115 protein-coding genes, 1 tRNA gene and 1 other annotated feature are annotated in these 112311 nt (G+C 58.3%); of the genes, 53 read left to right on the top strand and 63 right to left on the bottom strand.

Annotated elements, in window-relative coordinates; genetic code table 11:
* Positions 1-190: 190 nt before the first annotated feature.
* The 7 genes from metK (at position 191) to ruvX (ending at position 5861) form a co-directional block, all read left to right on the top strand.
* A complete protein-coding gene (gene metK, locus AB5Z02_RS15715) occupies positions 191-1342 on the top strand; it encodes a methionine adenosyltransferase (protein WP_005338519.1) in 1152 nt (383 codons plus the stop codon).
* Positions 1343-1410: 68 nt separating this feature from the next.
* Positions 1411-1938, top strand: coding sequence for a SprT family zinc-dependent metalloprotease (locus tag AB5Z02_RS15710; protein ID WP_139443203.1), 528 nt, complete (start codon positions 1411-1413; stop codon positions 1936-1938).
* A 73-nt stretch (positions 1939-2011) separates the two neighbouring features.
* Entirely contained in the window at positions 2012-2716 is a 705-nt protein-coding gene (locus AB5Z02_RS15705; protein WP_021229195.1) for an endonuclease, read from the top strand.
* 127 nt (positions 2717-2843) lie between these two features.
* On the top strand, positions 2844-3575 hold the full coding sequence (gene rsmE, locus AB5Z02_RS15700) for a 16S rRNA (uracil(1498)-N(3))-methyltransferase (RefSeq protein WP_368216401.1): 732 nt from the start codon (positions 2844-2846) through the stop codon (positions 3573-3575).
* A gap of 114 nt (positions 3576-3689) precedes the next feature.
* Positions 3690-4640 carry a glutathione synthase gene (gene gshB, locus AB5Z02_RS15695; protein WP_100654325.1) on the top strand — a complete coding sequence of 317 codons (951 nt, stop codon included), beginning with the start codon at positions 3690-3692 and terminating at the stop codon, positions 4638-4640.
* Between the two features lie 200 nt (positions 4641-4840).
* Positions 4841-5395 (top strand): YqgE/AlgH family protein, encoded by a 555-nt coding sequence (locus tag AB5Z02_RS15690; RefSeq protein WP_005349793.1) that lies wholly within the window; start codon positions 4841-4843, stop codon positions 5393-5395.
* Positions 5396-5438: 43 nt separating this feature from the next.
* A complete protein-coding gene (gene ruvX, locus AB5Z02_RS15685; RefSeq protein ID WP_236319396.1) occupies positions 5439-5861 on the top strand; it encodes a Holliday junction resolvase RuvX in 423 nt (140 codons plus the stop codon).
* A gap of 60 nt (positions 5862-5921) precedes the next feature.
* On the opposite strand, the gene dtpB is transcribed toward ruvX, so the two are convergent.
* The 3 genes from dtpB to AB5Z02_RS15670 all read right to left on the bottom strand — a co-directional run bounded on the left by dtpB (position 5922) and on the right by AB5Z02_RS15670 (position 10299).
* A complete protein-coding gene (gene dtpB, locus AB5Z02_RS15680) occupies positions 5922-7427 on the bottom strand; it encodes a dipeptide/tripeptide permease DtpB (RefSeq protein WP_201955205.1) in 1506 nt (501 codons plus the stop codon).
* A gap of 718 nt (positions 7428-8145) precedes the next feature.
* Entirely contained in the window at positions 8146-9108 is a 963-nt protein-coding gene (gene yidZ / locus AB5Z02_RS15675) for an HTH-type transcriptional regulator YidZ (protein ID WP_368216399.1), read from the bottom strand.
* 18 nt (positions 9109-9126) lie between these two features.
* Positions 9127-10299 (bottom strand): MFS transporter, encoded by a 1173-nt coding sequence (locus AB5Z02_RS15670; protein ID WP_368216397.1) that lies wholly within the window; start codon positions 10297-10299, stop codon positions 9127-9129.
* A gap of 366 nt (positions 10300-10665) precedes the next feature.
* Between AB5Z02_RS15670 and AB5Z02_RS15665 the strand changes: the two genes are divergently transcribed.
* From AB5Z02_RS15665 to AB5Z02_RS15655, 3 genes are read left to right on the top strand one after another with little or no spacing between them, the layout of a single operon-like run.
* A complete protein-coding gene (locus AB5Z02_RS15665; protein ID WP_368216478.1) occupies positions 10666-11586 on the top strand; it encodes an AAA family ATPase in 921 nt (306 codons plus the stop codon).
* On the top strand, positions 11586-12581 hold the full coding sequence (locus AB5Z02_RS15660; RefSeq protein ID WP_368216396.1) for a DUF58 domain-containing protein: 996 nt from the start codon (positions 11586-11588) through the stop codon (positions 12579-12581). The genes AB5Z02_RS15665 and AB5Z02_RS15660 overlap by 1 nt, the downstream gene beginning before the upstream one ends.
* Positions 12568-14583 (top strand): DUF3488 and DUF4129 domain-containing transglutaminase family protein, encoded by a 2016-nt coding sequence (locus tag AB5Z02_RS15655; RefSeq protein WP_368216394.1) that lies wholly within the window; start codon positions 12568-12570, stop codon positions 14581-14583. Before AB5Z02_RS15660 ends, AB5Z02_RS15655 begins: the two co-directional genes overlap by 14 nt.
* 62 nt (positions 14584-14645) lie before the next feature.
* On the opposite strand, the gene AB5Z02_RS15650 is transcribed toward AB5Z02_RS15655, so the two are convergent.
* Positions 14646-16076, bottom strand: coding sequence for a sodium:alanine symporter family protein (locus AB5Z02_RS15650; protein ID WP_013724018.1), 1431 nt, complete (start codon positions 16074-16076; stop codon positions 14646-14648).
* Between the two features lie 701 nt (positions 16077-16777).
* Here AB5Z02_RS15650 and tal point away from each other — a divergent pair.
* Both tal and AB5Z02_RS15640 read left to right on the top strand, forming a co-directional pair.
* Positions 16778-17728: a transaldolase gene (gene tal / locus AB5Z02_RS15645; protein WP_005338545.1), complete on the top strand. Its 951-nt coding sequence runs from the start codon at positions 16778-16780 to the stop codon at positions 17726-17728.
* 160 nt (positions 17729-17888) lie between these two features.
* Complete coding sequence (locus tag AB5Z02_RS15640) at positions 17889-18071, top strand: DUF3545 family protein (RefSeq protein ID WP_005338547.1); 183 nt, start codon at positions 17889-17891, stop codon at positions 18069-18071.
* Between the two features lie 287 nt (positions 18072-18358).
* Here the strand turns inward: AB5Z02_RS15640 and accA are convergent, their stop codons facing one another.
* From accA to rpsB, 17 genes are all read right to left on the bottom strand, one after another.
* Positions 18359-19309: an acetyl-CoA carboxylase carboxyl transferase subunit alpha gene (accA, locus tag AB5Z02_RS15635; protein WP_005338549.1), complete on the bottom strand. Its 951-nt coding sequence runs from the start codon at positions 19307-19309 to the stop codon at positions 18359-18361.
* Between the two features lie 15 nt (positions 19310-19324).
* Positions 19325-22804: a DNA polymerase III subunit alpha gene (gene dnaE / locus AB5Z02_RS15630; RefSeq protein ID WP_236321351.1), complete on the bottom strand. Its 3480-nt coding sequence runs from the start codon at positions 22802-22804 to the stop codon at positions 19325-19327.
* A gap of 38 nt (positions 22805-22842) precedes the next feature.
* Positions 22843-23433, bottom strand: a complete 591-nt coding sequence (gene rnhB, locus AB5Z02_RS15625; protein ID WP_236321348.1) for a ribonuclease HII — start codon at positions 23431-23433, stop codon at positions 22843-22845.
* A 119-nt stretch (positions 23434-23552) separates the two neighbouring features.
* On the bottom strand, positions 23553-24692 hold the full coding sequence (gene lpxB / locus AB5Z02_RS15620) for a lipid-A-disaccharide synthase (RefSeq protein ID WP_368216392.1): 1140 nt from the start codon (positions 24690-24692) through the stop codon (positions 23553-23555).
* Complete coding sequence (gene lpxA / locus AB5Z02_RS15615) at positions 24685-25476, bottom strand: acyl-ACP--UDP-N-acetylglucosamine O-acyltransferase (protein ID WP_005349773.1); 792 nt, start codon at positions 25474-25476, stop codon at positions 24685-24687. Before lpxA ends, lpxB begins: the two co-directional genes overlap by 8 nt.
* Before the next feature lie 5 nt (positions 25477-25481).
* The gene (fabZ, locus tag AB5Z02_RS15610; protein WP_005338559.1) at positions 25482-25943 is read right to left on the bottom strand and encodes a 3-hydroxyacyl-ACP dehydratase FabZ; all 462 of its coding nucleotides are present in this window, start codon (positions 25941-25943) and stop codon (positions 25482-25484) included.
* 24 nt (positions 25944-25967) lie between these two features.
* Positions 25968-26987 carry a UDP-3-O-(3-hydroxymyristoyl)glucosamine N-acyltransferase gene (gene lpxD / locus AB5Z02_RS15605; protein WP_041201824.1) on the bottom strand — a complete coding sequence of 340 codons (1020 nt, stop codon included), beginning with the start codon at positions 26985-26987 and terminating at the stop codon, positions 25968-25970.
* Positions 26988-26990: 3 nt separating this feature from the next.
* Positions 26991-27503 (bottom strand): OmpH family outer membrane protein, encoded by a 513-nt coding sequence (locus AB5Z02_RS15600; RefSeq protein ID WP_005338563.1) that lies wholly within the window; start codon positions 27501-27503, stop codon positions 26991-26993.
* Positions 27504-27652: 149 nt separating this feature from the next.
* Positions 27653-30184: an outer membrane protein assembly factor BamA gene (bamA, locus tag AB5Z02_RS15595; RefSeq protein WP_120414972.1), complete on the bottom strand. Its 2532-nt coding sequence runs from the start codon at positions 30182-30184 to the stop codon at positions 27653-27655.
* A gap of 34 nt (positions 30185-30218) precedes the next feature.
* Positions 30219-31571, bottom strand: coding sequence for a sigma E protease regulator RseP (gene rseP / locus AB5Z02_RS15590; RefSeq protein WP_040066584.1), 1353 nt, complete (start codon positions 31569-31571; stop codon positions 30219-30221).
* On the bottom strand, positions 31571-32767 hold the full coding sequence (gene ispC / locus AB5Z02_RS15585; protein WP_368216390.1) for a 1-deoxy-D-xylulose-5-phosphate reductoisomerase: 1197 nt from the start codon (positions 32765-32767) through the stop codon (positions 31571-31573). The genes rseP and ispC overlap by 1 nt, the downstream gene beginning before the upstream one ends.
* Positions 32767-33624 (bottom strand): phosphatidate cytidylyltransferase, encoded by an 858-nt coding sequence (locus AB5Z02_RS15580; RefSeq protein WP_026034918.1) that lies wholly within the window; start codon positions 33622-33624, stop codon positions 32767-32769. Before AB5Z02_RS15580 ends, ispC begins: the two co-directional genes overlap by 1 nt.
* A 27-nt stretch (positions 33625-33651) precedes the next feature.
* On the bottom strand, positions 33652-34428 hold the full coding sequence (gene uppS, locus AB5Z02_RS15575) for a polyprenyl diphosphate synthase (protein WP_005338574.1): 777 nt from the start codon (positions 34426-34428) through the stop codon (positions 33652-33654).
* A 72-nt stretch (positions 34429-34500) separates the two neighbouring features.
* Positions 34501-35058, bottom strand: coding sequence for a ribosome recycling factor (gene frr, locus AB5Z02_RS15570; protein WP_033137948.1), 558 nt, complete (start codon positions 35056-35058; stop codon positions 34501-34503).
* A gap of 101 nt (positions 35059-35159) precedes the next feature.
* Positions 35160-35894: a UMP kinase gene (pyrH, locus tag AB5Z02_RS15565; RefSeq protein ID WP_005338577.1), complete on the bottom strand. Its 735-nt coding sequence runs from the start codon at positions 35892-35894 to the stop codon at positions 35160-35162.
* A gap of 71 nt (positions 35895-35965) precedes the next feature.
* Positions 35966-36847 (bottom strand): translation elongation factor Ts, encoded by an 882-nt coding sequence (gene tsf / locus AB5Z02_RS15560; RefSeq protein ID WP_005338578.1) that lies wholly within the window; start codon positions 36845-36847, stop codon positions 35966-35968.
* A 104-nt stretch (positions 36848-36951) separates the two neighbouring features.
* Positions 36952-37680, bottom strand: a complete 729-nt coding sequence (gene rpsB, locus AB5Z02_RS15555; protein ID WP_005303470.1) for a 30S ribosomal protein S2 — start codon at positions 37678-37680, stop codon at positions 36952-36954.
* Between the two features lie 371 nt (positions 37681-38051).
* On the opposite strand from rpsB, the gene map reads away from it, so the two are divergent.
* The 4 genes from map to AB5Z02_RS15535 all read left to right on the top strand — a co-directional run bounded on the left by map (position 38052) and on the right by AB5Z02_RS15535 (position 43087).
* Entirely contained in the window at positions 38052-38840 is a 789-nt protein-coding gene (gene map / locus AB5Z02_RS15550) for a type I methionyl aminopeptidase (RefSeq protein ID WP_139493644.1), read from the top strand.
* Between the two features lie 85 nt (positions 38841-38925).
* Positions 38926-41574 (top strand): bifunctional uridylyltransferase/uridylyl-removing protein GlnD, encoded by a 2649-nt coding sequence (glnD, locus tag AB5Z02_RS15545; RefSeq protein WP_019445217.1) that lies wholly within the window; start codon positions 38926-38928, stop codon positions 41572-41574.
* A gap of 174 nt (positions 41575-41748) precedes the next feature.
* Positions 41749-42576, top strand: coding sequence for a 2,3,4,5-tetrahydropyridine-2,6-dicarboxylate N-succinyltransferase (gene dapD / locus AB5Z02_RS15540; RefSeq protein WP_234677240.1), 828 nt, complete (start codon positions 41749-41751; stop codon positions 42574-42576).
* Positions 42577-42703: 127 nt separating this feature from the next.
* Positions 42704-43087, top strand: a complete 384-nt coding sequence (locus AB5Z02_RS15535) for a DUF3461 family protein (protein ID WP_005338583.1) — start codon at positions 42704-42706, stop codon at positions 43085-43087.
* A gap of 270 nt (positions 43088-43357) precedes the next feature.
* On the opposite strand, the gene ptsG is transcribed toward AB5Z02_RS15535, so the two are convergent.
* The 6 genes from ptsG to AB5Z02_RS15505 all read right to left on the bottom strand — a co-directional run bounded on the left by ptsG (position 43358) and on the right by AB5Z02_RS15505 (position 49711).
* Entirely contained in the window at positions 43358-44788 is a 1431-nt protein-coding gene (gene ptsG / locus AB5Z02_RS15530) for a PTS glucose transporter subunit IIBC (RefSeq protein ID WP_368216388.1), read from the bottom strand.
* 423 nt (positions 44789-45211) lie between these two features.
* Positions 45212-46198, bottom strand: a complete 987-nt coding sequence (locus tag AB5Z02_RS15525) for a MalM family protein (protein ID WP_265345587.1) — start codon at positions 46196-46198, stop codon at positions 45212-45214.
* 77 nt (positions 46199-46275) lie between these two features.
* Positions 46276-47532, bottom strand: coding sequence for a maltoporin (locus AB5Z02_RS15520; protein ID WP_159163059.1), 1257 nt, complete (start codon positions 47530-47532; stop codon positions 46276-46278).
* A 542-nt stretch (positions 47533-48074) separates the two neighbouring features.
* Positions 48075-48515, bottom strand: coding sequence for a flavodoxin (locus AB5Z02_RS15515; protein WP_325793919.1), 441 nt, complete (start codon positions 48513-48515; stop codon positions 48075-48077).
* Positions 48516-48605: 90 nt separating this feature from the next.
* Positions 48606-49379 (bottom strand): tRNA pseudouridine(65) synthase TruC, encoded by a 774-nt coding sequence (gene truC / locus AB5Z02_RS15510; protein ID WP_019445213.1) that lies wholly within the window; start codon positions 49377-49379, stop codon positions 48606-48608.
* Positions 49376-49711 (bottom strand): YqcC family protein, encoded by a 336-nt coding sequence (locus AB5Z02_RS15505; protein WP_100654339.1) that lies wholly within the window; start codon positions 49709-49711, stop codon positions 49376-49378. The genes truC and AB5Z02_RS15505 overlap by 4 nt, the downstream gene beginning before the upstream one ends.
* Positions 49712-49987: 276 nt before the next feature.
* Between AB5Z02_RS15505 and AB5Z02_RS15500 the strand changes: the two genes are divergently transcribed.
* The 5 genes from AB5Z02_RS15500 to AB5Z02_RS15480 all read left to right on the top strand — a co-directional run bounded on the left by AB5Z02_RS15500 (position 49988) and on the right by AB5Z02_RS15480 (position 52920).
* A complete protein-coding gene (locus tag AB5Z02_RS15500; RefSeq protein WP_244775415.1) occupies positions 49988-51028 on the top strand; it encodes a DUF3549 family protein in 1041 nt (346 codons plus the stop codon).
* Between the two features lie 111 nt (positions 51029-51139).
* A complete protein-coding gene (locus AB5Z02_RS15495) occupies positions 51140-51439 on the top strand; it encodes a DUF3301 domain-containing protein (protein ID WP_019445210.1) in 300 nt (99 codons plus the stop codon).
* A gap of 74 nt (positions 51440-51513) precedes the next feature.
* Entirely contained in the window at positions 51514-51750 is a 237-nt protein-coding gene (locus AB5Z02_RS15490) for a DUF2789 family protein (RefSeq protein WP_005338602.1), read from the top strand.
* An 84-nt stretch (positions 51751-51834) separates the two neighbouring features.
* Positions 51835-52131 (top strand): DNA-binding protein, encoded by a 297-nt coding sequence (locus tag AB5Z02_RS15485; RefSeq protein ID WP_005343755.1) that lies wholly within the window; start codon positions 51835-51837, stop codon positions 52129-52131.
* A gap of 3 nt (positions 52132-52134) precedes the next feature.
* Positions 52135-52920 carry a Zn-ribbon-containing protein gene (locus AB5Z02_RS15480; protein ID WP_236767483.1) on the top strand — a complete coding sequence of 262 codons (786 nt, stop codon included), beginning with the start codon at positions 52135-52137 and terminating at the stop codon, positions 52918-52920.
* 92 nt (positions 52921-53012) lie between these two features.
* On the opposite strand, the gene syd is transcribed toward AB5Z02_RS15480, so the two are convergent.
* Complete coding sequence (gene syd, locus AB5Z02_RS15475) at positions 53013-53561, bottom strand: SecY-interacting protein (RefSeq protein WP_368216385.1); 549 nt, start codon at positions 53559-53561, stop codon at positions 53013-53015.
* Positions 53562-53765: 204 nt separating this feature from the next.
* Between syd and queF the strand changes: the two genes are divergently transcribed.
* The 7 genes from queF to AB5Z02_RS15440 all read left to right on the top strand — a co-directional run bounded on the left by queF (position 53766) and on the right by AB5Z02_RS15440 (position 62990).
* Positions 53766-54614, top strand: coding sequence for an NADPH-dependent 7-cyano-7-deazaguanine reductase QueF (queF, locus tag AB5Z02_RS15470; RefSeq protein ID WP_368173696.1), 849 nt, complete (start codon positions 53766-53768; stop codon positions 54612-54614).
* 210 nt (positions 54615-54824) lie between these two features.
* Complete coding sequence (locus AB5Z02_RS15465) at positions 54825-57107, top strand: hypothetical protein (RefSeq protein WP_019445908.1); 2283 nt, start codon at positions 54825-54827, stop codon at positions 57105-57107.
* Between the two features lie 83 nt (positions 57108-57190).
* On the top strand, positions 57191-58807 hold the full coding sequence (locus AB5Z02_RS15460) for a diguanylate cyclase (protein ID WP_368174815.1): 1617 nt from the start codon (positions 57191-57193) through the stop codon (positions 58805-58807).
* A 148-nt stretch (positions 58808-58955) separates the two neighbouring features.
* Positions 58956-60311 carry a nucleotide 5'-monophosphate nucleosidase PpnN gene (gene ppnN, locus AB5Z02_RS15455; protein WP_005338611.1) on the top strand — a complete coding sequence of 452 codons (1356 nt, stop codon included), beginning with the start codon at positions 58956-58958 and terminating at the stop codon, positions 60309-60311.
* A gap of 135 nt (positions 60312-60446) precedes the next feature.
* Complete coding sequence (gene xni / locus AB5Z02_RS15450; protein ID WP_368216384.1) at positions 60447-61247, top strand: flap endonuclease Xni; 801 nt, start codon at positions 60447-60449, stop codon at positions 61245-61247.
* 159 nt (positions 61248-61406) lie between these two features.
* Positions 61407-62414, top strand: coding sequence for an isocitrate dehydrogenase (locus tag AB5Z02_RS15445; protein ID WP_005349723.1), 1008 nt, complete (start codon positions 61407-61409; stop codon positions 62412-62414).
* 117 nt (positions 62415-62531) lie between these two features.
* Complete coding sequence (locus AB5Z02_RS15440; protein ID WP_005358627.1) at positions 62532-62990, top strand: hypothetical protein; 459 nt, start codon at positions 62532-62534, stop codon at positions 62988-62990.
* 82 nt (positions 62991-63072) lie between these two features.
* Here the strand turns inward: AB5Z02_RS15440 and rlmM are convergent, their stop codons facing one another.
* The 6 genes from rlmM to dinB form a co-directional block, all read right to left on the bottom strand.
* Complete coding sequence (rlmM, locus tag AB5Z02_RS15435) at positions 63073-64167, bottom strand: 23S rRNA (cytidine(2498)-2'-O)-methyltransferase RlmM (protein WP_139405780.1); 1095 nt, start codon at positions 64165-64167, stop codon at positions 63073-63075.
* A complete protein-coding gene (locus tag AB5Z02_RS15430; protein WP_139741857.1) occupies positions 64160-64546 on the bottom strand; it encodes a DUF423 domain-containing protein in 387 nt (128 codons plus the stop codon). The genes rlmM and AB5Z02_RS15430 overlap by 8 nt, the downstream gene beginning before the upstream one ends.
* A gap of 51 nt (positions 64547-64597) precedes the next feature.
* Positions 64598-65227, bottom strand: a complete 630-nt coding sequence (locus AB5Z02_RS15425; protein ID WP_231720693.1) for an alpha/beta family hydrolase — start codon at positions 65225-65227, stop codon at positions 64598-64600.
* The gene (locus tag AB5Z02_RS15420; RefSeq protein ID WP_005338622.1) at positions 65220-66140 is read right to left on the bottom strand and encodes a transcriptional regulator GcvA; all 921 of its coding nucleotides are present in this window, start codon (positions 66138-66140) and stop codon (positions 65220-65222) included. The genes AB5Z02_RS15425 and AB5Z02_RS15420 overlap by 8 nt, the downstream gene beginning before the upstream one ends.
* Before the next feature lie 284 nt (positions 66141-66424).
* Complete coding sequence (locus AB5Z02_RS15415; RefSeq protein ID WP_111899939.1) at positions 66425-68566, bottom strand: methyl-accepting chemotaxis protein; 2142 nt, start codon at positions 68564-68566, stop codon at positions 66425-66427.
* Positions 68567-68632: 66 nt separating this feature from the next.
* On the bottom strand, positions 68633-69688 hold the full coding sequence (dinB, locus tag AB5Z02_RS15410; RefSeq protein ID WP_080559470.1) for a DNA polymerase IV: 1056 nt from the start codon (positions 69686-69688) through the stop codon (positions 68633-68635).
* A gap of 131 nt (positions 69689-69819) precedes the next feature.
* Between dinB and AB5Z02_RS15405 the strand changes: the two genes are divergently transcribed.
* Positions 69820-70026, top strand: coding sequence for a hypothetical protein (locus tag AB5Z02_RS15405; protein ID WP_005338629.1), 207 nt, complete (start codon positions 69820-69822; stop codon positions 70024-70026).
* Between the two features lie 111 nt (positions 70027-70137).
* Here AB5Z02_RS15405 and AB5Z02_RS15400 read toward each other — a convergent pair whose 3' ends face one another.
* Both AB5Z02_RS15400 and AB5Z02_RS15395 read right to left on the bottom strand, forming a co-directional pair.
* Positions 70138-70698, bottom strand: coding sequence for a DJ-1 family glyoxalase III (locus tag AB5Z02_RS15400; protein WP_323935523.1), 561 nt, complete (start codon positions 70696-70698; stop codon positions 70138-70140).
* A 37-nt stretch (positions 70699-70735) separates the two neighbouring features.
* The gene (locus AB5Z02_RS15395) at positions 70736-71689 is read right to left on the bottom strand and encodes a ketopantoate reductase family protein (protein WP_103251868.1); all 954 of its coding nucleotides are present in this window, start codon (positions 71687-71689) and stop codon (positions 70736-70738) included.
* A 200-nt stretch (positions 71690-71889) separates the two neighbouring features.
* On the opposite strand from AB5Z02_RS15395, the gene AB5Z02_RS15390 reads away from it, so the two are divergent.
* Positions 71890-72372 (top strand): YajQ family cyclic di-GMP-binding protein, encoded by a 483-nt coding sequence (locus tag AB5Z02_RS15390; protein ID WP_005338634.1) that lies wholly within the window; start codon positions 71890-71892, stop codon positions 72370-72372.
* Between the two features lie 107 nt (positions 72373-72479).
* On the opposite strand, the gene AB5Z02_RS15385 is transcribed toward AB5Z02_RS15390, so the two are convergent.
* The 5 genes from AB5Z02_RS15385 to AB5Z02_RS15365 all read right to left on the bottom strand — a co-directional run bounded on the left by AB5Z02_RS15385 (position 72480) and on the right by AB5Z02_RS15365 (position 77326).
* On the bottom strand, positions 72480-73292 hold the full coding sequence (locus tag AB5Z02_RS15385; RefSeq protein WP_064338585.1) for an outer membrane protein OmpK: 813 nt from the start codon (positions 73290-73292) through the stop codon (positions 72480-72482).
* 156 nt (positions 73293-73448) lie between these two features.
* Positions 73449-74828 carry an MFS transporter gene (locus AB5Z02_RS15380; protein ID WP_041202292.1) on the bottom strand — a complete coding sequence of 460 codons (1380 nt, stop codon included), beginning with the start codon at positions 74826-74828 and terminating at the stop codon, positions 73449-73451.
* Between the two features lie 172 nt (positions 74829-75000).
* A complete protein-coding gene (locus tag AB5Z02_RS15375; RefSeq protein WP_368216477.1) occupies positions 75001-75588 on the bottom strand; it encodes a peptidylprolyl isomerase in 588 nt (195 codons plus the stop codon).
* A 2-nt stretch (positions 75589-75590) separates the two neighbouring features.
* Positions 75591-76175 carry a YajG family lipoprotein gene (locus AB5Z02_RS15370; RefSeq protein ID WP_005349692.1) on the bottom strand — a complete coding sequence of 195 codons (585 nt, stop codon included), beginning with the start codon at positions 76173-76175 and terminating at the stop codon, positions 75591-75593.
* Positions 76176-76192: 17 nt separating this feature from the next.
* A complete protein-coding gene (locus tag AB5Z02_RS15365; RefSeq protein WP_368216383.1) occupies positions 76193-77326 on the bottom strand; it encodes a methyltransferase in 1134 nt (377 codons plus the stop codon).
* 204 nt (positions 77327-77530) lie between these two features.
* Between AB5Z02_RS15365 and AB5Z02_RS15360 the strand changes: the two genes are divergently transcribed.
* The 9 genes from AB5Z02_RS15360 to nqrM all read left to right on the top strand — a co-directional run bounded on the left by AB5Z02_RS15360 (position 77531) and on the right by nqrM (position 85390).
* On the top strand, positions 77531-77845 hold the full coding sequence (locus AB5Z02_RS15360; protein ID WP_180349352.1) for a BolA family transcriptional regulator: 315 nt from the start codon (positions 77531-77533) through the stop codon (positions 77843-77845).
* Positions 77846-78279: 434 nt separating this feature from the next.
* The gene (locus AB5Z02_RS15355; RefSeq protein WP_005349684.1) at positions 78280-79623 is read left to right on the top strand and encodes a Na(+)-translocating NADH-quinone reductase subunit A; all 1344 of its coding nucleotides are present in this window, start codon (positions 78280-78282) and stop codon (positions 79621-79623) included.
* Positions 79624-79626: 3 nt separating this feature from the next.
* Positions 79627-80856 (top strand): NADH:ubiquinone reductase (Na(+)-transporting) subunit B, encoded by a 1230-nt coding sequence (locus AB5Z02_RS15350; protein WP_227273159.1) that lies wholly within the window; start codon positions 79627-79629, stop codon positions 80854-80856.
* Entirely contained in the window at positions 80846-81634 is a 789-nt protein-coding gene (locus AB5Z02_RS15345) for a Na(+)-translocating NADH-quinone reductase subunit C (protein ID WP_127006377.1), read from the top strand. Before AB5Z02_RS15350 ends, AB5Z02_RS15345 begins: the two co-directional genes overlap by 11 nt.
* Positions 81627-82259 carry an NADH:ubiquinone reductase (Na(+)-transporting) subunit D gene (locus AB5Z02_RS15340; protein ID WP_005338644.1) on the top strand — a complete coding sequence of 211 codons (633 nt, stop codon included), beginning with the start codon at positions 81627-81629 and terminating at the stop codon, positions 82257-82259. The genes AB5Z02_RS15345 and AB5Z02_RS15340 overlap by 8 nt, the downstream gene beginning before the upstream one ends.
* Before the next feature lie 3 nt (positions 82260-82262).
* Positions 82263-82859: an NADH:ubiquinone reductase (Na(+)-transporting) subunit E gene (gene nqrE / locus AB5Z02_RS15335; protein WP_005338645.1), complete on the top strand. Its 597-nt coding sequence runs from the start codon at positions 82263-82265 to the stop codon at positions 82857-82859.
* A gap of 32 nt (positions 82860-82891) precedes the next feature.
* A complete protein-coding gene (nqrF, locus tag AB5Z02_RS15330) occupies positions 82892-84115 on the top strand; it encodes an NADH:ubiquinone reductase (Na(+)-transporting) subunit F (protein ID WP_005338656.1) in 1224 nt (407 codons plus the stop codon).
* Between the two features lie 3 nt (positions 84116-84118).
* Complete coding sequence (locus tag AB5Z02_RS15325) at positions 84119-85156, top strand: FAD:protein FMN transferase ApbE (RefSeq protein WP_005338666.1); 1038 nt, start codon at positions 84119-84121, stop codon at positions 85154-85156.
* Positions 85157-85165: 9 nt separating this feature from the next.
* On the top strand, positions 85166-85390 hold the full coding sequence (nqrM, locus tag AB5Z02_RS15320) for a (Na+)-NQR maturation NqrM (protein WP_005338668.1): 225 nt from the start codon (positions 85166-85168) through the stop codon (positions 85388-85390).
* Between the two features lie 73 nt (positions 85391-85463).
* Here the strand turns inward: nqrM and AB5Z02_RS15315 are convergent, their stop codons facing one another.
* From AB5Z02_RS15315 to AB5Z02_RS15235, 17 genes are all read right to left on the bottom strand, one after another.
* On the bottom strand, positions 85464-86003 hold the full coding sequence (locus AB5Z02_RS15315; RefSeq protein WP_368216381.1) for a DUF3833 domain-containing protein: 540 nt from the start codon (positions 86001-86003) through the stop codon (positions 85464-85466).
* A gap of 14 nt (positions 86004-86017) precedes the next feature.
* Positions 86018-86560: a chalcone isomerase family protein gene (locus AB5Z02_RS15310; protein ID WP_368216380.1), complete on the bottom strand. Its 543-nt coding sequence runs from the start codon at positions 86558-86560 to the stop codon at positions 86018-86020.
* Positions 86517-86738, bottom strand: coding sequence for a TIGR02450 family Trp-rich protein (locus tag AB5Z02_RS15305; RefSeq protein ID WP_139748125.1), 222 nt, complete (start codon positions 86736-86738; stop codon positions 86517-86519). Before AB5Z02_RS15305 ends, AB5Z02_RS15310 begins: the two co-directional genes overlap by 44 nt.
* The gene (locus AB5Z02_RS15300) at positions 86735-87211 is read right to left on the bottom strand and encodes a DUF2878 domain-containing protein (RefSeq protein ID WP_368216379.1); all 477 of its coding nucleotides are present in this window, start codon (positions 87209-87211) and stop codon (positions 86735-86737) included. The genes AB5Z02_RS15305 and AB5Z02_RS15300 overlap by 4 nt, the downstream gene beginning before the upstream one ends.
* Before the next feature lie 2 nt (positions 87212-87213).
* Positions 87214-88470 (bottom strand): class I SAM-dependent methyltransferase, encoded by a 1257-nt coding sequence (locus AB5Z02_RS15295; protein WP_368216377.1) that lies wholly within the window; start codon positions 88468-88470, stop codon positions 87214-87216.
* Positions 88470-89252: a DUF1365 domain-containing protein gene (locus AB5Z02_RS15290; RefSeq protein WP_368216375.1), complete on the bottom strand. Its 783-nt coding sequence runs from the start codon at positions 89250-89252 to the stop codon at positions 88470-88472. Before AB5Z02_RS15290 ends, AB5Z02_RS15295 begins: the two co-directional genes overlap by 1 nt.
* Positions 89249-90508: an NAD(P)/FAD-dependent oxidoreductase gene (locus AB5Z02_RS15285; RefSeq protein ID WP_368216374.1), complete on the bottom strand. Its 1260-nt coding sequence runs from the start codon at positions 90506-90508 to the stop codon at positions 89249-89251. The genes AB5Z02_RS15290 and AB5Z02_RS15285 overlap by 4 nt, the downstream gene beginning before the upstream one ends.
* On the bottom strand, positions 90505-91239 hold the full coding sequence (locus AB5Z02_RS15280) for an SDR family NAD(P)-dependent oxidoreductase (RefSeq protein WP_368216372.1): 735 nt from the start codon (positions 91237-91239) through the stop codon (positions 90505-90507). The genes AB5Z02_RS15285 and AB5Z02_RS15280 overlap by 4 nt, the downstream gene beginning before the upstream one ends.
* Entirely contained in the window at positions 91236-91664 is a 429-nt protein-coding gene (locus AB5Z02_RS15275; RefSeq protein ID WP_139408012.1) for a nuclear transport factor 2 family protein, read from the bottom strand. Before AB5Z02_RS15275 ends, AB5Z02_RS15280 begins: the two co-directional genes overlap by 4 nt.
* Position 91665: 1 nt before the next feature.
* Positions 91666-93087 carry a deoxyribodipyrimidine photo-lyase gene (gene phrB / locus AB5Z02_RS15270; protein ID WP_368216371.1) on the bottom strand — a complete coding sequence of 474 codons (1422 nt, stop codon included), beginning with the start codon at positions 93085-93087 and terminating at the stop codon, positions 91666-91668.
* Positions 93084-93971, bottom strand: a complete 888-nt coding sequence (locus AB5Z02_RS15265; protein ID WP_368216370.1) for a MerR family transcriptional regulator — start codon at positions 93969-93971, stop codon at positions 93084-93086. Before AB5Z02_RS15265 ends, phrB begins: the two co-directional genes overlap by 4 nt.
* 67 nt (positions 93972-94038) lie before the next feature.
* Positions 94039-94986, bottom strand: a complete 948-nt coding sequence (locus AB5Z02_RS15260) for a DUF523 and DUF1722 domain-containing protein (protein WP_005343644.1) — start codon at positions 94984-94986, stop codon at positions 94039-94041.
* Positions 94987-95166: 180 nt separating this feature from the next.
* Complete coding sequence (locus AB5Z02_RS15255; protein WP_042080712.1) at positions 95167-95808, bottom strand: autotransporter; 642 nt, start codon at positions 95806-95808, stop codon at positions 95167-95169.
* A 189-nt stretch (positions 95809-95997) separates the two neighbouring features.
* Positions 95998-96570 (bottom strand): DUF3157 family protein, encoded by a 573-nt coding sequence (locus AB5Z02_RS15250; RefSeq protein ID WP_323929759.1) that lies wholly within the window; start codon positions 96568-96570, stop codon positions 95998-96000.
* Positions 96571-96676: 106 nt separating this feature from the next.
* On the bottom strand, positions 96677-97513 hold the full coding sequence (locus AB5Z02_RS15245; RefSeq protein ID WP_019445107.1) for a hypothetical protein: 837 nt from the start codon (positions 97511-97513) through the stop codon (positions 96677-96679).
* Positions 97514-97592: 79 nt separating this feature from the next.
* Positions 97593-97871, bottom strand: coding sequence for a DUF6482 family protein (locus tag AB5Z02_RS15240; protein ID WP_005338699.1), 279 nt, complete (start codon positions 97869-97871; stop codon positions 97593-97595).
* 18 nt (positions 97872-97889) lie between these two features.
* Positions 97890-98501 (bottom strand): HAD family phosphatase, encoded by a 612-nt coding sequence (locus tag AB5Z02_RS15235; protein WP_279464445.1) that lies wholly within the window; start codon positions 98499-98501, stop codon positions 97890-97892.
* 169 nt (positions 98502-98670) lie between these two features.
* Positions 98671-98792 (top strand) — a sequence feature (Phe leader region).
* 38 nt (positions 98793-98830) lie between these two features.
* Between AB5Z02_RS15235 and pheA the strand changes: the two genes are divergently transcribed.
* Positions 98831-100003, top strand: a complete 1173-nt coding sequence (gene pheA / locus AB5Z02_RS15230) for a prephenate dehydratase (RefSeq protein WP_021230338.1) — start codon at positions 98831-98833, stop codon at positions 100001-100003.
* A gap of 77 nt (positions 100004-100080) precedes the next feature.
* Here pheA and AB5Z02_RS15225 read toward each other — a convergent pair whose 3' ends face one another.
* On the bottom strand, positions 100081-100506 hold the full coding sequence (locus AB5Z02_RS15225; RefSeq protein WP_231720676.1) for an LPP20 family lipoprotein: 426 nt from the start codon (positions 100504-100506) through the stop codon (positions 100081-100083).
* Between the two features lie 10 nt (positions 100507-100516).
* Complete coding sequence (locus AB5Z02_RS15220) at positions 100517-101137, bottom strand: FlgO family outer membrane protein (protein WP_005338718.1); 621 nt, start codon at positions 101135-101137, stop codon at positions 100517-100519.
* 206 nt (positions 101138-101343) lie between these two features.
* On the opposite strand from AB5Z02_RS15220, the gene AB5Z02_RS15215 reads away from it, so the two are divergent.
* From AB5Z02_RS15215 to AB5Z02_RS15195, 5 genes are all read left to right on the top strand, one after another.
* Positions 101344-102498 (top strand): flagellar assembly protein FlgT, encoded by a 1155-nt coding sequence (locus tag AB5Z02_RS15215; protein WP_231720675.1) that lies wholly within the window; start codon positions 101344-101346, stop codon positions 102496-102498.
* 50 nt (positions 102499-102548) lie between these two features.
* Positions 102549-102625: transfer RNA gene (locus tag AB5Z02_RS15210), tRNA-Arg, on the top strand.
* Between the two features lie 234 nt (positions 102626-102859).
* Complete coding sequence (locus tag AB5Z02_RS15205) at positions 102860-103810, top strand: DUF932 domain-containing protein (protein WP_144716201.1); 951 nt, start codon at positions 102860-102862, stop codon at positions 103808-103810.
* Positions 103811-103904: 94 nt separating this feature from the next.
* Positions 103905-104894 (top strand): YqaJ viral recombinase family protein, encoded by a 990-nt coding sequence (locus AB5Z02_RS15200; RefSeq protein ID WP_100654375.1) that lies wholly within the window; start codon positions 103905-103907, stop codon positions 104892-104894.
* Positions 104891-105871, top strand: coding sequence for a hypothetical protein (locus AB5Z02_RS15195; RefSeq protein ID WP_100654376.1), 981 nt, complete (start codon positions 104891-104893; stop codon positions 105869-105871). Before AB5Z02_RS15200 ends, AB5Z02_RS15195 begins: the two co-directional genes overlap by 4 nt.
* An 11-nt stretch (positions 105872-105882) precedes the next feature.
* Here the strand turns inward: AB5Z02_RS15195 and AB5Z02_RS15190 are convergent, their stop codons facing one another.
* Positions 105883-106233 carry a helix-turn-helix domain-containing protein gene (locus tag AB5Z02_RS15190; protein WP_101530889.1) on the bottom strand — a complete coding sequence of 117 codons (351 nt, stop codon included), beginning with the start codon at positions 106231-106233 and terminating at the stop codon, positions 105883-105885.
* A gap of 207 nt (positions 106234-106440) precedes the next feature.
* Between AB5Z02_RS15190 and AB5Z02_RS15185 the strand changes: the two genes are divergently transcribed.
* From AB5Z02_RS15185 to AB5Z02_RS15150, 8 genes are all read left to right on the top strand, one after another.
* Positions 106441-106776: a hypothetical protein gene (locus AB5Z02_RS15185; protein ID WP_042658366.1), complete on the top strand. Its 336-nt coding sequence runs from the start codon at positions 106441-106443 to the stop codon at positions 106774-106776.
* 48 nt (positions 106777-106824) lie between these two features.
* Positions 106825-107274, top strand: coding sequence for a hypothetical protein (locus AB5Z02_RS15180; protein ID WP_100654378.1), 450 nt, complete (start codon positions 106825-106827; stop codon positions 107272-107274).
* 83 nt (positions 107275-107357) lie between these two features.
* Entirely contained in the window at positions 107358-107705 is a 348-nt protein-coding gene (locus tag AB5Z02_RS15175; protein ID WP_100654379.1) for a YkvA family protein, read from the top strand.
* Positions 107706-107724: 19 nt separating this feature from the next.
* Complete coding sequence (locus tag AB5Z02_RS15170) at positions 107725-108150, top strand: DUF2787 domain-containing protein (protein WP_100654380.1); 426 nt, start codon at positions 107725-107727, stop codon at positions 108148-108150.
* 9 nt (positions 108151-108159) lie between these two features.
* On the top strand, positions 108160-108570 hold the full coding sequence (locus AB5Z02_RS15165; protein ID WP_100654381.1) for a hypothetical protein: 411 nt from the start codon (positions 108160-108162) through the stop codon (positions 108568-108570).
* Positions 108563-108820 carry a hypothetical protein gene (locus tag AB5Z02_RS15160; RefSeq protein WP_100654382.1) on the top strand — a complete coding sequence of 86 codons (258 nt, stop codon included), beginning with the start codon at positions 108563-108565 and terminating at the stop codon, positions 108818-108820. Before AB5Z02_RS15165 ends, AB5Z02_RS15160 begins: the two co-directional genes overlap by 8 nt.
* Before the next feature lie 111 nt (positions 108821-108931).
* Positions 108932-109429, top strand: a complete 498-nt coding sequence (gene radC / locus AB5Z02_RS15155; RefSeq protein WP_168176951.1) for a DNA repair protein RadC — start codon at positions 108932-108934, stop codon at positions 109427-109429.
* 91 nt (positions 109430-109520) lie between these two features.
* A complete protein-coding gene (locus AB5Z02_RS15150; RefSeq protein WP_082177875.1) occupies positions 109521-109865 on the top strand; it encodes a type IV toxin-antitoxin system YeeU family antitoxin in 345 nt (114 codons plus the stop codon).
* Between the two features lie 59 nt (positions 109866-109924).
* Here the strand turns inward: AB5Z02_RS15150 and AB5Z02_RS15145 are convergent, their stop codons facing one another.
* Entirely contained in the window at positions 109925-110335 is a 411-nt protein-coding gene (locus tag AB5Z02_RS15145; RefSeq protein ID WP_257726137.1) for a S16 family serine protease, read from the bottom strand.
* Between the two features lie 548 nt (positions 110336-110883).
* Positions 110884-112296: a pyruvate kinase PykF gene (gene pykF / locus AB5Z02_RS15140; protein ID WP_100654852.1), complete on the bottom strand. Its 1413-nt coding sequence runs from the start codon at positions 112294-112296 to the stop codon at positions 110884-110886.
* Between the last annotated feature and the right edge of the window lie 15 nt (positions 112297-112311).

Below are 112311 nucleotides of genomic sequence, written 5' to 3'. Positions count from 1 at the left end.
CGTTTGATTTCCATCCCTTTCGGGATAGGAGAGCACCGCTTGTGACCCATTGGACACTGCGCGACAAAATAGTGCTGGCAATCACGGGGGGCGCTAATTAAAATAGACGTCCAGATGTAGATACCTCTACACCATCCTATTCATCCGGTTATTGCCGTGGCGATAACCCAGACAAGCTGAGACTCTTATCATGGCAAAGCTGTTTACTTCCGAGTCGGTCTCCGAAGGCCATCCCGACAAGATTGCGGACCAGATCTCCGATGCGGTACTGGACGCCATCCTCAAGCAAGATACCAAGGCACGCGTTGCCTGCGAGACCCTGGTCAAGACCGGTATGGTCATGGTGGCCGGCGAAGTAACCACCTCTGCCTGGGTTGATATCGAAGAGATCGTGCGTGATACCGTACGTGAAATCGGCTACACCCACTCCGACATGGGCTTCGATGCTGACTCCTGCGCCGTGCTGAACGCCATCGGCAAGCAGTCCCCGGACATCAACCAGGGCGTTGACCGCAGCGATCCGCTGGAGCAGGGCGCGGGCGACCAGGGCCTGATGTTCGGCTACGCCACCAACGAAACCGACGTGCTGATGCCGGCCCCCATCACCTACTCTCACCTGCTGGTGAAGCGTCAGGCTGAAGTGCGCAAGAACGGCACCCTGCCGTGGCTGCGTCCGGATGCCAAGAGCCAGCTGACCTTCGCCTACGACGACGCAGGCAAGATCATCGGTGTGGATGCCGTAGTGCTCTCTACCCAGCACGCCGAATCCATCAGCCACAAAGATCTGGTTGAAGCGGTACGCGAAGAGATCATCAAGCCGGTGCTGCCGGCCGAGTGGGTCAACAAGGACACCAAATACTTCATCAACCCGACCGGCCGTTTCGTTATCGGCGGCCCGATGGGTGACTGCGGTCTGACCGGTCGCAAGATCATCGTCGACACCTACGGTGGCATGGCTCGTCACGGTGGTGGCGCCTTCTCCGGTAAGGATCCGTCCAAGGTTGACCGCTCCGCTGCCTACGCCGCCCGCTACGTTGCCAAGAACATCGTTGCCGCCGGTCTGGCCGATCGCTGTGAAATCCAGATCTCCTACGCCATCGGCGTGGCCGAGCCGACCTCCATCAGCGTCGAGACCTTCGGTACCGCCAAAGTCGCCGAAGAGCTGCTGGTCAAGCTGGTGCGCGAGCACTTCGAACTGCGCCCGTATGGCCTGATCGAAATGCTGGATCTGAAGCGCCCGATCTACCAGGCTACCGCAGCCTACGGTCACTTCGGTCGCGACGAGTTCCCGTGGGAGCAGACCGACAAGGCCGAACTGCTGCGTTCCGCCGCTGGCCTGTAAGGCTCGCTGTTGTGATAAAAGGGGAGCCTGGCTCCCCTTTTGCTTATCCGCCATTTGACGAGATGTTGATGTCTGCCACTCCTGCCCAGCTTGTCGCCCTGCTGCAACAACGTGTAGAAGCCTGCTTTGTGCAGGCCGAGGCGCGCCTTGGCCGCACCTTCCCCCGTCCGCGGATCTACTGCAATATGCGGGGCCGGGCGGCGGGATCGGCGCGACTGCAAACCTGGGAGCTACGCTTCAATCCCGCCCTCTATCAGGCCAACCAGCAGGCGTTTCTGGATGAGGTGGTGCCCCACGAGGTGGCCCATCTGCTGGTTTATGCCCTGTGGGGTGAAGGACGCGGCAAAAACCGGGTGCTACCCCACGGCCGCCAGTGGCAATCGGTGATGCGGGAGGTATTCGGCCTTGAGCCCAGAACCACCCACAGCTTCGATCTGGCGGTTTTGGCCCAGCGCACCGTGCCCTATCGCTGCCTCTGCCAGCAGCATCAGCTCTCTATTCGCCGTCACAACAAGGTGGTGCGTGGCGAGGCCCGCTATCACTGCCGCCGCTGCAAGCAACCGCTGGAGCGGGAACGGCCGGAGCCAGAGCAGTAAGCCAGCTTGTGTCGCGCCCCTGTGGTAGGGTGCCCGCCATCGTTCGTCAATCACCCCGTTTGCAAGGAATCCCATGCGTTTCATCTCCTCCCTCGCCCTGACCCTGCTGGCCGGTTTGCCGCTGCTCAGCGCCCCCCTGCACGCCCAGACCTTTCGCGAAGCCAAGCAGGATCTGGTGAAGCTCTATCGCAGTCAGCCTGCGGTCACCACCTTCTACTGCGGCTGCGACATCGACTATCAGGGCAAGAAAATGAGCCCGGATCTCGCCAGTTGCGGCTATGAGCCGCGCAAGCAGGCCAAGCGCGCCGCCCGCATCGAGTGGGAACACGTGGTACCGGCCTGGGAGTTCGGCCACCAGTTGCAGTGCTGGCAGGATGGCGGTCGCAAAAACTGCGAAAAAGCGAGCCCCGAGTTCAACAAGATGGAGGGGGACATGCACAACCTCTTCCCCGCCATTGGCGAAGTGAACGGCGATCGCGCCAACTACCGCTTCTCCGACTGGAACGGCAAGCCGGATCAGTACGGCCAGTGCCAGATGCTGGTGGATTTCAAGGATCGTCGGGTGCAGCCGCCCAAGGGGCCGGTACGGGGCCAGATTGCCCGCGCCTACCTCTACATGAGCCAGCAGTATGGGCTGCGCCTGGCAGCGCAACAGCGTAAACTGTTTGAAGCCTGGGATCGCCAGTACCCGGCAGAGGGCTGGGAGTGCGAGCGCAACCGCCGCATCGGCAAACTGCAGGGCAATACCAATCCCTTTATTGAAAAGCAGTGCCAATAACCCCATTTGACCAGGGAGGGGGATCGCCCCTCCTATCATGAAGCCCTTCCCCACTGCCGCGTGAGCCTTGCTTGCCGCCTCGCAGCAGGATATGAAGGGTTTCCAAGCAAGAGACTGACAAGCAGCCATGCGCATTCCACGTATCTATGAACCGGCCACCCTGCAAGTTGGCCAGACCATCGCCCTGTCGGAAGACGGCGCCAACCATATCGGCCGGGTACTGCGCATGCAGCCGGGCCAGCAGCTCGAGCTGTTCAACGGCGATGGCAATCAATATCCCGCCACCATCGCCAGCGTCGGCAAGAAGTCGGTGGAAGTGACCATCGACAGTTGTGACGCCCAATCGGTGGAGTCACCGCTGGCCATCCACCTCGGTCAGGTGATCAGCCGTGGCGACAAGATGGACTTCACCATCCAGAAATCGGTGGAGCTGGGCGTCACCTGCATCACCCCGCTCTTCTCCGAGCGCTGCGGCGTCAAGCTGCCGGCCGATCGGCTGGAGAAGAAGCGCGAGCAGTGGCAGAAGGTGGTGATCAGCGCCTGCGAACAGTGCGGCCGCAACGTGGTGCCCGAAGTGCGCATGCCGATGGAGCTGGATGACTGGCTGGCGGAAGAGACCAAGGAGCTCAAGCTCAACCTGCACCCGCGTGCCGAGTACAGCATCAACACCCTGCCCGTTCCCGAGCATGGCGTGCGCCTGCTGATTGGCCCGGAAGGGGGATTGTCGAGCGACGAGATCGCCCGTACCGTGCAGGAAGATTTCAAAGAGATGCTGCTGGGGCCGCGGGTGCTGCGTACCGAAACTGCCGCCCTGACTGCGATCACTGCGCTGCAATGCCGCTTTGGCGATCTCGCTTGATACTATCGGCCGCATCAATCAGCCTCATGGCTGCATCGACGCAGCCGCAAGCGGCCGATTACGCTGCGCTAATCGACCCTACAACCCTATCGAGCCATTAAAAAGGAACAGCGGATGACCATTAAACTCGGCATCGTGATGGACCCCATCTCGGCCATCAATATCAAGAAAGATTCCAGCTTTGCCATGCTCGAAGAGGCGCAAAAGCGCGGCTATGAGCTCTTCTATCTGGAGATGAAGGATCTCTACATGGAAGCCGGTCGCGCCTTTGGCACCATGCGCCCGCTGACCGTCAAATATGACTATGCCGACTGGTACAGCTTGGGCGAGGTGGTGGATCAGCCCCTCTCCAACCTCGATGTGATCCTGATGCGCAAGGATCCGCCGTTCGACACCGAATTTATCTACGCCACCTACATGCTGGAGCGGGCCGAGGATGAGGGTTGCCTCATCGTCAACAAGCCGCAGAGCCTGCGCGACGCCAACGAGAAGCTCTACACCGCCTGGTTTGCCGAGCACACCCCGACCACGCTGGTGACTCGCCGCGCTGACAAGCTGCGCGCCTTCCACGCGAAGCACAAAGACGTGATCTTGAAGCCCTTGGACGGCATGGGCGGTGCCTCCATCTTCCGCATGAAGGAAGATGACGCCAACGTCGGCGTGATTATCGAGACACTGACCGCCCACGGCAGCCAGTACTGCATGGCGCAGACCTATCTGCCCGCCATCAAGGATGGCGACAAGCGGGTACTGGTAGTGGACGGTGAACCGGTTCCCTACTGCCTCGCCCGTATTCCGGCGCAGGGGGAGACCCGCGGCAATCTGGCGGCCGGTGGCCGTGGTGAAGCACGCCCCCTGAGCGAAGCCGACTGGGCCATCGCCCGTGCGGTGGGCCCGACGTTGAAAGAGAAAGGCCTCATCTTCGTCGGCCTCGACATCATCGGCGATCGCCTGACCGAGATTAACGTCACCAGCCCGACCTGCATTCGCGAGATTGAAGCAGCGTTCGATGTACACATCACAGGCATGCTGATGGATGCCATCGAGCGTCGACTGGGCAAATAATCGCTAGGCAGGCTAACCGGCCTGTTCAGGGGTAACCGCCCCCGACAAGCCCGGAAACAGAGAGGGTGGCCCGGCGCCACCCTCTCTGTTTCAAGACAATCCGGAAAGGGGCGGGATCTCGCCCAGCCCAAAAAGCGGTTTTTCCCATGGGGATCAACTGCCATAATTGACCTCAAATACCTTTGCACTATTTGGCCTCTATGCAAACACTGCAAAATCACTTCCTGCTTGCCATGCCAAGCCTGACGGATCCCTACTTCGAGCGCTCGCTGGTCTATCTGTGCGAGCACAACGAAGAGGGCGCCATGGGACTGGTCGTCAACATTCCGGTCGAGATGTCGCTGGAAACCATGCTGACCCAGCTCCAGCTCAATCCGCCCAACAACCCGGAGCTCAAGCAGCCGGTGCTGCAAGGGGGACCGGTTCACGCCGATCGCGGCTTCGTGCTGCACAGCTTCCGCCCCGGTTTCAACTCCACCCTGCAGGTGGGGGATGAGATGATGGTGACCACCTCCAAGGATATTCTGGAAACCCTGGGTACGAGCGAAGCCCCTGCCCATTGGCTGGTGGCCCTTGGCTATGCCGGCTGGAGCGCCGGTCAGCTGGAGCAGGAGCTGGTGGACGGCGCCTGGCTGGTGATCCCCCCCAATCCGGCTCTGGTGTTCAAGACCCCCATTCACAAACGTTGGCAGCAAGCTGCCGCCAGCATAGGGGTGAACCCAGTTCACCTCTCCAGCGATATCGGCCACAGCTGATCGGCTGGCCCGCTCTGCTCTCTATTTCGAGGATTTATCAGTTATGTCATCACGCAGCATCATGGGCTTTGACTATGGCACCAAGAGCATTGGCGTCGCCATCGGTCAGGAGCTGACTGGCACAGCCCAGCCTCTGCGCGCCCTCAAGGCCAACGACGGCATCCCCAACTGGGACGAGATTGAGAAGCTGCTCAAGGAGTGGCAACCGGACCTGCTGGTGGTCGGCCTGCCGCTGAACATGGATGGTTCCGATCAGGAGATCACGGTACGGGCCCGCAAATTCGGCAACCGGCTGCATGGCCGTTTCGGCAAACCGGTGGAGTTCAAGGATGAGCGACTCACCACCACAGATGCCCGCGCCCGGCTGTTTGAGCGAGGCGGCTATCGCGCGCTGGAAAAAGGCAGTGTGGACGGGGTATCGGCGCAGCTGATCGTCGAAGCCTGGATGGAAGAGCAGTACATCTAAATCATCAACAGCAAGGCAAGGGTCGCCGCCCTTGCCTTGTCTCGCACTATCCTCCCCTCATTACGCCTGTGATTGACCCGCGACCAGCCCCTCGGCCTCTGTCGGCGTCGCATTCATCATCCGGTTGAGCCAGGGCACCATCAGCCCCATCACCACCGCAATCAGCAGGGTCGCCATCCCGATCTTGCCAAATACGCCGGTGTAAATGGGCAAAGTTTGCAGCGGATCCGTCATCCCTTGCGGCACGGCGGTAAAGGTCGCCACATAGCCTCCCAACAGGGACGCCATCGCTTGAGTCAGGAACCACATGCCGAGAATGAAGCCCATCAGGCGTTGCGGCACCAGCGCGGCGACCATCGCCAGTCCCAGGGCACTGATCATCAGCTCGCCCAGACTCTGGAACAGGTAGATAAGCACCATAAACCAGGGGGAGGTCAGCCCCTGCTCATCGGCAAACCACCAGCCGGATGCCGCCGCCGTCAGAAAGCCCAGCGAGCAGAAGAACATCCCGAGGGTGAACTTTAGCGGCATGGTGAGATCCCGCCCCTTGCTGCCCATCCGGGTATAGATCATCGCGAGTACCGGGCTACCCACCACCACCCAGAAGGGGTTGAGCGCCTGGAAGCTGATGGGGTTGACGCTCATGCCCAGCATTTCGTGGTGCATGTTGTTGATGGCAAAGAAGTTCAGAGACGTCGGCATCTGGGCGTAAAGCACGTAGAAGAGCACCGCCTCCAGCATCAGCACGAAGGCCACATACATCTTGTTGCGGCCCACTGTGTCGAGCCTGAACGCCTCGCGAAAGAAGAAGATCACCACGGCGATGGTTACCGTCATCAGCACCATGTTGGCGATCACCACGTGGTGCATCAGCCAGGCGCAGAAGAAGACCATGGCTACCGAACCCAATATAACCAGCAGTAGTTTGCTGTAATCGAGCGGCAGGTGATCCGGCTCGGAGCCAATATCCTTGACCATATTGCGGCAGGCAAAGAAGGTGAGCAGCGCAATAATCAGCCCCACCCCGCACAGGTTATAGGTCACGGTATAGCCGTAGTGATCGGCAATCACCGGCGCGAGCGAGAGGGAAATAAGGGAGCCAATATTGATCGACATATAGAACAGGGTAAAAGCCCCATCCAGCCGCGGATCTTTTGGCTGGTAGCATTTTGAAAGCAGGCTGGCCGGATTGGCCTTGAACAGACAGTTACCGACCGCGATGGTGCCTAGCGCATAGAAAATCAGGTCGGGATTGTAGATCGACAGGCCGGTCATAAAATAACCGATCACCAACACGATAGCCCCGAGCACCATGGTGCGCTTGGTGCCAAGCACATGGTCGCCGACATAGCCGCCGACCGAGATCAGGCCATATACCAGCGCCGAGAAGGCACCGAAAGTAATAAAGGATTGCTCTTGGGAAAATCCCAGTTGTTGCACAAAGAAAACAGCCAATATCCCCTGCACGCCGTAATAACCGAAGCGCTCCCAGAGTTCGACGAAAAATATCATAAAGAAGGGTTTGGGTTGTTGTAACAACCCTGTGGGTGCTGTTGCTGGACGCATATCAACCTGCCTTTGCTGAGATTTATTTTTATTAATCTGGTGGTGGCTGCCGCACTATTTTTTGCCCGCCATTGCTATAACGGATAACACGGTCAGCCTGCCAATCTGGCTATTTTCGGGTGCACGCGCCCCGTTCGATGAAAGGTGTTTTTCATCTAGCCGGTTTCAATTACGGGTTATCGGGGGATGGTGAGTGGCGTCTCCCAGTACAGTTAGCGGCTCCGGGTTCTACCTTTGCTGCATCCCTTCACTCAAGCCGGTTTATCAACCTTGATGCTTATTCCCCTCTGCTCCGTCACTCATGGCTGGTGGCTAGATAGCTGGGGCATGACACGGCCACAGACGACCTGTGGGGCTGGCTCAAGCCGCGCTCTAATGGCAGTCACCTACGCAGGCGCTATCTAACCCCACCATTCCAAGGGGAGTCATGCTATATCACTGCAAATACAGGAACTTAATGGTCGATCACACTTTAAAAGTGAAAGTCAGTGAAGTTTTCTAATGAAACCACATGAATTTTTTTCGTGAAAAGAGTTTCACTCGAGACGTGCAACCAAGGCCAATCTGTGCATAAAGAGAGTTGAATGAAACACCATATGAACCCGTGAACCCGCACTCGGCACTTCAGTCGTGCAAAAGTCCGTTCATCCGGTCGATGCAACAACAAAAAGCCGGAGCAGATGGCTCCGGCTGATCGATGGGCACCGTCACGGCCACATTAGCGTGGCGATTCGTCGTTGTAGAGCCGCCGGATCTCGTTGCGCAGCCACATCACCTTGGCATCCTGATTGTGCCGCTTGTGCCACAGCAGGATGAAGGCGATCTCCAGCTGGGCGTAGAGCTTCTCGGGTAGCGGCAGCGGCATGGCGATCAGATTGCCGTGATGCCGACTGGCATAACCACCGCAGTAGGAAGGCGCCACCGCGATCAGCTCGTGGCTCGACTGGGAGGCAATATGCAGCGCCTGCTCGAAGCTGGAGACCGTGATGGGCACCTCCCGCTTCAGCCCCTCGTCCTCCAGCAGACTGTCGAGAGCCCAGGTATCGTTCGCTTCCCACACCATGCTGATCTGGGGGCAGGCCAGAAAGTTCTCCAGCGACCACTTCTGCTTGAGCAATGGGTGATCCTTGCGCAAAAAAACCACCGGGCGATCGGTGAACAGCACCTCGTGATCGATGTAATAAGGCAAGCGGTTGACCTTGGCCTGAGAGCGGCCATGAGTCTCGCGGGCACAAAAGCCGAGATCCGCATCGCCATTGACGATATCGTTGAGGGAGTGGTGATCCCACCCCAGCATCCTGACCACCGAGTTGGGGTACTTCTGGTAGATGGTCATGGGCAGATCGCTCAGGAAGCTGATGTAGAAGGGGGACTCCATCACCAGCGTGAAGCGGGCACCATCGGGGATCGCCTCGCTATTGAGCGAGGTGATGCTGTCGGTGAGCTGGAACCAGACCTTCAGCTCCTCCTCCAGGGTCAGGGAGAGGTTGGTGGGCTGCAACCCCTGCCGTACCCGCACAAACAGGGGATCGTCAAACCACTCCCGCAACTTGGCCAGAGACTTGCTCACCGCCGACGGAGTGACACAGAGCTTTTTCGCCGCCCCTGCCACACTGCGCTCCTGCATCAGGTACTTGAACACCACCAGCAGGTTCAAATCGAGTTCACCCAGATTGCGCATATCCCCTCTCATCTTCCATCAGCCCTGCGACCGCGCTTCACGAAGCGCGAGCCATGGTAACAGCCCTTTGACAGCCAGGTAACTGAGCAATGCCAGCAGCAGGGCGCAGATCAGCATCTCGGACGGAGTAAAGCCAAGTTGACCCAGCAGCCAGATATAGAGGCCGGAGAGGCTGATCTGCATGATGCAGAGCACGGCGCTGGCAAAGGCCACGTTGTGCTGACAACCATCGAGCGCCTCCCCCATCGCCACCCCGAAGCCACAGGAGAAGCCGACACAGACCAGCGCAAACCCCGGTAGTAACTGATGGATATCGCCCCCCGTCTGCCAGCTGCCGAGCAGTGAGCACACCGCCAGCAGATAGGAGAGATGAGACACCGCCAGCACCTTCTGTTTGCCCAGCCAGCGCAACAGCAACGGCGTCAGGAAGGAGGTGGACATACTCACGCCAGCCATCACCATCATCACGATGGAGTACTGCTCGGTAGTGAAGCCAAACTCCTTCATCAGGATCAGCGGCGAGACGCTGACATAGACCAGAATGGCGGTCACGCTGGCACTGGTCAGCAGGGAGAGCAGCATAAAGCGCGGCGAGCGCAGCAGGGCAAAAGGCAGCGCCGCGCCACTGCCCGGTTGCCGCGCCGGGCGGGTCTCCTTGAGCAGAAGCAAGTTCACCAGACCGCTAACGGCCGCCACCAGCGCCATCGCCACGAAGATCCCGCGCCAATCAAAATGTGACAGGATGAGGTAACCGAGCACCGGCGCCAGCACCGGGATCACGCAGATGACCCCGTTGATCATCGAGAGCGCCATCGCCAGCCGCTCCTGACACAGCACGTCCCGCAGCACGGTAAAGGTCATGATATAGAGCGCACCGGCCCCGACCCCCTGCCAGAAACGACCGAAATAGAACTGACTTATCCCCTCTGCGCTGCCTGCCACCAGCGAGGCGAGGACAAAAATCAGGGCGCCCCCGAGCACCACCCAGCGTCGCCCGTAGCGATCGGCAATCATCCCGCCCAGCAGCACGGTCGCCGCCATGCCGAACAGATAGATGGAGAAGGCAGTGTGGATCTGCGCCTCGCTCGCCTGCAGGGCATCGGCAATCTTGGGCACGGCGACCAGATAGAGATCGATCCCGACCGGATAGAGAATGATCATCAGAAAAGTGCACAACAGGAAAACAGGCATGGATGCTCCATAACAGATTGGCGTGCCGATGCCTGCCAGATCACAGCGACAGGCGAACAGTGGCGGGACCAAGATGGCCACAAAGGCAGCAACACAGCGCGTCGCAATGGGGGCAACTATATGGGCGCCAACCGCTCTCACCTAGTGAAGATATGGCGATCGGTACATTCCAATCAGGAAATATTGTATTGAGCTGCGTGCCTGGGCGGCCATATTTAATCGACCAGAGGCCGTAAGAAACCGGGTCACCTCCCGCTCATAGCCATCCCTGCGCAGCACTTTTACCGCCCGTCTGTTATCTGCCTTCACCCTTGCGGGCGTATAAGCTGTAGGTGCGACGCAATACAGGGAATGTGTATGAAGGGAATGAAGAGAGAAGAGCAGATTGCCGGGCTGCTGGCAGCACTGGAGCAAGTCATTCTGGGCAAGCCGCTGCAACTGAAAATCGCGCTGGTGACCCTGCTGGCGCGCGGTCATCTGCTGATCGAGGATCTGCCCGGCATGGGCAAAACCACCCTGGCCCACGCGCTGGCGCAGGTGCTGGGGCTGGCATGCAGGCGGATGCAGTTCACCGCAGATCTGCTCCCCGCCGACCTGCTGGGGTTGCAGATCTTTGACCCCCAGCAGCAAACATTTCACTTTCACCCCGGCCCCATCTTCACCCAGGTGTTGCTGGCGGACGAGATCAATCGCGCCAGCCCCAAAGTACAAAGCGCCCTGCTGGAGGCGATGGCCGAGGGCAAGGTGAGCATTGAGGGGAATACGCATCCCCTCCCCGATCCGTTTTTCGTCATCGCCACCCAGAATCCGGCGGATCAGGCGGGCACCTATCCGCTGCCGGAGTCCCAACTCGACCGCTTCGCCGTGCGACTCTCGCTGGGTTTTCCGCCGCGAGGGGCGGAGCGCCAGCTACTGAGGGGCCACCAGCCGAGCGGCCCACTGCCCGCCATGCTGGATGCCGCCGAGCTGGCTGCCCTGCAAGCGGAAGGTGATGCTATCCATGTTTCCGATGCCACCCTCGACTACCTGCTGGCGCTGGTGCACCAGAGCCGCTTTGATGGGGATCTGCCACAGTCCCTCTCCCCCCGTGCAGCCCAGACCTTGCTGGCGGTGAGCCGGGCCTGGGCGCTGGTTGCGGGACGGCGCTTTGTCACGGTAGAGGATGTGCAGGCGGTCTTCCCCTATGTGGCCGAACACCGGCTACGGGGCAGCTTTGGCGTGCAGCACGGCGAAGCCTGTCCCCTGAGCCAGCGGTTGCTGGCCCGGGTCGATCCGGACAATCCCTGATGAGCAAATTGCTAAACCGTTGGCAACAGTGGCGAGCCCGCTGGCAGCAGCGTTGGCTCGATCGCCGCATTCCCCCGGCCCGCCAGATCACGCTGGGTACCCGCAGCCTCTTTATCCTCCCCACCCGCATGGGGCTGCTCTATCTGCTGGTGCTGCTCGCCATCTATCTGCTAGGCACCAACTACCAGAACAATCTGGTGCTGCTGGTGGCCTACTGCCTCGGCAGCCTGTTTATGGCCGCCATGTGGCTCACCCACCGCAACCTGCTGGGGTTGGAGCTGCTGAGTGGCCCGCTGGTGCTGGGGGAAGCGGGTAGCCAGCTTCCTATCCGCATCTTGGTGCAGAGCCCGCGCCCGGTACAGGCACTTCACTTTAGCCTCAACGAAGGCACCCTCTGGCTGGCACAGGCCGACGCTGTGCCCAGCTCAGTTATCCTGCCAGTATCGGCCTCTCGCCGCGGGCCACTGCCCCTTGGCCGATTGCGGGTCGAGAGCCGCTACCCTCTCGGTCTGTTTCGCTGCTGGTCCCTACTGGACTTGCAGCTGGAGGGCTGGCTTTCCCCCAAACCGGCATTCGGGGCGCTAAGAGGGGAACATGCGACCGAAAGCGAAAGACATCAGGGCCAGCCCGCTCCAGCGCCCCTCGGTGACTTTGATACCCTGCGGACACATCAGGCCGGTGAACCACTGAGCCGGGTCGCCTGGAAGCAACTTGCCCAGGGGCGCGGCCTGCTGACCAAGCAGTTCCATGAACCGCAGCAGGATGACACTCACCTCACCTTGCAGCGGGTCGCGGGCGGGGATCTGGAGCAGCGGTTGGCGGTACTGGCCTGGTGGTGCGCCGATTACGGCAAGCGGGGCATCCCCTTTACCCTGACACTGGCAAACCAGACGCTGGGGCCCGATAGCGGTGCCGCCTTTGTGCAGCGCTGCCTGCTGGCACTGGCCCAGTTCGATGCCACACCACCGAAGAGCACGCCCGATGCTGCTCGATAACCGCCGCCTGCTGCCACTCATCGCCCTGCAACAGCTGCTGCTGGTCGCGGCGCTCTGGCCCCAGTTGCAACTCTGGGTAGTAACAGTGGGCGCCATCACCCTAGGCGTCCGGGCCATGATGCTATGGCGTGGCTGGCCGCCCCTGCCTGCCCGCGGGTTGGCGCTGCTGGCCATCACTACTGTGCTGTTGCTGGGACTACAGTGGCGTGGCTTGGGCACCCTGCCCGCCCTGATCAATCTGCTCTGGCTCGGCTATAGCCTCAAGATGATCGAGGTACGGCGCGAGCGGGATATCGAGCTGGTGCTTCTGCTCGCCTTCTTTCTTATCGCGCTGGCGCTGGTGCAGCGACAGAGCATCGGCTGGACGGCCGGAATGACAGTAGCGCTCTGGCTGGCAGTGACCGCGCTGGTGGCCGCCATCGCTCCCGAGCAGAAACGGCCTTGGCGCAGCGCGGGCGGCGCCCTGCTGCTGGCGCTTCCCCTGCTCATCACTCTGTTTCTGCTGCTGCCAAGGCTGCCGCCCCTCTGGCAGATGCCCACCACCAGCCGCGCCCTGTCGGGGCTCTCGGAAGAGCTGGCCCTCGGCGATATCAGCGAACTGGTCAACTCCTCCGAACTGGCCTTTCGGGTCACCTTTGCCGATGGCCCGCCCCCTGTCCGCGAGCGCTATTTTCCGGTGATGCGCCAAGAAGTTTTCGATGGTCAGCGCTGGTTGCTGAGCCCCGAGGTCAAAGCATGGCAGCAGACAGTGCCGGTGCAGACCGGGCTCACCCTTCTGGCATCCTCTTCACAAGGCAGTACTCAACTGGCAGATAACCCGTTACCCGCCGGGAGCTACGAGGTGATCGCCGAGCCCCAGCGCCACCGCTGGGCCTTTGCCCTGAGTGAACCGCGTCTGCTGGCGGGCCAGGTGCTGCTTACCCCTCTCGACACCCTCTATCGGCAGGGGAGCGGCGAGGTGGCGATCCGCTATCGCATTGGCCGCGGTGAAGCGCAGCCCGAGGATGACCACCAAGCTGCCCAGCGCAACCTGCAACTGCCAGCCGGAGGCAACCCGAGAGCGCGCGCCTATGGCCAAGGGCTGGCTGTGCGCTATCCGGATCGCGCAAAGCTGGTCGCCGCCCTGCTCGCGCAGTTTCGCAGCCAATCCTATTACTACACTCTGACCCCGCCACGACTTGACCGTGACGGGGTGGATGAGTTCCTGTTCGATACCAAGCGCGGCTTTTGCGGCCACTACGCCATGGCAACCGCTTTCGTACTGCGCGCTGCCGGTATTCCGGCACGGCTGGTCACCGGTTATCTCGGCGGTGAGTGGAATCCAAGGGGCAACTATCTGGCGGTACACCAGTTCGATGCTCATGCCTGGGTGGAGTATCTCGATGAAGGAGGAACATGGCGGCGAATCGACCCCACGGCGGCAGTGGCACCGGAGCGTATTGAAGGCGGCGTGAGGGAAGCGCTGAGCGACGAGTTTACCGCTGCCGACCCCCTCGCTTTGCAGCGTTATCGCAACTGGGCCCTGCTCAATCAGCTGCGCTGGTGGGGCAACAATATCGACTACCAGTGGAGTCGCTGGGTGATTGGTTACGATGCGGGTCAGATCTGGCAACAAATCGGCCTGCGCTGGCCCGCACTGGCGGGACACACACCCTGGTTGATCCTCGCCAGCCTGATGCTGGTCGCCCTGCTGGTGAGCCTGCCCCTGCTGTTGCCCGCCCGCCTGCCGCCAGAGCGGCGTATCTGGCAGCCCCTGCTCAAACGGGGCAAACGCAGTGGCTATCCACCCCAGCCCGCCGAGAGCATGGGGGCATGGTGCGAGCGGCTGGCACGGCTGCGTCCCGACCTTGCCCACCCCCTGCTAAAGAGTGCGTGGCTCTATCGACTCTGGCGTTATGCCCCCCTCAGCGACCGGCAACAAGGGCGCTGCTGGCGCCAGTTGCAACGGCGTATCAGGCAACTCGTTTGGCGCTGGGATAAGCAACCGAAAAGCGCGCCATAAAAGAAGGGGGAGCCACCGGCTCCCCCTTCAGGTTTTAATCAAGAGGTCTGACTCACCGCTTGTTACTTTTTGGTCGGATTGTCCCAGATCCCCTCTTCCAGCTGGGAGCGGATCTCGGGGTATTTGTTGGCATCGAAGGTGGGTACCTTGCCCAGCCGGAGCTGGTCGTTGTAATCCTTCGCCAGCTTGATGGCAACGCTGGAGAGCAGCAGGATCGCCACCAGGTTGACGATGGCCATCAGACCCATGGAGACATCCGCCATCGCCCACACGATCGGCAACTCACCCACGGCACCGAACATCACCATCCCCAGTACGAACACCCGGAACAGCATCAGGCCACCCTTGTGGTTGTGCTCGAGGAACACCAGATTGGTCTCGGCATAGGAGTAGTTCGCCACGATAGAGGTGAAGGCGAAGAAGAAGATGGCCGCCGCGATAAAGATGTTGCCACCGCTGCCAATCTGGGAAGAGAGCGCCCGCTGGGTCAGCTCGACACCGGTCACGCCGGAGCCCGGCTCAAACTGACCTGACATCAGGATGATGGCGGCGGTACAGCTGCAGATGACGATGGTATCCATAAAGACCCCCAGCATCTGCACATAACCCTGGGAGGCCGGGTGCGGCGGATAGGGAGTGGCAGTCGCTGCAGCGTTGGGCGCAGAGCCCATGCCCGCTTCGTTGGAGAAGAGACCACGTTTGATACCGTTGATCATCGCCTGGGAGATGGCATAACCGAGCGCACCCGAGCCAGCCTGCTCAATCCCGAAGGCGGACTTGATGATCAGCATGAAGACATGGGGCAACTCGGTGATGTTCATCGCCACGATCACCAGCGCCAGCAGGATGTAGGCCAGCGCCATAAAGGGCACCACCAGCTCGGCAAAACGGGCAATGCCACGAATGCCGCCGAAGATAATCAGGCCGGAGAGCGCCACCAGCGCCAGACCGCTGACCCAGTCAGGAATGCCAAACGCCACCTTCATCGCCAGACTGATGGAGTTGGCCTGCACCGCGTTGAACACCAGACCAAATGCCAGGATCAGGCAGAGCGAAAACACCACCCCCATCCAGCGCATGCCAAGGCCTTTCTCCATGTAGTAGGCCGGGCCACCACGGTAGTTGCCATCCTCATCCTTGACCTTGTAGAGCTGGGCCAGGGTGCTTTCGACGAAGGCAGTCGCCATGCCGATAAAGGCAATCAGCCACATCCAGAAGATGGCGCCGGGGCCGCCCAGATAGATGGCGACAGCCACACCGGCCAGGTTGCCGGTGCCGACACGGGCGGCAAGGCTGGTACAGAGGGCCTGGAAGGAGGAGATGCCCGCGTTGTCCGATTTACGGCTGTTTTTCAGCACGGAAAACATGTGGCCAAAGTGACGGATCTGGATAAAACCCAGGCGGAAGGTGAAAAAGATACCGACCCCGATGAGCAGGTAGATGAGCACGGCTCCCCACATCAGGTCGTTTAGCATCGCAATCAAGGTGTCCATAATTCTCTCGTTGTTATTCACATCCATGGTCAGTCTGCGCTGACCGTTTTCTGTCTGTCGTTTAATTAGCGTTTCGCTAAAGGGGCGGAATCTAGCACAGCGGGAGAGCCCGGAATAGTGATCCCGGTCACGCGAGACACAAAAAACGAACGGTAAAAGCCCATAAAGCTCCATTTAAATCGCAAACTTTCAACAAACTCAATAATTCAATCAAACAGGCCACCATTAAGCCCCATAAGAGAACCATTTTGATATATCCCTGATGAGCTATCCGAAAACGCAAACGCTTGCATGAAATGGCTTTCAAACGGCGATATTTCGCCAAACGTTTTCGCTGTAATTAAATTTCAAGTACGTAGCGAGATAATTTATGTGATCGACGACACAAATATGGATATTGGCTAAAAAAGTTCAGCTGAAAGCAAACCGGAGCGAGGTCGAAGGGAAATATAAAAAACCTTACTAATCATATAGTTTCACGCCATAAAGTGGGATAACTCAACAGCCTGAATGTTTAACAACCAAGCGCCCCTATTGCAGGATGCACTACATCAGTATTAATTAGGCAGGCAATGACGATGGGCCGCCCCCATCGCGCTTTTCTGAGCCTGAGGCACCAAGATCCTGTAATTTTATTTCAGAACCACCGTCTCAAGCCCGCAACCCAGGGATTACTCCCTCATTAAGAGATGATATTCGCTATGGCCGATAAATTAACCCAGCTGAAAGCCCTGACCACTGTTGTTGCCGACACCGGTGATATCGAAGCCATCAAACGCTATCAGCCCATCGATGCCACCACCAACCCCTCTCTGGTTCTGAAGGCCTCCGAGATCCCCGAGTACGCTCCGCTGATCGAAGACGCCATCAACTGGGCCAAAGCCCAGAGCCAGGACAAGGCACAGCAAATCATCGACGCGGGCGACAAGCTGGCCGTCAACATCGGTCTGGAAGTGCTGAAGATCGTTCCGGGCCGCATCTCCACCGAAGTGGATGCCCGTCTCTCCTTCGATACCGAAGCCAGCATCGCCAAGGCCCGCAAGCTGATCCGTCTCTACAACGAAGCCGGCATCAGCAACGACCGCATTCTGATCAAGCTGGCCTCCACCTGGGAAGGGATCCGTGCCGCCGAGGTTCTGGAGAAAGAGGGTATCCAGTGCAACCTGACCCTGCTGTTCTCCTTCGCCCAGGCCCGTGCCTGTGCCGAAGCCGGTGCCTTCCTGATCTCCCCGTTCGTGGGTCGTATCCTCGACTGGTACAAGGCCAAAAATGGCCGTGATTACACCGCCAGCGAAGATCCGGGCGTGGTCTCCGTCACCTCCATCTACAACTACTACAAGCAGCACGACTACCCGACCGTGGTGATGGGCGCCAGCTTCCGCAATACCGGCGAGATCCTGGAACTGGCCGGTTGCGACCGCCTGACCATTGGCCCGGCCCTGCTGGAAGAGCTGAGCAAGACCGAAGGCGCCGTGGTACGCAAACTGGACTACACCGGTGAACGCAAGGCCAAACCGACCCCGATGACCGAAGCCGAATTCCGCTGGGAACTGAACCAGGATGCCATGGCTCACGAGAAGCTGGGCGAAGGTATCCGTATGTTCGCCATCGACCAGGGCAAGCTGGAAACCATGCTGGCAAGCCGCCTGTAATCAGTTCTTTTTTCTGATAAAAACCGGGCCCCCACCAAGGGGCCCGGTTTTTTTTCATGGGCTTTTTTAGCGCTGTCATAGAGTCGTCACGAAAACGTTTTAATTTCGGATTCGTTATGTTATACGGGTGGTGAAAACGATAAAAACCAAGGAGGGAGCCATGGAAATGTTCAACTTCGATTATGACGAGGTGGTTGAACTCGGTTCGCGTAGCCGCGGGACAACGGGAAAAAAACGTAAATGGCGTGAAATCGAGGCGTTGAAAGACAAACATCGCCTGCAGAAGGAGCTGCAATCCATCGATATCGCCTATGAAGGTCTTACAGACGAGATTGAACTGTAATACCGCCAGACACCTGTAAAAGCGCTCCGCACAGCCGGGGCGCTTTTTTATGCCGCTATCGGATGATCAAGCGGCTTGTCATGCCATCGCTAGCGATGCCAAAGGATGCTGCAGGCTACTGACAGCCATCACCAACGGCATGGCATACCGACCATGCACCTCACCCGCGAAGACTGAACTGCGCCGTTTCAGGGCGCGTTGGGGCAATCACCTGAATGGCAGATCAACCGCAATAAAAAGCCCCCGTCGCTGACGGGGGCCTGAATACTCGGGATTGACGGCTGCGCTTAGCAGTAGCCGTAGCCCAGCAGACGCTGGTAACGCTGCTCCAGCAGTTGCTCGGTATCGAGCGGACGCAAGGCGTCCAGATCCTGCTTGATGCGAGCCTTGAGGTTTTTGGCCATCTTCTCCACATCGCGGTGGGCACCACCGAGAGGCTCGTCGATCACGTGGTCTATCAGCTTGAGCTCTTTCAGACGCTGGGCAGTGATGCCCATCGCTTCGGCAGCCACAGAAGCCTTGTCGGCACTCTTCCACAGGATGGAGGCACACCCTTCCGGCGAGATGACGGAGTAGGTGGAGTACTGCAGCATGTTGACGCGGTCACCCACGCCAATGGCCAGCGCACCACCTGAACCGCCCTCACCAATCACGGTGCAGACCACCGGCACGGTCAGACCGGCCATCACTTTCAGGTTGCGGGCAATCGCTTCGGACTGGCCACGCTCTTCGGCACCGACGCCAGGGTAAGCACCCGGGGTGTCGATAAAGGTGATGATCGGCATCTTGAAGCGCTCGGCCATCTCCATCAGACGCAGGGCCTTGCGGTATCCTTCCGGACGCGGCATGCCGAAGTTGCGCTTGATCTTCTCTTTGGTCTCGCGACCCTTCTGGTGACCAATCACCATCACCGGCTCACCGTCGAGACGGGCGATGCCGCCGACGATAGCCTTGTCATCGGCATAGGCGCGATCGCCAGCCAACTCGTCGAAATCGGTGAAGATATGCTCGATATAGTCAAAGGTGTAGGGGCGCTGGGGATGACGCGCCATCTGGGATACCTGCCAGGCACCCAGATCACCGAAGATCTTTTTGGTCAGCTCTTCGTTTTTCTTCTCCAGCCGGCGGATCTCGTCTTTCAGATCCACGGCGTGATTGCCTTCACTCACATGTTTGAGTTCATCAATCTGCGCCTGCAACTCGGCAATCGGCTGTTCAAAATCCAGAAAAAGACTCATAGGGCCTTAGAACCTCTAATCAAAAACCAATTCAACCCGCTCTCGTCCAAGCAGGACTCGCAAGTCATCTATCAGTTGATCGGTGGGCGTCACCCGCCACTCGGTACCGAGCGTCAATCGCACCCGGGAGCCGGGGCGACGATAGTTTACCTGAACCGGACAGACTCCGGCACGGGCGGGCTCCAAAATCTCGCACAAACGCGGGAAAAAGCGATCATCAATCCGCTGTTCATCGAGGGAGATGCGGATTGCTCTGGCAAAACGCTCCCTCGCATCGTTGATATCCAGTAATTCTCGAGCCGACATTTTAAGGCCACCGGAGAAGTCATCAAAGCTGACCTGTCCAGAAACCACCAAAATGCGGTCTTTTTGCATCAATTCTTCATATTTTTCCAGCGCTTCACTGAACAGGGTCACATCGAGGCGACCGGAACGGTCGTCCAGGGTGAAGATCCCCATCTTGTTGCCACGCTTGGTCACCATGCTGCGAGCCGCAATCACCAGCCCCGCCGCCGTGGTCACGGTATCGCGGGAGGTGGGATGCAGATCGCACAGGCGACCCGAGGTATAACGACGCAATTCGCTGCTGTACTGGTTGATGGGGTGGCCGGTGAGATAGAGCCCGAGGGTCTCGCGCTCCCCTTCCAACCACACCTTGTCAGGCCAGTGCGGCACGTTGGCAAACGCCTTCTTGACGTCGTCAATCTCTTCGGTGAGCACGCCGAACATGTCGACCTGCCCCACCGCCTGCGCCTTGGCGTGCTGCTCGGCGGCACGCATCGCCTCCTCCAGGGTCGCCATCAGGGCGGCGCGGTGGGGGCCGAGCCGATCCATGGCGCCGGAGAGGATCAGCTTCTCCATCACCCGCTTGTTGAGCTTCTTGATGTCGACCCGGTTACAGAAGTCGAACAGATCGCGGAACGGGCCGTCCTGATCCCGGGCGCTCAAGATCGCATCGATAGGGCCTTCACCCACCCCTTTCACTGCCCCGATCCCGTAGACAATATGACCATCTTCGTTGACCGAGAAGCGATAGCGACCGGTGTTCACATCCGGTGGGATCACGGTGAGCCCCATCCGCTGACACTCATCCACCAGAGTCACGATCTTGTCGGTGTTGTCCATATCGGCGGTCATCACCGCCGCCATGAACTCGGCCGGGAAGTGGGTCTTGAGCCAGAGGGTCTGGTAGGAGACCAACGCATAGGCGGCGGAGTGGGATTTGTTGAAGCCGTAGCCCGCAAACTTCTCCACCAGATCGAAGATCTTCATCGCCAGTTCGCCGTCGACGCCATTTTTGACGGCGCCCTCCTCGAAACCGGCTCGCTGCTTGGCCATCTCCTCGGGCTTTTTCTTACCCATCGCCCGGCGCAGCATGTCTGCGCCACCGAGCGTGTAGCCAGCCAGGGTCTGGGCGATCTGCATCACCTGCTCCTGATAGAGGATGATGCCGTAGGTCGGTTCCAGAATCGGTTTCAGGCTCTCGTGCTGCCACTTCTCGTCCGGATAGGAGATCGCTTCATTACCGTGCTTGCGGTCGATGAAGTTATCCACCATGCCTGACTGGAGCGGGCCCGGTCGGAACAGGGCCACCAGTGCGATCATGTCTTCGAAGCAGTCGGGGCGCAGCCGCTTGATGAGATCCTTCATGCCGCGGGATTCCAGCTGGAATACCGCCGTGGTCTCGTAGCGCTGCAGCAGGTCGAACGACTTCTTGTCATCGATGGGGATGGCGGCGATGTCCACCGGCGGCTTGCCCTCTTTGGCAAGACGCGGGTTTATCATGCCGAGCGCCCAGTCGATGATGGTGAGGGTGCGCAGACCCAGGAAGTCAAACTTCACCAGACCCGCGTATTCCACGTCGTTCTTGTCGAACTGGGTGACCGGGTGATGGCCTTCGTCATCGCAGTAGAGCGGCGCAAAGTCGGTGATCTTGGTGGGTGCGATCACCACGCCACCGGCGTGTTTACCGGCGTTGCGCACTACCCCTTCCAAGCGACGGGCCATGTCGATGAGGTCTTTGACCTCCTCATCCTGCTCGTAGAGCTCGGGCAGCTTGGGCTCGGCCTCGAATGCCTTGGCAAGCGTCATGCCCGGATCCGGCGGGATCAGCTTGGAGATGCGATCCACAAAGCCGTAAGCGTGGCCCAGCACCCGGCCCACATCCCGCACCACCGCCTTGGCCGCCATGCTGCCGAAGGTGATGATCTGGGAGACCGCATCCCGGCCATACATGTCGGAGACGTGCTCGATCACCTCGTCGCGTCGGTCCATGCAGAAGTCGACGTCGAAGTCGGGCATGGATACCCGCTCGGGGTTCAGGAAACGTTCGAACAGCAGGTCAAATTCCAGCGGGTCGAGGTCGGTGATCTTGAGGGCGTAAGCCACCAGAGAGCCCGCACCCGAGCCCCGGCCCGGGCCAACGGGAATGCCGTTGTCCTTGGACCACTGGATAAACTCCATCACGATGAGGAAGTAACCCGGGAAGCCCATCTGGTTGATCACTTTCAACTCGATGTCGAGACGCTCGTCATACTCGGGACGGCGCTCGGCCCGCACTTGCGGATCCGGGAACAGGAACTCGAGACGCTCCTCCAGACCCTCTTTCGACTTGGCCACCAGAAAATCTTCTGTGGTCATGTCGCCGGTCGGGAAGTTGGGCAGGAAGTACTCGCCGAGACGCACCGTCACGTTGCAGCGCTTGGCGATCTCCACCGTGTTTACCAGCGCCTCGGGAATGTCGGCAAACAGCTCCGCCATCTCCTCCTGGCTGCGCAGGTACTGCTGGGGGCTGTAGCGACGGGGGCGGCGTTTGTCCATCAAGGTATAGCCATCGTGGATGGCAACCCGGATCTCGTGGGCGTCGAAGTCATCGGCGTTGAGGAACACCACCTCGTTGGTGGCGACCACTGGCAGCTCGAACTCGGTGGCGATGGCCACCGCCATGTGCAGATAGACCTCTTCGTCGGGTCGACCGGTGCGCAGCAGCTCGAGGTAGTAGGCATCGGGGAAGTGGGTCTGATAGAAGGCGACGCACTGCTCGGTCATCTGTCGGTTTCCCTTGAGCAGGAACTTGCCCACATCCCCCTCGCGCCCGCCGGAGAGGACGATCACCCCCTTGGCGTGTTCGGCGAGCCAGCTCTTGTCGATAACCGGCCGCCCCTGCACGTGGCCGCGCTGGTAACCGCGGGAAATAAGCAGGGTGATGTTCTGGTAGCCGTCGTTATCCATGGCGAGCAGGGTGAGACGGAACTGCTCGTCGCCGAGCTCATCGCTCTGCACCCAGAAGTCTGCCCCGACGATGGGTTTGATCCCCTTGCCGTGGGCTGCGCCATAGAAGCGCACCAGACCACACATGTTCATCTGATCGGTCAGCGCCAGCGCCGGCATGTTGTTGGCCGCAGCCGCCCCGACGATGGGATTGATCTTCTGCAGGCCATCGACCATGGAGAAGTCGGAGTGGACTCGCAGGTGGATAAAACGGGGTTCAGCCATCGTCATCTCCTCTCGCTGCTCAAACTAAATGGCATGGTCTACTCGATCCCCAATGCGCGGCGCACTGGTTTGAAGCTCTTGCGATACTCCGGCAACGGGCCGCGCTCGGCCAGAATGGCGAGGTGCTCAGGCGTAGGGTAACCCTTGTGACGGGCAAAACCATACTCGGGATGGCAACTGTCCAGCTCGGTCATCTCCGCATCTCGGGTCACCTTGGCGAGGATAGAGGCGGCGCTGATGGCGGCCACCAGGCTATCGCCCTTGACCACGGCACGCGCTTCCATCGGCAGCGCCGGACAGCGGTTGCCATCGATAAAGACCAGCTCGGGGGTGACCTTCAACCCCGCCACGGCTCGCTGCATCGCCAGCATGGTGGCATGCAGGATGTTGAGCTCGTCGATCTCCTCCGGAGTGGCGCGACCGATGGCCCAGGCGAGCGCCTTCTCTTTGATCTCGTCAAACAGGGCGAGGCGCTTCTTCTCGGAGAGCTTCTTGGAGTCGTTGAGCCCCGCGATCGGATTGGCGGGATCGAGAATGACCGCAGCGGTGACCACGTCACCCACCAGCGGGCCACGGCCCACTTCGTCCACACCGGCAACCAGCTTGTCGTCAGGAATATCGATCATCATCTTGTAGCCTTGAATCAAAACAGGCCCCGTGGGGCCTGACAGGGGTCGACTGACGCGGCATCACCGCTCGGAAAACGGATTAACGGGCTGCGCGGCGCAATCGACGGTCCGAAATAGCGTTATCTGCCGAGCAGATCCGCCACCGCATCGGCGGCCTGCGAGTCGGCATTACAGCGGATCAGCTGGTGCAGCTCGGTGAAGGTGTTGACCAGCGCACTGTTGTCGTGCTCGAAATATTTGCTCACCTCTTCCACCAGATTCTCCGGAGTGCACTCGTGCTGGATAAGCTCCGGCACCAGCATGCGACCGGCAAGCAGGTTTGGCAGAGAGACAAATTCGGTCTTCACCAGCCGCTGGGCCAGCCAATAGCTGAAGGGCTTGAGCTTGTAACCCACCACCATCGGCTTTTTCACCAGCATGGCTTCAAGCGCCGCGGTACCGGAGGCCAGCATCACCACGTCGGCGGCGATCATCGCCTCGCGGCCCTGCCCTTCCAGCAGCACCATGTCGAGACCCGGCGCTACCTCGGCCTTGATGGTCATAAACTGCTCGCGCCGTTTCTGGTTGACCAGCGGCACAATGAAGCCGAGATCCGGATAGCGCACCGTCAGGTGTTTGCACGCCTCGAGAAACAGGGGGGACATAAAGCCCACTTCTGCGGTGCGGCTGCCCGGCAGCACCGCCAGCCAGCGGCGATTGGCATCGATACCGAGATTGCGACGTACGGCGGCCTGATCCGGCACCAACGGAATATCGTCCGCCATGGTGTGACCGACAAAACGGCAAGGGGCATCGAAACGGTCGTAAAAGGCTTTCTCGAACGGCAGGAAGGCGAGCACCATGTCGGTGGCGGCCTTGATCTTGTGAATGCGGTTCTGGCGCCAAGCCCACACCGAGGGGCTGACGTAGTGAACCGTCTTGATACCGGCGCGGCGCAGTTTCAGCTCCACTCCGATATTGAAATCCGGTGCATCCACACCGATGAAGATATCGGGCGGATTGGCAATAAAGTGGCGCAACAGTTCGCGACGGACCTTGAGGATGCGCGGCAGACGGCCCAGCACCTCGGTGATCCCCATGACGGAGAGCTCTTCCATCTCGAACAGGGCCTTGACGCCGAGGGCCTGCATCCGCGGCCCTGCGATCCCTTCAAACTGCGCATCCGGGTAGCGGGCTTGCAGCTCGCACACCAGACCGGCAGCCAGAATGTCGCCGGAGACCTCTCCGGCGACGATACCGATACGAACCGGATCAGGCACGGATGATCCCGCGCTCGTTATCTTTGAGGAAGTCCACATAGAGCTGGACGGCCGGTTCGGCTTGCGCCATCTCGATCAGCACAGGCAGCACCTCTTCGATGGTCTTGCCGGAACGGAAGATCTCTTTGTAGGCACGCTTGACGGCAGAGATGGCCTCGGCGCTGAAACCGCGGCGACGCAGACCTTCAGAGTTGACCCCGAACGGCTTGGCGTAGTTGCCGGCGGCCATCACGTAAGGCGGCACGTCCTTGTTCAGGGCGGCGCAGCCACCGACGAAGGCGTGGGAACCGACGCGGCCGAACTGGTGAATGGCGGAGAGACCACCAAAGATCACGAAGTCACCGATCACCACGTGGCCCGCCAGGGTCGCGTTGTTGGCGAAGATGCAGTTGTCACCGATGATGCAGTCGTGGGCAACGTGAACGTTGACCATGAACAGGTTGCCGCTGCCCACCTTGGTCAGGGATTGATCCTGAATGGTGCCACGGTGGAAAGTGCAGTTCTCGCGAATGACGTTGTTGTCGCCAATCTCGAGGAAGGTGCGCTCACCGGCGTACTTCTTGTCCTGGCAATCCTCACCGATGGAGGTGTGCTGGAAGATCTTGTTGCCGCAACCAATCTTGGTCGGGCCCTTGATCACCACATGGGAACCTACCCAGGTGTTGTCACCGATTTCCACCTCGGCGCCGATGACAGAAAAGGGGCCGATTTCAACCCCTTTACCGATCACGGCAGACTCATGGACGATGGCAGTATCGTGAATGATGGCAGTCTGGTCGATCACGTGTGTTAAACCTCGCGTTTGGCGCACATCAGCTCGGCGGTACAGACCACTTCACCGTCGACGGTGGCGACACCGGTGAACTTGGCAATACCGCGACGCTCTTTCAGGAACTCCACGTCGAGCACCAGTTGGTCACCGGGGCCGACCGGACGCTTGAAGCGAGCGTTGTCGATTGAGGCAAAATAGTAGAGTTCGTTGGGAGACGGCTTGCCCACCATGGTAAAGGCCAGGATACCGGTGGCCTGTGCCATCGCTTCCAGGATCAGTACGCCCGGGAACACCGGCTTGGCCGGGAAGTGCCCCTGGAAGATCGGCTCGTTGAACGAGACGTTCTTGATGGCACGCAGAGTTTTGCGTTCATCGCTGATCTCGTAGTCGTCTACACGATCCACCATCAGAAACGGATAACGGTGGGGCAGCAGATCCATGATTTCCTGGATACCCAGGCTCTTCTTTTCAGTAGTCAAAACAGTACCCTATACCAATCGTGATTATTCTTGATCCAGCTTCTTCTCAAGCTTGCTTAACCGCTTGTGCATCTCTTCGATACGCATCACCCGGGCGGCGGTCTTGCGCCACTCTTTATTGGTTTGCAGAGGGATGCCGGAAGAGTAGACACCGGGCTCGGTAATGGGTCGCATCACCATGGCCATACCGGTGACGGTGGCCTGGTCGCAGATCTCCATATGCCCGTTAAAGACGGAAGCGCCGCCAATGATACAGTATTTGCCGACCTTGAGACTACCAGCCATCACGGTGGAGCCCGCCACGGCGGTGCCGTAGCCGATCTCCACGTTGTGGGCGATCTGGCACTGGTTGTCGATGATGACGTTGTCAGCGATGCGGGTATCTTCCAGCGCACCGCGATCAATGGTGGTACAGGCACCGATCTCGACCCGGTTGCCAATGGTCACACCGCCGAGCTGGGGGATCTTGATCCACTCGCCACGCTCGTTGGCATAACCGAAACCATCGGCCCCGATCACTGTGCCGGATTGAACCAGACAGTCGGAGCCCATGGTCACATTGTGATAGAGGGTGACGTTGGCCCACAGCCGGGAGCGGGCTCCCAGCCGGGTATTTTTGCCAACAAAACAGCCCGGGCCAATGCGTACATCGTCACCCAGCACGACACCGGATTCGATCACTGCATTGGCGCCGATGGCCACTCTCTCGCCCAGTTGCACGTCAGCCGCGATAACGGCACTCGGATGAATATCCGTGGCCGGCTGCGGGGTGGTGTCCAGCAGTTGGGCTACCCGGGCAAAGCCCACATAGGGGTCTTTGAGCACCAGGGCATTGGTGGGACAAAATGGCAGATCCGCTTCTGTAATGAGCACGGCGGTCGCCTTGCTCTGCTCCAGATAGTGCCGGTACTTCTTGTTGGACAGGAAGGTGATATCCCCCTCCCCGGCCTTTTCCAGTGTCGCTACCTTGCGGATTTCCAGGGTTCCGTCGCCATGGACCTGGGCCCCCAGTTGCTGGGCCAGCTGTGCGAGAGTGAATGCCATCAATTAGTTGCTCTTGCTTACCTGAGAAATAACCTGGCCGGAGATGTCCAGCTTGCTGGCGGCATACGGGGCGGCATTGCGCTCCAGCACCAGATCGTAACCATTGCTCTTGGCGATGGAATCGATGGCTGCCTGCACCTTGGTCAGGATCTTGTTGCGCTCTTCGGACTGACGGCGGCCGTTGTCCTGCTCAAAGGCTTGACGCTTCTGGTTGAACTCCATCTGCAGCTTGGCCAGCTTCTCCTGATTCTGCTTCTTCTGCTCGGCGCTCATAAAGGCTTCATCCTTGCGGAACTTTTCGACCAGCTTCTGGCCTTCCTGTTCCAGCTTCTGCAGCTCACGCATGCGCGGCTCGAATTCACCTTTCAGCTTGGCTGCAACGGCTTCACGCTGGGGCAGCTTTTGGAAGACTTCGCCCATATCAACCACGGCGATCTTGGTCTCAGCGAAGGCAGAACCCATGCCGGCAGCCATCAGTGCAAAGCTCAAACCAGCTACTTTCAACGCTTTATTCACACTTACTCCTTGTTCCCTCATGGCGAGGGCTACCTGATTTACCCGATTATGCAAGCGGCGTTAGGACCGTCTTGTTACCTGGTGAGGCACGCATACCGCGCGTCCCATCATTGAAGACCCCCACCGCATGGGTGGGGGCGAAACTCTGCTTAGAAAGTACGACCGATGTTGAAGGAGAAGAACTCGGTGCGATCCCCTTCGTATTTCTTGATCGGCTTGGCCAAGGCGAACACCAGCGGGCCCATCGGCGAGAGCCACTGCAGGGAGACACCGGCAGAGACCCGGATATTGCCCGGGCTGGAGTAGTCCTGGCTCAGATAGTTGCAATCAGAACCGGCGGCGCAAGGATATGCTCCGTTGGCAAAATCAGTGCTCCAGACGGTACCTGCATCCATAAAGACGGTGGAACGGATCTGCGGACGATAGGTCTCGGAGACGAACGGGGTCGGGAAGACCAGCTCCAGTGTTGCAACGGCCAGAGCGTTACCGCCCACCGAGGTGTCGGAACCTTCATAACTGCCGGTCTCACAAGGTTGACTGCCAGTACAAGTGCCAACCCCCGGTTTGTTGTAGGTCTTGTAAATCGCCTTGGGACCAATGGTGTTGCTCTTGAAGCCACGTACCGTATCGAAACCACCGGCATAGTAGTTCTCGAAGAACGGCAGCATGGGGTCATCGCCATAGCCGTTACCGTAGGAGACGCGCCCCTTGCCAATCATCACCCAGTTATGATCCGCATCGAGCGGGAAGTAATGGGCATCTTCAGCGGAGAGCTTGTAGTACTGCAGTTCCATGCCCGGTACAGTCACCTTGGCGTTGACACGCTGGCGGTCACCGGCGGTCGGGAACATCCCCTTGTTCAGGGTGGAGCGGGTCCAGCCAGCAGTGACATCGACGGTCACAAAGTCGAGGTTGGAACCATCCTGTGAATAGAGATTCCAGAACTGATCCATCTGCACCGACTGGCGGTTATCGTTCCACTGATCCCAGCAATAGGTATTGCCGTCAGTATCCGGATTGTCCTTTAGACATTCCTGATAGTTCTGGCTATTGAATGAGGGACGACTCAGCTTGGTGCTCTCGATACCGGTACTGAAGTCGAGACGGTTGAACTCGTTGACCGGGAAGCCGCTGGAGAGACGGAAACCGATGGTTTCGTTCTCGTAATCGACGATATCGGCATCATCGGCGCGGAACTGGTTGTAGTAGACCCGACCACCCAAGCTGACACCATCTACGGTGAAGTAGGGGTCGTTGTAGCTCAGGTCAACGTTCTTGGAGTAGTCGTTGGTGCTGGCGTTGATGGAGACCGTTTTACCGGTACCCATAAAGTTATTCTGAGAGATCCCCGCCTGCAGGCTCAGACCCGATTCGGTACCATAACCGATACCGGCGTTGATGGAGCCGGCTGGCTGCTCCTTGACCTTGAAGTCGAGGTCAACCAGATCATCGTTGCCCGGCACCCGCTTGGTGTCCACTTCGACGCTCTCGAAATAACCAAGACGGTTGAGACGGCTCTTGGACTGCTCGATGTTGTCGGAGGAGAGCCAGGTACCCTCCATCTGGCGCATCTCGCGACGCAGCACCTGATCTTCGGTGGTGGCGTTACCGCTGAAGTTGATGTTGCGCACATAGACACGGGGGCCAGGCTCAACGTTGACGATCAGCTCCACTTCTTTGGTCTTGTCATTGACCTGCGGGAAGGTGACCACTTTCGGATAGGCGTAGCCGTAACGGCCGAGGAACTTGGAGAGCACCTCTTCGGTATGAGTCACCTGACTGGCGGAGTAGGTGCTGCCGGCAGCGATCGGGATCAACCCCTTCATCTCGCCACCGCGGTCGATCAGGTCACCCTTGAGCTGGACACCGGAGACCTTGTACTGATCCCCTTCCTTGATGTTGAGGGTGACGTAGACGCCCTTCTTGTCGGGAGTCATGGAGACCTGGGTAGACTCCTGCTGGAAGCGGATATAGCCGCGGTCCATGTAGTAGGAGCGCAGGGTCTCGATATCACCGGCCAGTTTCTGCTTCTGATAGCGCTGGTCGGCGGTAAAGTTCCACCAGGGCACTTCGTCGCGCAGGGAGAGCTGGGCAATCAGCTTCTCTTCAGGGAAGACGCTGTTGCCGACGATGTTGATCTGCTGGATCTTGGCCGCTTCCCCTTCCACGAAGGTGAACTTGAGGTCGACCCGGTTGCGCGGCAACGGGGTGACGATGGCCTTGACCTTGGCGGAGTATTTACCCACGCCATAGTAGAAATCTTCCAGCCCCTTCTCGAGGGAGGTGAGCACGGTGCGATCCAGCGGATCACCCACACGAATACCTGAGGACTCCAGACTCTGGGTCAGTTGCTCCTCTTTGATATCCTTGTTGCCGGCAAACTCGATGCTGGAGATGGTCGGCCGCTCCTTGACCATCACCTGCAGCACCTGGCCGTCACGGTAAACCTTCACATCCTCGAAGTTACCCGAGGCATAGAGCTTTTTGATGGCGCTGGCCAGAGCCACGGAATCGACGGTATCACCGACCCGGATCGGCAGGTTCAACAGTGCGGCACCCAGGGTCACCCGTTGCAGACCTTCGACCTGGATATCTTGCACCACAAAAGAGGCAGGGGCCGCCTGGGCCAGGAAACTGGCACCCAGCAGGCAACTCAACACCAATGCTTTTTTAACAGCCATTTTGTTCTTATGTGTCCTTGTTGATGCTCTGGCCTCAGAGGCGAGCGAAATCGTTAAACAGCGCAATGCCCATCAATAACATCAGAATGGCGGCGCCGATCCTGAAACCCACTTCCTGTATTTTCTCTGATACCGGCTTGCCGGTGACCGCTTCGATCAGGAAATAGACCAGATGGCCACCATCGAGCACCGGCAGGGGGAACAGATTGATAATTCCCAGGTTGACGCTGATCAGCGCCAGAAAACTCAAGAAATAGACCAGACCATAGTCGGCACTGCTGCCGGCGCCCTTGGCAATGGAGATGGGGCCACTCAGGTTGTCCAGCGACACGATGCCACCGATCAACTTGCCAATCATGTCAAAGGTGAGCGTGATCAGGCTCCAGGTCTTGTCCGCGCCATGCCACAGCGCCTGCAAAGGCCCATACTGTAACAGAATTCGATATTCATCCGGTAATGGAACCAGTTGTGGCGAGAGACCGACGAATCCTACCAGCTTGCCCTGCACCTTGCGGCTATCCGGGGTCAGAGTCACGTTGAGAGCGCTGTTGTTGCGCTCAACCACCACTTGCAGGGGTTCGCCCGGTGCCTGTTGCACCAACTCGACAAACTGGGCCCACGCGGTAATAGGCTGATCGCCGACCTGTTTGATACGGTCACCGACCTGCAGCCCCGCCTTTTCACTGGCACTCTTGGCCACCACGGCAGCCACGACTGGCAGCACTTTGCCACTCAGGGGGACGATCCCCAAGCTACCGATAGGCGACTCTTTATCCGGATCGAAGGTCCAGCCGGTCAGCGACAAGGTTTTATCGGTGGCATAGCTGGTATTGGGTGCCTGCACTTTCAGGGTGACTGCATCATCACCCAGATGGCTGATAAGGGCGTAAGTGACGCTCTCCCAGTCACCGGTCTGCTCATCGCCGACCCCGACAATCTCCATCCCCGGCAGCACACCCGCCTCGGCCACGATGGATGCCGGACGCACTTCACCGATCACCGGCTTGACGCTCGGCACCCCGATGATAAACATCAGCCAGAGGGCGAACAGGGCAAAGACAAAGTTGGCCATGGGGCCTGCGGCGACAATCGCCATCCGCGCCCAGACACTCTTGTGGTTGAAGGCATACTGCTCGTCACCGGGCTTGAGTTCATCGACCCGGCCATCGAGCATCTTGACGTAACCACCGAGCGGGATCAGCGCCAGCACATATTCGGTGCCATCTTTACCCATCCGGCGCCAGATCGCCTTGCCAAAACCGATGGAGAAGCGCTCAACCTTGACGCCACAACGACGGGCCACCCAGAAGTGACCAAACTCGTGCACTGCGACCAGCAGGCCCAGCGCAACAACAAAGGCACCGATATTCCACAACACACCGCCCATCAGCCAAGCTCCTCAATCAAAATGTGAGCACGGGCTCTTGCCGCACCGTCCAGGGCAAACAGATCATCGAGTGAGCCGACTGCGCTGCTCTCCAGCGCCAGCATCACTGCCTCGTTGACCCGGGCAATATCCATAAAGCCGATGCGCCCGGCCAAGAAGGCGGCAACCGCCTCCTCGTTGGCCGCATTGAGCGCAGTGGTCGCCGCTTGTCCCTTCTGGCAGGCATAGATGGCCAACGCCAGACAGGGGTAGCGATCGTAATCAGGCCGGATAAAGCTGAACTCTCCGACACTGAAGAAATCCAAAGGTTCCACACCGGAAGGGATGCGATTGGGATAAGCCAGCGCATGGGCGATGGGGGTACACATATCCGGATTACCAAGCTGGGCCAGTACAGAGCCATCCTTGTACTGCACCATGGAGTGGATCACCGACTGCGGGTGGATCACCACCTGGATCTGCTCGGGCGCCGCATTGAACAGCCAGCGCGCCTCAATGTACTCCAGCCCTTTGTTGATCATGGTGGCGGAGTCGACCGAAATCTTGGCCCCCATCGACCAGTTGGGATGGGCGATGGCCTGCGCCGGCGTCACCTTGGCCAGCTCGCTGATCTCGGTGTAACGGAACGGGCCGCCAGAACCGGTCAGCAAAATCTTGCTGATCCCCGCCGCCGCCAGATCGCAAAAACCGGGCTGGCGCTGCACGGCGGTCGGCAGACACTGGAAGATGGCATTGTGTTCGCTGTCGATGGGCAGCAGCTCGGCACCATGCTCGCGAACGGCCTCCATGAAGAAAGCACCGGACATCACCAGCGCCTCCTTGTTGGCCAGCAAAATACGCTTGCCGGCACGTACCGCGGCCATGGTCGGGGCCAGTCCGGCCGCACCGACGATGGCGGCCATCACGCTATGGGCGTCGGGGTGAGCGGCAACCTCGCAGAGGGCTGCTGCACCAGACATGACCCGAGTTGTACTACCGTGCGCTTTCAGACGGGCAGCCAGTTCACGGGCGGCATCCTCATCGACCATCACGGCAAAACGGGGGGAGAATTCGAGGCAGTCCCGCAACATGGCATCCACGTTGCGGGCGGCGGTCAACGCCAACACTTGCCAACTGCCCGGGTTATGGCGCAGCACTTTCAAGGTACTCTGACCGATGGAGCCGGAGGCTCCCAGAATAACCAGTGACTTGTGCATCAAAACTCCTGACTGAGTAGCAGATAACTGAGCAGAAACACCGGCAGGGCGGCGGTCAGGCTGTCAATCCGGTCGAGAATGCCGCCATGACCAGGCAGCAGGGTGCCGGAGTCCTTGATGCCCGCTTCGCGCTTGAACATGCTCTCGGTCAGATCACCGAGTACGGAAGCAAGCACCGCCAGCAGAGAGCAAAACAGCACGGTGATCATCTTGGCAGGAACAAATCCCATCGACCAGGTAACGCCGATGGCCAGCAGGCTGGCGGTAAAGAGGCCGCCACACATTCCTTCGATGGTTTTGCCCGGACTGACGGCGGGGGCAAGCTTGTGCTTACCGAACGCCTTGCCGAAAAAATACGCGCCAGAATCTGCCGCCCAGACCAGTCCCATCACGAACAACAGGATCCAGGCCCCCATCATGGGGTCATGGTAAAAGTTGTAACCACGGATGGCGACCAGCGACCAGAAGAAGGGAACCAGGGTCACCAGACCAAACAGCGACTTGAGCCAGATAGACTCTTTCCACAGCTTGGCGCTCTGGGGATAACGCAGCACCAGCAGCAGACCCAGCAGCCACCAGCTTACCGCAGTCCAGAGCACGCCCATCACGAGAGGGTGCAGGTGGGGCGTCCAGAGTTGCTCCACTGGCAGCCAAAAGAGGCTGGCACCGAGCAACAGACAAAATACGATGGGCAACCATTGCTGCGGAGCAGCAGAGACAAACCCGCTCCATTCTCGACTGGCCAACAAAAACACCAGCGCTGCCAACAGGGCAAAAAATTTCAATGGCAGAAAGAAGAGCGCCCCCAACACCAGGGGGATCAACATCAAAGCAGTAATAATTCGTTGTTTTAGCAAAAGAAACCTCTCTCTTGGGAGCGGGGTTTAGCCGGTCTGCTGCTCGGCGATCAATTCCCGTATCTGTTCACCCGTGCAACCGAAGCGACGCTCGCGGGCAACGAAAGAGGCGACCGCCTCACTGAACTCGGCCTCGTTGAAATCGGGCCACAATACCGGGGTAAAATAGAGCTCGGCATAGGCGAGCTGCCATAACACAAAGTTGCTGATGCGATGATCGCCACCAGTGCGGATCAACAGGTCCACAGGTGGCAGATCGGCCATGCAAACCTCGCGGGTCAACATGGATTCATCAATGTCGTCAGCGGCCAGTTCACCGGCCGCCACTGCTTTGGCCAGCTTGCGGGCCGCCTGGGCGATATCCCACTGGCCGCCATAGTTGGCCGCAATGTTCAGGGTCAACCCCTTGTTATTGGCGGTCAAGGCCTCCGCCTTGGCGATTTTGGCCTGCAACCGCTCACTAAAGCGAGCAGTATCGCCAATCACCTTGAGCCGGATCCCGTTGTTGTGCAGTTTCTGCACCTCACGACCCAGCACTGTGATGAACAGTTCCATCAAGGCACTGACCTCCCCTTCCGGGCGGCGCCAGTTCTCGCTGGAGAATGCAAACAGGGTCAATGCCTCGATCTTGGCACGCGCAGCAAAGGTAACGGCCTCGCGCACTGACTTGACGCCCGCCTTGTGGCCATAAACCCGCATCTTGCCTCGGTTCTGGGCCCAGCGACCGTTACCATCCATGATGATGGCGACGTGACGGGGTAAAGACGAGTTGGCACAATCACCCAACGCAGCCAAAAGCGACATGTAATTCTCCCACAAAGACAAAAGCGCCGTGCAGGGGCACTACACGGCGCTCGTAATATACCTTTCAGACGGTTAGATTTCCATTAGCTCCTTCTCCTTTACGGCAAGGGCCTCATCGACCAGCTTGACGTAGGAGTCGGTCAGTTTCTGGATCTCTTCCTGAGCGCGACGGTCGTCGTCTTCGGAGATCTCTTTGTCCTTCAGCAGCGCTTTCAGATCAGCGTTGGCGTCACGACGGATGTTGCGCACGGCAACACGAGCGTTTTCCGCTTCGGCACGGACGATCTTGGTCAGGTCACGACGACGCTCTTCAGTCAGCGGCGGCAACGGCACGCGCAGGGTCTGGCCATTGCTGGACGGGTTCAGGCCCAGATCGGAGGTCAGGATCGCCTTCTCTACCGCCTGGATCATGGAGCGGTCAAAAATGGAGATGGAGAGGGTGCGAGCATCTTCTGCCACGACGTTGGCCAACTGTTTCAGCGGAGTGGCAGCACCGTAATACTCAACCTGGATGCCGTCGAGCAGGCTCGGGTGAGCGCGGCCGGTACGGATCTTGGACATTTGAGTCTTGAGCGCTTCTACGCTCTTGCCCATACGGTCCTTGGCGTCGTTTTTAATCTCGTTGATCACAGTGGTTTTCCTTTTGGCGAACGAGCCGCTACACGGCCCGTGTCTATCTTATTTACTGACGTGATGGATAGGATAAGAGCGCCAGGTGGCTCACTTTTATCTTATTTACCAACGTGGTGGATCAGAGTGCCTTCCGGTTCACCCATGACAACCCGGCGCAGAGCACCCGGTTTGTTCATGTTGAACACGCGGATCGGCAGATCATGGTCACGTGCCAGGGTAAAGGCAGCAAGATCCATCACCTTGAGCTCTTTTTCAAGAACTTCATCATAACTCAGTTCATGATACAGCACGGCATCCGGATTCTTGACCGGATCTTCGTTGTATACACCATCAACCTTGGTGGCTTTGAGCACCACGTCAGCTTCGATCTCGATCCCGCGCAGGCAAGCCGCAGAATCGGTAGTAAAGAAGGGGTTGCCGGTACCGGCAGAGAAGATAACGACTTTGCCAGCACGCAGCTGGCTGATTGCCTCGGCCCAGCTGTAGGAGTCACAGACCCCCTGCAGGGAGATGGCAGACATCAGACGGGCATTCACATAAGCACGATGCAGGGCATCACGCATGGCCAGACCGTTCATCACGGTTGCCAGCATACCCATGTGGTCGCCCACCACGCGGTTCATGCCCGCTTTGGCAAGACCGGCACCACGGAACAGGTTGCCGCCACCGATGACCAGACCGACCTGAACACCCAACTCAACCAGTTCTTTGATCTCTTGGGCCATCCGCTCCAGCACCGCGGGATCAATGCCGAAACCCTCGGATCCTTGCAGGGCTTCACCACTCAACTTCAGAAGAACACGTCTGTATGCAGGTTTGGGATTGGTACTCATGTCACTGATTCCTGGTCATATAAAGACCGCGACATAAGTCGCGGTCTGGGGAAACGGAAAAACCGGTTCGATTAGGCCTTTTGAGCGGCCGCGATTTGGGCTGCAACTTCAGCAGCGAAATCGGTCTCTTGCTTCTCGATGCCTTCGCCCACTTCGAAACGGGTGAAGGAAACAACGTCAGCGCCTTCTTTCTTCAGCAGTTCGGCAACGGTCATGGAAGGATCTTTCACGAACGGTTGACCAGTCAGGGAAACCTCACCGGTGAACTTCTTCATGCGGCCTTCAACCATCTTCTCGGCGATCTCTTTCGGCTTACCGGAGTTGATGGCGATGTCGATCTGGATTTCGCGCTCTTTGGCAACGACTTCAGCAGACACGTCTTCAGGCTTGACGAATTGCGGGCTGTTGGCAGCAACGTGCATGGCCAGATCTTTGGCCAGCTCGGCAGAACCACCGGTCAGCTTGGTGATAACACCAATGCGGGAACCGTGAACGTAGGTACCCAGGTTGTCACCTTCAACCAGCATCACGCGACGCAGGTTCATGTTCTCACCGATCTTGGCGATCAGGTTGGTGATGGTCAGCTCGACGGATTCGCCGTTACCGAAGTCAGCGGCTTTCAGCGCGTCAACGTCAGCAATTTTCTGGGTCGCAGCGATGTCAGCGATCTTCTGGCCCATTGCCATGAAGCTGGCATCTTTGGCGACGAAGTCGGTTTCGCTGTTCAGCTCGATCATGACGGCAACGTTGCCTTCGGTGCGAGCAAAGATAACGCCTTCAGCGGCAATACGGCCAGCTTTCTTGGCGGCTTTGGCCTGACCGGATTTGCGCATGTTCTCAATTGCCAGCTCGATATCACCAGCAGCTTCTTCCAGTGCTTTTTTGCAATCCATCATGCCAGCGGCAGTGCGCTCGCGCAGTTCTTTTACCAGGGCGGCAGTAACGTTAGCCATGTCCAGTATCCTCGGTCTTGAATTGACAAGAAACAGGGGCCACAAGGGCCCCTGCTAACCAATTACATCAGCTTGGTTAATAAGGGCTTTACAGTCCTTATCAATTACTCAGCTTCAACGAAGCCATCTTGTTCGGCTTGAACAACGATGTCCTGAGCGCGAGCTTCCAGTACGGTGTCAGCAGCAGCATTCAGGTACAGCTGTACGGCACGGATAGCGTCGTCGTTACCCGGGATGACGTAATCAACGCCGTCCGGGTTGGAGTTGGTATCAACGATGGAAACTACCGGGATACCCAGGTTGTTGGCTTCTTTGATAGCGATGTGCTCGTGGTCGGCATCGACAACGAACAGAACGTCAGGCAGGCCGCCCATGTTCTTGATACCACCCAGGCTCTTCTCCAGCTTTTCCATTTCGCGAGTACGCATCAGCGCCTCTTTCTTGGTCAGCTTGTCGAAGGTACCGTCCTGGCTCTGGGTTTCCAGATCTTTCAGGCGCTTGATAGACTGACGAACGGTTTTCCAGTTGGTCAGCATACCGCCCAGCCAGCGGTGGTTTACATAGAACTGGTCGCAACGCTCAGCGGCTTCTTTTACGGCTTCAGACGCGGCACGCTTGGTACCAACGAACAGTACCTTGCCTTTCTTGGCAGCTACGGAGCTGATGAAGTTCATGGCATCGTCAAACATCGGAACGGTTTTTTCCAGGTTGATGATGTGAACTTTGCTGCGAGCACCGAAGATGTAGGATTTCATTTTCGGGTTCCAGTAACGAGTCTGGTGACCGAAGTGAACGCCGGCTTGCAGCATGTCGCGCATAGAAACTTTAGCCATTTTATACCTCTGTATTGGGGTTAGGCCTCCACACATCCCATATAACCGACCCGTTAAGGCACCCCGGCATATGTGTCGATGTGTGTGTGTTGTTTAAGTAAGGGTGATGAAATCGGGACGCAAGTTCCCCATTCCGGCGCGCTTTATACCATAACTTTGTTCAGGACACCACCGGCCGACACCCTAAACCGGTGTAAATATGGATCCCGCCAGAGGATGCTGCGACGTTGATTTGACGTTGTGATGACAATCACACTGGAAGTACGAGGGGGTTGCGGATAAAATTTTGCCCTGATTGCAAACGCATCTATTTTTCATTACCTGTCCTGTCTGCCCTCACAGGCCCAGCGGCAGGCCGCAAGAGAGATCCCATGTCCATTAAAATCAAGACACCGGAAGAGATTGAAAAGATGCGCGTTGCCGGCCAATTGGCCGCCGATGTGCTGGTCATGATTGCGCCCCATGTCAAAGCTGGCGTCACCACTGACGAACTGAACACCCTCTGCCACGACTATATTGTCGACGTACAACAGGCGGTTCCAGCTCCGCTCAACTACCACGGCTTCCCCAAATCCATCTGCACCTCGGTGAACGATGTGATCTGCCACGGTATCCCGAATCACAAGAAGCTGCGCGATGGCGACATCATTAATCTGGATATCACCGTCATCAAGGATGGCTACCACGGCGATACCTCGGCCATGTTCATCGTGGGCGATACCACCCCGCTGCGCCGCCAGCTCTGCAAAGTTGCGCAAGAGAGCCTCTACGCTGCTATCAAGAAGGTGCGTCCGGGTGCCTGCATTACCGAGATTGGCGCCGTCATTCAGCCCATCGTCGAGAAGGCCGGTTTCTCCGTGGTGCGTGACTACTGCGGTCACGGCATCGGCGCCGAATTCCACGAAGAGCCGCAGATCCTCCACTACCGCAACAGTGGCAAGCTGGAGCTGAAAGCGGGCATGTGCTTCACCATCGAGCCGATGGTCAACAGCAAGAAGTATCACTGCAAGGTCAATCCGAAGGATGGCTGGACCGTGACCACCAAGGATGGCGGCGACTCCGCCCAGTGGGAGCACACCCTGCTGGTGACCGAGGATGGCTGCGAGGTGCTTACCCTGCGCCCCGATGACACTATCGACCGCTTCATCAAACACAGCTAACATCGAACCCCGGCCCTGAACTTCCAAAGCGCCGGGGTTTTTACTTCTGTTTCAGCCGTTTGCCTGCCACTGTGTGTGAGATGCCATGGACGCCAGCCTGCTTTCCCCCCATTTGTTACCCGATGACCAGCTCACTCGCGACAACTGCAAAGAGTACCTGAGCCGCTTTCTCGGCTGGCTGCACGCCCGTTTTGATGCCGGCGACAACATCATCGAGCTGGTCGCCACCCGCTCCGAGTACATGGATCAGTTGCTCTGCCGGTTGTGGCAGAAGTTCGGCTTTGACAAGAGCGATCTGACCCTGATCGCGGTGGGGGGCTATGGCCGCGGCGAGCTGCACCCCCACTCCGATATCGACCTGCTGATCCTCTATGATGGCGATGAACTGGACGAGGTGTTGGGACTGCGCATCGGCGAGTTCATCACCTTGCTGTGGGACCTCAAGCTGGAGGTGGGTCAGGCGGTGCGCAACGTGGCGGAGTGCCTCGAGCAGGGGCGCGCCGATATCACGGTCGCCACCAACCTCATTGAGGCCCGCTACATCACAGGTCGCCAGGAGGGCTTCCGGCAACTGAAAGAGGCCACCGGCCCCCAGCACTTCTGGCCGAGCGAAGCCTTCTTTCGCGCCAAGCGCCAGGAGCAGGCGGAGCGGCACCAGCAGTTTCTCGGCACCGCCTACAAGCTGGAGCCAGATCTTAAGAGCAATCCGGGCGGCCTGCGGGATATTCAAACCCTCGCCTGGGTCGCCCGCCGCCACTTTGGCGCCACCACCTTGTTCGAGATGACCAGCCACGGCTTTCTCAATCGCGCCGAGTATCGCGAACTACTCGACTGCCAGAATTTTCTCTGGAAGGTACGCTTTGCCCTGCACATGGCCATCAACAAGGGAGATAACCGCCTGCTGTTCGATCGCCAGCGCACCGTGGCCCAGATGCTGGGGTTCGAAGGGGAAGGCAACACCCCGGTCGAGCAGATGATGAAGCGCTTCTATCAGACGGTGCGTCGGGTCTCCGAACTCAACGAGATGCTGCTGCAGCTGTTTGACGAGGCGATCCTCGGCAACACCGCCATGGATGTGCGCCGCCTCTCCGACGAGTTCCAGCTTCGTGGCCGCCTCATCGATGCGGTGGATGCGGAGCTGTTTAGCCGTGAACCGGCAGCTATCCTGCGCCTCTTCTATCAGATGGCCCAGCATCCCGAGATTGCCGGCATCCACTCGGCAACCCTGCGCCAACTGCGCGAGGCACGCCGCAAACTCAACTGCTGGCTGCAGGACTTGCCTGACTGCCGTCGCCTCTTTATGGCGCTGCTGCGCCACCCCAACGGCATCGGCCTGCCGCTCACCCTGATGCACAAGTACGGCATTCTGGCGGCCTATCTGCCCCAGTGGAACCTGATCGTCGGCCAGATGCAGTTCGACATGTTCCACGCCTACACGGTGGATGAACACACCCACCGGCTGCTCAAGAACATTCACCAGTTCCCCAATCCGGCCAGTCGCCAGAGCCACCCGCTCTGCCACGAGGTGTTCACCCGGCTGCGCAAACCAGAGCTGCTCAGCATCGCCGCCCTGTTCCACGACATCGCCAAGGGACGGCGCGGCGATCACTCGGAACTCGGCGCCGTCGATGCGCTGGAGTTCTGCCAGCTGCACGGCCTCGATCGCTACGAGAGTCGGCTGGTTGCCTGGCTGGTGCGCCACCACCTGTTGATGTCGGTCACCGCCCAGCGCCGCGATATCTACGATCCCGACGTGGTCACCGACTTTGCCCAGAAGGTGCGCGACGAGCAGCATCTCGACTTGCTCTACTGCCTCACAGTGGCCGATATCTGCGCCACCAACGATACCCTGTGGAACGACTGGAAGGGCACCCTGCTGCGGGAGCTCTACTTCGCGACCCAGAAGGCGCTGCGCCAAGGGCTGGAGAACCCGCCCGACATGCGGCTGCGCATTCGCGAAAACCAGCGTCAGGCCAAGCAACTGCTGGCACAACGGGATGTATCGGAAGAGGCGATCAACCAGCTCTGGGCCGATTTCAAGGCCGACTACTTCCTGCGCCACAGCCCGGAGCAGATCGCCTGGCACTGCCGCCATATCATCGAGCATGGCGACAATCCGGCACCGCTGGTGATCATCGGCAAACATCCGACCCGCGGCGGCAGCGAGGTATTTATCTACTGCCGCGATACCCCGAATCTGTTTGCCACCGTCGCCTCGGCGCTGGATCAGAAGAACCTCAACATCCACGACGCCCAGATCATGAACTCGCGCAGCAACTATGTGCTCGATACCTTCGTGGTACTGGAGCCAAGCGGCGAACCCATCAGCCCCAACCGTACCGCCACCATCAAGAAGGCGCTGGAGAAGGCGCTGCAGGAGCCGGGCAAGCTGGTGCTGCGCAACAAGCCGCTGTCGCGGCGCCACCGTCAGTTCAGCGTGCCGACCCGGGTGGTCTTCCTGCCCCGCTCTTCGCCCACTAAAGGGGAGAGCCGTCACACCCTGATGGAGCTGACTGCCCTCGATACTCCCGGCCTGCTGGCGCGGATCGGTGCCGTTTTCCAGCAGTGCGGACTATCGCTGCACGCCGCCAAAATTGCCACTTTCGGTGAGAGGGTCGAGGACTTTTTCAGCCTGACCAGCCTTGATGGCGAGCCATTGACCGCCGAGCAGCAAAAACAGCTGGAAGAGCGACTGGTACACCAGCTCAATCCCCAGCAGTCGGTACTTGATTAAGCGAAGAGTGATTCGAAAGAGGCTGATTGTCGGGCGTTTTTTGCCATACCAAACAACTGGTTGGCGCACACCGGATGAAGAAATGGCCGCAGGCCGGAAGAATTCCGGTCAACCCCTTAAAAACAGTCGGAAAAGTGTGATACAACAAACAGAATTTTTTAAAGGAAACCTGTCATGACCGAGTTGCAACAGATCATTGAAGCGGCCTTCGAGCGCCGCGACACCATTACTCCGGGCTCCGTGGATAGCGCCACCAAGTCCGCCATCCTGCAAGCCATCGACCTGCTGGACTCTGGCAAGGCACGGGTTGCCGAGAAGATCGCCGGTGAGTGGGTTGTCCATCAGTGGTTGAAGAAAGCGGTACTGCTCTACTTCCGCATCAACGACAACGCCATCATCAAGGGCGACGATGCCCAGTACTACGACAAGGTTCCCCTCAAGTTTTCCAACTACACCGCCGAGCAGTTCAAGGAAGCGGGTGTGCGCGTGGTGCCGCCGGCGACCGCCCGCAAAGGCTCCTTTATCGCCCCCAATACCGTGCTGATGCCCTCCTATGTCAACATCGGCGCCTTCGTTGACGAAGGTACCATGGTCGATACCTGGGCCACTGTCGGCTCTTGCGCCCAGATCGGTAAAAACGTCCACCTCTCCGGCGGCGTCGGCATCGGTGGCGTACTGGAACCACTGCAGGCCAACCCGACCATCATCGAAGACAACTGCTTTATCGGTGCCCGCTCCGAAGTGGTTGAAGGGGTCATCGTCGAGGAAGGTTCCGTCATCTCCATGGGCGTCTTCATCGGCCAGTCCACCCGCATCTATGACCGCGAAACCGGCGAAATCCACTACGGCCGCGTACCGGCTGGCTCCGTGGTCGTCTCCGGCTCCCTGCCCTCCAAGTGCGGCAAGTACAGCCTCTACGCGGCGGTGATCGTCAAGAAGGTCGATGCCAAGACTCGCGCCAAAGTCGGCATCAACGCCCTGCTGCGCTCCATCGACGAGTAATCAGCATTGCGGTGATGCAAAGGGCGCCTGATGGCGCCCTTTTGATTTTGGCGCCCCTGTCACAGGCAAGCCATGAGGCATCGGTTAAGATGGATGGGACAGGATCGTTTCAAACCGAGGAAGCCTGATGTACGAGAATCTGAAGAGCCTGGGGATCCAGGATCCCGCCTCCGTCGACAGCTATACCCTGCGCCAGGAGGCCAACCACGACATCCTCAAGATCTACTTCAAGAAGCAGAAGGGCGAGTTCTTCGCCAAGAGTGTCAAATTCAAGTATCCCCGCCAGCGCAAGACCATGCTGGTCGACTCCGGTACCCATGAGTACAAGGATGTCACCGAGATCAACGCCAACCTCAAGTATGTGGTGGATGAGCTGGACAACCTGACCCAGGGCGTTCATCAGCAGGCCGACCCGGACATCAAGCAGAAGATCCTGCGCGACCTGCGCCATCTGGAAAAAGTGGTACAGAACAAGATCAGCGAAATCGAGCGGGATCTGGAGAAACTCTAATCCCCCCGACTCGACAAAAGAGCGCCCAGGTGGCGCTCTTTTTATTGGCTGGCTTTATGGGACTATGGGGTTATCTGGCAATGCCGTGCGATAAGGTGAGCGGAGCACACCACCTTGTGCTGTTGGGCCACCATTGGGCAACCCGTTACATATCGCCCCTTGGAAAACACAACCCCTGCCAAGCCCCGAGACACGCTACAAGCAACCACAAATAGCAAGAGGGAGGCTTTCGCCTCCCTCTTCAAACACGCTGATATTCAGGCAACAGAATTAGTTGCTCTTCATCCAGATGTCCATGTCGGTTTTCAGGTTGTCGGACTTGGTACCGAAGATGGCTTGAACGCCGGAACCAGCCACTACCACACCGGCAGCACCCAGTTTCTTCAGACCAGCCTGGTCAACCTTGGCAACATCTTTCACACCAACACGCAGACGGGTGATGCAGGCATCCAGAGAAGCGATGTTCTCTTTACCACCGAAGGCGGCAACCAGAGCAGCAGACATCTCGTCTTTGCCTTGGCCAATGGCCTCTTCAGCAGTCTCGTCTTCACGACCCGGGGTTTTCAGGTTCATGGCACGGATAACGAAGCTGAATACCACGTAGTAGATGGCCGCGTAAACCAGACCCAGACCTACCAGCAGCAGCATGTTGTCGGCACGCGGTGATTGCACCACGAAGTCGATGAAGCCGTTGGAGAAAGTGTGACCGTGTACGATACCCAGAGAGTTGGTCAGCACATAAGCCAGACCAGCCAGTACAGCGTGGATGGCGTACAGAACCGGAGCGATGAACAGGAAGGAGAATTCAATCGGCTCGGTGATACCGGTCAGGAAAGAGGTCAGGGCTGCAGAGGCCATGATACCAACGATCTTGGCACGGTTTTCCGGCTTGGCAGCGTGAGCAATGGCGAACGCAGCAGCAGGCAGACCGAACATTTTGAACAGGTAGCCACCAGCCAGCTGACCGAAGCCGTTACCGGCAGCGCGGGACGCGTCATCAGCAGTCAGGAAGCAGGTCATGATACCGTGAACAGTTTCACCGGCACCGTTGACGCAGGTACCAGCCTGATAGAAGAACGGTACGTTCCAGATGTGGTGCAGACCGAACGGGATCAGGGAGCGCTCAACCACGCCGTAGATACCGAAGGCCAGTACCGGGTTCTGGTTGGCAGCCCAGTCAGAGAAGGCACCGATGGCGCCACCCACTGGCGGCCAAATCACGGACAGGATCACACCCAGACCGATGGAGAGGAAACCGGTGATGATGGGTACGGCACGTTTGCCCGCGAAGAAGCCCAGGTACTCTGGCAGCTGGATCTTGTAGAAACGGTTGAACGCCCAGGCAGCGATACCACCGGCCAGGATACCACCCAGCACGCCGGTTTCGATGGTTTCAACACCCATCACAGGTGCCATGACCTTCAGGGTTGCGACCATGATGCCGTAGCCAACGATGGCTGACAGACCGGATACACCGTCGTTATTGGTAAAGCCCAGAGCAACACCCACTGCGAACAGCAGGGCCATCTGGCCAAATACGGAACCACCGGCTTGCTCCATCAATTGGGAGACAATTTCCGGCATCCAGCTGAAGTGGGCAGCCCCCACCCCCAGCAGAATACCTGCGACTGGCAAGACTGATACTGGCAGCATCAGCGCCTTACCAACCTTTTGCAGATTAGAGAAAGCATTTTTGAACATTGTGTGCGCTCCTGAATGGATTGTCGTCCCTGAACGATCTATCTGGATGAAATAAGCACTGATTCATTCAGATATCTTCGAGTCGGGCTTGTTTATTTTGACCATCAGAATATAACCCAGCGGGTCATAAATTGCTGCTTTCGAAGGCGGGGGAATATTGAATTTGGAGGGAAGATCACAACTTGTTTAGCGGCTAAAAAACGCATCTGATATAAGTTAATAATCTGCATTATCACTCTATTACAAAGACATATAAATAGCAGTTTCACTTTGTATTTTAATAATGCCATTTACATCAAACGGCAACTCATTGTAACTCAATGTAACGGCGTGATTTTTATTTATTACAGTCTACCGATTAAAAAGGCCTCCAACAAGGGAGGCCTCAATAAATATATCTGACCAGTAAATGGTCGTATTACTCTATTTTTGCGAGCGCTTGACCGCATCAATAAACACGCTTTTTGCCTTGGTTGAACCGGCCCGTTCGGCCTCGTTCACCAGCTTCATCGCCTTGTCGATATCCCCCGCCTTGACCGCTTTTTCGATCTGGCTCTGGTAGAAGGCTTCTGTTTCACTCAACATGGCAGGAGCAGGTTTGGCTGCGGTTGCCACTGCAGTTGCTGCGGTAGCAACTGGCACAACCAGCTTGTTAGGGGTCGCATCCACGATCGGTGTATTGGCATCGATCGCTTCCTGGTAAACCGGCTTGTAGAAGTTATCCCCCAGCGCACTGGCACTCATATCTTCCACATCAATCTTGACCACACCCCATGCAGAGTGCGGGATCAACGGATCCTTGGCACCATAATCCTGCACGCTCAAGGACTTGGCCATCATCTTGGAAGGACTCATGGCTTGGGTGGTCTGGCTCAAGGTAGCCTGAGTGGTGTAAATCACCATATAGGTTTCATTGTTCGGGTTGCCGACATAGGAGCGGTCGATGGTAAAAACGCCTTCAACTCGATCGCCATCCAACATACGCGCAGGTTTGTAGGTAATGATGTCGGCACCAATGGTGCGGGTCGGCTTGAACTGGGAATCCAGCAGCAACACAGTGGGGTTAAACAATGTCTTGTCAATCAGCCCAGCAACTGTGATCTTGAGATCACCGGAATTGGTCGGCAATTTGAAGGCGGCGTAATAGCTCTTGCCTTCCGGGAAGTTGAATGCCGGAGAGCTGCCATCAATAGCAACCACTCTTTTCTGCTCAGCAGCCAACGGCTGATACTGCAACTCGTTGATACTAGTGCAACATACGGTGGCTGAGCCGAGCTGCTGAAGTGCGCTGGCACGGCTATCGAGGATGCTCTTGTACTCCTGAGTCGGAGCCACCGTTGCCTCAAGCGACGCACATGCCGTCATCAGAGTGGAACACAAAATCGTCAACGCTACCTTGCTATATTTCATCTGCATACCCTACACGCCATCTTGAAAAAAAGAGCCCCCGACAAGCGGGGGCGACTTGAAATCAGGTGATGGAGAGATTACCACCAAGCTTCGGCTTGTACACCGAAGTTCCAAGCATTGTCTTCTTTCAAACCACCAGTGGTGCTCGGACGGAAAGTATCATCCTGCTGCACATAGGAGGCAAACACACGGATTTCCGGACGAGCCCAGAAGCTGGAACCAGCAGACCAAGCCTGAGCCAGAGTATATTTGGCACCATCAGTACTGGTTTTCACACCATTCAGCGTTTCGTTGTCTTTGTAGTAGCCAACTTCTGCGATGGTTTTCATCACATCGTTCCACTTGTACATCGGACGAACAACAATGGAGAAGGTGTCTGCATCTGAATCTTTATACTTCACACCATTCTTTTCAATGACAACATTATCTGACTGGCCGTAAACAATCTGATGACCAAATTCAACCTTGTCACCAACCGGCAGCACACCCCAGTTGATCAAGCGGAAACCATTACCACCATCACCATTTTGACTAGTCCAACCACCAGCGCCATAGTACACAGCATTGGTGCTGTAACTATCGGTGAAGTACTGAGCAACTGTCTTGTTGAACCCACCAAGCATTGATTGAGTCAACTCAGCCGTTAACATTGCGCCGTCAGAACTTCCACCTGCCTGAGCGCCAGTCGAAGTATTAATGGCAGTTTTTTGCTCACCAGTGTCATTAGCAAGGGCATAGTCCACACCCAGTTCCAGTGAAGCATCAGTCCAGAGAGGTATGCCGGCATAACGGGCATCGAGAATATTGGTGTTTACACCACCTTCATCACTACGAACCCAAGCAAAAGAAGCTTTACCAGGTCCCATCTCGATGTTTTCTACACCAGCACCTGGGCCAGATACGTTCCAGTAGTAAAAGTCTGAGATATGAATGTCATGACGCTGGTAGTAGCGTTTACCCGCCCACAGGGTTTCATTGCCACCAAACATGCCCTTGGCTTGGGCATTAAACTGGGCAACAACAAATTGTGCAGAATCACCGTTGGTAGACTCCCAGCCAGTTTTCTGGTTTGCAGTCATGGCAACCATTGAATCTACATAGAAAGTCTGGTTGTTCTTGTTGTAAACCTCTTGGCCCAGCTGAACTTCACCGTAGGTATCGTTCTCGTTACCCAAACGACCGACTTTCTGTTTGCTGACATCAGTCTGCATGTCACCGTTATCGGAAACACCGACACCGGAACGCATATAACCGTGGAAATCTACGGCAAAGGCGGCTTGGGAAGCCAGGGCGGCAGTAACAGCTGCTGCAATCGGGAGCCACTTCATTTTCATTGTCATATTCCTTATTTCCCGCAGTGAGGAGTGTGATCCTGAATATTCAACTTCTTATCACCATGTAATCCTGTTGGTGATAACCGAGGTTGATTATAGGGAGCGTATTTCACGACAAATATGAAGCGACTCACAAAATGGCGACAAATCGCTCGGCAAACGATCGTCACAACACCCATCAGCAAAAAAACGACCAACAAGGCAACAGTTAACCAATAAAAACGCTAAATAAGCAATCACACCAAACCTGAAAGCGTTACCAGCAATTAATTCGCGACTGAACTAAAGTCGTTATTTTACGATCGAATGACAAAAACATGACTGAGATCGCTTTCAAGATTGAACTTTTATTTGGATGACGGGTCTGCGGTGCACTTGAAACCATTACGCCGATGGAATGCCAAAAGGGGAAAATATCCCTCCGCCACTATCGACAATAAGCGTGGGAAATATGCTTGCTGAGTGAGATGACATTTGTGCAAATAACAATCCCCTGCCGGTTAAGGATCAGGGGATTGATATGGCTCTATTTCAAAGAATATTCAGGGCTGAATATCCCACTTTTTCAGCCAGCTGAGTGCCACCTGTTCGGGTTCATCGTGCACGGTGGCATCCAGCTCCAGCGGGGGCATCACTCGCGTGGCCCCCAGCTCTTGCAGCAACCCGTCCAGCCGACGGCCCGCGCCACAAAAATGGTCATAGCTGCTGTCGCCCATGGCAATCAGGGCATAACGCAATCCATTGAGCCAGGGCGCCTTGTCAGCCAGCTCGCTGGCAAAGGGCTGCAGATTGGGAGGAATGTCCCCCTGCCCGGTGGTGGCACTGACCAGCAATAAAAAACGGCCGGGGTCGATGTCCGCCAGCCGTGCTTCTTCGTGCAGAGAACAGTGATGCCCCTTGCGTTCCAGTTCATCTGCCAAGGTCTCGGCCACCAGCATGGCTGCGCCGTAGACAGTTCCTACCACGATATCGATCTGCGCCATTCTCCTCTCCCTGCTTGAGTCACTCTTTTGAGCAACTCTATCAGCAAGCTGGCGTCAGATGCCACCGGTTCAGGACTGAGGATCAGGCGCTTAGTAGTCGCTCTCGCTGGCGGGCCAACCCAGCTCGGCAAACAGGCGCAACACATCCTGACCGAGTGGCGCCTGGATCCGCATCGGTACCTTGAGTACTGGATGGGTAAAGCTCAGGGTGCGGGCCACCAGCAGCAGCCGTTCGCAGCCAAAGTGCTCGCGAAAGAAACGGTTGTGGCGGCCATCCCCGTGGGTGGTATCCCCGACAATGGGGTGGAACAGGTGATCCATATGGCGGCGCAGCTGATGCTTGCGGCCGGTCTTCGGGAACAATCTGACCAGACTGTAGCGACTGGTGGGGTGCTTCTTGGAGACCGCGTGGGGCAGCTCGACCTGGTGCAGGCGACGGAAGGTGGTGACGGCATCCTGCGCCGGACGATCCGGGTTGCTCATGGCATCGGCAATCTTGTCCAGCTGCTCCTTGAGGGGATAGTCGATCACCCCCTGTTCGGGTGCCCAGCCACGCACCAATGCCAGATACTCCTTGTGCACCTGACGCTGGGTGAAGGCTTCGGTGAGTGCGCGGGCAATCACCGGATCGAGCGCAAACAGCAGCACACCGGAGGTGGGTCGGTCGAGGCGATGCACCGGATAGACATGGCGACCGCCGATGAGATCCCGGGTCATCTGCATGGCAAAACGGGTCTCGCCCTTGTCGAGCCAACTGCGATGCACCAGCAGACCGGACGGCTTGTTGACCGCCACCAGCCACTCATCCTGATAGAGCAGGGTCAGCTTCAGGTCACTCTCTTCTCGAGTTTGCGCAGGCATCATTGTTCGATCACTTTGCCGGAGAGCAGCAAGTCGAAGCGCGCGATCAGCCGCAGCAGCGCTTCTACCTCGGCCAGATCTTCTTTGTAGACTTCGCTGGCCATGGGATAGAGGGAGACGCTGGTCGGCAGCGGAGCCTGCAACATCACCAACTGCTCCATGCGCGGGATCAGCACGAACTGCAGCCACTGATCAAAGCTCAGGGTATCGACACAAAAAGGCAGGGTGCTTGCCAGGGCTTCGTCACCGGGATGGTCAGCTTGCCAGCGCTCAAGGCGCTGCAACTCGGCGGTGAGTTCCCCCAACAGGCCAGCTACCAGCAAATATTGATTCATCTCGCTCTCTTCCTCATAACCACAGATTGATCCGCTGACCCGACAGGGCCAGCCAGGATGCCGATACATTCGGTCGCGCAGCACCGGCGATTCAGCCGGCTCGTCGACATACACGGCAGCCAGCGCGGCCTGCCGCCGTTAAAAAAGGGCGATACTATACACTTCCCCCCGCATGGCTGCCATGTTGATATCTGCCGCAACACGCGTCTGCTGCCACTGGCTATCCTCGGCAAGGGCCTTATAATCGGCCCGCATCACCATTAGCCGGATCTCACCATGTCTGCGACGCCTACTGCCATCAATACCTTGACCGAATTTCTGACTCAGGCTGGCACCCAGTTCCAGCTGTTTGACATGGGCCGCCAGGTGCGGCCACTGGCAAGCGATACCTTTGTGCGCATCGAACAGCAGCAGGAGCCCTATCCCTGGCCGCTGCAACAGCACGCTTGGCTGGGTGTGCACTTCTTCCAGCCGAGCGAGTCTCGCCACTACCTCTGGTTCCTCAAGTTCGCCCTCGATGAGCGCGGCCTGCTGATGTCAAATGGCCCCAAGCTGTTCATGGATCAGGTGGTGGAGACCCTGGGCTACAAGCTCACCGGCGATCTGGACGAGGAAAAAGCCCAGCGCTTGGCCGACAATCCCTACACCTTCCGCCCGGCGGAGGCAAAAATGGCCAGTCTGCACGCCAAGCTGGCGCGCCAGCTGGAGCAGGCCCCTTCCGCCTATTTCGATGCCCTCTGCCACTATCTGGCCGCCCCCAACGACACCGGTTGGCAGACGCTGGGACTACAGGGCTTTGCCGATCTGGCCGAGCGACTGCATGATGAACGCAATCTGGCGCTGATCTGCAAGGCGCTGCCCAAACTGCCGCAAGAGCCGCTCTACGCCCTCTGCCAGAGCCTTGAAAACGCCCCGCTGCCGCCGGCAGTACAAGGCGCCCTGCTCGAGCGGATCGGCAAGGAGCAGGAGTGCGCCGCCCCCAACCCGGAGACCCTGGCCTATCTCTGCCGTGCCATGGCCTCCTGCCCCGGCAGCACTTTGCGCACCAACAAGCTGCTGACCCTGCTGCAAACCCAGCCAAGCCCGGCGCTGCTGCTCGCCATTGCGGGCCGGCTCTGGCCCGATCTGAAAGATGCCAATCTGCTCAGCCACTATCTGGAACAGCTGGCACTGCAACCGACCCAGTTCTTCAATCAGGTTTTTGCCGAGTTGGTCACTTTACCGGCCCTGCGCAATGATATGCTGGCCAGACTGCGTGACCCCGACCGCAGCGATGCGCTGGGCAAGGCCATCGGCCGTCTGTTTGCCTCGGCCTGATCCCTCGCCTCCCCCTCACGCCACGAGGCAACACGGCGGGAAATAGAAAAGGAGATCGGGAGTGCCGAGCAGGACTCCCGGTTATCGACATCACGATAAGGAAGCCCGCCTATGGGAGAGATGCTCGGAATTTTGTTGCTGATTGCCGTAGCCGGCCTGTTCTGGCTGCAACGCCAACAGGCAGAAGTGGCCTGGCAATACATGCGCCGCTATTGCCAGCACCATGACCTGCAACTGCTGTCGCTGGCCCGCAACCGGCGGGAGCTGGCCCGCAATCCCCTGCGGCTGCTGACCCACTATCAGTTTGAATTCTCCAGCGATGGCGAGAGCCACTATCAGGGCACCCTCAAGATGCAGGGGCTGCACGTCGTGGGCGTTGATTTGCCACCCCATCGAATCCCCTCAGCCTGACCCCCAATCTCGTCTCTGCGCCCGATGGCTGTGCCTGTCTATAATCTCAGGGATTAAACAAAGGGAGAGACGAGATGGAACCCCTTGTCCACGATCTGCCAGCCCTGTTTGCCCAGCTAGGGATGGCCAACGACGAGCTGAGCCTGCACCGCTTTGTGCACGACCATCACCTCGACAATGAAACCCTGTTGCCGGAGGCCGGTTTCTGGAACGCCGCCCAGGCCAGCTTTCTGCGCGATGCCCTGTGGAACGACTCCGACTGGTGCGAGGCGATCGACCAGCTCGATGTGATGCTGCGCCAGCCCCGCTAAGCCGCCCGCCCCTTTCCTCCCCTGCTGGCTTTGGTTAAGATCCCGCCCCGATATCGATCCCCCCTTCTCACCCAGAGCATGCTTATGTCCGCCCACGAGATCATCCGAATTGCCAACGAGCTGGCCGCCAAGGGCCTGACGCCCACCACCGCCATGATCAAGGCCCGCCTCACCCAGCCTGTGCCGATGGCCGAGCTGCTGAAAGTGCTGAGCCAGTGGAAGCAGCAGCCAGTTGCGACCGCCGAGAGCGAGATCCTGCCAGAGGCTGTGCCTCAGCCAGCACCGGAGCTCACCCTGCAGCAACTCGCCGAACAGCTCGCGCGCATCGAACAGAAGGTGGATCGCCTGACCGACCTGCTCCTCCAGCAGGGGCAAGGCTGAGCCATGTATATCGTCGAACTCTGCTTTGAGTGTTACCGCGATACCTCCCTTGGCGAAGCCGAGCGGGCCATCGTCAACTACCTCGACATGTTGCGTTATCAGGGTCAGATCCTCGGGCGGGAGTTCCCCACCAGCATGCATGACGGCTATTTCGTCAGTCGGGTAGTCTGCCCGGAGCAGGATAGCCTGCACCCCGACAACCAGAGCGAGCAGGTCAAACTGGCCGAACAGCAGCTCAATCAGGCCGGGCTGCTGGCGCCAAAACTCCAGCTGCAGGGGGCTGATCTGCTCTCCGACAGCACAGATCCTTGCGGCCAGCAGGGCGAGCGCCCCAGCTGGATGCTGCTCTATACCAGCTTTTTGCATACCTGCTCGCCGCTGCGCTGTGGCGACCACTTCGCCCCCATTCCGCTCTACCAACTGCCCGCAGTCGCCAACGGCGATCAGAAGCAGATCATCAAGTGGCAGGAGGATTGGGAGGCGTGCGATCAGTTGCAGATGAACGGCTCCATCGCCGAACATGCGGCGCTGCACGAAATCGGCGAAGTGGGCAGCCGCCTCTACCGGCGCGGCACCGACCTGGCCAAGCGGCTGGAAGTGCTGAGCGGCATCCCCACCTACTACTACCTCTATCGGGTGGGCGGGCTGAGCGCGGCCGAGGAGAAGGCGCGCCCCTGCCCCAGCTGTGGCGGTGAGTGGGCGCTGGCAGAGCCGCTGCACGAGATCTTCGACTTCAAGTGCGACAGCTGCCGTCTGGTCTCCAACCTCTCCTGGGATTTCAAGGATTAAGCGCGTTCCCTGTACGCGATGCCATAAAAAAGAGCCTTGCCGCATGGCAAGGCTCTTTTCGTTCCGATGAGTAACCTTGGCTCAAACAGGTGCTATTGCGGCAACGTCTCCAGCCGCTCCAGAAACGCCGGTAGGGAGGGAGCCAGCGTCAGACGGCGGCCGGAATCGAGCCACTCAAGCCACACCTGACCACTCTCGTTATCCAGCGAGATGAGCGTCATCTCGTTGCGGGTGGTGGCAATAAAGATGGAGGGGGTTCGTTTTAGCTTGCGCAGCATCAGCAGGTGGCCGATGAGGTTCTCCCTGAGCAGGTCGAGATCCCCGTCGTTCCACGGCAAGATCAGTTCAAGGCGCAGCCCCTTGAAAAGGCAGGGGATAGGGCGGCTGAACCAGTGGCCAAACAGGGTGGTCGCTGCGGGATGAAGCTCCAGCTCCAGCGCCTCGTTCATGGCGGTGAAATCGCCGGGCTCGGAGCGCTGGTGAGGGCGCCAGGCCACCCGACCATCGGCGGGCTCACCAAGCTGGCAGGGGGAACGCCAGTCCGCCTCCCACTCGCACAGGGGCAGGCCTCGTCTGGCCTCGCCATCCCGTTGCCAGCGGGCAAAAAAGTGCTCCAGGGCAGACAAAACTTGATCCGACATCGAAAATCCCCACAATTGCTGGCAAAGTCCGCTATTGCACCACCAAACCCGGTAACAGACAAGGTTGCCAGCCGACCTTGCGACCCGGGAAACAGAACACGGGATACAGAGAGGCCGACGCCCAAGCCAAACGGCTGCAACCATCCGGCCCTGCAATGGCCCGTTTCATTCAACTCATCATGAGCACATTACGTGAGCAACCCTGTGAGCAAACAAGATAGATACGCCGGGGCCAGCGCCCTGACCGGCCTGAGCCTGGGCCAGCAATCCGATTACATCAGCCAGTACTCCCCCTCCCTGCTGCAGCCGGTTCCACGTAGCCTGAACCGGGATGATCTCAAGCTGGGCGATGACCTGCCCTTTAGCGGTTGCGATGTCTGGACCCTCTATGAGCTCTCCTGGCTCAATGCCAAGGGCAAGCCGATGGTGGCGGTGGGTGAAGTGGCCATTCCGGCCACCAGTGCGAACCTGATCGAATCCAAATCCTTCAAGCTCTACCTCAACTCCTTCAACCAGACCCGTTGCGACTCTATCGAGGCAGTCGCCGCCATGCTGACCAAGGATCTGAGCGCCTGTGCGGGTGAGATCGTCAAGGTGACCCTGTTCCCCCTCGACAAGGCGCCGCACCAGATTGCCCAGCTGCCCGGCGAGTGCATCGATGAGCAGGATATCGAGGTAGACAATTACGAGTTTGATGCGTCCCTGCTGCAAGGGGCAGCCGGTAGCGAGCTGGTCGAGGAAACCCTGCACAGCCACCTGCTCAAATCCAACTGTCTGGTGACCAGCCAGCCGGACTGGGGCTCTGTAGTGATCCGCTACAAAGGGCCGAAACTCGATCGGGAGAAGCTGCTGCGCTATCTCATCTCGTTCCGCCAGCACAACGAGTTCCACGAGCAGTGCATCGAGCGGATCTTTATCGACCTCAAGCACTATTGCCAGCCTGAGCAGTTGACCGTCTATGCCCGCTATACCCGCCGCGGCGGCCTCGACATCAACCCGTTCCGCTCCGATTTCGAAGCGGTGCCCGCCAACCTGCGTCTGATCCGCCAATAAAGTCGAGTTGCGACGGAGAGGGCAGTCGCACTGCCCTCCATGAATGGCAAAAAGGTTTCAATCGATGCTTTATGCAGCTGGGATAAGGGGGCTGGATAATAAAATCCAGACGAAACCCACTTGCCGGCCACCAGCAAACCACAGTAAACGCTGGACTCGCAGGGGGGGGCTTGGATAACATGCCAACACCTCTGCGCCGTCCTTAATCCAATGAATCAACTGTTTTTTCTGGCCATGATGATGTCCTCCCTGTCAGCTCCGAATCTGGATCTGGACAAGGAGCAACTCTCTATCGATCTGCAACAAGCGCAATCGATGGTACTGACCGATCCTGCCAGATGCGTCCAGATCACCACAGCCTTCCTGACGCGCGCAGCCAACAATCCCCAGCAAATCATCAGCAATCGCCAGGAGTTCGGTTATCGCGAGCCCATCCTGAGCTACAGCACGGCGGCCCAGACCATAGGCGCCCATCTGCTCAAAGGGGAGTGTCTGCTGCAACTGGGCCAATATCAGGCCACCCAGCAAGCGCTCGACAAGGCGATGGCGCTGGCAGACAAAGAGCGGCAACCGGAACTCAAGGCCCACGGCCTCTATCTCAAGATCCGCAGTCAGGCCCTCAAACCGGATAACCAGAGCACCAGCCGCGCCCTGATGGATCAACTGGACGAGCAGCTGGCCGTCCCCACGCTCAAGCAGAGCCAGTTGCAGATTTATGGCCGCCTGCAACGCACCAGCTACGACATCGAGAACCAGCACTTCGATGATGCCAAGGCCCACTTGGCAGATGCGCGGATCTGGGCCGCCAAGACCCCCAATCCTCTCGCCAGTGCCTGGGTCAGCGCCATCAGCGGCGATCTTTATCGCGCGCTGCAGCAGCCGCAACTGGCGCTGGGGGAATATATCGATGCCCAGCAACAGGCCAAAAGCCTCAATGACCCGCTCTTTCTCGGCCTGCTGTCGAACCAGATAGTCAAACTCTACCAGCAGGAGCAGGAGCCACAGAAAGCGCTGCAGTATGCCAATGAGGCGGCCAACTACTTCCACTCCATCGGCAACCCCTCCCTGCTGTGCGACTCCCTGATGGTGCTGGCGCGACTCAACCGCGAGCAGGGCGACCTCAATATGGCGCTGGTCTACTTCTTCAATGCGCTGGATCTGCTCGATGAAGGGAGCAACCGACCACAAGCCTCCCTGCTCAAATACGAAATCGGCAAGACCTACCTGCAAAGCGGCAACCTCTCGCTGGCCAGCAACTACCTCAATGCGGCCCGTCAGTCCCATGAGCTGAGCGATGCCAAAGAGCCGCTGATCGATACTCTGCTGCTGCTCGGCGAGCTCTATCTGAAGAAGCAGGAGGCCGCCATCGCCATCCTGCAGTTGGAGAACGCCCGCGCACTGGCCAATCAGCTCGGCGATACCCGCCGCCAGTACGAGGTATTCCGCCTGTTGTCGCTGGCCTATGAGCAGAAGGGGTATCTGCGTCAGGCTCTCGACAGCTACAAGCGCTTCCACCGTCTTGGCGAAGAGGTGCGCCAGCAGGAGCAAGCCATGGAGCAGGCGGCGATCCGCGACAACTATGTCCAGGTCGAGCGGGTACAACATATCAAGGAGCTGGAGCAGCGGCTTAACAACAGCCAGCATCAGCAGGAGCGCTATCTCTGGTCGAGCATCACCACCAGCCTGCTGCTGGCGCTCTTTATCTACCTCTTCTTCACCCTCTGGCTCAAGCTGCGTACTGCCCGCCTGCAACTGAAACGGACCAATGAGGCCCTGCTGATCGAGCCACGCTCGGGGCTGGCCAACTGGCAGCGGCTGATGAACCGCTGGCCCCGGGAGATGGCAAAGCGCCAGCTCAAATCGGATCGCTGGTACCTCAGTGAACAGCCCTCCAGCGAGTTCGATGACAAGCTGCACTATCTGCTGTTCCGGGTGCCTTTCCTGGTCAACACGCTGGAGCGCCACGGCTATCAGGCCAGCAGAGAAATCGAGCAGGCCTTTGGTGCCTATATGGACACCCTGACTCCACAAGATGGCCGTATCTATGACTTGCGTGAAGGACACATGCTCTATGTGGTGCCACAGCGCCACGTCACCAACCTGCATCAACTGGCGGGAGACCTGCTGACCGCCATCGCCGCCTTCCCTTGCAACTATCCGCTGGATCGCCGGATCAGCCTCGGGATTGTCAGTCACCCCTTCCTGCCGAAAGCGGCGACCGCGCTCGATCACAATGGCCTGTTTGACCTCTGCTATCTCGCCCTGTCGGGAGCCATTCAGCTCAGTGAAAAATGCCAGCAAAACGCCTGGTTGGAGCTCGCGGCGATCGATTGCCAACAAGCGGCATTTTTTAATGGAGATGTGTGGCAATGCGGCCTGATGGCAATTGACAAGGGACTGGTAAAAGTCAATTCTTCTCATGAAAAGCAATGGGTTAATTGGCCCAGCCTTGCAAGGAAGCCGGCAGCCGATAACCACCAGGAAATAATGTAGATAACAGGCGAGGATCGAAACCAAGTTCGACCACTGTTGCTATCCAACACCAAAAACAATAATGACAACAGGGCGACCTGATAATGAATGACATCGCTGCCGTAGCAGGACAATTGGCAAGACTCAGGGAATCCCTTCAGCAGAAACAGCTGGAACTCGACGGCGTACTGTCGTTTTCCGATGCCGAGCGTGCCCGTGGTATCCAGTTTATCAACAAGTTGATGCTCTCCTGCCGTGGCTTCGACCGCGAGCTGGACAATCGCTTCGCCAAGCTCAAGCAGAAACTGGATAACAATCCCGCATTTACCGCGCTAGACGAGGATCTGCTGGCCATTGAAAAACTGCTGCAGCAGCACAGCAATGCGCTGGAAGAGTCGATCACCCTGACCCAAACTGCCATCGATCTTGGTTCCAAACAGCTGAAAACCATCAAGGGCTTCCCGGAAGAGACCCGCAAGTCCCTCAAGGAATTTCTGGCAAGTCCTGCCGGTTACGGCATTGCCGATCACCAGAAGAAGGTGATCAAGCTGCTGGAGTTCTACCAGCAGGCGATCAAGATCCAGCTGCTGCCAAGCCAACCCCTGTTGGCACCTTCAGGTGCAACTCAACAAGCAAGCGATACTGCCAGCAACGATGGCCAGCCCGATGTAGACCCGTTTGATCTAAAAGATCACGCTCGCATCGCCGATGAGTTGCAGCGGCTTATCACCGAACTCGACTTTGCCGGCGCCATCGGCGAGAGCCTGAGCGACATTCGCCGCCAACTGCTGATCGGGATCAACCCTGCCCTGCTGGCGGAAACCTGCCTGCAGGTGATCGAGCTCATCATCGAAGGCACCCGTGAGGAGCGCAAAGCCTCCCGCGCCTTCCTCAGCTCCCTCAACGAGAGTCTGTCCGCAGTACATGTCGGCTTTACCGAATCCCTCGATGAAGGGCGTGCACTGCAAAACGAAACCCGAGAGACCCGCGAAGCACTGGTCAACGAGTTGCAGGCGATCGATCACTCTCTGGCCAGCCATAACTCCATCGATGCGCTCAAGCGCGCCATCTCCGGCCATATGGGCGCCATCAACCTGCTGCTGCAAGAACGGGAAAGTACCGCAGCACGGGAACGTCACCTGCTCACCCGCCTCTCCACCATGGAGTCCAAGCTGCGCTTGATGAAGGAGGAGACCGCCGAGTACAAGAAGCGGCTGACCATTCAAAAACACAAGCTGTTCCTCGACAGCCTGACCCAGGTGCACAACCGGGCCGCCCTCGATGAACGGCTGGAGCAGGAGTACAAACGTTGGCTTCGTTACCGCACTCCGCTCTGCATGGCGATCATCGACATCGATCACTTCAAGAACATCAATGACAACTACGGCCATATGGCGGGTGACAAGGCACTGAAAGTAGTCGCCAAGGCGCTGCAGAGCGCGCTGCGTGACACCGACTTCATCGCCCGTTTTGGTGGGGAAGAGTTCGTGGTGTTGCTGCCCAACATCAACCCGGACAAGTTCCAGAAGCCGCTGGAGACCCTGCGCCAGACCATCAAGAGCATCCCGTTCCGTTTTCGCGATGCCAAGGTGGAGATCACCATCTCCATCGGTGCAACCCTGTTCAAGGATGGGGACAACCCATCAGATGTGTTCGAGCGGGCGGACAAGGCGCTCTACCACTCCAAGCACACCGGTCGGGATCAAGTGACTCTGGCCTGACAAGCGGCTAAAAAAACAGCGAACAGTCGTCGCCCTATTTCCCTCCCCCCTCTATTACCACTACTATCGATCTCAGGGGATGCAACATAGCGTCCCCTTTTCTCCCCAGGGAAAAGCACAACGATAACAAGTGAGTAAAGGGGAACCTATGATTACGCACATCAATCCCGTCGGCAGCATGGATTTGCTGTCACAGCTTGAGGTGGATCGCCTCAAGCAGACCGCCTCCAGCGATATCTATCAACTGTTTCGCAACTGCTCGCTGGCAGTGCTCAATTCCGGTAGCCATACCGACAGCTCCAAGGAGATCCTGGAGCGCTTCAAATCATTCGATATTCATGTGATCCGGCGCGAGCGCGGGGTCAAGCTGGAACTGTTCAATGCCCCCGAGCACGCCTTTGTCGATGGCGAGATCATTCGCGGCATTCAGGAGCACCTCTTCTCGGTGCTGCGCGACATTCTCTATGTCTCCAATCAGCTCGAGTCCAACCGCCAGGTCAATCTGACCAACTCCACTCATATCTCCAACGTGGTGTTCGCCATTCTGCGCAACGCCAAGGTGATCCTGCCCGGCGCCGACCCCAACCTGATCGTCTGCTGGGGTGGCCACTCCATCAACGAGATCGAATACCAGTACACCCGCGCCGTGGGCAGCGAACTGGGCTTGCGTGAGCTGAACATCTGTACCGGTTGCGGTCCGGGCGCCATGGAGGGCCCGATGAAGGGGGCCGCCGTCGGCCATGCCAAACAGCGGGTGCGCAACGGGCGCTACATCGGCCTCACGGAGCCTTCCATCATTGCGGCAGAACCGCCCAACCCCATCGTCAACGAGCTGGTGATCCTGCCGGATATCGAGAAGCGACTTGAAGCCTTCGTGCGTCTGGGCCACGGCATCATCATCTTCCCGGGCGGGGTGGGCACCGCCGAAGAGCTGCTCTATCTGCTCGGCATCATGATGCATCCGGCCAACGAGCGGCAGCCGATGCCCATCATCCTGACCGGCCCGAAAGAGAGTGCCGACTACTTCCGTGCCATCGACGACTTCATCAAGGCAACCCTCGGTGAACCTGCGACCAAGCTCTACCGGATCATTGTCGGCGATGCGCCGGAAGTGGCCCGGGTGATGAAAGAGGCGATGCCGAAAATCCGCGAATACCGCAAATCGGTCGGCGATGCCTACTCCTTCAACTGGTCCCTCAAGATTGAGCCGGAGTTCCAGCTCCCCTTCGAACCGGATCACGCCAGCATGGCCAGTCTGGATCTTCACCGCAACCAGCCGCCCCAGTTGCTGGCCGCCAACCTGCGTCGAGCCTTCTCCGGCATCGTCGCTGGCAACGTCAAGGAAGGGGGCATTCGCGCCATCGAGAAGAAAGGCCCCTTCAAGCTGCACGGCGACAAGGAGCTGATGCACCTGATGGACAAGCTGCTGGAGAGTTTCGTCAAGCAGCAGCGGATGAAGCTGCCGGGCAGCCAGTATGTGCCCTGCTACGAAATCGTCCGCTAGGGTACAGATAGATCATCGAAAGAGGGGCGCATCGGCGCCCCTCTTTATTGGTGCTATGCCTTCCCGACCGCCATCAATCCCCCATAAGGCGAGCGGTTTGTTACAATGGGGCGTCCCGACAGCCAAGAGTGCCCCATGTCAACTATCCGGCCACACCTGCTCATCATCGATGCCCTCAACCTCATTCGCCGTCTGCACGCGGTACAGGCCCAGCAGGCACTGACCCCTGCCCAGGCGCTGGTTGCATCCCGCGCCAACCTTATCAATACCTGCCGCAAGCTGCTGGCCAATAGCGAGCCGACCCATGTCATTGCCGTGTTTGATGGCGAGGTGCATAGCTGGCGCAAGGAGGTCTATCCGGCCTACAAGGAGGGGCGAACTCCCATGCCCCCCGAACTGCGTGAAGGGCTGGCGACCCTGCAGGATGCCTTTTGGGAGTGCGGGGTCGATGCCCTGCTCTCCGAGACCGATGAAGCGGATGATCTCATCGCCACCCTCGCCAGCGGCATCGCCAGCCATGGCCATCAGGCGACCATCATCTCCACCGACAAGGGGTTCTGCCAACTGATCTGCCCGCAGATCCGGGTGCGCGACTACTTCAACAAGCGCTGGCTGGATGCGGCCTTCGTCCAGCAGCAATATGGGGTAGCCCCTGCTCAGCTGGTCGACTTCTGGGCCCTGACCGGTATCAGCGGTTCCAATATCAAGGGGGTTCCGGGGATCGGCCCCAAGACCGCCACCCAACTGTTGCAGCAATATGGCAATCTGGCAGCCATGCTCGAAGCCTGTCAGCAAGAGGACGCCGCCAAGCCACTGCTCAAGCTGCGCCAACATAAGGATGAGGCCCTGCTGGCCCAGCGGCTGGTGCACTTGCAGCGGGATATTCCGCTGGGATTCAACCTGCGGGACATCCGCTACCCGCCCCAGCCAGACTAAAGTGCCGAACAAAAATGCAGGCAAGGGCGTGAACCATGACGAGACTCACCCTCGCTGTTGATAAAAGTGAGTAGAATGTAAAGGAATGTGGTTGGTTTGCTGAGTAAATGCTATAAAGCAGCCCCATCCTCCCCTATACCCTGGAAGTGGAACCCTCACATGTCCAAAAGAAAAATTACCGTGATCCCCGGCGACGGCATCGGCCCCAGCATCATTGAATCAGCCATCCAGATCCTGACCCATGCGGGCTGTGACTTTGAGTACGAATACGCTGATGCGGGTCTGGTTGCCCTCGAGAAGCATGGCGAGCTGCTGCCCCAGGCTACCCTGGATCTGATTGAGAAGAACAAGGTGAGCCTGAAAGGGCCATTGACCACACCGGTCGGCGGCGGTTTTACCTCCATCAACGTCTCCCTGCGCAAGAAGTTCAACCTCTACGCCAACGTGCGCCCGGTCATCTCCTTCAAGGGCACCAGAAGCCGTTACGACAACATCGACATCATCACGGTGCGTGAAAACACCGAAGGGATGTACTCGGGTGCAGGTCAGAAGCGCAGCGATGACAACAAGAGTGCAGAGGCGATGAGCATCATCACCCGTGAAGGGGCCGAGCGCATCGTCAAGTTCGCCTTCGAGCTGGCTCGTCAGGAAGGGCGCAAGAAGGTCACCATCATCCACAAGGCGAACATCCTCAAATCGACCTCCGGCCTGTTCCTCGAAGTGGCACGTGAAATCGCCAGCCACTATCCGGATATACAGAGCGAAGAGATGATCGTCGATGCCGCCTGCATGAATCTGGTGATGTACCCGGAGCGTTTCGATGTCATGGTCACCACCAACCTGTTCGGCGATATCCTCTCGGACCTGTGCGCCGGTCTGGTCGGCGGCCTTGGCATGGCACCTGGCGCCAACATCGGCGATGGCGCGGCCATCTTCGAAGCGGTCCACGGCTCTGCCCCCGACATCGCAGGCAAGAACATTGCCAACCCGACCTCGGTGATCCTCGCCTCCATTCAGATGCTGGAGTACCTCGGCATGCAGGATAAAGCAGAGCGGATCCGCGAGGCGGTGCGAGCTACCATCGAATCCGGTGATCGGGTCACCCGCGATCTGGGTGGCACGGCTTCCACCAGCGAATTCACCCAGGCCATCATCGATCGCCTGTGAGTTAATTCATTGATTTTAAAAGGGAGCTTCGGCTCCCTTTTTTATGTTTCCGAATCCTTTGCCACTCCCCAAACAGCAACTATGTTCAATAGAGAAGAAGAACAGGGAGTGTTTTTCATGAAGGGATACGGGTGCTATCTGGTGTCGGGTCTGCTGCTGGTGTGTGGCACTGCCAGTGCTTTCGAGCAGGATCAACAGACCCAAACCGCCAAACTGCCACAGCAGGAAAAACGGACTGCCACCGAGGTATGGCGCTCGAGCCTGAATACCAACGACCTGCTCAAGGCACCCAAACCCCTGTCGTTTGGTATTGAAGTCTCCACCGACAACTTTGGTAATCAAAAGATCACCTCCTACCCGCAGCTTAATCTGACCCCGGAAAAGAGCGTCAGTCTGTCGGTCGAACGCTTCAGACCCAAGGTCAAGTTTAAGGCTGGCGGAATGAACACCGCCCTCAGGCTGAGAGGAGACGGGATAAAGATGCAATTCAATCCGGTCGACAAAACCATCCCGCTGCAGATAGAGATCAAGGTGACCGACGACGAATCTTCCCTGCGCCTCGATTACCGTTTCTGATATTTTCCGGCAGCCGAATAGCAAAAGGCCGACAGGTTTCCCTGTCGGCCTTGGTATTTATCGTACGGGCTGAACGGCTACATCACGCCTTGGGCTCGAGTTTGGAGACCCAGTACTTGTTGTAAACATGCACGGTGATCTCTTCTCGATCGTGATAGAGCTGCTTGGCCTGGATCACGAACGCGTTGTCGATCTCCTTGAGCATCTCGCGCAGCACTTCGATATTGTGTACCGATTCGGCATAACGCTTCTTCATCGGCAGCTTGAGGTTGAACATCGCCTCCTGGCAGTCGCCCTCACGGAACCAGTCCGCAATCATGTGAACGACCCGCGCCGGTTTATCGACCATGTCGCACACCAGCCAGTAGGTGTTCTTCTTGCTCGGACGCCAGACGAAACCGTCATCCCGGATATGCTTGACCTGACCGGTATCCATCAGGGATTGGGCCATCATGCCGTTGTCGACCGCTGTCACCATCATGCCACGACGCACCAGCTGATAGGTCCAGCCACCCGGGCAGGCGCCCAGATCCACCGCCTTCATGCCTGAGCAGAGACGCACATCCCACTCTTCCCGCGGCACGAACACGTAAAACGCCTCCTCCAGCTTGAGGCTGGAGCGGCTCGGCGCATCGGCCGGGAAGCGCAGGCGCGGGATCCCCATGTGGAATCCGGAGTTGTTGAACGAATAGGAGTAGCCCAGCAAGACATGATCATTGGCCATGAAGAAGGCGTGGAACACCGGACGGTTTGGCGTCTCCTTCTTGGTCAGGATCTCGTTGCTGCGCAGCGCCTGACGCAGCGGCACGGTGAACTTGCGGCAGAAGGCCGACAGCTCTTTCGCTTCGTTGGTATCCGCGGTTTCGACACGCAGATCACCGCAAATGGTGTAGTCACTCACCGCCTCAAGGATGGGGGAGATCCTGTCCGCGACATCCAGCTCCTTCAGCTCATGGGTGACCACCAGCATCTGGCGGATGAAGATGAGCTCCCGGAATGGCAGCTTGCGAGCCAGCAGGTCCGCCTGCTCCTCGTCATACAGTTCGAAGATCACATAACCGCTGTCGTCCTTGACCCGGGCGAAACCGTAGCACTGCATGTTACCGGCACGCTCGGTGATCTCTGCAGCCGCCTCTTTCTCAAAACCGGGGCGGCAATAAAGCAGCAGATTATTCATTTTTTCCTCCAAGACGACAGCCAGCCCAGATCAGGGCCGCCCATCCCAACATAAAACAGAGGCCACCGGCCGGAGTAATCAACCCCAGCCCCTTGCTGCCAAGCAGCACCATGGCGTAAATACTGCCGGAGAATCCGATGATCCCCAGCACAAAAGCGGTGCCAGCCAGCTGGATCACCCTGCTGCGCACACCACACCAGCCCAGAACCAGCAGGGCCAATGCGTGAAAAAACTGATATTGCACGGCGGTATTGAATGCCGCCAGACGCTCGGGTGTAATGCCGGTCGCCGCCAATCCATGGGCGCCATAAGCCCCCAGCATGGTGGCCGTCAACCCGAAGAGACCGGCCAGTATCAGCCAATGTCGATGGATCTGCATCCTCACAATCCCTCTCTCATCACGGCTGGCAATAAAACCAACCCTCTCGTGCTATCCATGCCGGGCCACAAAATGGCTGATGGCCGCCGCTGCATGCTGCATATTATCCTGCTCACTCACGCCACTGGCTTTACGCGGTTTGAAACCATGATCACCATCGGTCAACCAATGGACCGATACGGCGGGTGAGAAGGGGAAATCGGCCAGTTCAGCGCGACTACCGAAGGTATCGCGCTCCCCCTGCAACAGCAGGGTTGGCACTGCAATATGCTTGAGTACCTCGCCTCGCCAGCTGTCGGGCTTGGCCGGAGGGTGGAAAGGATACCCGAGAATGAGCAATCCTGCAGCATTCATCTCACCCTCGCCGTCGCTATACAGTTCCGCCGCCATCCGCCCGCCCATCGACTTGCCCGCCAGAAACAGCCGTGGATGGGCAAACTCGCGGATCATGTCGCGCCAATGGGCGAGCAGTACAGGCGCCCTGTCCGGCGGGCGGCGCTTGCCATCCTGTGCTCGCTTGGTCATGTAGGGAAAGTTGAAGCGCACCACTTCGATGTCGGGGCCAGCCAGCAGGCGTGACAACTCGGCAAGAAAGACATGATCCATCCCCGCGCCTGCCCCGTGGGCCAGCAAAATGCGAACGGGGGCATCAATTGCCCCCTCGCGGATCACATCAGGCATCGGCGAGCCTTGCCCTGCGACGCGCCTCTTCCTGCTCCACCAGCTCCAGCATCCAGTCGCGGAAGGCCACGATCTTGCCCTGATCCGACTGTTGCTCCTGGCACACCAGATAGAAAGCATTCTTGCTCACCAGCACCTGCTCGAACGGGCAGATAAGGCGGCCGGCCTCAATCTCGGGTTGTGCCAGCACGCTATGGCCAAGCGCCACCCCCTGGCCGTGGATCGCCGCCTGGATCACCATGGTGGAGTGGCTGAAGATGGGCCCCTGATTGACGTTGGGTGCATCGATATCGAGCTGGCGGAACCAGGCCTTCCAGTCGCGGCGGGAGGTATCGTGCAGCAGGGTATGAAGAGTCAAATCTTGCGGCGTACGCAGCGGTTTGGGCCCGGTCAGCAGCAAGGGGGAACAGACCGGGATCAGGTATTCGGTATGCAGCTTGTCCGAGCGCAGACCCGGCCAGTTGCCGCGGCCGTAGTAGATGGCCACATCCACATCGTCGGTGAGCGACCCTTCGTCGAGATCAACCGCCTTGATCCGCACGTCGATATCGGGGTGGCGCTCGCTGAACTTGACCAACCGCGGCACCAGCCACTGGATGGCGAAACTCGGCTGCAAACTGACAGTCAACGCCCCCTTGGCACTGCGGGCCAGCAGCTTGTCGGTCGCCTCTGAGATAGAGGCAAAGATGTCCTTGATATCCAGGAAATAACCCTGCCCCTCTTCGGTCAGCAACAAGGAGCGATTTTTGCGGCGGAACAACTTGATGCCAAGATACTCCTCCAGCGCCTTGATCTGGTGACTGATGGCAGCCTGAGTCACAAACAACTCTTCTGCTGCGCGGGTAAAGCTTAAGTGACGAGCCGCTGCTTCAAAGGCCTTGAGGGCATTGAGCGGGGGTAAACGACGAGACATGACACCAGCCGACGATGAGTTTTTCTAATGGGGCGCATTATAATTTGTCGGTTGCGGGTCGACCAGTGAATAAACATAATTCGCCCAGCAATCAGTCGTCATATGGCTCACATTTTCTACTACGTGTTGGTTTACATGTGTTTTTAGTGAGTCTTTCGACTGCGATTGTGGTGTTGTGTTTCTTCCTCTGCGGGAAGAGGGGCTCAAATCTCACCGGTTTGACCCAGTCTGTCATCTGAATGTGTTTGGCGCCTCCAGCTGGATGGCGCCTTTTTTCATCCCTTCTATACCTTGAACTGCCCCACCAGCTGCTGCTGCTTGTCCGCCAGCGCAGAGAGCTCGCGACCATTTTCGGCGGAGGTCGCCGCCTCGGCCCGAATGGTGTGGCTCACATCGCGAATGTTGCTGACGTTGCGGTTGATCTCGTCCGCCACCCGGCTCTGCTCCTGCGCCGCCCGGGCAATCTGCTCGTTCATCTGATGGATGGTGGAGACCGACTGGATAATCTGCTCCAGCACCTGCACCGAGAGATCCACCTTGGCGAGGGTCTCGTCAGCCTGACCATGACCATCGCGGATCGCCTTGACCACGGCGCCGGTACCGGATTGCAGTTGGCTGATCAGGGTCTGGATCTCGACGATGGCATTCTGGGTGCGACCCGCCAGATTGCGCACCTCATCGGCCACCACGGCAAAGCCACGGCCCTGCTCACCGGCCCGCGCCGCTTCAATAGCTGCATTCAGCGCCAGCAAGTTGGTCTGCTCGGCAATCCCCTGGATCACGATGAGGATGTCATTGATGTTGTCGCTGTTGGCGGAGAGCCGTTCCACCACCGGCTGGGCATCGTTGATGATGGTCATCAGCTTGCGCATCGCCTCCTGGGTGTCGGCAACGACATATTTGCCCTCTTGCGCCGCAGCATCAGTGGTGTTGGCAGCCGCCACCGCCGAGCCGGCATTACCGGAGACCTGCAACGCCGTGGCGCTCAGCTCTTCAAATGCCGTCGCCACCAGATCGATCTCCTGATACTGGGCCTGCATGCCACTGCTGGTGCGCTCGGCCACTTGCGCGGCTCGCTCGGCACTGTTGCGCGTACCGGAGACGGTATCAATCACCTGACTGATGGTGGATTGCAACTTGTTGAGGAAGCTGTTGAACCACTTGGCCAGCTCGCCGATCTCGTCTTGCCGCTGGATCTCGATGCGCTGGGTCAAATCCCCCTCGCCGCTGGCGATATCCTTGAGACGGGCAACTACAGCGCGGATGGGCGCCACAATCTGGCGCGCCATCAACCAGATAAAGCTCAGGGCCACCAGCGAGATCAGCACTCCAATCGACAACTGCGAGACCACGCTGCGATTGGCCTCACTGGCCAGCTCATCTTGCAGTTGCTGAGCCGATGCCAGTACTACTGCCCGTGGCAATTCAATGTAGATGCCCCATTTACGGTCGGTGCCACGCATGGATACCGGGACAAAGGTCTGCAACAAGGTGCCATCGCTGCTCCAGCGAGTCAGCTCCTGCCCCTGACTGAGCCAGCCTTTCAGCTCGCTGGCCAGCCCCTGATACTTCTGATCCAGCCCACGCCCCATGGTCACATCGAACTCATCGGCTCCCGCCACGCGCCCCTCGTGACTGACCAGCAAGATTCTGCCCTTGCCGTCATAGAGCTCCTTGTCCATGGTACTGACCAGACTCTGCAAAGTGGCCAGCGAGATATCGACCCCGACCATCCCCAGCAAAGTCTCCTGCTCCAGTAGCGGGACCGTCACCGAGGTCATCAATATCTGTTTATCGCCCACATCGTCCAGATAGGGCTCCAGCAGGCAGAGGGAACGGGTGCGAATACTGCAGCGATACCACTCGTTTTCGATTCCACCAGCCTCGGTCGGGCTCTCATCGGCCAGTACATCCTCATTCTGCACTTCCGGCTCTATCTTGCCGTTGTCATAGGCCCAGTAACTGGAAAAACGCCCCTTGTCGTTGGAACCCAGTGCCGTGGAGCCCTGATAGTTGCTGTCTTCCCCATCAAGCTGGTCAGGCTCGAACACCGCATAGACACCAAGCAGATTGGTCGATGAGGCAACGGCATCATGCAGTTGCTGATTGACGGCGCTGCGCAGCGCCTCCGAATGGACAAAGTTCTCGGCCGCATTCTTGCGCTGGAACAACACACTCTCCGCCAGCAAACTGGCGCGGAAATAGGCCTCATCGAGATAGCTGGTCACCTTGGCCGCCTGCTCCGAGCCCATCGCCTTCATCCAGTTCTCGGCAGACTGCTGCGCCTCGTGCATGGTGGCTTGCCGCACCTGCTGTTGCATCTTGTTCGCGTTGTAAATCGAAGAGGCAACCAGAGCGGCGGCTGTCACCAACAGACAGCAACCGGCGATCAGGGTAATCCGACCCTGGACAGAAAGAGCGCTCATGCCAATATTCCTACGTCATACAGATATGGATAGATTATCGACTTTATAAACAAAAACTTAACTCTCTCACAGCAAATCCAGCGAGAGTTGATTAACTTCACCCTCTTTTGGCAAACCCACCACCAAGCCCAGCAGGCGAACCGAACGACCTTGCGCCCGCTGTAGCCCCTCTTTGAGCAGGGGAACGAACAAGGCTGGCTGATAGCCCCCCTGACTGCGATAGACTGTGGTCTGGTGGAAGTCGGCAAACTTGAGTTTAATCCCCTGCCCCATCACCTGCTCGGCAGGGCACGCCAGCTGAAATCGCCGCTCAAGCTCCGGCAGCAGTTGCTGCAATACCGTCAGGCAGGCGGCTTCGTCACAAACATCGCTCGCCAGGGTGGTCTCCACCCCGATGGTTTTGCGGATCCGGTGCGCCTGCACCGGCTGTTCATCCAGCCCCCAGATCCGGGTCGTCAACATCTCTCCCAGCTTGCCAAAACGGCTGCACAGCTCTTGTGCCGACAAGGCCCGCGCATCCTCACAGGTGTAAAGCCCCTGAGCCTCCAGCCGCTCGGCAGTCTTGCGCCCCACCCCGGGCAGTTTGCCGAGGGGCAACTGGCAGACAAATTCGGCCACTTCATCGGGACGAATGACAAACAGACCATCGGGTTTGCGCTGCTCCGAGGCGAGCTTGGCGAGAAACTTGTTGGGGGCCACTCCGGCCGAGGCGGTCAACCCCAGTTCGGTGACGATGGCTTGCCGGATCTCTTGTGCCATCAGGGTGGCGCTGCCGCCACAGCAACGACTGTGGGTCACATCGAGGTAAGCCTCGTCCAGTGACAGCGGTTCAACCTGATCGGTATAGCGCAGGAAAATGGCCCTGAGCTGACGGGAGATATCCTTGTACACCGCCATTCGCCCCGGGATCAGTACCAGCGGCGGGCAGAGTTTTTTCGCCAGTGCGCTCGGCATGGCGGAGCGCACACCGAACCGGCGCGCCACATAGTTGCAGGTCGAGATGACGCCGCGCCGCTCGGAGGACCCACCGATGGCGAGTGGCACCTCCCGCAACGCCGGATTGTCCCGCATCTCCACCGCGGCAAAAAAGCAGTCCATGTCGATATGGATGATCTTGCGCATACCACTGTATAAATAAACAGACATGGCATCATCTTACCCCAAGGATAACCGCAGCTCTATCTCTCTCGTTGCGGCTAAAATAGTAGACTCCAAGGAGACCTTTACAACCACAATGACAAGGAGCGTTCGGGATGAAATATCTTTGGCTGGGACTCTGTTTGCTGCCGTTGACCGGCATCGGCAAGAACAACCCGACGGCAGAGTGCCGCTGGCTGTACGACCGGATTGAGATACTGGAACAGGCTATCAAGAAAGGGGACAAGCTCGGCACAGAGCAAGAATTGGCACGCTGGAAAACTGAGTACAACAAAAAACAGTGCTCGCAGTACGACTACTGAGCCGGACAAGATGGCGTGACCGACAACAGCAGATAACAAACGGGCCCCGATCAAGATGACCGGGGCCCATTTTTCAAAACATGACCAGCTTGATTCTGCAGCAGAGTGCGCTCAAGACAGCACCATAGGGCCAGCGACAGTGGCCGCCACTTCATCCCCACTCAGCACCCGGACCAGTTCAAGCGCAAACTCGATGGCGCTGCCCGGCCCCTGACTGGTAATCAGGCGATGAGCCTCATCTCTGACGACCCGCTCATGTGACAGCTGCAATGTCGGTAGTCGGGACTGAAAGCCGGGATGACAGGTGACGATGGCATCACCCAGCAGAGCGTGATGTTGCAACACCACCACAGGGGCGGCGCAGATGGCAGCGCGCCAGCGACCAAGAGCGGCCTGCTCTTTGAGCAGATCGATGGCCAGCGGGGTATCGCGGATCACTTCGCTGCCGGGCAGCCCACCGGGTACCACGATGGCTTCAAAGTCCCGACGGGTTAGCTCGTCGATATGACAATCGGCCACCAGCTGCACCCCGCGCGATGCCTTCACCTGCCGAGACCCGGCAGGGCAGCAAGAGGCCAGCACCACCTCGATGCTGGCGCGCACCAAGGTATCGACAATCGCAACCGTCTCTATCTCTTCCGACCCGGGAGCCACCAGCACCAGTACACTCACGTTCGCCTCCTTGCAGCTTGCTCTGCCATGTAAAAGATCAGACGGCCTGGCTCTTCTCTTTGATCGCCTGATAGAGACCCTGATTGACCGGTACGGCAATGCCATGCCGGGCAGCCTTGGCCAACAGGAAGCCGGTGATGGCCTCAATCTCGGTCTCGCGTCCCAGCTCCATATCCTGATGCATGGAGGAGTAATTGTCAGCGGTCAGTTCCACCACTGTCATCACCCGACGCTGCAACTCCTCTGCTGTGGTCGCAACTCCTTCGGCGCACATCACATCCGCCACCTCCACGCAGATCTGCTGCAGGGCATCGGCAAAACGGGGGCCCGCCAGCTCGCCATTTTTCAGCTTGTAGAGGGCCGTCAGGGGATTGATGGCACAGTTGATGGCCAGCTTTTGCCACTGGCGCGTCAATACCTGTTCATCCCAACCAGCCTGACCCAGTGCCAGCGCCAGCTCGTCCGCGAGCGCGGCATGGGCCTTGGCGGCATCGTTGATCGGGCCAAGCCAGGTTTCACCCTTGCCAGTATGACGGAAGACAAAATGGCCGCACTGCATGGCACCATGGCTGGTTACACCGGCAATCACCGGATTGTGCGGGAACATCTCGACCACCTGCTCGGCAATGCCCATCCCGTTGTGCAGCAGCACGATCGGCACGCCGGCATCCAGCTTACCCACCAGCGGCGTCAGTGCGGCAATCACCTGACTGGCCTTGGTCATCACCAGCAGACGCTGGATCTTGCCGGGTTTGCTGACAAATCCGCGCTCGATATTGAGCAACTGAACATGCCCCTCCAGCGAGGTGAAATCGATCCCCGGATGGAGCGTGGACTTATGATGTTCGCGCAACAAGACACGGGTGGATTGACCACTCTGGGTCAGCAGGGAGGCAAAAACGCCGCCGAGGGCGCCACAACCCAACAGTGACCACTTCGGAGTAACGGGTGGAATAACGGGCTGTCGGGAATTTTTTAATCCGCTTGGCATGGTGTGACTCTGTCAGGGTAAGGGTTGCAATCCTCTCAACCTGTTACCGGGGATAAGTGAAGATGTCGCTGGTGGACACTAACGGGTCCACCCGTCCTGTGCGCAGGGGATTCTAGCAGAGCAACCCCATCAAAATCAGCAAATTTGCCCGTTTTCTGGTAGATTTGCCCCCCGATAACGCAACATGAGGAGCTCCGGCTATGCCGTCATTCGATATTGTCTCTGAAGTCAAAATGAACGAGGTGTTGAACGCTGTCGACAACGCCAATCGTGAACTGGCCACCCGTTTCGATTTTCGTGGGGTAGAAGCCAGCTTCGAGTTGAACAAGGAAGAGGTAAAACTGGAAGCCGATGCCGATTTCCAGCTCAAGCAGATGGTCGAAATCCTGCGCGGCGCCCTGCTCAAGCGCAACATCGAAAACAGCTCCATGGAAGTGGGTGACTCCGTTCACTCCGGCAAGCGTTTCCACCTGACCGTCAAATTCAAGCAGGGGATCGAGAAAGAGATCGCCAAGAAGCTGGTCAAGCTGATCAAGGACTCCAAGATCAAGGTACAGGTCGCCATCCAGGGTGATGAAGTACGTGTCACCGGCAAGAAGCGTGACGATCTGCAAGAGACCATGGCACTGGTCCGTGGCGCCGAACTGGGTCAACCGATGCAGTTCCAGAACTTCCGCGACTGATTTATCCACTCAGCCGTGGCGCACTTGATAACTCGCGCCACGCTATCTAAATCGCGGCCATAAAAAAACCGGAGCAGATGCTCCGGTTTTTTGTACCCCAAGTTTTATTAGAACTTGTAGGTAACAGAGAAGTAGTGGCCGAAACCGGTAGACTTGAGCGCGTCAGAGTTGTCGATACCGTAGATTTCGTTGAAGTACTTCAGACCGTAGCCAACTGCATAACGGTCGGAATGCCAGTAGATACCGTGGAAGGTGCCCAAGCCATCGGAATGAGCAGGAGCTTTCATGCCCCAGGTGTAATCCAGATAACCTTGATAAGAAACAAAGCTGCCATTGGAGAAGGTATAGAAAGGTTTGAACCAGTTCATGGAGAACTGCTGACCATTCCAACCTTTTGCTTCAGGATTGAAATCGAAGGTTTCATTAGCATGGCGCTTGTACAGGTTCATACCAACTTTGCCAAACCACGGCACCATAACGTCTGCACCCAGACCTACAAATGCATCATTCAGGCCTTGCATACCACCGATGTTAAACAGTGTGGCAACGTAAACTTCTTGCACTGGGCCAAAAGAGAGGTCTTGGCCAGTCAATGCATCCAGAGATACACGCGGAGCAAACTTCATGAAGAGGTTTTCTTGCTTGTGCTTGTCGCTGTGCTTGGAGTCAAAAATATCGAAGTAATCGACGTAACCATACAGGTCAAAAATGCCTGAACGACCACCAAACTCCATCTCGAAATAAGTATCGTTGTAACCATCCGGACCATGGGGCTTCTGATCGATGGTGTGCATGATATTGAACTGCATCCACTTGTAGTCATTCTTGTGGATATCACCGCTGTAGTCAGCAGCGAAGGCCGGGGTAGCGGCAGCAGCCAGCAGACCGGCAGCGATCAGAGTCTTGGTAAATTTGGCCATTTTATTGGTCTCTTGTGTGTTAGTTGAGGTTTTCCGTAGCCTGCCCACAAGGAGCGAGAGGGATTCTAATCAAATAAAATTGGGGGTGAAACAACTTCTCGGGAACTTTATCCGGAAGTGTGAATCTAATCACCCCCGATTCTACGCAAACGCTTGCTATTTGTCAGCCGTTGAGAGCAACTCACTCCCTTTTCTGGCGACAAGCACAATCAACAACAACACGGGCAAGCCCAGTAAACTGGTTCCGACAAAGAAGGCACTGTAGCCAATCTGCTCCACAACCTGTCCGGAAAAACCGGCCAGCAACTTGGGTAGCAGCAACATTACCGAGCTGAACAGGGCGTACTGAGTGGCCGAAAATGCCACATTGGTCAGGCTGGAGAGATAGGTCACGAAGGCCGCAGTCGCGATACCGGCGCTGAGGTTATCCAGCGAGATGATCAGGGTCAGCAGTTCCAGGTTGTGGCCAACCTGATTGAGCAGGGCAAACAGCAGGTTGGTGCTGGCAGTGAGCAGCGCCCCCAAAAACAGAATGCGCAGCGTGCCAAAGCGCATCACCAGCACGCCCCCCAGCGCAGCCCCCACTAGCGTCATGATGACGCCAAACACCTTGGTAATAGTGGCAACCTCGGTCTTGCTGAACTGCATATCCACATAGAAGCTGTTGGACATCACCCCCATCACCACATCGGCAACCCGATAACAGGCGATCAGAGCCAGGATCAGCAGCGCCGAGCTGCCATAGCGACGAAAGAAGTCGGCGAACGGACACCAGACTGCCTCATAGCCCCAAGCCCCCGCACTAGCCAACAGCGCAGGCCACCCTTTTTCCAGGAGCTGCGCCTTGCGTTCGGCCTGTTGTTTGCCCTGCTCGGCCAGATCGATATCCGGCTCGTGGCAAAACAGCGTGGTGATAACCCCGAGTGACATCAGACCCGCCATCACCAGATAGGTAATCTGCCAGCCACGATAGTCATAGCCGCTGTTGCTGCCAAACCACGCCGCCAGCGCCAGCGCACCGGCGCCCGCCATGATCATCGCCAGTCGGTAGCCGGTCATGTAAGAAGCAGCCATCGCCGCCTGTAGCCGCTCGGGGGCGGATTCGATGCGATAGGCGTCGATGACGATATCCTGAGTCGCCGAGGCAAAGGCCACCAGCAGGGCAAACATCGCCAGCTGGGCCAGCTCGGTCTTGGGATCGCAGAACGCCATGCCTACCAGCGCGGCGGCAATCAGCAGCTGGGAGAAGAACATCCAGCTGCGGCGACGCCCCAGCAGCGTGGAGAGCAACGGCAGCGGCATGCGATCTACCAGCGGCGACCACAGCCATTTAAATCCATAGGCGAGCGCCACCCAGCTCATATAGCCGATATCGGTCAGGCTGACATCGGCCTCGCGCAACCAGAATGAGAGGGTACCGAACACCAGCAGCAGCGGCAGACCCGATGAAAAACCCATGGCAAAGAGAATAAACACCCGAAATTCGAGATAGACGGCGAGGGACTCTCTCCAGCTTGGTTTGCGGATCATGTTCAACTACCTGACGACTTTGGAAAAGTGCGTCATTTTGGCAGGTTGATGGCAGATAGCCAAGGCGAGCAAAGAGATAGGCAAAAGAGGCCGGATAGAGAAAAGGCCCATCCCGAAGGGGATGAGCCTTGTATTGTGGCCTGACGAGGGCGAGGTGACGAACCGCGTCCGGTGAGGATTACTTGCCCGCTTTCTTGTCGACTTTCTTGTCTGCCGGAGTTTCTGCCAACAAGACCACCTTCTTCAGAATGATGGGACTGGTCGGCACATCGTTGGCGCGCAGAATGGGGCTGTAACCGGTCTGTACCTGAGCCAGCTTGTTCAGCACCTCCATCCCCTGCACCACCTGACCGAACACGGTATAACCCGCAGAGCCACCGGCGTTGAGGTTATTGTTGTCGACCAGATTGAAGTAGAACTGGCGAGTAGCGCTGTCAACCGCCTGGGTGCGAGCCATGGCGATGGAGCCACGCTTGTTGGGCAGACCGCCACGCGACTCGTTGACCACAGGTTCATAAGTCGGCAGCTGCTGGAACTGCTGGTTGTAGCCCCCACCCTGCACCACGAAATCCTGGATCACCCGGTGGAAGATACTGCCGTCATAGCTGCCATCAGCCACGTAACGCAGGAAGTTCTTCACCGTCTGGGGCGCCTGCTTGGACGCCAGCTCCACCACGATATTGCCGTGGTTGGTCTCCATTCTGACTTTCGGGCCCGCGAACGCCAGCGGGGCGATCAGCATGGCCAGCAACCAGAGTTTTTTCATCATCAGACCCCTGCACCGTTCGGTTGACCTTTCAGGTAACCGCGCAGCGCATCATCGGCCATGATCTGCTGCAGCACGCTACCCAGTTGCAGGTTCAGTGTAGACTCCAGGTCGGCCATGCTTGGCTCGCTCGGGCTCTCCTTGCTGGAGGACATGTTGAACTGCTTGGTCAGACGGTTGCCCTGGAAATCGGCGATCACCTGCAGGCTGACGCGGGACTTGGTGACATAGGTAAAGGTCTTCTCTTCCACATTGACTGCGGCGTTGGAGATCACCAGCGTCAGGTTGGTGGTGCCACTGTTGCCCACTTCCAGACCCTGGCTGCGCAGCCCTTCGGCCAGCCGCTCGGCCATCAGCAGGTTGAGCGGACGCTCACTGTTGACCAGCACGGGGGCTTTCTCTTTATGTTTGATGGAGAAGACGTAGGCAGCCTCACGCTTGTCTACCCCTTCCATGGTGATGCGATTGCCAGAGTAGTATTGCTGGTTGGCGGGGATCACCTGCGGATTGAGCAGCGCCGTCTCCGGCCAATGAGTGGCACACCCGCCCAGCATCAGGGCGGCCAGCAGCAAGAGTGACTTTTTCATCATGGTTTCCTTTGGCTTTAGCGTTTGATGGCTTTCAAAATAACGAATTTGCTGTTCGACGCAACGACTTGTGCGTTGGCAAACAAGCGCTTGAGTTTGTTGTGATAGTCCAGATGACGGTTGCCTACTATCCAGAGTTCCCCCCCCTGAGGCAACACCCGGTGCGCATCACTGAACATCTGCCAGGCGATATGATCGGTGATCGCCTGCAGCTGATGGAAAGGAGGGTTGCAGAGGATCCGATCCGCCGAGCCGACCGCCACCCCGTCGAGACAGTTATTGACCATAAAGCGGGCACGCGGCAGTGCATCAGGCAGATTGTGCTCGACGTTGAGCTGTGCCGAGGCGACCGCCATATAGGATTCATCGATAAAGGTCACCTCCACCTCGCTGTCTTTGGCGAGCAGCGACAGACCCAGCACCCCGTTGCCACAGCCCAGATCGATCACCTTGCGGGCACTGTGGATGGGCAGGTTGTCCAGCATAAAGCGGGCACCGATATCGAGACTGGTGCGCGAGAAGACGTTGGCATGGTTGTGGATGAGCATGCCACTCCCCTCCAGCGGCCAGACAGTCGGGAAGGGGTTGGCCAGCGCGGGACGTTCTGCCTGCGGCTCGCAGTGAATGAGGCGCGCCTTTTTCCAGGCCAGCGAGGTACGGGTAGGCCCCAGATACTTCTCGAATAACTTGAGGGTTGAGGTATGAATATCCTTCGCCTTGCCGGCAGCGATAACGCGGGTTGCCGGTGTCACCACCTCCCGCAGCGCCAGCAGTTGCTGCTCCAGCAGTGCCTGATATTTGGAGACCTTGATCACTACCAGCGCAGGGGCATCGGGCAGCGGCGCCAGCGCATCCTGCAAGCGAACCCCGCCTGCATCCAGTCCGTTTTCGGCCAGATTGGCCAGGGTCGCCCGCTCACTGATGTAGGAGTCGGTGACGCAGCAGGGGGAGTGCGGATGCAGATAGGCGGCCAGCGCGCCAAAGCCATCATTCATGATGATGACGGGGCCCGCCTGCTCGAGGGGAGACTCCGCCAGGGTATTGATCAGATATTCGTCAGCCGCATCCCAGGCTTGCAGGGTCTCCTGACTCTGGCGCGGATAGCGGTAGAGCGTGAGCTGGCAATGGGGAGTGTCGAGAAGGGTTTGCATAGGAAGAGTCCAACCTCGGCTTGATTCGTGTATACAGGCGCCAGGGGCGACGCAAAGTGGCGCTATTCTAGCGAGGAGCAGGAATTTCACCAGTTCGATGCGCATCAAGGGGGCAACTGACAGGTGATTTCCCTCTTACGGGGGCTTATTCCATCCCGCGACTGCCGATAGAATGGCCCGACATTCACTCTGGAAGCCGATCCGATGACCATCCAACAACTGATTGAAGCCAAACTGAGCGCCGCCCTCTCCCCCACCGTGCTGGAGGTGATCAACGAGAGCCACATGCACCGAGTGGAACCGGGATCTGAGAGCCACTTCAAGGTGGTGATCGTCAGCGAGCAATTTGCAGGGCAGCGGCTGCTGGCCCGTCATCGTCAGGTCAATGCGGTGCTGGCCGATGAGCTGGCCGGTGCCGTTCATGCACTGGCGTTGCATACCTACACCGAGACCGAGTGGCAGGAAAAAGGCCACGCCCCGCGCACCCCGAGCTGCGTTGGCAAACCGTCACTCTCCTGAAACCGGTTGTACCACAGGATTCCCCTCGAGAACCTGCCAACAAAAATTAAACATATTTCCCCCATTGGCCCCGAAAAGGCTACATCCAAGGAGGTATATTTCGGCATCAAGGCTTTTTGCTGATAGTGGAGACAACGGCAAATACCCCCATCGAGGTATCGAAATAAAAAAACCTTTAAAACCACTACTTACAAGGTGTCAGGGGCTTATTCATTGCAGGTTAATTTTGTGATGGCACGGGGATTTTGCCCATTTGGCATGGCAGAAAATGCACCTTAAGTGGTAAACTCAAGCGCTTTTGAGTGAGCCTGCATGTTGAATAATTGTTGAGCCTGCCCACCTGGTGCAACCACAACATCGACTCATTCAACCACCCGTCGTGATGTATTTCTCGGCGCTAACCAACCTCTCCCGTAACGGTAGTGCAAGTAAGTATGATTACAATCAAAAGAGGACTGGACATCCCCGTGCTGGGTGCGCCAGAGCAAGTAATCTACGATGGCCCCGCCATCACCCGTGTTGCGACACTGGGCGAGGAGTTTGTGGGGATGCGACCTACTATGTTCGTCAAAGTAGGTGATCGCGTCATCAAAGGTCAGGATCTTTTTGAAGACAAGAAGAATCCGGGCGTTAAATTCACAGCTCCTGCCACCGGTGTGGTTTCAGAGATCAACCGTGGTGCCAAACGTGTTCTCCAGTCTGTGGTCATCGACCTCGACGGTTCCGATGAACAGGTGACGTTTGAGCATTTTGCCTCTGCCGAGCTGGCCAAGCTCGAGCGCAGCAAGGTGCAAGAGATCCTGGTCGCATCAGGTCAGTGGACTGCGTTGCGTACCCGTCCGTTCAGCAAAGTCCCCGCGGTAGCGTCTGCCCCGCGCGCCATCTTTGTGACTGCAATGGACACCAACCCGCTGGCAGCCGATGCCGAGCTGATTATCAAGGAACAGCCGCAGGCCTTCCTCGATGGTCTGGCCGTATTGACCCGCCTGACCGACGGCGCCGTCTACGTCTGTAAAGGCGAAGGCAGTCTGCCCCACTCTCCGCTGGCTCAGGTCAAGGAAGAGATCTTCGTTGGTCCGCACCCTGCCGGTCTTCCGGGTACCCATATCCACTTCCTGGATCCGGTCAGCAGCACCAAGGTGCAGTGGCACATCAACTATCAGGATGTGATTGCATTCGGCAAGCTATTCACCACCGGTCAGATCTTCACTGACAAGGTGATCGCACTGGCTGGCCCGAACGTGCTCAAGCCGCGTCTGCTGCGTACCCGTCTGGGCGCCTGCATCAGCCAGCTCACCAATAATGAGCTGCGTGCCGACGAAAACCGTATCATCTCCGGTTCTATCCTGAGTGGTGCCAAAGCCGAAGGTGTTCACGACTACCTGGGCCGCTACCACAATCAGGTTTGCGTGCTGGGTGAAGGTCGCGAGAAAGAGTTCCTGGGCTGGATCAACCCCAGCGCCAACAAGTTCTCTATCACCCGTACCACCCTCTCTCATCTGATGAAGGGCAAGCTGATCAACTTCACCACCACTACCAACGGTAGTGACCGTTCCATGGTGCCTATCGGCAACTATGAGCGGGTGATGCCACTCGACATCCTGCCAACCCTGCTGCTGCGGGACATGGTCTCCGGCGATACCGACGGTGCGCAAGCACTGGGCTGCCTGGAGCTGGATGAGGAAGATTTGGCGCTCTGTACCTTTGTCTGCCCCGGCAAGACAGAGTACGGCCCGATCTTGCGTGAGTGCCTGACCAAGATTGAACTGGAAGGTTAAGCGATGAGTTTCAAGCAACTTCTTGAAAATATGGAACACCACTTCGAACCGGGTGGAAAGTACGCCAAGTACTATGCCCTGTTCGAAGCGGCGTACACCCTGTTCTACACCCCGGGTAGCGTTACCCGCAACGCCTCCCACGTTCGTGATGCGCTCGACCTGAAGCGCATGATGATCATGGTGTGGCTGGCCGTGTTCCCGGCCATGTTCTGGGGCATGTACAACGTTGGTAACCAGGCGATTGCCGCCATTGCCCACATGGGCTCGGCTGCTGGTGCCAGCAGCTGGCAATATGCCCTGGCTACCATGCTGGGCGCCTCCCTCGATCCGGTTGTTGCCGGTATCGGCAGCAAGATGCTGATTGGCGCCACCCACTTCTTCCCAATCTATATCACCGTCTTCTTTGTCGGTGGTTTCTGGGAAGTGCTGTTCGCTATGGTGCGCAAACACGAGATCAACGAAGGCTTCTTCGTGACCTCCATTCTGTTTGCCCTGATCGTGCCGCCCGAGCTGCCCCTGTGGCAAGCTGCACTGGGTATCACCTTCGGTGTCGTGATGGCCAAAGAGGTGTTCGGTGGTACCGGCAAGAACTTCCTGAACCCGGCGCTGGCTGGTCGTGCGTTCCTGTTCTTCGCCTACCCGGGCCAGATCTCCGGTGACGCCGTGTGGGTTGCCGTTGACGGTTTCTCCGGCGCGACTGCCCTGAGCCAGTGGGCCCAAGGCGGCCAGATGGCGCTGATCAACGGTGCAACCGGCCAGGCTATCAGCTGGATGGACGCTTTCCTGGGTAACCTGCCGGGTTCCATCGGTGAAGTCTCTACCCTGATGATCCTGCTGGGTGCGGCCATGATCGTCTACATGCGCATCGCCTCCTGGCGCATCATCGCCGGCGTGATGATCGGTATGATCGCCACCTCCCTGCTGTTCAACGTCATCGGTTCCGATACCAACCCCATGTTCAACATGCCGTGGCACTGGCATCTGGTACTGGGTGGCTTCGCCTTCGGTATGGCCTTCATGGCGACCGACCCTGTCTCCGCCGCCTTTACCAACAAAGGCAAGTGGTGGTATGGCGCCCTGATCGGCGTAATGGTCGTGCTGGTTCGCGTGGTCAACCCTGCGTTCCCGGAAGGCATGATGCTGGCCATTCTGTTTGCGAACCTGTTTGCTCCCCTGTTTGACCACTTCGTCGCTCAGGCAAACATCAAGCGGAGGATTGCTCGTGGCGTTTAATAAAGATTCAACCCTCGGCACCGTCAGCGTGGTCACCGGCCTCTGTCTGGCCTGTTCCATCGTGGTATCCGTTGCCGCTGTGGGCCTGCGTTCTACCCAGCAGGAAAACAAGGCGCTGGACAAGCAGAGCAACATTCTCGCCGTAGCCGGTGTGGATGTGAGCGAAGTGGCCAAGCGCGACCTGGCCAAACTGTACGGCGAGAAGATCGAAGCGCGTCTGGTGGATCTGGCGACCGGTAACTTTGTTGACGGCGATGCCGACAACTTCGACACCAAGCAAGCAGCCAAAGATCCGGCCCGCAGCATCCGTCTTGCCGCCGCTGACGACAAGGCCAGCCTGCGTCAGATCTCCAAGCAGATCCCGGTATTCTTCGCCAAGGATGCCGAAGGCAAGATCGACAGCATCATCCTGCCCATCTACGGTCAGGGTCTGTGGTCGACCATGTATGCCTTCGTCGCCGTTGCCGCTGATGGCCAGACCATCAAGGGCATCACCTACTATGACCACGGTGAAACACCGGGTCTGGGTGGCGAGATCGAAAACCCGGCCTGGCAGGCGCTGTTCAAGGACAAGAAACTGTTCGACCAGAATGGCATGCCGGCGCTGCGCGTCATCAAGGGCCATGCTCCGGCGGGCTCCGAGCACGAGATCGATGGTCTCTCCGGTGCCACTCTGACCGGTAACGGCGTACAGCATACCTTCGACTTCTGGATGGGTCCCAAGGGCTTCGGTCCTTTCCTGGCCAAGGTTCGTGCAGGAGAAATCAACAATGGCTGACAAGAGCGAAATGAAGAAGTTGCTGTTGACGCCTGTGCTGGGCAACAACCCCATCGCCTTGCAGGTGCTGGGTGTCTGTTCTGCACTGGCGGTTACCAGCCAGATGAAAACTGCGTTTGTAATGACCCTCGCGGTCATGGCGGTCACCGCCTTCTCAAACCTGTTCATCTCCCTGATCCGCAACCAGATCCCGAACAGCGTCCGGATTATCGTGCAGATGGCGATCATCGCCTCACTGGTTATCGTGGTTGACCAGGTGCTCAAGGCGTATGCCTATGACATCTCCAAGCAACTGTCGGTCTTCGTGGGTCTGATCATCACCAACTGTATCGTAATGGGCCGCGCCGAAGCGTACGCCATGAAGAGTGCCCCGCTGCCCTCCTTCCTGGATGGTATCGGCAACGGTCTGGGCTATGGTGCCATTCTGCTGAGTGTCGCGACCGTGCGTGAACTGCTGGGCTCCGGCACCTGGTTCGGCATCGAGCTGCTGCCGCTGGTGAACAACGGTGGCTGGTATGTGCCCAACGGCCTGCTGCTGCTGCCGCCGAGTGCATTCTTCATCATTGGTCTGATCATTTGGGGCGTACGCACCAAGGATCCCAAGCAGGTGGAGGCGAAGGATTAAGGTATGGAACACTATCTGAGTCTGTTGATTAAATCGATCTTCATCGAAAACCTGGCACTCTCCTTCTTCCTGGGGATGTGTACCTTCCTGGCGGTGTCCAAGAAGGTAAAGACCTCCATGGGTCTGGGTATTGCCGTTATTGTGGTGCAGACCATCGCGGTTCCTGCCAACAACCTGATCTACAACTACGTGCTTAAAGATGGCGCTCTGGTATCCGGTCTGGATCTGAGCTTCCTGAGCTTCATCACCTTCATCGGTGTGATTGCAGCACTGGTACAGATCCTGGAGATGGCGCTGGACAAGTACTTCCCGGCACTCTACAACGCGCTGGGTATCTTCCTGCCGCTCATCACCGTGAACTGCGCCATCTTCGGTGGCGTCTCTTTCATGGTGCAGCGTGACTACAACTTCATGGAGTCTGTGGTCTACGGTGTGGGTTCAGGGGCAGGCTGGATGCTGGCGATCGTTGCGCTGGCAGGTATCCGCGAGAAGATGAAGTACTCCGATGTTCCGGAAGGCCTGCGCGGTCTGGGCATCACCTTCATCACCGCCGGTCTGATGGCGCTGGGCTTCATGTCCTTCTCTGGTATCTCCCTGTAATCGGCTTTCCTGCAATCAGAAAGGAACGATAGATGGAAATTATTTTGGGTGTGGTCATGTTTACCGTGATCCTGCTGGCACTGGTGGCAGTCATTCTGTTCGCCAAGTCCAAGCTGGTGACCGCGGGCGACGTGACAATCAGCATCAATGGTGACCCGGCCAAGGCTGTGACCAGCCCGGCCGGTGGCAAGCTGCTCGGCGTGCTGGCTGGCAGCGGTATCTTCGTCTCCTCCGCCTGTGGCGGCGGTGGCTCCTGCGGCCAGTGCAAGGTACGGGTGAAATCCGGTGGCGGCGACATTCTGCCGACCGAACTGGACCACATCAGCAAGGGCGAAGCCCGTCATGGCGAGCGTCTGGCCTGTCAGGTTACCGTTCGCTCCGACATGGATATCGAACTGCCGGAAGAGATCTTCGGGGTGAAGAAGTGGGAATGTACTGTTATCTCCAACGATAACAAGGCCACCTTCATCAAGGAGCTCAAGCTGCAGATCCCCGATGGCGAGAGCGTGCCGTTCCGCGCCGGTGGTTATATCCAGATTGAAGCCCCGGCTCACCACGTGCACTACAAGAACTTCGATATTCCCGAGGAGTATCGCGGTGACTGGGATCGCTTCAAGATTTTTGAGCTGGAGTCCAAGGTCGATGAGCCAATCATCCGAGCCTACTCCATGGCCAACTATCCGGAAGAATTCGGCATCATCATGCTGAACGTGCGTATCGCGACCCCGCCCCCGAGCAACTGGACTGCCCCTCCGGGACAGATGTCCTCCTACATCTTCAGCCTGAAGGCTGGCGACAAGGTGACTATCTCCGGTCCGTTCGGTGAGTTCTTCGCCAAAGACACCGATGCCGAAATGGTATTCATCGGTGGTGGTGCGGGTATGGCACCGATGCGCTCCCACATCTTCGACCAGCTGCGTCGCCTGAAGTCCAAGCGCAAGATGAGCTTCTGGTACGGTGCCCGTTCCAAACGCGAAATGTTCTATGTCGAAGACTTTGACATGCTCGCCGCCGAGAACGAGAACTTCACCTGGAACGTCGCGCTGTCTGATCCGCAACCGGAAGACAACTGGGACGGCTACACCGGCTTCATCCACAACGTGCTCTACGAGAACTATCTCAAGAACCACGAAGCGCCGGAAGATTGCGAGTTCTACATGTGTGGACCTCCGGTGATGAACGCTGCCGTCATCAACATGCTCAAAGACTTGGGCGTTGAAGACGAAAACATCCTGTTGGATGACTTTGGTGGTTAATCCATGCACAGTGTTGTAAAGACCTGGCTAGCCTTCGGGCTAGCCTTTTTCTTGACTGGGTGCGGTCAGGAGACGGTCCAATCCAAGCCGGAGATCCACATCACCGGCAGCACCATGGGCACTTACTACTCCATCAAGGTGGCGGACAGCGCCATCAGCGATCCAGCCAAATTGCAGGCCGAGGTCGATGTCTTGCTGGAGCGGGTCAACGATCAGATGTCGACCTATCGCCCCGATTCCGAACTGTCGCGCTTCAACCAGAGCCGTGACAACAAACCGGTAGTGGTCTCCCGCGATACCGCACGGGTCGTCACAGAGGCCATTCACATTGGCCGTGAGAGCCAGGGGGCGCTGGACGTCACCGTTGGCCCCTTGGTCAATCTGTGGGGCTTTGGCCCGGACAAGAAGCCGACCAAGGTCCCCTCCGACGAGCTGATCACCCAGACTCGCCAGAAGACCGGTCTGGGCAACCTGCACGTCATCACCTCGGTGGATGCCGATACCCTGCAAAAAGACATTCCGGATCTTTACGTCGATCTCTCTGCCATCGCCAAGGGCTTTGGTGTGGACAAGGTAGCCGAGTATCTGGAGTCACTGGGTGCGCGCAACTATCTGGTGGAGATTGGCGGCGAGCTGCGGATCAATGGCGTCAACGGCAAGGGTCACCCCTGGCGCGTGGCCATCGAGAAGCCCACCGCAGGCACCGGCACGGTGCAAGAGGTGATCGTGCCCGGTGACAACGGGGTGGCCACCTCTGGCGATTACCGCAACTACTATGAACTGGATGGTCAGCGCTTCTCCCACACCATAGATCCGCGCAGCGGCAAGCCGATCCAGCACCGTCTGGTGTCGGTCACCGTGATCCATCCCTCCTGCATGACTGCAGACGGGTTGGCCACCGTGTTTATGGTGATGGGGACCGAGAAAAGCCTGGCCTATGCCAACGAGCGCGGCCTGGCGATCTTCGTGATCACCAAGACGGACAATGGCTTTGAAGAGGCTTACTCCGATGCCTTCAAGCCCTATCTGGTCAAGAAGTAAGAGGTAGAGATGCAGATTTTTCTGATCACCTTCGGGGTATTCATGCTGGTGATAGCCGCCATGGCTATCGGTTACATCTTCCAGAAGAAGACCATCTCCGGCTCCTGTGGCGGTCTGGGTAGTGTCGGCATCGAGAAAGAGTGCGATTGCCCGGAACCCTGCGACAACCGCAAGAAGAAGATGGCCAAGGAAGAGGCCCGTCGCAAGATGCTGGAAGAGAACCGCATTATCTGATGACTCTGGTTTTTCGGTAAACAAAAGCGCGCCATCGGCGCGCTTTTTACTGGCCGTTATCTTGCGTTAACGGTCAGGGCTGACGTTCGATATAGAGGATCACTTCGCCAAGATGGATACCGAACTTGCTGATCTCGGCACGATTGATCAGACGCTCTTCGTCCAGCAGGTACATCCAGTCATCGAAGCTCACCCGCACCACCTCGCCATCCGGTAGCGCCAGATCGAGCTGATAACGCCAGTTGAGGGCAAACCCTTGGCTTTTACCCATCGCCTCCCCCACCACATCGGAAGCAGTACCGCGCCAATGACCATCATCGCCCTTGCTGAGATACCAGGTACGGGTCTGCTGGCGGCCATCATCAAAGTAGAACTGTTCGAACAGCTCTCCCTTGCCATCCTTCCAACGACCCACCATCTCGACCCGAAAGCGACTGGTCACTTCGCCGCTGCGGTCGGTCACCAGGCCGTGAGCCACCAATTTTCCGTTGAAGAAATGGGCGAGATCCCAGTTTGGCCCCTGCCCACGATAGTCATCGAGACTGGCACCACAGCCACTCAGCAGCAAAAAGGGGAGCAACAGCAACAAGCGGTATGCACGATAGAAAGACATCAGAGACTCCATGTTCAGAGTTGGCCACGCAGGCGGCGGGTCAGGGCGGGATCGCGGCTGTTGTCAGCCAGCCAGATGGCGAGAAAAGCGGCCGAGAATTGCGGATCGGCCAGAGTCCCGAGGGACTTCTCCTGCCACCAGAAGTGGCCTGCCCCGCCCTTGTCGACATAGAAGGTGAGCTTGTCGCCTGCCTGCACATCGGGCCAGAGTGCAGCGAGCTGGCCGAGCCAGCGCTGACGCTCGACCTCAGTGCCAAGACCGAGCCGCTGCCACTCGGCGGCGGTGGCGCTCAGCAGATCTTGCCGCTCGATGGATCTGGCATAGGTGAGGGTCAGTGCCTGTGGATAGTGACCGGGCTGATAGCGCCCGTTCGCACTGTAGAGGGTGGCATCGTAGAGCTTGAACCAGAGCCAGTTCATCTCCCCCTGCCCGACCGGGCGCAGCTGCTGCCAGGGGGCGGCAGAAGCCTGCACAGCGGTTGCAGCCAAGAGCGTAAACGCCAAAAGCAGCGTGTTAATTCCACCCCATATGCCAGTGGTTGGGGTCTTCCAGTTCATGCCAGTCCATCTCCTGTTCCTGCAGGGTGTTGATATCCTGCATCACCACCTGCACCAGCCGACCTTGCGCATCCCGCTGGCAGGCAACCACCAGATAGAAGCGATCCGCGAGCTCATGCTGGCTCTCTTTGGTCCATTTGGAAAAAAGCAACGAGTCGGTCGAAAAGGTGTTTGTCATGACTCCCCCTCCAGCTTGACCATTACCCACAGGAGTACGGGTAACCACCACATCCAGATCACTGCCAGCAGCGCCGAACTGATCCAGATGCCCCAGGGTAAGTTTACTGCCCCCATGGCGGCCCCCGCCACATAGGAGGAAGCACCGCCAAATACGCCAAACAGCGCCTGCTGCCAGCGGGGCAAGCGCAGCAACCAGCGCATACCGTGGGCCAGCGTCAGGGCAAAACCGAGCCAGAGCAGCACCAGCCAGAGGGGAAAACCGGACGGGAACCGGAACAGGCCGAGGTGCCAGAGCAGGGCATCCAGCAGACAGCCGGCGACCGCGATGGGGAGCAGCCGCCAGTCACGCTGGCGGCTGGGTGAGAAGAGAAAGTGCAGCAGCAAGATTGCCAGCAGCGGGCCCGGCTGCTGCCACTTCACCGCCAGCAACCAGTAGAGGTTGAACCCCAGCAGGTGAGCCCACTGCCACATGGTCAGTGACCGCTTACTGGCACATCACCCGACCAGCCAGCGGGCCCTGGCTTGGCGGCCTCCAGCTGCACCAGACTGATGGTGCGCTCCCAGAATCCCCCCTCGCAATAGGCAAAGTAGAAGTGCCACAACCGGATGAAATCCTGGCTGTAACCGAGCTTGGGCAGCTCGGGCGCCAACGCCAGAAAGCGATCGCACCAGTGAGCCAGGGTACGGGCATAGTGATGGCCGTGATCATGCAGCCGCACCAGCTGCATGTCGGTCTCCCGCGCCAGCAACCCCGCCATCTGGGAGACGCTCGGCAGGCAGCCACCAGGGAAAATGTAGCGCTGGATGAAATCGACTCCGCGCAGATACTGGGCATGGCGCTGATCGGCAATAGTGATGGCCTGGATGAGCAGACGGCCACCGGGCTTGAGCAGCCGTGACAACTGGCGGAAATAGTCGGGCAGGAAGGCGTGGCCTACCGCCTCGATCATCTCGATGGAGACCAGCTTGTCATACGTCCCCTCCAGCTTGCGGTAATCCTCCAGCAGCAAGGTGATGCGATCCCCCAGCCCCTCCCGCGTAATCCACTCCTTGGCATAGTCATGCTGGGCCCGGGAGATAGTCGTGGTGGTCACCCGGCAGCCATAGTGGCGGGCGGCATAGACAGCAAGGCCACCCCAGCCGGTGCCGATCTCCAGCAGATGATCGTCAGGCCCTAACTCGAGCCGCTCGCAGATGGTGCGCAGCTTGGCCTGCTGCCCCTCTTCCAAAGTGGCCTCGGCGCTCGGATAGATGGCGCTCGAGTACTGCATATGGCTGTCGAGAAACCCCTGATAGAGGGTATTGCCGAGATCGTAGTGGGCGGCGATGTTGGAGCGCGAACCGGTTAGAGTATTGCGGTTGAGCCAGTGACGCACCTTGTTGAAGGGGAAACTGAGCCAGCCAAGGCGCCGCTCGAGGGAGTCGAGCAGGGTCAGGTTGCGGGCCAGCAGCCGCACCAGCGCCACCGGGTCCGGGCTGGTCCAGAGCCCCTCCACCCAGGTTTCCCCAGCGGCAATGCTGCCCCCCAGCAACAGGCGACGATAGAAGGCCGGATCCTGCACCACCAGTTCGGCATGCAGATCGGTACCCGCGACGCCCAAGCTGTGGCGCTCACCGCCATCCCGCAGCAGCAGCTGGCCATGTTCGAGGCGACCCAGCAGATTGAACAGCAGTTGTCTTGCCCCCTTGTCGATGAAAGAGGCAGAGAGGGTTGATTGAGCAAGTTCCATTAGCGGCTCTCCGGATGGGTAAAAATCGGGGTTCGTTTGATAAATAGACGCAGGGCCTGCCAGTAGATCCCGAGCAGCACCTTCATGGTCATCCATGGCCAGCGGGCCAGCAGGGCCACCAACCCCTTGCGCGACAAGGGTTCGCGAGTGAGCGCCAGGGTTGCCTCAAACAGCTTGGCTTCACCGGATACGGGATGACTCTCGATGTGGATCAGTGTCTCCTGCGCGGGCGGCCTGATCCGCCAGTGATAACGCATCGCCAGCCCCATAAAGGGGGAGACGTGAAAATCCTTGTCATGGGGTGCCAGCGCCGCCAAATCCAGCAGGTAGTAGTGACGCTCGTTCCAGGGGGTGTTCGACACCTCTGCCAGCAGATAGCGCGCCTCGCCCTGCCGGTAGCAGAAGTAGAAGTTGACCGGGCTGAAGTAGAACCCCAGACAGCGCACATTACCGAGCAGCAGTACCCGCCCATCGGGCTCGGCATCGCCACCCAGATCGCTCACCTTTTGCCACACAGCCTGCTTGAGGCTCCCCTCGCTGCCCTTGAGATAGTCATGGCGGTGAAACGAGAGCAGCCCAACCCGCTCCACCCCGAACCAGCGCCCCTGATCGAGCTGCGGCAGCTCGTCGAGATCCAGTCCCAGCATAAAAAGGCTGTAGGAGAAGGCGTGAGCCCGCGGCGCAAAACGGCGGTGGCGCACCGAACCCTGCCAGATGGCGCTGGTGACGCCGGCCAGTTCGTCGGCACACTCATGTTCGGTGGCCACGGTGGCGCCGTTCATAGCTCAGCCCCGAAGCGCCTGGCGACATCCAGCGCGCTGCGTACCCCATCCTCATGGAAGCCGTTGTACCAGTAGGCACCGCAGAAGTGGGTATGCTGCTGGCCGCAGATCTCCGCACGGCGCTGCTGGGCGGCGATGGAGGCCTGATTGAACACCGGATGGTGGTAGACGAAGCGGCGCAGCACCTTGCTCTCATCCACCTTGCCCTTGGGGTTGAGGCTGACGCAGAAGGGCTCTGGCGAGATCACCCCCTGCAGGATATTCATGTTGTAGCTCACCAGCGGCCGCGCCTCGTCGTTGCCATCGAGCTGATAGTTCCAGCTGGCCCATGCCTTGCGGCGAGTGGGCAGGCAGCGCGCATCGGTATGGAGCCAGACATCGTTGGCCTGATAGGGCATGTCGCCAAGGATGGCCTGCTCCCACTCGCTGGGATCCGCCAGCAGCGCCAGCGCCTGATCGCTGTGGCAGGCGAAGATCACCTCGTCAAACTGCTCCTCGCCGTAACTGCTCTGGATCACCACGCCGTCCGCGTCCCGCCGCACGCTCTGCACCGGACAGGCGAGGCGGATCTGCGACTGCCAACCCGCCGTAAGGGGGCCGATATATTCCCGCGATCCACCCGGGATCACGTACCACTGGGGGCGATTGGCCACATCCAGCAGGCCGTGGTTGGCAAAAAAGCGCAGGAAGAAACCAAGGGGAAAGGAGCGCATATCGGCCAGGGTCGATGACCAGATCGCCGCCCCCATCGGCAAGATGTAGTGACGGGCGAAGTAGTCGCTAAACTCCCCCGCCAGCAGAAAGTCTCCCAGGGTCAGCTCGGGGCCCGCGCCCTGATGTTGACCATCGGCCAGCCAGGCCCGCGCCTCCCGGTTGAAACGCAGGATCTCGGCGACGAAGCCATAGAAACGGGGGCTTAGCAGATTGCTGCGCTGGGCAAACAGGGTGTCGAGGTTATGGCCGTTGTACTCCAGCCCTTCCGGGCTTTTCACCGAGAAGCTCATCTCGGCCGGTTGCCGCGCCATGCCGATCCGCGCCAGCAACTTCAAGAAGTTGGGGTAGGTACGATCGTTGAAGACGATAAAGCCAGTGTCGATGGCATAGCTGTGACCAGCCTGATTCACATCGACAGTGGCGGTGTGACCACCCAGGGTCGGCGCCGCCTCAAACAGGGTTATTTCATGGAGTTTGTGGAGCAGAAAACCGGCGGTAAGCCCCGAGATCCCTGAACCGATGATGGCGATCTTTTTCTTCATGAATGGCTTCCTTTCGATACGAGTGCGCGGCCAAGGCGCAGCCAGAGCCCCACCGGCAGCGCACCAAGCAGGCGCAACAACCAGATGAAACGGCGGGGAAAGTGGATCTGGTGACGACCAGCGGTCAACCCGTCCATGATGGCGCGGGAGGCCTCTTCCACCGTCACCAGGCAGGGCATGGGAAAATCATTTTTGGCGGTGAGCGGCGTCTGGACAAAGCCGGGGCGGATCAGGGTCACCCCGATCCCTTTGCTGGCCAAATCGAGACGCAAGGTATCCGCCAGATAGTCGAGGGCAGCCTTGGAGGCGCCATACGCCTCAGCCCGAGGCAGCGGCAGCCAGCTCACCGACGAGCTGACGATGGCCAGCCGTGATCCCGCCCCGAGCAACGGCAAGAAGGCGGCCAGCGCATGGCCGGTGGCGGTCAGATTGGTCTCAATCACCCGGGCAAACAGCTCGCTGTCAAACCCCTCGCCGACATCCATGTACTCGCAGTTGCCTGCGTTGAGGATCAGCAGATCGAGGGACGGCAGCGTAGCAGCCACCCCGCTCATTGCGGCCAGATCCCGGGCATCGAACTGCAGCGGGGTAATGCCGTGCAGCCCCAACTCCTGCAGCCGTTCGCCATCGCGGCCACAGCCCCACACCTGCCAGCCTGCCCGCCGGTAATCCAGCGCCAACTGGCGACCGATGCCGGAGGTCGCCCCGGTGATAAGCACCCGGCCACTCATGCGCCGAGCCTCCCCTTGATAGTGCGCACCACGGGCCCGAGCAGCGGCAACTGCTCGTAGAGCATGGCGCCCAGGTCAAAATAGTCCCGGTGCTGGCACACCTTGCCCGCCTCGTCGAATTCGAGGCGGGTGGCCCCCTCCACCGTCACCGGCTCACCACCACGCAATCTGGGGTGAGAGAAGGTCATGGTCCAGCCGAGCCAGGCCTGCTGCCCTTGCTGCTGCTGACTGGTGATGACGAAACGACAGTAAGCGAGGCGCTGATAGAGGGCGGCAAAATAGTCGCCAAGAGCCGCCAGCCCCTCAATGCGGTGAGCCGGATCGGTAAAGACCACCTGTTCGGCATAGACCTCGGGCAAGCGGTGCAACTGCTGTTTGTCCAGTTGCTGATAGAGGCCAATAAAGCGGGCCAGCGGCTCGTTCATCCTATTTCTCCAGAGAGCGAAACATCTCGATGGCTCTCACCCGGGCAACGGCGTGATCCACCATGGGAGCCGGATAATCCTGTCGCCCCTTGAGTCGCAGCCAGTCGTGGGGCTGATGCACATAAGCGGCAGGAATATCGGCAAGTTCAGTTACCCAGGTACGGATAAACTCCCCTTGTGGATCAAATCGTTGCCCCTGAGTGGTGGGATTGAAGACCCGAAAATAGGGCGCCGCATCGGCGCCGGTACCCGCCGCCCACTGCCAGCCGCCGTTGTTGGCCGCCAGATCCCCATCGATGAGCCGACTCATGAAGTAATCCTCCCCGAGCCGCCAGTGGATATGGAGATCCTTGGTGAGAAAGCTCGCCACTATCATTCTCAACCGGTTGTGCATCCAGCCGGTGGCGTTGAGGCAGCGCATCGCCGCATCGACGATGGGGTAGCCGGTTCGTCCCTCGCACCAGGCGGCGAAGGCATCCGGATCCCAGCTCCACGGCAGCGCTGCCGTCTCGGGTTTGAAGGGGCGATTCATGGAGAGGGTCGGGATCAGCACCAGCAGATGGCGATAGAACTCGCGCCAGACCAGCTCATTGAGCCAGACAAAGCCGGGCTGGGCATTCGACTGGGGCCGATAGCCGAGCCGCTGCTGGAGCGCCGCCACGCACTGACGGGGGCTGATGATGCCCGCCGCCAGATAGGGGGAGAGCACGGACGTGCCTGCGATGGCAGGAAAATCCCGGGTCTCGCCATAGTCAAGCACTGCCTGCTCCAAAAAAATGTTCAAACGACGCAGAGCTTCCACCTCGCCCACTGGCCAGCGGGGATCCGCCGTCAGCTCGCCGAGCGCTTCATCGACCCACTCCCGCTCGGCTAGCGGTTGCCACGGCAACGACTCGCCACGGGACGCAGGAGCGCGATGAATGACAAACCCCTCTTCATCGAGGGCCTTGAGCCAGGCTCGGCTGAAAGGGGTGAACACCTTGAACATCTCACCCGATCCGGTCAACACCCGCCCCGGTGGCAATACGCAGCAGCCGTTGAGCCAGTGACAGCTCACTGCCTGCTCTGCCAGTGCGGCGCTGACGGCATGATCGCGACGCTGCTCATCGATCTCGATAGCCTGATTGGCGTAGAGCTGGGTCACCCCCAGCTCGCGGCAGAGGTCTGCCAACGCAGCGGGCGCCTCGGCAAAAGTCTCCACTCGCAGCAAATGGAGCGGGATACCAAGCGCCGCCAGCTCACGGCCCAGCTCATCCACTTGTGCCAGCATAAAGCGCTGACGAATCGGGGCCATCTTGTGCTGCCGCCACTGGGTGGGGGAGACGATAAAGAGCGCAGCGACCGGCTCATCACCGGCGCAGGCATGCCGCAGCGCGGGGTTGTCGGCAAGGCGCAGATCATTGCGCAACCAGACCAGTCTCATGACTTTTTCCTCCCGCGTCCGCTGGCGCCAGCCGCAGCTGGTGCGTCCACTATCAGCTCGGCAAGGCTCGCCTGCCAGCCGTGGGCTTTAAGCCACTCATCATCGTAGAGGCGCCCCAGCTCGCCAAACAGGCGCGTACCTGCGGGCCACCCGGCGGCCAGCTCCTGTTTGCCAAGCCCGGCCCCCAGCAGCACCAGCCAGGGAGTGGCCGCACGCCCCTCCAGCAAGCTGGCATGGCGCGGCTCGACCGCCCCCAGCAGTTGCACCTCATAGCCCTGACCGATCAACTCGTAGGCGGCCCAGACCAGATCGAGGGGGCCAAGCAGTCCCCAGCTCGCCAGCGTGATCGGCACGCCCTTCTCCTGCTCGATCAGGTGACGGGCGAAGCGGGTATGGAGCCAGCCCAGCCACACCTGTTGCAGCAACTCGCCATCGGGCCGCTCGCGCCACAGCCCCAGCAGCCGCTCCACCAGCGGTTGCAGTACCCGGCTGCGCACCAGTTCGAACGGGTAGCTCGCCAGCAGATCGTTAAGCTCGGCCTCCGCCTTGCGCTGATTGAAGGCGAGCAGCGCCTGGCTGAACTGCTCCAGGGTCTGCTGCCAGTGATCGCTCACTGGCTCGGAATGGGGTTCGCTCAGGAGCCCCTTTACCTGCCCGATACTCACTCCCCGCTCCAGCCAGCTCAGGATCTCGCCGATTTGGCGGATATCCTGCTCGCTGTAGAGGCGGTGGCCCTTTTCGGTGCGGGCCGGTTGCACCAGACCATAGCGGCGCTGCCAGGCTCGCAGGGTCACGGCGTTGACGCCGGTGAGGCGGGAGACCTCGCGAATGGGGTAGATCCCCTCATCAGCGAGATGAGCAACTTCTTGCGATAAATCAGACATACAACGTCCATCAAACAGAGGTGTAAAGCGCCCGGTGCAAATCATGCACCGGGGCAACAGAGCGGGTTCAGAGCCCGTAACGCAATTTGAGCGTATCGGGGTGCGGATTGAGATAAACCTGCTCGGCGAGGTAGGGATTGGGGTACTCGCGCAGGTAGTGACGGATCAGGGTGAGCGGCACCAGCAAGGGGAAGATGCCGGTGCGGTACTTGTCGATGGTATCGGCCAGCTCCTGCTTCTGGGCCGGGGTCAGCACCCGCTTGAAGTAACCCTGCAGGTGCATCAGCACATTGGTGTGACTGCGGCGGTTGGCTCGCAGGGTCAGCGCCGTCATCAATCCCTTGATGTAGTTGTCGGCCACCTCCTGCAAATTGGTGGACTTGCCCAGATTGCCGAGCAGCTTGCCGAGCGCCCGGTAGTGGGTGGTGGCATGGGAGAGCACCAGATACTTGTAGCGTGAGTGGAAGCGGATCAGCGCAGAGGCGGTAATGCCGCGGGCGCAGAGTTGCTGCCAGTCATGGTAGGCGAAGACCCGCAGCACGAAGTTCTCCCGCAGGATGGGGTCGCACAGGCGGCCATCTTCCTCTACTGGCAGCAGGGGGTTGGCCTCCATCAACGCCTTGGCAAAGAGGCCGATCCCCTCCTTGGCGCTGCCCTCGTTGTTGGCGCCATAGACCTTGACCCGCTCCATACCGCAGCTGGGTGATTTGGCACAGAGGATATAACCGGAGATAAAGTCGAGCTGACGTGCCTTCTGCTCGCTGAAGGCAATCAGCTTTTCGGTGACATCGAAGCTGCCGTTGCTCGCCTCGGCGCGGATCTCGCCGTTGCGCTTGACCAGCCGGATGGCGGCACGGGGCGCACCGAGGCCAATGGCCATCTCGGGACAGACGGGGTGATAGTCAAAGTGAGCGCCAAGATCCCGTTCACAGAAGCTGGAGCGCTTGTGGCCCCCATCAAAACGTACCTCTTGTCCCAGCAGGCAGGCACTGATACCGACTTTAATCTTGTACATGATGACGCCCCTTGTATAAGCATTGATTCAGTTATAGCAGTTATACAAAAAAATGAAAGTTGTATAACTATTTGCGACTGATACGACACAAGGAGAAAAAAGGGATCACCGGAAAAAGAAAAAACCCATGGCGAACGCCATGGGTAAAAATCAAGACACTACGGACTACGGGAAGGAAAATTAGAAGCTGTACTTCACACCCAGGCTGGAGATGGAACCTTTTTGCAGATCCCAGTTGCGATAGGTGTAATCGGCAGTCAGCGCCCAGTTCTGGTTGAGCTTGTAGGCACCGCCCACCTTGAAGTCGTGCATATCGTCGGTCATGTTGGCGTAGCGGTAGGCAGTGGAGAGCTCGACATTGCCGATGTCGTAGCGCAGACCCACTTCACCGTACATGCTGCCGCTATCTTTGCGAGCAACAGCATCCCACCCTTTGTTAGCGATATCGCTGGCAAGTTCACGCTCCAGCATGTAGCCGGTCACACCGGTTTCACCGTAGAGGTTCAGACCCGTGCTCAGCGGAGTAAAGACACCGACACCGATGCTGGAGATCGACATGCTGTCGTTGCCGTTGCTGCGAGAGGTGTATTCAGTGCTGCCGCGACCATAGAAATTGGAACCGAAGCTCTTGGAGAGATCCAGGCTCAGACCGCCAAAATCACGGGTTCCTTTGCTGTCATTGCTGAAGGTACCGCTGAGATAGTCGGATTTGGTGTGCGCCCAGGTGGCGGAACCCTTGGCGTAGCTAAAGGCATCCTGCGCCATGACGGAAGTAGAGGCAAACCCGGCCAGAACCAGAAGAGAGACAGTTGCTTTTTTCATGATGATAACTCCATGTGATTGGGCCCGTTGCTAGCGAGCTGGTATGGAGTCATTGTGCGATCAGGTTCCCGGCTTGCCGAGCTGCAAGCTGTTGCAGAACCATGTCAGATGTAAGCAGATATTGCAGGGGGTGTCAGCGGCAACAAGTTGCCGGCCCACACGGTTTGCATGGGCCGGAACAACGCCAAATCAGCGGAAGACCACCTCGTCAATTTCGACCCGCACCAGCGGCTGACTAGTCAATCCGGCAGGACGGGGGATCTCGAGGGCCAGTGACGGGCGGGCTTGCCCCTTGCGCAGATAGGTTTCCGGCAGGCGGTTCTCGGCAACCCAGAAGCGGGCCTCCTGACGGCTCAGCTGCACTCCGTCAGCACTGAACAGGGTCACCATGCCACGCACCCCGACCACATTGCGGGTGCCGGTATTGCTCACCATAAAGGTCAGCACCAGCGGGTCAGATCCCTCGATCTTGTCCAGCTTGACCACCACACCGTCACGCGCCATCTGGGCAAGCAGTTCCGGATTGGCCTTGGCCTGATCGGTCAGCACCGGAGCAGCGACGGCCACCACGGCACCAGCCTTCCCATCAGTAGCCACGCCCTGTACGGACTCGGCCGGTTTGACCACCAGATACTCCCAGGTGAAGTCGTCGTTAAGCTGAACCTGCCGACCATCGGGCAGCGTCACCTGAGAAAGAGGGGCTGCCTGCGCCAGTACGGGGGAGAGGCACAGGGCAATCAGCAGACGGGAGAAGGGTTTCATAAGGCGAAGCTCGGTAACGGGTGAAAGGGCGACAGTATAAACAGTCCCGTCGCCCCTTGCCTATGACGGCACTCACGTTCTGGCACCCGCATTGCTTGCCCGCAGGCTAGATGGCGAGATCGTGCCGCTCTTTCTGTGCCATATCCAGGGTCACCAGATCGAACTTGCTCCCCTTGAGGGCGGACAAAATATCCGATTGCATATCAAAGGCCTGCGCACGCTGATGCTCGGGCAGACGCACCCGGGCCAGGGTGGTGGAGCAGTCGCACAGGGTATGGAAAAAGACCTGTGCCTCGTCCAGCCCCATGTCGGCCAGCATCTGCTCGGCCTGATCCACCATTCGCAGATAACGCTGCTCAAGCTGCCGTGGATTGGTGAAGCGATTGCTGAGGCAACCGTTGCTCCCCTTGCCCCAACGACCGAGCTGACGCTTGTTGAAGCCGTAACGATAATCGCGGCGCATCAATCCGTTGTCGGCAAAAAACCAGATGGAGTTGGCAGGCAGAGACCCGAACTGGGCAAGATAATCATCACGCTCCTCCACCGCTGCCGGAACCAGCAACGGCAGATGAGCCCATTCCGGACGAGTCTGCACATACTCACCAATGCGGCGAACCGGGTCGATCAGCCCTTCAATATTTGGCAGGCGATCGCAAAAGACGATCTCGTCACTCTTGATGACCCAGTGATCTATGCCATAACGCTGGCAATAACGGCGGGCACGGGCCACTTCGCTACGACTGCGGGTCGGATTATCGAGGGTAATTGCGTGGATTTTCACACCGGCAGCGCGGCACAGCTCGATGCTGTAGCAGGATTCCAACCGTCCCGAAAAAGAGACAACCAGCTCGTCAAAACTTGCCAGTCGCTCAATCAGCAGCTGTTCCCTGGCTTGAAAAGAGTGATCATATCCCTGATTCAGTACAACTACATTGGCACCCATTAAACAGCTCCGGATGATGAACAGGTGCAGTATTGTGCGGCAAACAAACTGAATAGACCCTTAAAGAGTCTGGTTAAAATTAAAACTTGATGATTATTTCCTGTGATTCTGCTGCTAAATCTTCATTTTGGGCGTCATAAATTCGTAATCTTGCTTGGTGAACCCGATGGGCTCGCAAGAAACCCTGCGCCTGATCCAGCGAGGTGAAGGTCAAGCGCCCTCCCTCACTGTCGGTCAGGCAGAGGCACTCCCCTTCTGCCTCAACACAGAGCTGATAACCGCTGCCATCCTTGCAGGCGATGATCAGGGTCGCCTCGGGATAGTGACTGAGCCAATTGCGAAACCGGCCATGCTCCATAGTGCTCCTAGAGGGGCATCACCCCCTGCCGGTGGCGGGCAAACAGCCCAGCTCACCCAGTTGCTGGCGGCAACTCGCCGCGTCGGTAAAGACGATCCCCCTGATACCGAGGGCCTCGGCGGCCGCGATGTTGGCGGGACTGTCATCGATGAAGAGGCACTCTGCCGGTTTCAGATCGAACGACACCAGCAGATAGCGGTAGATATCCGGCTCCGGCTTCATCATCCGCACCCGCGCCGAGACCACCTTGCCGCTGAAGAAGCGCCAGAAATCCTGATGCTGCTCCAGCCAGTCAATGCTGGCATGACCCATGTTGGAGAGGGCATACAAGGTGTGCCCCGCCCCGTGCAGCTCGGCTATCAGGGTTAGCATAGCGGGATCTGGCAGCAGGGAAGCGGGAACTGCCTGTAAAATGGCCAGATTCTCCGCCGTCGAGAGGCCGGTGCGCGCTTGCGCTTCCCGGGCCATGGTGTGGAGCGACATGGTGCCTCTGTCCACCTCCAGCCAATCCGGGTGGTTAAAAAGCAGCTCGGCCAACTGTTCGGCCCCTTGCGGGCCACGCACCGAACGCACTATGTCTACCGGATCCCAGCTCACCACCACCCGTCCCAGATCGAAAATAATCGCCATCGTCTTTACCTCCCCCACTGGGTGTCAGTCATCAAAACAGAGTCAATAGAACATCGCTCATACGCCATTTTCTTAACCGGATACCCTGCCCCCATCCCCGCCTGCGGGCAAGTTTTACTTGCATCGCAGCGGCAAATCCCTTAATGGTTAGGCGTTACTTCAAGGACACACCTATGCACGCACCATTCTTCTTTGCTTTCTCGTTTATCCGGCCCGCTTGAGGGAAGGCCTGTCGTCGTGTGAACAGAAAGCAAAGACGAATCGAGCCTCCCCTAGCGGAGGCTTTTTTTTGCATTAATATCAATCGATTACTTGGATAGGGAACAATCATGGCAACGCTCGACGAGATCAGACAAGACATCACCCGGTTGGATCAGGAGCTGCTTGCCCTGCTGGCGAAACGCAAGACCCTCAGCATCGAGGTCGCCCGTGCCAAGCAAGCCAACCCGCGCCCCATTCGTGACCACCAGCGGGAGCAGGAGCTGCTGGTCGCCCTGATCCAGAAAGGGCGCGTGCTTGGGTTGGATGCCCAGTACATCACTCGCATCTATCACACCATCATCGAAGACTCTGTGCTCTCCCAGCAGGCCTATCTGCAGAGCCTGCTCAACCCGGAGCAACAGGAGCCGATGACCAGCGTCGCCTATCTGGGGCCGCGCGGTTCCTACTCCAGCCTGGCCGCCCGCAAATATCTGGCGCGCTACAAGGATCAGGTGATCGAGGTGAACTGCCAGAACTTCCGTGAAGTACTGGATGCGGTGGAGTCGGGCCGCGCCGCCTTTGGCGTGCTGCCCATCGAAAACACCAGCTCGGGCTCCATCAACGAAGTCTATGATGTGATGCAGCACACCAGCCTCTCCATCGTCGGCGAGCTCACCTACCCCATCGAGCACTGCATTCTCACCGCCGTACCGACCGAGCTGAGCCGCATCAAGACCTTCTATGCCCACCCGCAGGTGTTCCAGCAGTGCTCCCACTATCTGAGCAAGCTGGAAGGGGCGCGTCACGAGATCTGCGACTCCTCCTCCAGTGCCATGATGAAGGTGAAAGAACTGGCCAGCCCGGAGGCCGCCGCCATCGGCAGCGCCGCCGGTGGCGAACTGTATGGCCTGGATGTGCTGGCCGAGCAGCTCGCCAACCAGAAGGAGAACTACAGCCGCTTTATCGTGGTGGCGCGCAAGCCCATCGACGTGGCGCCGCAGATCCCGGCCAAGACCACCCTCATCATGTCCACCTCCCAGAAACCGGGTTCGCTGGTCGAAGCGCTGCTGGTACTGCGCAACCACGAGATCAACATGACCAAGCTGGAGTCCCGTCCGGTGCAGGGCAACCCGTGGGAAGAGATGTTCTATCTGGATGTCTCCGCCAACCTGCAGACCCCGGCGATGCAGGCCGCACTGGTGGAGCTGACCAAGATCACCCGCTATATCAAGGTGCTGGGCTGCTACCCGAGCGAGGATGTGAAACCCACCGCAGTGCCGCCGGTGCTGATGGGGAGCTAACCAGCCCACAACGACAAAAGGCGAGCCCCCTGCTCGCCTTTTGTTTTGATGCCGGTTTTCACGGCAAGCCCATCAACTCAGAACTGACCGGCCATCAGCTGGTTGATGTTGTAGAGGGCACGGGTATCGAGCTCCATCTCGGTGGCATAGGTATTGCCGCGCGGATAAGAGGCAACCACCCGGGCACCACGCACCACACCGGCGACCGACACATCCAGCGAGTTGGAGGTCTGGGTCAGGTCGCGGTAGCTGCTCTGGCCGCGCACTTGCTGGCCATTGAGCTGCTCGGCCAGCTCGCGATAAGCATCCATCTTGGAAGCGCGAATGGCTTGCAGCATCTTCTCCGACTGGGAGGGGCCGGGCTGGATGTCGATCACCGCATAGCCCACCGCCTTGAGCACCGGAAAATTATCGGGCTTGCCACCCTGGGTGTAATCCACCACCCGGTTACCGCTGCAACCGGCGAGCAAGAGTGCCAACAGGCAACCAAACAGAATCTTCATGACTCGCTCCTCACGGGGTCAGGTTGACCAGATGACCGCCCGGCCGGGCCTGACTGTCACGCATCAGATAACCTCGATTGATCGATGCCCGACCAAACGAGTTGTTGGCACCGAACAGATATTTTTGCGGGATCAGGCTCTGGGCAGTGGTCTCCACCATCTTGGTGCGCATGTCGATAACGCGGGCGTTGACCAGGATCCCCTTGCTATTGCGGCTGAAGGTGCCGACCAGAATACGGGAGATCGGCAAACGGGAAGAGAGCTCCTTGTAGTTTCGGCTCAGCACGAAGTCCCCCTGCGGCGTCACCTTGATGCTGCCGGTCAGCTTGAAGTCCACCACCACCTCGCCGCGACGGTTGAGCTCGTAGATAAAGCTCTCCTCAATCTGCTGCCCCATCCAGTTGGTATCCTGTAGGGTGTCGAGATCGACGAAAGAGGCCACCGCGATGGGTTCGGTCAGAGTGGTCAGCGATTTGCGCTCCATCAGCTGATCGGTCATGCGCGCCACCAGCCAGTTGAGCTCCATCCCCTGCGCCGCCTGGCGGGGGTCACCCTGATCCCGATTGATAGGGTCGGAGCCACACCCGGTCAATGCCAGGGCGAGCGCCAACGCCGTGATGAGTTTGTTCATGGATACCTTTCCTGTATCTGCACCTGACTTATTATCGGACGCGCCGGACAAAGCTTGAGCCGGGAATGAGGCATGATTCTTGCTTTTTAATGGACATCGTCAGCGCCAACATGCGCTGCCACTTGGAACGTGTTGTGATCCATGTCGGCCAGCAGGCGTCATTTCCTCAAAATGGCTCGGCTGCCCGCCAACTCAAGGTATCTGCTATGAAATTACCGCTGCTGTTGACCCTGCTTCTGGCCAGCCTGAGCGCCCGCGCCGAGCTTATCGAAGCACAGGGCAGCGCCGCCATTCTGGGGGGCGATGAGGTCTATGCCCGCGAGCAGGCGACCCGCGACGCCCTGCGTCAGGCGCTGCTGGCCAGCGGCGCCGCCGTCTCCAGCGTCCAGCGTCTGGAAAATGGCAGCCTGCGATCCGAGCAGATCCAAATCCGCTCCGGCGGCGACATTCGCCAATATCGGCTCAAGCGGGAAGAGGTGCGCAACGGCCGCATGTATATCACGCTAGTGGCCGACATTCAGGCCGAGCGCCAGATCTGCCAGACCCAGCACTTCGCCAAGGATTTGACACTGGTGCGGCTGCGGATGCGCTATCCGGACCAAGCCAGCTACGGCGCCATGGACGACATGCCGGAAAACCTCTCGCGCCGGCTATTCGAAACTCTCGCCAATGCGCCACAAGGGGTCGCGGTGCGCCAGTGGCTGGACGAAAACCTGCGCATCGATCCGCTGCATCTGCAACAGGGAGATCGCAGCGCCCTCGAGGAGATCAAGGCGCTCAGCCTGCGTACCGACAGCCAGTATCTGCTGCTCGGCAGCATCGATGATCTTTCCATAGAGCCGCAAGGCAACCAGCTGACCAGCTGGTATGAGGATCCCGTACGCAACTTTCGCATGCAGCTCTACCTGTTCGATGGCATCAACGGCAGTCTGGTCAACCGCAAGGTCTACGAAGGGCGCGCCACCTGGACCTTTGGCAAGCGGGAGCAAGTGGGCAGCAGCAGCGGCCAGTTCTGGCAGTCAAGTTATGGCCAAGAGGTCAACTACCAGTTGCAACAGGCGGCTCAGGATCTGGTAGCCCAGCTCACCTGCGCCCCGGTCACCGCCCGGGTGGTCGGCCAGAACGAACGCGGCCCCTACATCAATCTGGGACGGCGCAATGGTGTCAAAGTCGGCGACCAGTTCCGCATCCAGCACAACGCCGACTTCATCGACCCCTACGGCAAGTCGCGCATGATGCGCAACCCGGCCGACGGACTCTTCGAAGTGGTGCAGGTGTTCGACGATGGCGCCATCATCAGCAGCCAGAACAAATATTCGCCGTTTAACATCCAGAATGGGGATTTGGCAGTATTGGAATAAGAATCAAGGGTTTAAAAGGGAGTTGCTTCTTGTATAATGCCCGCCACACAGCTCCCGTAGCTCAGCAGGATAGAGCGGTCCCCTCCTAAGGGACAGGCCACTGGTTCGACTCCAGTCGGGAGCGCCATATAAAACAAGGGGTTGGCATCATCATGGTGCTAACCCCTTGGTCGTTTTTGGCCTCGTACCCCTCTCCGTACCCCTCCAGCGCAGTTCATTGCACAACACCATCATGCTGTAACGCCCCTTGAAATAATGAGCATTTAATGGCAAATGAATCCTATTCAATAATCTTTCAAACCTACATCACCCCCATGAGTTAGCAGGCTGATGTCTGCATTTCGCAATTCTTGGAGGAGATATGGCTCACCTGATCGACACCATGGCCTATACCGGCCAAACCCCTTGGCATGGCCTTGGCAATGTTTTGCACCCGCAACAGTCCCTCGATATATGGCTACAGGCTGCCGGGATGAATTGGACTATTGAGCAGAGTGACGTAATGTTTAACGTCGCCTCCGATGCACTCCATATTCGCCCTTATTCAGACAGCAAGGTTTTGTACCGCTCTGATAATCTGGAGCCTCTATCCGTCGTCTCTCGTCGCTATAACGTGGTACAGCCTCACGAGGTGCTGCACTTCTATCAAGACCTAGTGGAAGCCGGTGGTTTTGAGCTGGAGACCGCGGGCTCGCTCAAAGGTGGCCGCAAGCTGTGGGCACTGGCTAAGACCGGCCAGGACCTAAAACTCAAAGGCAATGACTTGGTAAAGTCCTATCTGCTGCTGGCGACCAGCTGCGACGGCACACTCTGCACTACGGCGCAGTTCACCTCGCTGCGAGTAGTCTGCAACAACACCCTGCAGATGGCACTGCGCAGCGCTACCGGAGCCATCAAGGTGCCCCACTCCACTCAGTTCGATGCTGCGACCGTCAAAGAGTCGCTCGGGCTGGGGCTCTCCCATTGGGATGAGTTCAAGGCACAGACCAAGGCGCTGGCACAGCGGCCCGTCGCCCCCGAAGAGGCACTGCGCTTTTTCAGCGACCTGTTGGCGCAACCGCTGGATGAGGAGAACATCATCCTCACCAAGCCGGTACAACGGCTGCATGAGCTCTATCAGGGCGCAGGCATGGGCTCAGAACTTGTCAGCTCCCGCAATACCGCCTGGGGGCTGGTCAATGCGGTAACGGAATACGTGGATCACCATCGCCGTGCTCGCAGCCAGGATCACCGGCTTGATTCCGCCTGGTTTGGTCAGGGCGCCCAACTCAAATCCCAAGCCCTGAATCAGGCACTCACTCTGCTGCAGTAATTCCTCTTTCCCAATTCAGCCGCATAACGACCTCACCCGGACTGGCGCAAGCCAATCCGGGCGTAGCCATTTATGCCGTCAACCAGGAGTCGTCATGAAAGCAAAAGCCAAATACGGCCAGGCCCTGCGACTGGCCTCCACTACTCAATTAACCCGCGAGCAGTGGCTCGCTATCCGCAAGCTCGGCATTGGTTCTTCCGATGCCGCCGTGGCTGTGGGGCTCTCCCCCTACAAATGTCCACTCAGCCTGTGGTTGGAGAAGACTGGCCGCAAGGAGCCGGAGGATATCTCTCACAAGGAAGCTGTGCTGTGGGGTATCGAACTGGAACCTGTGCTGGCGCAGGTCTACGCCAAACGCACCGGCTATAAGGTGCGCCGGGTCAATGCGGTACTGCAGCACCCCGAGCAACCCTTCATGCTCGCCAACCTCGACCGGGAGGTAATCGGCCATCCCGATGGGCCGGGCATTCTGGAGATCAAGACCGCCAGCTATCACAGCGCCCCACAGTGGGAGGAAGGGGTGCCGGTGGCTTACCAGTGTCAGGTGCTGCATCAACTGGCCGTCACCGGCCATGCCTGGGCTGAGGTGGCAGTGCTCATCGGCGGCCAGGATTTCCGGATTTACCGCATCGAGCGCGATGAGGAGAAGATCCAGGATCTCACCGAGCGGGAAGCACAGTTCTGGCAAATGGTGCAACAAGACCAACAGCCTGAGCCTGATGGATCCAGTGATGCCGCCAATGCCCTGAGCTGGCTGTTTCCGCGTGACGATGGCCAGACGGTGGATCTCTCCGATTCCCCCGAGTTCAACCAGCTGTTTGGCGAGCTATTGAGATTGCGCGAGCAAAAGGAAGCCGTCGAGCTGCAGGAGTCACAACTCAAACAGCGGCTGCAAGCCACTTTGGGTGAAGCGACAGCCGGGCTGTTTGCCGACGGCAAGATCACCTGGAAACGCAGTAAAGACCGGCTGGCGCCGGATCTCGATAAGCTCGGTCAGGATCATCCCGACCTGCTCACCCGTTACGTCAAACCGGTGCCCGGCGTGCGCCGTTTCACCATTCAACCCTTGAGGCAAACACCATGATCAAAGGACTGGCGATAACCCCGCCCGTGATCGGGCGGGTCTGCATCGGCAAGCTGGTGCAAAAACAAGATAAGTGGGTACCGGAGAAGGACGACAGTTTCACCCTCACCACCCAGATACAACAAAAAGGGGGATGGTTGCTCCATCCCCTGCATCAACACTACTCATCGCAAAAAAGTAGCCAAGGGCAGGAGCAGACCAAGATCCGCGCCATTCCGGTACGGGTGCTGTTCAACGATAGCGACTTGAATCTGCGGGCGGAATATAGCGCCTTTGACCGTCAAACCGGCAGGCCGTTGTGTGTCGGGAATGGGGAGGTGGCGAGACGAGTGGGGGCGCAAGGCATGGAGGAAGTCAGCTGCCCTGGACCAGAGCGCTGCGCCTTTGCAGGGCAACAGGGCTGCAAGCTGTACGGTCGACTGAACCTGTTTGTGGAGGGGCAAGGGGATGAGCTGGGTAGCTTTATCTTCCGCACCACCGGCTACAACTCGGTGCGCACTCTGGCGGCTCGACTGAAGTACCTGGAGGCTGTGAGCGGGGGCCATACCCGCTATCTGCCGCTCACTCTACGGCTGCGGGCCAAGAGCACCACCCAGTCCTACCGCACCCCGGTCTACTACGTGGATTTAACCTTGCGGGAGGAAACCAACCTGACCGAGGCTGTCAGGCTCGCACAGGAGGCGGCCCAGCGTGACCAGGAGGCAGGCCTTGCAATCGACCAGATGGAGCAAGCCGCTCGTGAGCTGCTGCGTAACGGCCAGTTTGAGGATATTGATGAAGAGGTACCGATGCTGCTGGAGGAGTTCTATCCCGAAACCAACAGCGACGAGACGGCGAATGGTAACGCTGGTGTGGAGGCGACTACTTCGCATGCCGCACCGCAAAGCCAAGCAACCAGAACGCCGCAGAGGCCGCAACCAAGAAGGAGTCCACTCACCAACAAATTGGGGAAAGGGAACCCATCCCCTCCCCAGTGAATGGCGGGTGATCAGCGGGGACGCGCCAACCGCTCCACCAACCGTTCTACCGTTTCCAGCAACAGGGTTCGGTCAGCATCATCGAGCCGAGCCAGTTGCTGGCTCAGCACAATGCCCTGCTCGGTCGGGCGGTTACTGGTCTCACGCAGAAAGTCGGCTAGCTCACAACCAAACAGTTGAGCGAGCTCCGCCAGCCGCACCACGGTCGGCACCACAATTCCCCGCTCCATTCGAGAGACGGCTTCCATCCCGATATTGAGGTGTTCAGCCACATGCTCTTGCGTGAATCCGGCTTGAGTACGCTTGTGGCTGATCGCCTTGCCAACGCTCTTGGCTAACAGCTCAAGGTTGATATCTGTCATGGGTCCTCCAGTCAACCTCTATGGTTGACCATGGACCCATTGACGACAAGGACTCAAAAGGTAGACTAAAGACTTAATGAGTCCACAAACGGCAATTGGCGCTGATTTGACACAGATGCGAGGCCCTCAACCAATAAACCAGCGTGACCAACTCGCAACAGGTGGGCTCCATAAGACCCTTTTACTAAACGACCAAGGAAACAAAACATGGAAAGACTGACTTATGAAGATCTAGGTACTGACAAGCTGGCCTCACTGATCCGTGCACGAAAATCTTTCGAAGTCGTGGGGCTATCTGGGCGTATGAGCGCCGCTGTGACAAAACTTGAAAACAGCATCGAACCTGCCGGGCTGAAATGCCGGGTGTATACCAAGGGCCGGATCGCCGCAGCAGGGGCCAGTGTCTTTGGCGGTATTACCGGTCTAGCCGGGATCGCATCTGCCGTCACCATCGCGGCACATAATCTCGCCACTTACAATCCAGACTATGAAATCGTTAAGCACTTGGTGGATAACTCACTCAGCGTGCTTTACAAAAAATAACCACGTTAATGGCTCATCTAAATCCTTGAGCCTTTAGGAGTCACAGGGATGAAAAAACTCTTCATTACCTCAACAGCACTGCTGCTGTGCGGCAACGCCATGGCGTATGGCGAGGCCGGACGCTGGAGCAGCGGCTGGGGTCAGGGCACCAGCGAATACACGGCGGTGGTCAACGAGCAAAACAACCTCTATATCGCCTGTAATGACACCCGCAAGGTCAGCATGACGGCCACCGTGCAGGGCAAGGAGTACGGCTCTTATGCTGGGCAGGCTTTCTCCATCGTCGTCGATGGCAGCCAATACGATGCGCCCTATGAGACCGAGTCCCGTGTCGGTGAGAACAATTTCTTCGACATGTGGGGCAAACTACGCAAGGCCAAGTCGATCAGAATTTTGACGGCTGACGGCAAGCAGCTCGCACTGCCGACCCAAGAGGTGGCATCAGTTCTGCCCGCCACCAATACCCCCGAGTTTGACTGCTTGATGTGGGACCAATAGGTCACACCCATTCCCATCCAAGAGGAGGCATTTGCCTCCTCTTTTTATTTCTGCCATTCACCCACTCTTGAAGGAGACGCACTATGCCCCCCTGCATTCCCCCTGAATGCGAGCCGTTCGATCACCAAGGCTTTTGGCACAAACTCTGGGCCTTTGCCAAACGTGCCGGTCGGCCCTTTATCGAGACCTGCCTGTTGCTCTACTACACCAGCCAAAAGGATGATCTGCCGCTTTGGGCCAAGCTCCTGATTTACAGTGCGCTGGCCTACTTTATATCGCCCATTGATGCGATCCCGGATGTGTTGCCGATGGGACTCACCGATGACATAGCGGTACTGAGTGCAGCTCTCGCCAGCATTGCCGCCTTTATTGATGAACAGATCCGTGCCCGTGTGGCCAAAAAAATGCGCGAGCTGTTCGACCAAGATTAACCCCCACAAGGAGTACACCATGGCCATTCCCTTTTTCCGGGAGGGCTTTGCCCTGCCCGTTGCCCAAGCTTTGCTGGTTCTGCTCAACCAAGAAGTCGCTAAAACCGAGCTCGACATCGAGCGCTTAACCCAACTGACCTTCAACTTTCGTAACCCCGGCTACAGTGCCGCTCAAGGCGGCGTGCACCCAGTCGAGATCCGGCTGATCCGTGGGCTCGATGGCTGGCTGTTCGATTACGTCACCGACTTCAGTTATCAAGGGCTGGGCTCGGATGCCGAGCTCAGCAAGGAGCTCGATTTCAACTTCCTTGATGGGGAACACACCATGCTGGGCTGGGGACCGCTGCGGCTGGCCGAAGCGCGGGAGCTGTTCGATATCTGGCAGAGCAACTTCATTGCCTACTGCCGGTTGGAGTGTTTCAGCGTCACGGTCGCAGGAGATTAGGAGGACACGATGAGCCAAGAATTAGCGCTCTCCCACTACTCACGTCAGTGGTTGGGACAAGTTGTCGCCAACGCCAAGATAACCCCCACCCGCAGTAGTCAGCGATGGCTGCTGCACCTGACACCGGATAGTCCACACATCCGCACAGTCACCCTGCAGGTCCGTTGGTCAGGCGTGCAGTGGCAACTGCTCACCATCAGCAATGCCGAGGACTGGCACACCATGAGCCAGCCGAGAGATGAGATCTGCATCGCCCCCAAACGTCGCTGTTTCTGGCGTTGCCAAGCTGGACCCGTGCCGCTCACCGAGCGGCCTCGCGTACTGGCAAGTTTCCTGGCTGACCTGCAGCGCATCTGCACCCATCGCGGCTATGTCCTGGAGAGTGACCCCATCGCCGACAAGGAGAGCGAAGATGATTAACGCCGTGATCGCCATCGAGCTGGAGGCTTATCTTGAGCACAATGGTCAGATTGAAGCAGTGCATGACCAAGGCCAGCCGGTGGCCGGTTACGCTATCTACCTACGCTATGAAAACGAACGGGGTGACAGACTGGCGCAATGGCTGTGCGATCATCCGGATCACCGCTGGCTAACCCAGTTAGGCACCATGCTCGCCACCAGTTACCACATTCCGCTACACGACTACACCCCGCACACCTTGGCGGCCTGAACACAGCCAGCCAAGCCTGCGGTCACACCCCATTCAGTAACCCATTAACCAACTACTTCGCCTAGCCTGCCGCGTCCAATGCGGTGGGGCGATGGCGTATGGAGCCTAATCATGTTGCATCAAAAACTCACCGCCGGGGAGCAACCCGGCACCTACCGGGTGACTGACCTTGTCACCGACGATGACCTGCTCACCATCGCCCAAGCTGTTGCCCGGCAGAAACTGGCCAAGGGAGAAGCTATTACCGATAAACACTTGGCCCATCAGGCCCTGCAAGGGCTGCTGCAAACACGGGATCGAGAAGTTTTTGCGGCACTGTTCCTCGATAACCAACACCGGATCCTGGCCTACGAGGAACTGTTCCTTGGCACCCTGTCCGCTGCGACCATCTACCCCCGCGATGTCGTCAAGCGAGCACTGCCCCACAATGCTGCCGCCCTGATGCTGGTGCATAACCACCCGTCGGGATACCCGGAACCCAGCCGGGCAGATATCGAGATCACCCTGCGCCTACAGAATGCCCTGGCACTGGTGGATATCCGGATTTTGGAGCATCTGGTCGTCGGTACTGAGGGTGTGGTGTCGCTGGCAGAACGAGGGAATTTGTAACTACCACGCCGGTCAGGTAGCCCATGGAGGAAGAAGGCATGGCCAGCAGTGAGCTCTACAACGACTTACCATCATTAGGAGTACACAGAAAATGGGAACCATAGGGAGTTGGGGATTACACACCCAAGTTCAACCACGTTTTGGCGCACGTGCAATTGTTGAACGAAGCAGGGTTTCCCTGCTTTGGGATCGCTGCGGCGTCTATGGCGATGCTGACGAGCAATGGCTCACCGACATTGATACCGTTATACCGAGTTTTATTGAGCGCCTTAGCAAGCTCTTTCAACAAGGAGAACTACTGAGTGACCAAGATAAATTGGTGACGTTGCAGCAAGGGGAATGGGTATGTCTGGCTAATCCCAAAGCCAGCTACGGATATCTCTATCTGGATGTCTACCGGCAGGAATGCGGTAATGTTCAAGCCACGAAAAGATAAATCTGAGGCAGAGGGTGAGCATGTAGCTCGCCCTACCTGAGACTTCTTTTTTTGGCTGACTACTGAACCCCTAATGCCTTGTAGACGGCATCCACCGGATCAGCATAAAAGCTGATTTGAAACTTGGAGAAGATCTCCGCCGGTACGGTTGGAATATCCGAGGCTGACGCCATCGGCAGTAATACTCGTTTTCCGCCACTGTCCATTGCCAGTTGCAGACTGCCAGCCAAATCCTCAACCGGATTGACCACACCGCCTAGCGTCATGTCACCCAGCACCACCATCTGCTCCTGCACCGCCTTGCCCATCAGAATGGAACAAAACGCCACCAGCGCGGCCAGACTGGTTTTGGTGCTGGGGCCGGAGTTATGTAGCTCGACCACATGCAAATGGTACTCATGCTCGGAGAACTTGGCCGTTGCGCTGACCCGATTCAGGTTGCCTTTGAAGTAATCGAAACCGACCCGGATCGCCTCCTTCGCTGGCGTATTGGAACCTAGGCCTGAGGTTTAATGCTTGCCGTTATCTGGCGCCATCCGTGCCCACAAACGATACGCCGTCACTGATATTAACCTTTGGCGTCGATTAGGCCAAGGCTGGAAATCACTGAGCAGTGCACCCAGAACATATTACAACTGTAATGCGTATAGGAATAAGTTTGAGGAGTAGGGAATATACGATATTAGCATGGTGTATCACGATGACTTAGAAGAACGTCATCTGCTATTGCATAATGTGCTGAACTATTTGCTCAAATTTGATGAAATGCTACTGACTGTGATGTATGAGCTCTTCAGAAGCATAGGTAAAATGGAAGTGCCCCGCAGAAGATGGAAAGGTGGTAAACCACGTTTTCTGCAGTGATATCAAGGCGGTAAGATAGCGCATATTTATAACATATGCGTACCCCCTCTTGAAATACAGAACCCGTGATATGGTGCATCACGGGTTCTGAGTAGTTAGAAGTTAGCTAAGAATGTTTAAGTCTAGTATGGGACTAAAAAGACTCGACTCCCGCTCAGAGTATATGCACGGAGGCGGTGTTAGTTGTGCCGCTCGGTACCAGAGCACCGGAGACCATCACAACCACGTCACCTTTCAGACCCATGCCGATTTCCAGCGCGGCTTCTTTACCGATGCGATAGAAATCGTCGGTAGAGGCGATGCTGTCAACCACGTGGGCAACCACACCCTTGGTCAGAACCAGCTGGGCAGCAGTTTTCTTGTTGGTGGTGATAGCCAGGATCCAGGCTTTCGGGAAGTACTTGCGAATGGCCTTGGCAGATTTGCCGCCTTCGGTAGCAACCACGATCAGCGGGGCGTCCAGCTTCTCGGAGGTCTCTACGGCGCCTTTACATACGGCTTCGGTGATGCGCAGCTTCTTGCTGTCGTTGGCAGCAGACAGGTTGGACGGCATCACGGCATCGGTACGCTCGCAGATGGTGGCCATGATGGTCACGGCTTCCAGTGGGTACTTACCCTTGGCGGATTCACCGGACAGCATCACTGCGTCGGTACCGTCTAGGATGGCGTTGGCCACGTCACCAGCTTCGGCGCGGGTCGGACGCGGGTTCTTGATCATGGAGTCCAGCATCTGGGTGGCAGTGATAACCACTTTGCGGGCTTTGTTGCACTTGGCGATGATCATCTTCTGGGCGAAGATAACTTCTTCAACCGGGATCTCTACACCCATGTCGCCACGAGCAACCATGATGCCGTCGGAAACAGCCAGGATCTCGTCGAAGTTGTCCAGACCTTCCTGGTTTTCGATCTTGGAGATGATCTGGATGTTCTCGCCACCGTGGGCTTTCAGGTGCTCACGGATTTCCAGAACGTCTTCTTTCTTACGGATGAAAGAAGCAGCAACGAAATCAACGCCTTGCTCGCAACCGAAGATCAGGTCGCGCTTGTCTTTCTCGGCCAGGGCCGGCAGCTTGATGGAGACGCCCGGCAGGTTAACGCCTTTGTTCTCGCCCAGGTCACCGTTGTTCAGCACTTTACAGATAACTTCGCGCTCGGTGATTTCGATAACGTCCAGACCGATCAGGCCGTCATCAACCAGGATGCGGTTGCCGACGCGCAGATCGTTGGCGAAACCTGCATAGGTCACGGCCACTTTGTCTTTGTTGCCAACCACGGTCTGGTCGGTGGTGAAGGTGAAAGTCTGGCCAGCGACCAGCGCGACGTCGTTGCCGCCTTCCAGCTTCATGGTACGGATTTCCGGACCCTTGGTGTCCAGCAGGATAGCTGCGTGCTTGCCGGTCTCGGCCATTACAGCGCGCAGGTTGCTGATGCGGCTGCCGTGCTCGGCGTAGTCACCGTGGGAGAAGTTCAGGCGCATGACGTTCATGCCGGCGTCCAGCATTTTGGCCAGCATTTCTTTGGATTCGGTCTTCGGACCGATGGTGCAGACAATTTTGGTCTTTTTCATGTCAATCTTCATGGT

The sequence above is a fragment of the Aeromonas sp. R2-3 genome, from assembly GCF_040908375.1.
GTDB classification, from domain to species: Bacteria; Pseudomonadota; Gammaproteobacteria; order Enterobacterales; family Aeromonadaceae; genus Aeromonas; species Aeromonas veronii.
The sequence above is the reverse complement of the archived record's forward strand: the minus strand, read 5'-3'. Positions and strand labels throughout refer to the sequence as shown.

What these genes read in the sequence shown, in the direction of transcription:
- metK (WP_005338519.1), top strand. Translation starts at nt 191, where the DNA reads ATGGCAAAGCTGTTTACTTCCGAGTCGGTCTCCGAAGGCCATCCCGAC.
- AB5Z02_RS15710 (WP_139443203.1), top strand. Translation starts at nt 1,411, where the DNA reads ATGTCTGCCACTCCTGCCCAGCTTGTCGCCCTGCTGCAACAACGTGTA.
- AB5Z02_RS15705 (WP_021229195.1), top strand. Translation starts at nt 2,012, where the DNA reads ATGCGTTTCATCTCCTCCCTCGCCCTGACCCTGCTGGCCGGTTTGCCG.
- rsmE (WP_368216401.1), top strand. Translation starts at nt 2,844, where the DNA reads ATGCGCATTCCACGTATCTATGAACCGGCCACCCTGCAAGTTGGCCAG.
- gshB (WP_100654325.1), top strand. Translation starts at nt 3,690, where the DNA reads ATGACCATTAAACTCGGCATCGTGATGGACCCCATCTCGGCCATCAAT.
- AB5Z02_RS15690 (WP_005349793.1), top strand. Translation starts at nt 4,841, where the DNA reads ATGCAAACACTGCAAAATCACTTCCTGCTTGCCATGCCAAGCCTGACG.
- ruvX (WP_236319396.1), top strand. Translation starts at nt 5,439, where the DNA reads ATGTCATCACGCAGCATCATGGGCTTTGACTATGGCACCAAGAGCATT.
- dtpB (WP_201955205.1), bottom strand. Translation starts at nt 7,427, where the DNA reads ATGCGTCCAGCAACAGCACCCACAGGGTTGTTACAACAACCCAAACCC.
- yidZ (WP_368216399.1), bottom strand. Translation starts at nt 9,108, where the DNA reads ATGCGCAATCTGGGTGAACTCGATTTGAACCTGCTGGTGGTGTTCAAG.
- AB5Z02_RS15670 (WP_368216397.1), bottom strand. Translation starts at nt 10,299, where the DNA reads ATGCCTGTTTTCCTGTTGTGCACTTTTCTGATGATCATTCTCTATCCG.
- AB5Z02_RS15665 (WP_368216478.1), top strand. Translation starts at nt 10,666, where the DNA reads ATGAAGAGAGAAGAGCAGATTGCCGGGCTGCTGGCAGCACTGGAGCAA.
- AB5Z02_RS15660 (WP_368216396.1), top strand. Translation starts at nt 11,586, where the DNA reads ATGAGCAAATTGCTAAACCGTTGGCAACAGTGGCGAGCCCGCTGGCAG.
- AB5Z02_RS15655 (WP_368216394.1), top strand. Translation starts at nt 12,568, where the DNA reads ATGCTGCTCGATAACCGCCGCCTGCTGCCACTCATCGCCCTGCAACAG.
- AB5Z02_RS15650 (WP_013724018.1), bottom strand. Translation starts at nt 16,076, where the DNA reads ATGGACACCTTGATTGCGATGCTAAACGACCTGATGTGGGGAGCCGTG.
- tal (WP_005338545.1), top strand. Translation starts at nt 16,778, where the DNA reads ATGGCCGATAAATTAACCCAGCTGAAAGCCCTGACCACTGTTGTTGCC.
- AB5Z02_RS15640 (WP_005338547.1), top strand. Translation starts at nt 17,889, where the DNA reads ATGGAAATGTTCAACTTCGATTATGACGAGGTGGTTGAACTCGGTTCG.
- accA (WP_005338549.1), bottom strand. Translation starts at nt 19,309, where the DNA reads ATGAGTCTTTTTCTGGATTTTGAACAGCCGATTGCCGAGTTGCAGGCG.
- dnaE (WP_236321351.1), bottom strand. Translation starts at nt 22,804, where the DNA reads ATGGCTGAACCCCGTTTTATCCACCTGCGAGTCCACTCCGACTTCTCC.
- rnhB (WP_236321348.1), bottom strand. Translation starts at nt 23,433, where the DNA reads ATGATGATCGATATTCCTGACGACAAGCTGGTTGCCGGTGTGGACGAA.
- lpxD (WP_041201824.1), bottom strand. Translation starts at nt 26,987, where the DNA reads ATGGCATTCACTCTCGCACAGCTGGCCCAGCAACTGGGGGCCCAGGTC.
- bamA (WP_120414972.1), bottom strand. Translation starts at nt 30,184, where the DNA reads ATGGCTGTTAAAAAAGCATTGGTGTTGAGTTGCCTGCTGGGTGCCAGT.
- rseP (WP_040066584.1), bottom strand. Translation starts at nt 31,571, where the DNA reads ATGGGCGGTGTGTTGTGGAATATCGGTGCCTTTGTTGTTGCGCTGGGC.
- ispC (WP_368216390.1), bottom strand. Translation starts at nt 32,767, where the DNA reads ATGCACAAGTCACTGGTTATTCTGGGAGCCTCCGGCTCCATCGGTCAG.
- uppS (WP_005338574.1), bottom strand. Translation starts at nt 34,428, where the DNA reads ATGTCGCTTTTGGCTGCGTTGGGTGATTGTGCCAACTCGTCTTTACCC.
- pyrH (WP_005338577.1), bottom strand. Translation starts at nt 35,894, where the DNA reads ATGAGTACCAATCCCAAACCTGCATACAGACGTGTTCTTCTGAAGTTG.
- tsf (WP_005338578.1), bottom strand. Translation starts at nt 36,847, where the DNA reads ATGGCTAACGTTACTGCCGCCCTGGTAAAAGAACTGCGCGAGCGCACT.
- rpsB (WP_005303470.1), bottom strand. Translation starts at nt 37,680, where the DNA reads ATGGCTAAAGTTTCTATGCGCGACATGCTGCAAGCCGGCGTTCACTTC.
- map (WP_139493644.1), top strand. Translation starts at nt 38,052, where the DNA reads ATGTCCATTAAAATCAAGACACCGGAAGAGATTGAAAAGATGCGCGTT.
- glnD (WP_019445217.1), top strand. Translation starts at nt 38,926, where the DNA reads ATGGACGCCAGCCTGCTTTCCCCCCATTTGTTACCCGATGACCAGCTC.
- dapD (WP_234677240.1), top strand. Translation starts at nt 41,749, where the DNA reads ATGACCGAGTTGCAACAGATCATTGAAGCGGCCTTCGAGCGCCGCGAC.
- AB5Z02_RS15535 (WP_005338583.1), top strand. Translation starts at nt 42,704, where the DNA reads ATGTACGAGAATCTGAAGAGCCTGGGGATCCAGGATCCCGCCTCCGTC.
- ptsG (WP_368216388.1), bottom strand. Translation starts at nt 44,788, where the DNA reads ATGTTCAAAAATGCTTTCTCTAATCTGCAAAAGGTTGGTAAGGCGCTG.
- AB5Z02_RS15525 (WP_265345587.1), bottom strand. Translation starts at nt 46,198, where the DNA reads ATGAAATATAGCAAGGTAGCGTTGACGATTTTGTGTTCCACTCTGATG.
- AB5Z02_RS15520 (WP_159163059.1), bottom strand. Translation starts at nt 47,532, where the DNA reads ATGAAAATGAAGTGGCTCCCGATTGCAGCAGCTGTTACTGCCGCCCTG.
- AB5Z02_RS15515 (WP_325793919.1), bottom strand. Translation starts at nt 48,515, where the DNA reads ATGGCGCAGATCGATATCGTGGTAGGAACTGTCTACGGCGCAGCCATG.
- truC (WP_019445213.1), bottom strand. Translation starts at nt 49,379, where the DNA reads ATGATGCCTGCGCAAACTCGAGAAGAGAGTGACCTGAAGCTGACCCTG.
- AB5Z02_RS15505 (WP_100654339.1), bottom strand. Translation starts at nt 49,711, where the DNA reads ATGAATCAATATTTGCTGGTAGCTGGCCTGTTGGGGGAACTCACCGCC.
- AB5Z02_RS15500 (WP_244775415.1), top strand. Translation starts at nt 49,988, where the DNA reads ATGTCTGCGACGCCTACTGCCATCAATACCTTGACCGAATTTCTGACT.
- AB5Z02_RS15495 (WP_019445210.1), top strand. Translation starts at nt 51,140, where the DNA reads ATGGGAGAGATGCTCGGAATTTTGTTGCTGATTGCCGTAGCCGGCCTG.
- AB5Z02_RS15490 (WP_005338602.1), top strand. Translation starts at nt 51,514, where the DNA reads ATGGAACCCCTTGTCCACGATCTGCCAGCCCTGTTTGCCCAGCTAGGG.
- AB5Z02_RS15485 (WP_005343755.1), top strand. Translation starts at nt 51,835, where the DNA reads ATGTCCGCCCACGAGATCATCCGAATTGCCAACGAGCTGGCCGCCAAG.
- AB5Z02_RS15480 (WP_236767483.1), top strand. Translation starts at nt 52,135, where the DNA reads ATGTATATCGTCGAACTCTGCTTTGAGTGTTACCGCGATACCTCCCTT.
- syd (WP_368216385.1), bottom strand. Translation starts at nt 53,561, where the DNA reads ATGTCGGATCAAGTTTTGTCTGCCCTGGAGCACTTTTTTGCCCGCTGG.
- AB5Z02_RS15465 (WP_019445908.1), top strand. Translation starts at nt 54,825, where the DNA reads ATGAATCAACTGTTTTTTCTGGCCATGATGATGTCCTCCCTGTCAGCT.
- AB5Z02_RS15460 (WP_368174815.1), top strand. Translation starts at nt 57,191, where the DNA reads ATGAATGACATCGCTGCCGTAGCAGGACAATTGGCAAGACTCAGGGAA.
- ppnN (WP_005338611.1), top strand. Translation starts at nt 58,956, where the DNA reads ATGATTACGCACATCAATCCCGTCGGCAGCATGGATTTGCTGTCACAG.
- xni (WP_368216384.1), top strand. Translation starts at nt 60,447, where the DNA reads ATGTCAACTATCCGGCCACACCTGCTCATCATCGATGCCCTCAACCTC.
- AB5Z02_RS15445 (WP_005349723.1), top strand. Translation starts at nt 61,407, where the DNA reads ATGTCCAAAAGAAAAATTACCGTGATCCCCGGCGACGGCATCGGCCCC.
- AB5Z02_RS15440 (WP_005358627.1), top strand. Translation starts at nt 62,532, where the DNA reads ATGAAGGGATACGGGTGCTATCTGGTGTCGGGTCTGCTGCTGGTGTGT.
- rlmM (WP_139405780.1), bottom strand. Translation starts at nt 64,167, where the DNA reads ATGAATAATCTGCTGCTTTATTGCCGCCCCGGTTTTGAGAAAGAGGCG.
- AB5Z02_RS15430 (WP_139741857.1), bottom strand. Translation starts at nt 64,546, where the DNA reads ATGCAGATCCATCGACATTGGCTGATACTGGCCGGTCTCTTCGGGTTG.
- AB5Z02_RS15425 (WP_231720693.1), bottom strand. Translation starts at nt 65,227, where the DNA reads ATGCCTGATGTGATCCGCGAGGGGGCAATTGATGCCCCCGTTCGCATT.
- AB5Z02_RS15420 (WP_005338622.1), bottom strand. Translation starts at nt 66,140, where the DNA reads ATGTCTCGTCGTTTACCCCCGCTCAATGCCCTCAAGGCCTTTGAAGCA.
- AB5Z02_RS15415 (WP_111899939.1), bottom strand. Translation starts at nt 68,566, where the DNA reads ATGAGCGCTCTTTCTGTCCAGGGTCGGATTACCCTGATCGCCGGTTGC.
- dinB (WP_080559470.1), bottom strand. Translation starts at nt 69,688, where the DNA reads ATGCGCAAGATCATCCATATCGACATGGACTGCTTTTTTGCCGCGGTG.
- AB5Z02_RS15405 (WP_005338629.1), top strand. Translation starts at nt 69,820, where the DNA reads ATGAAATATCTTTGGCTGGGACTCTGTTTGCTGCCGTTGACCGGCATC.
- AB5Z02_RS15395 (WP_103251868.1), bottom strand. Translation starts at nt 71,689, where the DNA reads ATGCCAAGCGGATTAAAAAATTCCCGACAGCCCGTTATTCCACCCGTT.
- AB5Z02_RS15390 (WP_005338634.1), top strand. Translation starts at nt 71,890, where the DNA reads ATGCCGTCATTCGATATTGTCTCTGAAGTCAAAATGAACGAGGTGTTG.
- AB5Z02_RS15385 (WP_064338585.1), bottom strand. Translation starts at nt 73,292, where the DNA reads ATGGCCAAATTTACCAAGACTCTGATCGCTGCCGGTCTGCTGGCTGCT.
- AB5Z02_RS15375 (WP_368216477.1), bottom strand. Translation starts at nt 75,588, where the DNA reads ATGAAAAAACTCTGGTTGCTGGCCATGCTGATCGCCCCGCTGGCGTTC.
- AB5Z02_RS15370 (WP_005349692.1), bottom strand. Translation starts at nt 76,175, where the DNA reads ATGAAAAAGTCACTCTTGCTGCTGGCCGCCCTGATGCTGGGCGGGTGT.
- AB5Z02_RS15365 (WP_368216383.1), bottom strand. Translation starts at nt 77,326, where the DNA reads ATGCAAACCCTTCTCGACACTCCCCATTGCCAGCTCACGCTCTACCGC.
- AB5Z02_RS15360 (WP_180349352.1), top strand. Translation starts at nt 77,531, where the DNA reads ATGACCATCCAACAACTGATTGAAGCCAAACTGAGCGCCGCCCTCTCC.
- AB5Z02_RS15355 (WP_005349684.1), top strand. Translation starts at nt 78,280, where the DNA reads ATGATTACAATCAAAAGAGGACTGGACATCCCCGTGCTGGGTGCGCCA.
- AB5Z02_RS15350 (WP_227273159.1), top strand. Translation starts at nt 79,627, where the DNA reads ATGAGTTTCAAGCAACTTCTTGAAAATATGGAACACCACTTCGAACCG.
- AB5Z02_RS15340 (WP_005338644.1), top strand. Translation starts at nt 81,627, where the DNA reads ATGGCTGACAAGAGCGAAATGAAGAAGTTGCTGTTGACGCCTGTGCTG.
- nqrE (WP_005338645.1), top strand. Translation starts at nt 82,263, where the DNA reads ATGGAACACTATCTGAGTCTGTTGATTAAATCGATCTTCATCGAAAAC.
- nqrF (WP_005338656.1), top strand. Translation starts at nt 82,892, where the DNA reads ATGGAAATTATTTTGGGTGTGGTCATGTTTACCGTGATCCTGCTGGCA.
- AB5Z02_RS15325 (WP_005338666.1), top strand. Translation starts at nt 84,119, where the DNA reads ATGCACAGTGTTGTAAAGACCTGGCTAGCCTTCGGGCTAGCCTTTTTC.
- nqrM (WP_005338668.1), top strand. Translation starts at nt 85,166, where the DNA reads ATGCAGATTTTTCTGATCACCTTCGGGGTATTCATGCTGGTGATAGCC.
- AB5Z02_RS15315 (WP_368216381.1), bottom strand. Translation starts at nt 86,003, where the DNA reads ATGTCTTTCTATCGTGCATACCGCTTGTTGCTGTTGCTCCCCTTTTTG.
- AB5Z02_RS15310 (WP_368216380.1), bottom strand. Translation starts at nt 86,560, where the DNA reads ATGAACTGGAAGACCCCAACCACTGGCATATGGGGTGGAATTAACACG.
- AB5Z02_RS15305 (WP_139748125.1), bottom strand. Translation starts at nt 86,738, where the DNA reads ATGACAAACACCTTTTCGACCGACTCGTTGCTTTTTTCCAAATGGACC.
- AB5Z02_RS15300 (WP_368216379.1), bottom strand. Translation starts at nt 87,211, where the DNA reads ATGTGGCAGTGGGCTCACCTGCTGGGGTTCAACCTCTACTGGTTGCTG.
- AB5Z02_RS15295 (WP_368216377.1), bottom strand. Translation starts at nt 88,470, where the DNA reads ATGGAACTTGCTCAATCAACCCTCTCTGCCTCTTTCATCGACAAGGGG.
- AB5Z02_RS15290 (WP_368216375.1), bottom strand. Translation starts at nt 89,252, where the DNA reads ATGAACGGCGCCACCGTGGCCACCGAACATGAGTGTGCCGACGAACTG.
- AB5Z02_RS15285 (WP_368216374.1), bottom strand. Translation starts at nt 90,508, where the DNA reads ATGAAGAAAAAGATCGCCATCATCGGTTCAGGGATCTCGGGGCTTACC.
- AB5Z02_RS15280 (WP_368216372.1), bottom strand. Translation starts at nt 91,239, where the DNA reads ATGAGTGGCCGGGTGCTTATCACCGGGGCGACCTCCGGCATCGGTCGC.
- AB5Z02_RS15275 (WP_139408012.1), bottom strand. Translation starts at nt 91,664, where the DNA reads ATGAACGAGCCGCTGGCCCGCTTTATTGGCCTCTATCAGCAACTGGAC.
- phrB (WP_368216371.1), bottom strand. Translation starts at nt 93,087, where the DNA reads ATGAGACTGGTCTGGTTGCGCAATGATCTGCGCCTTGCCGACAACCCC.
- AB5Z02_RS15265 (WP_368216370.1), bottom strand. Translation starts at nt 93,971, where the DNA reads ATGTCTGATTTATCGCAAGAAGTTGCTCATCTCGCTGATGAGGGGATC.
- AB5Z02_RS15260 (WP_005343644.1), bottom strand. Translation starts at nt 94,986, where the DNA reads ATGTACAAGATTAAAGTCGGTATCAGTGCCTGCCTGCTGGGACAAGAG.
- AB5Z02_RS15255 (WP_042080712.1), bottom strand. Translation starts at nt 95,808, where the DNA reads ATGAAAAAAGCAACTGTCTCTCTTCTGGTTCTGGCCGGGTTTGCCTCT.
- AB5Z02_RS15250 (WP_323929759.1), bottom strand. Translation starts at nt 96,570, where the DNA reads ATGAAACCCTTCTCCCGTCTGCTGATTGCCCTGTGCCTCTCCCCCGTA.
- AB5Z02_RS15245 (WP_019445107.1), bottom strand. Translation starts at nt 97,513, where the DNA reads ATGGGTGCCAATGTAGTTGTACTGAATCAGGGATATGATCACTCTTTT.
- AB5Z02_RS15240 (WP_005338699.1), bottom strand. Translation starts at nt 97,871, where the DNA reads ATGGAGCATGGCCGGTTTCGCAATTGGCTCAGTCACTATCCCGAGGCG.
- AB5Z02_RS15235 (WP_279464445.1), bottom strand. Translation starts at nt 98,501, where the DNA reads ATGGCGATTATTTTCGATCTGGGACGGGTGGTGGTGAGCTGGGATCCG.
- pheA (WP_021230338.1), top strand. Translation starts at nt 98,831, where the DNA reads ATGGCAACGCTCGACGAGATCAGACAAGACATCACCCGGTTGGATCAG.
- AB5Z02_RS15225 (WP_231720676.1), bottom strand. Translation starts at nt 100,506, where the DNA reads ATGAAGATTCTGTTTGGTTGCCTGTTGGCACTCTTGCTCGCCGGTTGC.
- AB5Z02_RS15220 (WP_005338718.1), bottom strand. Translation starts at nt 101,137, where the DNA reads ATGAACAAACTCATCACGGCGTTGGCGCTCGCCCTGGCATTGACCGGG.
- AB5Z02_RS15215 (WP_231720675.1), top strand. Translation starts at nt 101,344, where the DNA reads ATGAAATTACCGCTGCTGTTGACCCTGCTTCTGGCCAGCCTGAGCGCC.
- AB5Z02_RS15205 (WP_144716201.1), top strand. Translation starts at nt 102,860, where the DNA reads ATGGCTCACCTGATCGACACCATGGCCTATACCGGCCAAACCCCTTGG.
- AB5Z02_RS15200 (WP_100654375.1), top strand. Translation starts at nt 103,905, where the DNA reads ATGAAAGCAAAAGCCAAATACGGCCAGGCCCTGCGACTGGCCTCCACT.
- AB5Z02_RS15195 (WP_100654376.1), top strand. Translation starts at nt 104,891, where the DNA reads ATGATCAAAGGACTGGCGATAACCCCGCCCGTGATCGGGCGGGTCTGC.
- AB5Z02_RS15190 (WP_101530889.1), bottom strand. Translation starts at nt 106,233, where the DNA reads ATGACAGATATCAACCTTGAGCTGTTAGCCAAGAGCGTTGGCAAGGCG.
- AB5Z02_RS15185 (WP_042658366.1), top strand. Translation starts at nt 106,441, where the DNA reads ATGGAAAGACTGACTTATGAAGATCTAGGTACTGACAAGCTGGCCTCA.
- AB5Z02_RS15180 (WP_100654378.1), top strand. Translation starts at nt 106,825, where the DNA reads ATGAAAAAACTCTTCATTACCTCAACAGCACTGCTGCTGTGCGGCAAC.
- AB5Z02_RS15175 (WP_100654379.1), top strand. Translation starts at nt 107,358, where the DNA reads ATGCCCCCCTGCATTCCCCCTGAATGCGAGCCGTTCGATCACCAAGGC.
- AB5Z02_RS15170 (WP_100654380.1), top strand. Translation starts at nt 107,725, where the DNA reads ATGGCCATTCCCTTTTTCCGGGAGGGCTTTGCCCTGCCCGTTGCCCAA.
- AB5Z02_RS15165 (WP_100654381.1), top strand. Translation starts at nt 108,160, where the DNA reads ATGAGCCAAGAATTAGCGCTCTCCCACTACTCACGTCAGTGGTTGGGA.
- AB5Z02_RS15160 (WP_100654382.1), top strand. Translation starts at nt 108,563, where the DNA reads ATGATTAACGCCGTGATCGCCATCGAGCTGGAGGCTTATCTTGAGCAC.
- radC (WP_168176951.1), top strand. Translation starts at nt 108,932, where the DNA reads ATGTTGCATCAAAAACTCACCGCCGGGGAGCAACCCGGCACCTACCGG.
- AB5Z02_RS15150 (WP_082177875.1), top strand. Translation starts at nt 109,521, where the DNA reads ATGGGAACCATAGGGAGTTGGGGATTACACACCCAAGTTCAACCACGT.
- pykF (WP_100654852.1), bottom strand. Translation starts at nt 112,296, where the DNA reads ATGAAAAAGACCAAAATTGTCTGCACCATCGGTCCGAAGACCGAATCC.